This window comes from Vibrio sp. CAU 1672 (assembly GCF_029223195.1).
Classification (GTDB): Bacteria; Pseudomonadota; Gammaproteobacteria; order Enterobacterales; family Vibrionaceae; genus Vibrio.
The window spans coordinates 1-115,343 of the sequence record NZ_JARHUF010000011.1; the positions used below are offsets into that span (position 1 = coordinate 1).

General features: G+C 49.4%; 104 protein-coding genes (1 of these 104 running past the window's edge). 38 read left to right on the forward strand and 66 right to left on the reverse strand.

The features are described from left to right. The coding region (locus P2G85_RS11765) for an integrase core domain-containing protein (RefSeq protein WP_139045525.1) at nt 1-90 on the forward strand (90 nt) is incomplete at its 5' end. Between the two features lie 52 nt (nt 91-142). Here the strand turns inward: P2G85_RS11765 and P2G85_RS11770 are convergent. Beyond that, nucleotides 143-1,729, reverse strand: a complete 1,587-nt coding sequence (locus P2G85_RS11770; protein WP_275864274.1) for an AbgT family transporter — start codon at nt 1,727-1,729, stop codon at nt 143-145. 442 nt (nt 1,730-2,171) lie between these two features. Between P2G85_RS11770 and tsaA the strand changes: the two genes are divergently transcribed. From tsaA to P2G85_RS11795, 5 genes are all read left to right on the forward strand, one after another. Beyond that, nucleotides 2,172-2,867 carry a tRNA (N6-threonylcarbamoyladenosine(37)-N6)-methyltransferase TrmO gene (gene tsaA, locus P2G85_RS11775; RefSeq protein ID WP_275864275.1) on the forward strand — a complete coding sequence of 232 codons (696 nt, stop codon included), beginning with the start codon at nt 2,172-2,174 and terminating at the stop codon, nt 2,865-2,867. 112 nt (nt 2,868-2,979) lie between these two features. Then, a complete protein-coding gene (locus tag P2G85_RS11780; RefSeq protein WP_275864276.1) occupies nt 2,980-4,695 on the forward strand; it encodes a proline--tRNA ligase in 1,716 nt (571 codons plus the stop codon). A gap of 161 nt (nt 4,696-4,856) precedes the next feature. Continuing rightward, nucleotides 4,857-5,525, forward strand: a complete 669-nt coding sequence (locus P2G85_RS11785) for a tellurite resistance TerB family protein (RefSeq protein ID WP_275864277.1) — start codon at nt 4,857-4,859, stop codon at nt 5,523-5,525. Nucleotides 5,526-5,636: 111 nt separating this feature from the next. Beyond that, nucleotides 5,637-5,843, forward strand: coding sequence for a YaeP family protein (locus tag P2G85_RS11790; protein WP_275864278.1), 207 nt, complete (start codon nt 5,637-5,639; stop codon nt 5,841-5,843). Further along, nucleotides 5,843-6,034, forward strand: coding sequence for a DUF4250 domain-containing protein (locus P2G85_RS11795; RefSeq protein ID WP_275864279.1), 192 nt, complete (start codon nt 5,843-5,845; stop codon nt 6,032-6,034). The genes P2G85_RS11790 and P2G85_RS11795 overlap by 1 nt, the downstream gene beginning before the upstream one ends. An 85-nt stretch (nt 6,035-6,119) precedes the next feature. Here the strand turns inward: P2G85_RS11795 and P2G85_RS11800 are convergent, their stop codons facing one another. From P2G85_RS11800 to P2G85_RS11810, 3 genes are all read right to left on the reverse strand, one after another. After that, nucleotides 6,120-7,484 carry a sodium-dependent transporter gene (locus tag P2G85_RS11800; RefSeq protein ID WP_275864280.1) on the reverse strand — a complete coding sequence of 455 codons (1,365 nt, stop codon included), beginning with the start codon at nt 7,482-7,484 and terminating at the stop codon, nt 6,120-6,122. Nucleotides 7,485-7,716: 232 nt separating this feature from the next. Beyond that, nucleotides 7,717-8,460, reverse strand: a complete 744-nt coding sequence (locus P2G85_RS11805) for a YggN family protein (protein ID WP_275864281.1) — start codon at nt 8,458-8,460, stop codon at nt 7,717-7,719. 62 nt (nt 8,461-8,522) lie between these two features. Next, on the reverse strand, nt 8,523-9,002 hold the full coding sequence (locus P2G85_RS11810) for a GreA/GreB family elongation factor (RefSeq protein WP_275864282.1): 480 nt from the start codon (nt 9,000-9,002) through the stop codon (nt 8,523-8,525). A gap of 79 nt (nt 9,003-9,081) precedes the next feature. On the opposite strand from P2G85_RS11810, the gene P2G85_RS11815 reads away from it, so the two are divergent. Continuing rightward, on the forward strand, nt 9,082-11,007 hold the full coding sequence (locus P2G85_RS11815) for a RecQ family ATP-dependent DNA helicase (protein ID WP_275864283.1): 1,926 nt from the start codon (nt 9,082-9,084) through the stop codon (nt 11,005-11,007). Here P2G85_RS11815 and dinB read toward each other — a convergent pair. The 11 genes from dinB to P2G85_RS11870 form a co-directional block, all read right to left on the reverse strand. After that, a complete protein-coding gene (gene dinB, locus P2G85_RS11820) occupies nt 11,004-12,068 on the reverse strand; it encodes a DNA polymerase IV (RefSeq protein ID WP_275864284.1) in 1,065 nt (354 codons plus the stop codon). The two genes, P2G85_RS11815 and dinB, sit on opposite strands and share 4 nt — an antisense overlap. 102 nt (nt 12,069-12,170) lie before the next feature. Further along, on the reverse strand, nt 12,171-12,404 hold the full coding sequence (locus P2G85_RS11825; protein ID WP_275864285.1) for a DUF2789 domain-containing protein: 234 nt from the start codon (nt 12,402-12,404) through the stop codon (nt 12,171-12,173). Between the two features lie 131 nt (nt 12,405-12,535). Beyond that, complete coding sequence (gene nqrM / locus P2G85_RS11830) at nt 12,536-12,769, reverse strand: (Na+)-NQR maturation NqrM (protein ID WP_005436655.1); 234 nt, start codon at nt 12,767-12,769, stop codon at nt 12,536-12,538. A gap of 10 nt (nt 12,770-12,779) precedes the next feature. Next, nucleotides 12,780-13,793 (reverse strand): FAD:protein FMN transferase, encoded by a 1,014-nt coding sequence (locus P2G85_RS11835; RefSeq protein WP_275864286.1) that lies wholly within the window; start codon nt 13,791-13,793, stop codon nt 12,780-12,782. 161 nt (nt 13,794-13,954) lie between these two features. After that, the gene (nqrF, locus tag P2G85_RS11840; protein ID WP_275864287.1) at nt 13,955-15,178 is read right to left on the reverse strand and encodes an NADH:ubiquinone reductase (Na(+)-transporting) subunit F; all 1,224 of its coding nucleotides are present in this window, start codon (nt 15,176-15,178) and stop codon (nt 13,955-13,957) included. A 33-nt stretch (nt 15,179-15,211) separates the two neighbouring features. Then, nucleotides 15,212-15,808, reverse strand: coding sequence for an NADH:ubiquinone reductase (Na(+)-transporting) subunit E (gene nqrE / locus P2G85_RS11845; RefSeq protein ID WP_014232790.1), 597 nt, complete (start codon nt 15,806-15,808; stop codon nt 15,212-15,214). A 7-nt stretch (nt 15,809-15,815) separates the two neighbouring features. Further along, entirely contained in the window at nt 15,816-16,448 is a 633-nt protein-coding gene (nqrD, locus tag P2G85_RS11850; RefSeq protein ID WP_275864288.1) for an NADH:ubiquinone reductase (Na(+)-transporting) subunit D, read from the reverse strand. Further along, a complete protein-coding gene (locus P2G85_RS11855; RefSeq protein ID WP_275864289.1) occupies nt 16,448-17,218 on the reverse strand; it encodes a Na(+)-translocating NADH-quinone reductase subunit C in 771 nt (256 codons plus the stop codon). Before P2G85_RS11855 ends, nqrD begins: the two co-directional genes overlap by 1 nt. Beyond that, nucleotides 17,208-18,452, reverse strand: a complete 1,245-nt coding sequence (locus tag P2G85_RS11860) for an NADH:ubiquinone reductase (Na(+)-transporting) subunit B (protein WP_275864290.1) — start codon at nt 18,450-18,452, stop codon at nt 17,208-17,210. Before P2G85_RS11860 ends, P2G85_RS11855 begins: the two co-directional genes overlap by 11 nt. 5 nt (nt 18,453-18,457) lie before the next feature. Next, nucleotides 18,458-19,798, reverse strand: a complete 1,341-nt coding sequence (locus P2G85_RS11865; RefSeq protein ID WP_275864291.1) for a Na(+)-translocating NADH-quinone reductase subunit A — start codon at nt 19,796-19,798, stop codon at nt 18,458-18,460. A 473-nt stretch (nt 19,799-20,271) separates the two neighbouring features. Continuing rightward, nucleotides 20,272-20,580, reverse strand: coding sequence for a BolA/IbaG family iron-sulfur metabolism protein (locus P2G85_RS11870; protein ID WP_275864292.1), 309 nt, complete (start codon nt 20,578-20,580; stop codon nt 20,272-20,274). A gap of 226 nt (nt 20,581-20,806) precedes the next feature. Here P2G85_RS11870 and P2G85_RS11875 point away from each other — a divergent pair, with 226 nt between their 5' ends. The 4 genes from P2G85_RS11875 (at nt 20,807) to P2G85_RS11890 (ending at nt 24,550) form a co-directional block, all read left to right on the forward strand. Next, nucleotides 20,807-21,964, forward strand: a complete 1,158-nt coding sequence (locus P2G85_RS11875) for a methyltransferase (RefSeq protein ID WP_275864293.1) — start codon at nt 20,807-20,809, stop codon at nt 21,962-21,964. A 28-nt stretch (nt 21,965-21,992) separates the two neighbouring features. After that, nucleotides 21,993-22,562 (forward strand): YajG family lipoprotein, encoded by a 570-nt coding sequence (locus tag P2G85_RS11880; protein ID WP_275864294.1) that lies wholly within the window; start codon nt 21,993-21,995, stop codon nt 22,560-22,562. After that, complete coding sequence (locus P2G85_RS11885) at nt 22,562-23,107, forward strand: peptidylprolyl isomerase (protein WP_275864295.1); 546 nt, start codon at nt 22,562-22,564, stop codon at nt 23,105-23,107. Before P2G85_RS11880 ends, P2G85_RS11885 begins: the two co-directional genes overlap by 1 nt. 90 nt (nt 23,108-23,197) lie before the next feature. Then, entirely contained in the window at nt 23,198-24,550 is a 1,353-nt protein-coding gene (locus P2G85_RS11890) for an MFS transporter (protein WP_275864296.1), read from the forward strand. Nucleotides 24,551-24,607: 57 nt separating this feature from the next. Here the strand turns inward: P2G85_RS11890 and P2G85_RS11895 are convergent, their stop codons facing one another. Genes P2G85_RS11895 through P2G85_RS11910 form a run of 4 tightly spaced genes read right to left on the reverse strand, consistent with a single transcriptional unit; the run spans nt 24,608 to nt 27,832 of the window. Next, nucleotides 24,608-25,267 (reverse strand): ChrR family anti-sigma-E factor, encoded by a 660-nt coding sequence (locus tag P2G85_RS11895; protein WP_275864297.1) that lies wholly within the window; start codon nt 25,265-25,267, stop codon nt 24,608-24,610. Further along, nucleotides 25,264-25,845: an RNA polymerase sigma factor gene (locus P2G85_RS11900; protein WP_275864298.1), complete on the reverse strand. Its 582-nt coding sequence runs from the start codon at nt 25,843-25,845 to the stop codon at nt 25,264-25,266. The genes P2G85_RS11895 and P2G85_RS11900 overlap by 4 nt, the downstream gene beginning before the upstream one ends. 44 nt (nt 25,846-25,889) lie before the next feature. Next, nucleotides 25,890-27,239, reverse strand: coding sequence for a DUF4397 domain-containing protein (locus P2G85_RS11905; RefSeq protein WP_275864299.1), 1,350 nt, complete (start codon nt 27,237-27,239; stop codon nt 25,890-25,892). Then, entirely contained in the window at nt 27,236-27,832 is a 597-nt protein-coding gene (locus P2G85_RS11910) for an LON peptidase substrate-binding domain-containing protein (RefSeq protein WP_275864300.1), read from the reverse strand. The genes P2G85_RS11905 and P2G85_RS11910 overlap by 4 nt, the downstream gene beginning before the upstream one ends. A 322-nt stretch (nt 27,833-28,154) precedes the next feature. Here P2G85_RS11910 and P2G85_RS11915 point away from each other — a divergent pair, with 322 nt between their 5' ends. The 5 genes from P2G85_RS11915 (at nt 28,155) to P2G85_RS11935 (ending at nt 33,771) form a co-directional block, all read left to right on the forward strand. Further along, nucleotides 28,155-28,988, forward strand: a complete 834-nt coding sequence (locus tag P2G85_RS11915; protein WP_275864301.1) for an outer membrane protein OmpK — start codon at nt 28,155-28,157, stop codon at nt 28,986-28,988. Between the two features lie 108 nt (nt 28,989-29,096). Continuing rightward, complete coding sequence (gene panE, locus P2G85_RS11920) at nt 29,097-29,987, forward strand: 2-dehydropantoate 2-reductase (RefSeq protein WP_275864302.1); 891 nt, start codon at nt 29,097-29,099, stop codon at nt 29,985-29,987. Beyond that, nucleotides 29,984-30,583, forward strand: a complete 600-nt coding sequence (locus P2G85_RS11925) for a DJ-1 family glyoxalase III (RefSeq protein WP_275864303.1) — start codon at nt 29,984-29,986, stop codon at nt 30,581-30,583. Before panE ends, P2G85_RS11925 begins: the two co-directional genes overlap by 4 nt. After that, nucleotides 30,583-31,794 (forward strand): cysteine desulfurase CsdA, encoded by a 1,212-nt coding sequence (csdA, locus tag P2G85_RS11930; protein WP_275864304.1) that lies wholly within the window; start codon nt 30,583-30,585, stop codon nt 31,792-31,794. The genes P2G85_RS11925 and csdA overlap by 1 nt, the downstream gene beginning before the upstream one ends. A gap of 51 nt (nt 31,795-31,845) precedes the next feature. Beyond that, nucleotides 31,846-33,771, forward strand: coding sequence for a GGDEF domain-containing protein (locus tag P2G85_RS11935; protein ID WP_275864305.1), 1,926 nt, complete (start codon nt 31,846-31,848; stop codon nt 33,769-33,771). Between the two features lie 83 nt (nt 33,772-33,854). Here the strand turns inward: P2G85_RS11935 and P2G85_RS11940 are convergent, their stop codons facing one another. The 4 genes from P2G85_RS11940 to mltA form a co-directional block, all read right to left on the reverse strand. Beyond that, the gene (locus P2G85_RS11940) at nt 33,855-34,772 is read right to left on the reverse strand and encodes a GGDEF domain-containing protein (RefSeq protein ID WP_275864306.1); all 918 of its coding nucleotides are present in this window, start codon (nt 34,770-34,772) and stop codon (nt 33,855-33,857) included. Nucleotides 34,773-35,054: 282 nt separating this feature from the next. Beyond that, nucleotides 35,055-35,480, reverse strand: coding sequence for a cysteine desulfurase sulfur acceptor subunit CsdE (gene csdE / locus P2G85_RS11945; RefSeq protein WP_275864307.1), 426 nt, complete (start codon nt 35,478-35,480; stop codon nt 35,055-35,057). Between the two features lie 11 nt (nt 35,481-35,491). Continuing rightward, entirely contained in the window at nt 35,492-36,301 is an 810-nt protein-coding gene (gene tcdA / locus P2G85_RS11950; RefSeq protein ID WP_275864308.1) for a tRNA cyclic N6-threonylcarbamoyladenosine(37) synthase TcdA, read from the reverse strand. A gap of 104 nt (nt 36,302-36,405) precedes the next feature. Next, nucleotides 36,406-37,509: a murein transglycosylase A gene (gene mltA, locus P2G85_RS11955; RefSeq protein WP_275864309.1), complete on the reverse strand. Its 1,104-nt coding sequence runs from the start codon at nt 37,507-37,509 to the stop codon at nt 36,406-36,408. Between the two features lie 250 nt (nt 37,510-37,759). Here mltA and P2G85_RS11960 point away from each other — a divergent pair, with 250 nt between their 5' ends. Continuing rightward, on the forward strand, nt 37,760-38,230 hold the full coding sequence (locus P2G85_RS11960; protein WP_275864310.1) for a GNAT family N-acetyltransferase: 471 nt from the start codon (nt 37,760-37,762) through the stop codon (nt 38,228-38,230). Between the two features lie 8 nt (nt 38,231-38,238). Continuing rightward, nucleotides 38,239-38,958, forward strand: a complete 720-nt coding sequence (locus P2G85_RS11965) for a hypothetical protein (RefSeq protein ID WP_275864311.1) — start codon at nt 38,239-38,241, stop codon at nt 38,956-38,958. Between the two features lie 9 nt (nt 38,959-38,967). Here P2G85_RS11965 and P2G85_RS11970 read toward each other — a convergent pair whose 3' ends face one another. Continuing rightward, nucleotides 38,968-39,420 (reverse strand): DUF2850 domain-containing protein, encoded by a 453-nt coding sequence (locus tag P2G85_RS11970; RefSeq protein WP_275864312.1) that lies wholly within the window; start codon nt 39,418-39,420, stop codon nt 38,968-38,970. A gap of 162 nt (nt 39,421-39,582) precedes the next feature. Here P2G85_RS11970 and argA point away from each other — a divergent pair, with 162 nt between their 5' ends. Continuing rightward, nucleotides 39,583-40,920 (forward strand): amino-acid N-acetyltransferase, encoded by a 1,338-nt coding sequence (argA, locus tag P2G85_RS11975; protein WP_275864313.1) that lies wholly within the window; start codon nt 39,583-39,585, stop codon nt 40,918-40,920. 291 nt (nt 40,921-41,211) lie between these two features. Continuing rightward, nucleotides 41,212-41,409: a hypothetical protein gene (locus P2G85_RS11980; protein WP_275864314.1), complete on the forward strand. Its 198-nt coding sequence runs from the start codon at nt 41,212-41,214 to the stop codon at nt 41,407-41,409. A 37-nt stretch (nt 41,410-41,446) separates the two neighbouring features. Here P2G85_RS11980 and recD read toward each other — a convergent pair whose 3' ends face one another. The 3 genes from recD to recC all read right to left on the reverse strand — a co-directional run bounded on the left by recD (nt 41,447) and on the right by recC (nt 50,989). Further along, complete coding sequence (gene recD / locus P2G85_RS11985) at nt 41,447-43,588, reverse strand: exodeoxyribonuclease V subunit alpha (protein ID WP_275864315.1); 2,142 nt, start codon at nt 43,586-43,588, stop codon at nt 41,447-41,449. Then, a complete protein-coding gene (gene recB, locus P2G85_RS11990) occupies nt 43,588-47,226 on the reverse strand; it encodes an exodeoxyribonuclease V subunit beta (protein ID WP_275864316.1) in 3,639 nt (1,212 codons plus the stop codon). Before recB ends, recD begins: the two co-directional genes overlap by 1 nt. A 274-nt stretch (nt 47,227-47,500) precedes the next feature. Continuing rightward, the gene (recC, locus tag P2G85_RS11995) at nt 47,501-50,989 is read right to left on the reverse strand and encodes an exodeoxyribonuclease V subunit gamma (RefSeq protein WP_275864317.1); all 3,489 of its coding nucleotides are present in this window, start codon (nt 50,987-50,989) and stop codon (nt 47,501-47,503) included. A 252-nt stretch (nt 50,990-51,241) separates the two neighbouring features. Here recC and P2G85_RS12000 point away from each other — a divergent pair, with 252 nt between their 5' ends. Continuing rightward, nucleotides 51,242-53,065, forward strand: coding sequence for a DUF3413 domain-containing protein (locus P2G85_RS12000; protein WP_275864318.1), 1,824 nt, complete (start codon nt 51,242-51,244; stop codon nt 53,063-53,065). Between the two features lie 70 nt (nt 53,066-53,135). Here P2G85_RS12000 and P2G85_RS12005 read toward each other — a convergent pair whose 3' ends face one another. After that, a complete protein-coding gene (locus tag P2G85_RS12005) occupies nt 53,136-54,110 on the reverse strand; it encodes a TDT family transporter (protein WP_275864319.1) in 975 nt (324 codons plus the stop codon). Nucleotides 54,111-54,218: 108 nt separating this feature from the next. Between P2G85_RS12005 and P2G85_RS12010 the strand changes: the two genes are divergently transcribed. From P2G85_RS12010 to dapD, 3 genes are all read left to right on the forward strand, one after another. Beyond that, nucleotides 54,219-55,121, forward strand: coding sequence for a LysR substrate-binding domain-containing protein (locus P2G85_RS12010; RefSeq protein WP_275864320.1), 903 nt, complete (start codon nt 54,219-54,221; stop codon nt 55,119-55,121). Between the two features lie 119 nt (nt 55,122-55,240). Further along, the gene (locus P2G85_RS12015; RefSeq protein ID WP_275864321.1) at nt 55,241-55,537 is read left to right on the forward strand and encodes a YebG family protein; all 297 of its coding nucleotides are present in this window, start codon (nt 55,241-55,243) and stop codon (nt 55,535-55,537) included. Nucleotides 55,538-55,990: 453 nt separating this feature from the next. Then, nucleotides 55,991-57,022: a 2,3,4,5-tetrahydropyridine-2,6-dicarboxylate N-succinyltransferase gene (dapD, locus tag P2G85_RS12020; RefSeq protein WP_275864322.1), complete on the forward strand. Its 1,032-nt coding sequence runs from the start codon at nt 55,991-55,993 to the stop codon at nt 57,020-57,022. Nucleotides 57,023-57,088: 66 nt separating this feature from the next. On the opposite strand, the gene P2G85_RS12025 is transcribed toward dapD, so the two are convergent. Continuing rightward, the gene (locus P2G85_RS12025) at nt 57,089-58,351 is read right to left on the reverse strand and encodes an HD domain-containing phosphohydrolase (protein WP_275864323.1); all 1,263 of its coding nucleotides are present in this window, start codon (nt 58,349-58,351) and stop codon (nt 57,089-57,091) included. A 171-nt stretch (nt 58,352-58,522) separates the two neighbouring features. Here P2G85_RS12025 and glpK point away from each other — a divergent pair, with 171 nt between their 5' ends. The 3 genes from glpK (at nt 58,523) to P2G85_RS12040 (ending at nt 62,767) form a co-directional block, all read left to right on the forward strand. Further along, a complete protein-coding gene (gene glpK, locus P2G85_RS12030) occupies nt 58,523-60,043 on the forward strand; it encodes a glycerol kinase GlpK (RefSeq protein WP_275864324.1) in 1,521 nt (506 codons plus the stop codon). A gap of 86 nt (nt 60,044-60,129) precedes the next feature. Then, on the forward strand, nt 60,130-61,689 hold the full coding sequence (gene glpD, locus P2G85_RS12035) for a glycerol-3-phosphate dehydrogenase (RefSeq protein ID WP_275864325.1): 1,560 nt from the start codon (nt 60,130-60,132) through the stop codon (nt 61,687-61,689). A 139-nt stretch (nt 61,690-61,828) separates the two neighbouring features. Continuing rightward, entirely contained in the window at nt 61,829-62,767 is a 939-nt protein-coding gene (locus P2G85_RS12040) for a CorA family divalent cation transporter (RefSeq protein ID WP_275864326.1), read from the forward strand. A gap of 57 nt (nt 62,768-62,824) precedes the next feature. Here P2G85_RS12040 and P2G85_RS12045 read toward each other — a convergent pair whose 3' ends face one another. Further along, nucleotides 62,825-64,009, reverse strand: a complete 1,185-nt coding sequence (locus P2G85_RS12045; RefSeq protein ID WP_275864327.1) for an NnrS family protein — start codon at nt 64,007-64,009, stop codon at nt 62,825-62,827. Between the two features lie 199 nt (nt 64,010-64,208). Between P2G85_RS12045 and P2G85_RS12050 the strand changes: the two genes are divergently transcribed. Then, on the forward strand, nt 64,209-64,775 hold the full coding sequence (locus tag P2G85_RS12050; RefSeq protein ID WP_275864385.1) for a gamma-glutamylcyclotransferase family protein: 567 nt from the start codon (nt 64,209-64,211) through the stop codon (nt 64,773-64,775). A gap of 149 nt (nt 64,776-64,924) precedes the next feature. Here P2G85_RS12050 and P2G85_RS12055 read toward each other — a convergent pair whose 3' ends face one another. Beyond that, nucleotides 64,925-66,526, reverse strand: coding sequence for a methyl-accepting chemotaxis protein (locus tag P2G85_RS12055; RefSeq protein WP_275864328.1), 1,602 nt, complete (start codon nt 66,524-66,526; stop codon nt 64,925-64,927). Between the two features lie 346 nt (nt 66,527-66,872). Between P2G85_RS12055 and ebgR the strand changes: the two genes are divergently transcribed. Next, a complete protein-coding gene (gene ebgR / locus P2G85_RS12060) occupies nt 66,873-67,859 on the forward strand; it encodes a transcriptional regulator EbgR (protein ID WP_275864329.1) in 987 nt (328 codons plus the stop codon). Further along, entirely contained in the window at nt 67,856-68,689 is an 834-nt protein-coding gene (locus tag P2G85_RS12065) for an SGNH/GDSL hydrolase family protein (RefSeq protein WP_275864330.1), read from the forward strand. The genes ebgR and P2G85_RS12065 overlap by 4 nt, the downstream gene beginning before the upstream one ends. Before the next feature lie 109 nt (nt 68,690-68,798). Here the strand turns inward: P2G85_RS12065 and P2G85_RS12070 are convergent, their stop codons facing one another. Further along, a complete protein-coding gene (locus P2G85_RS12070) occupies nt 68,799-69,740 on the reverse strand; it encodes a LysR family transcriptional regulator (RefSeq protein ID WP_275864386.1) in 942 nt (313 codons plus the stop codon). 90 nt (nt 69,741-69,830) lie between these two features. Here P2G85_RS12070 and chrA point away from each other — a divergent pair, with 90 nt between their 5' ends. Further along, complete coding sequence (gene chrA / locus P2G85_RS12075) at nt 69,831-70,970, forward strand: chromate efflux transporter (RefSeq protein ID WP_275864331.1); 1,140 nt, start codon at nt 69,831-69,833, stop codon at nt 70,968-70,970. Nucleotides 70,971-71,043: 73 nt separating this feature from the next. Here chrA and P2G85_RS12080 read toward each other — a convergent pair whose 3' ends face one another. From P2G85_RS12080 to P2G85_RS12150, 15 genes are all read right to left on the reverse strand, one after another. Continuing rightward, nucleotides 71,044-72,060: a hypothetical protein gene (locus tag P2G85_RS12080; RefSeq protein ID WP_275864332.1), complete on the reverse strand. Its 1,017-nt coding sequence runs from the start codon at nt 72,058-72,060 to the stop codon at nt 71,044-71,046. Nucleotides 72,061-72,077: 17 nt separating this feature from the next. Next, nucleotides 72,078-73,022 (reverse strand): type II secretion system F family protein, encoded by a 945-nt coding sequence (locus P2G85_RS12085; RefSeq protein WP_275864333.1) that lies wholly within the window; start codon nt 73,020-73,022, stop codon nt 72,078-72,080. A gap of 2 nt (nt 73,023-73,024) precedes the next feature. Beyond that, nucleotides 73,025-73,993, reverse strand: coding sequence for a type II secretion system F family protein (locus tag P2G85_RS12090; protein ID WP_275864334.1), 969 nt, complete (start codon nt 73,991-73,993; stop codon nt 73,025-73,027). Nucleotides 73,994-74,002: 9 nt separating this feature from the next. Further along, nucleotides 74,003-75,451, reverse strand: a complete 1,449-nt coding sequence (locus P2G85_RS12095; protein WP_275864335.1) for a CpaF family protein — start codon at nt 75,449-75,451, stop codon at nt 74,003-74,005. Nucleotides 75,452-75,463: 12 nt separating this feature from the next. Continuing rightward, nucleotides 75,464-76,672, reverse strand: coding sequence for an AAA family ATPase (locus P2G85_RS12100; protein ID WP_275864336.1), 1,209 nt, complete (start codon nt 76,670-76,672; stop codon nt 75,464-75,466). Nucleotides 76,673-76,684: 12 nt separating this feature from the next. Beyond that, a complete protein-coding gene (locus P2G85_RS12105; protein ID WP_275864337.1) occupies nt 76,685-77,206 on the reverse strand; it encodes a TadE family protein in 522 nt (173 codons plus the stop codon). Beyond that, a complete protein-coding gene (locus P2G85_RS12110) occupies nt 77,203-77,670 on the reverse strand; it encodes a TadE family protein (protein ID WP_275864338.1) in 468 nt (155 codons plus the stop codon). Before P2G85_RS12110 ends, P2G85_RS12105 begins: the two co-directional genes overlap by 4 nt. A 1-nt stretch (nt 77,671) precedes the next feature. Then, nucleotides 77,672-78,964, reverse strand: a complete 1,293-nt coding sequence (locus tag P2G85_RS12115; RefSeq protein WP_275864339.1) for a pilus assembly protein TadG-related protein — start codon at nt 78,962-78,964, stop codon at nt 77,672-77,674. Between the two features lie 25 nt (nt 78,965-78,989). Continuing rightward, on the reverse strand, nt 78,990-79,214 hold the full coding sequence (locus tag P2G85_RS12120; protein WP_275864340.1) for a hypothetical protein: 225 nt from the start codon (nt 79,212-79,214) through the stop codon (nt 78,990-78,992). 12 nt (nt 79,215-79,226) lie between these two features. Next, nucleotides 79,227-80,690 (reverse strand): type II and III secretion system protein family protein, encoded by a 1,464-nt coding sequence (locus P2G85_RS12125; protein ID WP_275864341.1) that lies wholly within the window; start codon nt 80,688-80,690, stop codon nt 79,227-79,229. Nucleotides 80,691-80,697: 7 nt separating this feature from the next. Next, nucleotides 80,698-81,450 (reverse strand): Flp pilus assembly protein CpaB, encoded by a 753-nt coding sequence (cpaB, locus tag P2G85_RS12130; RefSeq protein ID WP_275864342.1) that lies wholly within the window; start codon nt 81,448-81,450, stop codon nt 80,698-80,700. Between the two features lie 14 nt (nt 81,451-81,464). Then, nucleotides 81,465-82,778 (reverse strand): AAA family ATPase, encoded by a 1,314-nt coding sequence (locus P2G85_RS12135; RefSeq protein WP_275864343.1) that lies wholly within the window; start codon nt 82,776-82,778, stop codon nt 81,465-81,467. Nucleotides 82,779-82,848: 70 nt separating this feature from the next. Continuing rightward, a complete protein-coding gene (locus P2G85_RS12140) occupies nt 82,849-83,337 on the reverse strand; it encodes an A24 family peptidase (protein ID WP_275864344.1) in 489 nt (162 codons plus the stop codon). Nucleotides 83,338-83,376: 39 nt separating this feature from the next. Further along, nucleotides 83,377-83,550 carry a hypothetical protein gene (locus tag P2G85_RS12145; protein WP_275864345.1) on the reverse strand — a complete coding sequence of 58 codons (174 nt, stop codon included), beginning with the start codon at nt 83,548-83,550 and terminating at the stop codon, nt 83,377-83,379. A gap of 605 nt (nt 83,551-84,155) precedes the next feature. Continuing rightward, nucleotides 84,156-84,329 (reverse strand): hypothetical protein, encoded by a 174-nt coding sequence (locus P2G85_RS12150; RefSeq protein ID WP_275864346.1) that lies wholly within the window; start codon nt 84,327-84,329, stop codon nt 84,156-84,158. Nucleotides 84,330-84,587: 258 nt separating this feature from the next. On the opposite strand from P2G85_RS12150, the gene P2G85_RS12155 reads away from it, so the two are divergent. Together P2G85_RS12155 and P2G85_RS12160 are read left to right on the forward strand one after the other, a co-directional pair. After that, nucleotides 84,588-85,379, forward strand: a complete 792-nt coding sequence (locus P2G85_RS12155) for an AraC family transcriptional regulator (RefSeq protein WP_275864347.1) — start codon at nt 84,588-84,590, stop codon at nt 85,377-85,379. A 106-nt stretch (nt 85,380-85,485) separates the two neighbouring features. Then, on the forward strand, nt 85,486-87,171 hold the full coding sequence (locus P2G85_RS12160; protein WP_275864348.1) for an AMP-binding protein: 1,686 nt from the start codon (nt 85,486-85,488) through the stop codon (nt 87,169-87,171). Between the two features lie 93 nt (nt 87,172-87,264). Here P2G85_RS12160 and P2G85_RS12165 read toward each other — a convergent pair whose 3' ends face one another. The 3 genes from P2G85_RS12165 to radA all read right to left on the reverse strand — a co-directional run bounded on the left by P2G85_RS12165 (nt 87,265) and on the right by radA (nt 92,948). Then, nucleotides 87,265-89,022, reverse strand: coding sequence for a hypothetical protein (locus P2G85_RS12165; RefSeq protein ID WP_275864349.1), 1,758 nt, complete (start codon nt 89,020-89,022; stop codon nt 87,265-87,267). 234 nt (nt 89,023-89,256) lie between these two features. Next, nucleotides 89,257-91,344 (reverse strand): elongation factor G, encoded by a 2,088-nt coding sequence (gene fusA / locus P2G85_RS12170; protein ID WP_275864350.1) that lies wholly within the window; start codon nt 91,342-91,344, stop codon nt 89,257-89,259. 224 nt (nt 91,345-91,568) lie between these two features. Then, nucleotides 91,569-92,948, reverse strand: coding sequence for a DNA repair protein RadA (gene radA, locus P2G85_RS12175; RefSeq protein WP_275864351.1), 1,380 nt, complete (start codon nt 92,946-92,948; stop codon nt 91,569-91,571). Nucleotides 92,949-93,082: 134 nt separating this feature from the next. Between radA and P2G85_RS12180 the strand changes: the two genes are divergently transcribed. Next, nucleotides 93,083-95,434 (forward strand): PilZ domain-containing protein, encoded by a 2,352-nt coding sequence (locus P2G85_RS12180; RefSeq protein ID WP_275864352.1) that lies wholly within the window; start codon nt 93,083-93,085, stop codon nt 95,432-95,434. 34 nt (nt 95,435-95,468) lie between these two features. Here the strand turns inward: P2G85_RS12180 and serB are convergent, their stop codons facing one another. Then, nucleotides 95,469-96,449, reverse strand: a complete 981-nt coding sequence (gene serB / locus P2G85_RS12185; RefSeq protein ID WP_275864353.1) for a phosphoserine phosphatase — start codon at nt 96,447-96,449, stop codon at nt 95,469-95,471. Nucleotides 96,450-96,540: 91 nt separating this feature from the next. Here serB and P2G85_RS12190 point away from each other — a divergent pair, with 91 nt between their 5' ends. Next, the gene (locus P2G85_RS12190; RefSeq protein WP_275864354.1) at nt 96,541-97,146 is read left to right on the forward strand and encodes a YtjB family periplasmic protein; all 606 of its coding nucleotides are present in this window, start codon (nt 96,541-96,543) and stop codon (nt 97,144-97,146) included. Between the two features lie 54 nt (nt 97,147-97,200). Here P2G85_RS12190 and deoD read toward each other — a convergent pair whose 3' ends face one another. From deoD to P2G85_RS12250, 12 genes are all read right to left on the reverse strand, one after another. Then, nucleotides 97,201-97,920 carry a purine-nucleoside phosphorylase gene (gene deoD, locus P2G85_RS12195; RefSeq protein WP_275864355.1) on the reverse strand — a complete coding sequence of 240 codons (720 nt, stop codon included), beginning with the start codon at nt 97,918-97,920 and terminating at the stop codon, nt 97,201-97,203. 87 nt (nt 97,921-98,007) lie between these two features. Next, nucleotides 98,008-99,228 (reverse strand): phosphopentomutase, encoded by a 1,221-nt coding sequence (locus P2G85_RS12200; RefSeq protein WP_275864356.1) that lies wholly within the window; start codon nt 99,226-99,228, stop codon nt 98,008-98,010. Nucleotides 99,229-99,293: 65 nt separating this feature from the next. Beyond that, the gene (gene deoA / locus P2G85_RS12205) at nt 99,294-100,622 is read right to left on the reverse strand and encodes a thymidine phosphorylase (RefSeq protein WP_275864357.1); all 1,329 of its coding nucleotides are present in this window, start codon (nt 100,620-100,622) and stop codon (nt 99,294-99,296) included. A gap of 98 nt (nt 100,623-100,720) precedes the next feature. Next, nucleotides 100,721-101,500 carry a deoxyribose-phosphate aldolase gene (gene deoC / locus P2G85_RS12210; RefSeq protein WP_275864358.1) on the reverse strand — a complete coding sequence of 260 codons (780 nt, stop codon included), beginning with the start codon at nt 101,498-101,500 and terminating at the stop codon, nt 100,721-100,723. Nucleotides 101,501-102,066: 566 nt separating this feature from the next. Continuing rightward, nucleotides 102,067-103,350, reverse strand: coding sequence for a NupC/NupG family nucleoside CNT transporter (locus tag P2G85_RS12215; protein ID WP_275864359.1), 1,284 nt, complete (start codon nt 103,348-103,350; stop codon nt 102,067-102,069). Between the two features lie 190 nt (nt 103,351-103,540). After that, a complete protein-coding gene (locus tag P2G85_RS12220) occupies nt 103,541-104,329 on the reverse strand; it encodes a TatD family hydrolase (protein ID WP_275864387.1) in 789 nt (262 codons plus the stop codon). Then, nucleotides 104,316-104,522 (reverse strand): DUF5363 family protein, encoded by a 207-nt coding sequence (locus P2G85_RS12225; protein ID WP_275864360.1) that lies wholly within the window; start codon nt 104,520-104,522, stop codon nt 104,316-104,318. Before P2G85_RS12225 ends, P2G85_RS12220 begins: the two co-directional genes overlap by 14 nt. A gap of 77 nt (nt 104,523-104,599) precedes the next feature. After that, a complete protein-coding gene (gene prfC / locus P2G85_RS12230) occupies nt 104,600-106,189 on the reverse strand; it encodes a peptide chain release factor 3 (RefSeq protein WP_275864361.1) in 1,590 nt (529 codons plus the stop codon). Nucleotides 106,190-106,333: 144 nt separating this feature from the next. Continuing rightward, the gene (gene rimI, locus P2G85_RS12235) at nt 106,334-106,768 is read right to left on the reverse strand and encodes a ribosomal protein S18-alanine N-acetyltransferase (RefSeq protein WP_275864362.1); all 435 of its coding nucleotides are present in this window, start codon (nt 106,766-106,768) and stop codon (nt 106,334-106,336) included. 39 nt (nt 106,769-106,807) lie between these two features. Then, entirely contained in the window at nt 106,808-107,206 is a 399-nt protein-coding gene (locus P2G85_RS12240; RefSeq protein ID WP_275864363.1) for a DNA polymerase III subunit psi, read from the reverse strand. 162 nt (nt 107,207-107,368) lie between these two features. Beyond that, nucleotides 107,369-107,872 carry an N-acetyltransferase gene (locus tag P2G85_RS12245; protein WP_275864364.1) on the reverse strand — a complete coding sequence of 168 codons (504 nt, stop codon included), beginning with the start codon at nt 107,870-107,872 and terminating at the stop codon, nt 107,369-107,371. Then, nucleotides 107,856-108,383, reverse strand: coding sequence for an SCP2 domain-containing protein (locus tag P2G85_RS12250; protein WP_275864365.1), 528 nt, complete (start codon nt 108,381-108,383; stop codon nt 107,856-107,858). Before P2G85_RS12250 ends, P2G85_RS12245 begins: the two co-directional genes overlap by 17 nt. A 485-nt stretch (nt 108,384-108,868) precedes the next feature. Here P2G85_RS12250 and P2G85_RS12255 point away from each other — a divergent pair, with 485 nt between their 5' ends. The 3 genes from P2G85_RS12255 to P2G85_RS12265 all read left to right on the forward strand — a co-directional run bounded on the left by P2G85_RS12255 (nt 108,869) and on the right by P2G85_RS12265 (nt 112,984). Further along, the gene (locus tag P2G85_RS12255) at nt 108,869-110,908 is read left to right on the forward strand and encodes a bifunctional diguanylate cyclase/phosphodiesterase (protein WP_275864366.1); all 2,040 of its coding nucleotides are present in this window, start codon (nt 108,869-108,871) and stop codon (nt 110,906-110,908) included. Between the two features lie 162 nt (nt 110,909-111,070). Beyond that, nucleotides 111,071-112,084: a peptidase U32 family protein gene (locus P2G85_RS12260; protein ID WP_275864367.1), complete on the forward strand. Its 1,014-nt coding sequence runs from the start codon at nt 111,071-111,073 to the stop codon at nt 112,082-112,084. Nucleotides 112,085-112,105: 21 nt separating this feature from the next. Then, the gene (locus tag P2G85_RS12265; RefSeq protein WP_275864388.1) at nt 112,106-112,984 is read left to right on the forward strand and encodes a U32 family peptidase; all 879 of its coding nucleotides are present in this window, start codon (nt 112,106-112,108) and stop codon (nt 112,982-112,984) included. 54 nt (nt 112,985-113,038) lie between these two features. On the opposite strand, the gene P2G85_RS12270 is transcribed toward P2G85_RS12265, so the two are convergent. The 3 genes from P2G85_RS12270 to nlpI all read right to left on the reverse strand — a co-directional run. Continuing rightward, nucleotides 113,039-114,385, reverse strand: coding sequence for an MATE family efflux transporter (locus tag P2G85_RS12270; protein WP_275864368.1), 1,347 nt, complete (start codon nt 114,383-114,385; stop codon nt 113,039-113,041). Between the two features lie 53 nt (nt 114,386-114,438). Beyond that, nucleotides 114,439-114,855 (reverse strand): MarR family transcriptional regulator, encoded by a 417-nt coding sequence (locus P2G85_RS12275; protein ID WP_275864369.1) that lies wholly within the window; start codon nt 114,853-114,855, stop codon nt 114,439-114,441. 105 nt (nt 114,856-114,960) lie between these two features. Then, nucleotides 114,961-115,343, reverse strand: partial view of a lipoprotein NlpI gene (gene nlpI / locus P2G85_RS12280; protein ID WP_275864370.1) — the end only. Its footprint extends 532 nt past the window's final position; only the last 383 of its 915 coding nucleotides appear in the window; its start codon lies off the right edge, out of view — the gene reads right to left on this strand; its stop codon occupies nt 114,961-114,963.

The window sequence follows — 115,343 nt, forward strand, 5'->3', positions numbered from 1 at the left end:
GTAGCAGAATCCGTAGAGATCTATAATCAAATGAGGCCTCATACGGCTTTGAAATACAAAACGCCCGATGAAGTACATCGAGCGTTTTAGTTAAAAAGTGTCAACCCATATCAGGACGGGTCAGCCATGTGAAAAACACTAATTAAGGCGTATAAAACGTCGCCGCACCCGGGCCGACCGGCAGGCCAAAGACAAACACCCACAGGTAGAACAGCACACTCCAGCCGGCAATAAAGCAGATGGAATATGGCAGCATGGTCGCGATCAGAGTGCCGATCCCCAGGTTCTTCATGTAATGAGTAGCTACCGCCAGGATCAGGCCAAAGTAGCTCATCATCGGGGTGATGATATTAGTGGTTGAATCACCGATACGGTAAGCCGCCTGAATGGTTTCCGGAGCGTAACCCACCAGCATTAACATTGGGACAAAGATAGGTGCCGTAACCGCCCACTGTGCCGATGCAGAGCCGATCATCAGGTTGATAAAGCCACACATCAGGATGAAGGCGAAGAACAACATTGGCCCCGTCAGACCGATGCTTTGCAGAAAATCGGCCCCGGCAACCGCAAAGACCTGACCGAAGTTGGTCCACTTAAAGAACGCAACAAACTGGGCTGCAAAGAACACCAGTACGATGTACATCCCCATCGAAGACATCGACTTCGACATTGCATCGATCACGTCGCGATCGTTGTTCATCGTGCCGACCACTTTACCGTACACAAAACCCGGCACAGCAAAAAAGACGAAGATGAAGGCCACAATACTCTTCAGGAACGGCGAACCGGCAACGGTACCAGCTTCAGAACGCAGAACCCCATCAGCGGGCACAATGGTCCAGGCCAGCAGTGCCGAGACCACCAGTACCGCAACGCCAGCCAGTTTCAAACCACGCTTCTCGACCGTGGTCAGTTTACCCATTTTATCCTGAGCTAAGTCTTCTGCGGCTTCTTCATCACTATACGTACCCAATTTGGGCTCCACGATTTTTTCGGTGACGAACGCCCCCATTCCCGCGATAAAGAAAGTGGAAACAAACATGAAGTACCAGTTAACTTCCGGACCAACCGTATAAGTTGGATCGATCATCTGCGCTGCTGTCTCGGTAATACCTGACAACAGTGGGTCGACCGTACCAATCAGCAGGTTGGCAGAGTAGCCCCCAGACACGCCCGCAAACGCCGCCGCCAGACCAGCCAGAGGGTGGCGACCCAGTGAGTGAAAGAGCATTGCAGCCAGTGGGATCAGCACCACGTAGCCAAGCTCTGATGCCGTGTTAGAAATGATACCCGCGAAAACCACGGTTACCGTTACCATACGCTGAGAAGCGCCCATCACCAGGCCCCGCATGGCAGCAGAAAGCAGGCCTGAATGCTCTGCAATCGCAACCCCCAGCATGGCTACCAGTACGGTACCTAACGGGGCAAAGCCAACAAAGTTTTTCACCAGGTTAGTGACTATCAGCTCCAGGCCATCGGCATTAAGCAGGCTGACCACCTGGATCATACCGTCAGCCGCACGGCCCGGGGCACCTTCCGGACGTGGGTCTACAACTGAGACTTCAAAGTATCCGGCAACTCCCGACATCACCAAAATGGCTAAACAGAAAATGGCAAATAGTGTGATCGGGTGGGGTAACAGGTTCCCCAAGTATTCAACGGTATCGAGAAAACGCGTAAATAGCGGTTTTCTCGGTGAGTTTTGTTTAATCGAAGCAGATGAACTCATCTGTTCCCTCCTTGTATTTATTCCTGCGCATATGTGACAAAAATGTCACAAAGCCTGCGCAGGGTACTCGACACAAGGGTTAAGTAAAAGTTCAAAACGTTACAGAAAGTAACCAACAGTGCAATTGACGACCAATTATCAGCAAAATATCAGATGAATCAACCGCATAATGACCATAATTCAGCATTATAAGTCAACAGCTCTCATGAGCATCTCCGATATTTGGGGTTGTTTCTGCACTGCTTTAAAACGAGGATTCGTCTGCGCTTGTGTCGTGAAATACCACAGGAGCGCATTCAGGATGGATACCTGGTTTCATATCAATTTTCCCTTCAGATCAATTGTTTTGTTATAACGCAACAATTGATAATTACTCTCAGCAAAGGAAGCAAACAAAATTTGTGGTACCTTGCCCGTCAAACCTTTATTGAAGACACAGTCCATGTACTCCATAGAGCCGATTGGCATTATTGAAAGCCCATATAAAGAGAAATTTGCCGTTCCCCGCCAACCGCGTTTGGTGCCTGCGGCAAAATCACGCGTCAAACTCGTCGGGGACGCAAACAGCCCCGAAGCCGTTCGCGGTTTAGAGCAGTTTTCTCACGTATGGCTACTGTTTTTGTTTGACCAGAATCTCGCCGCGGGTTGGAAACCAACCGTACGCCCGCCACGCTTAGGCGGAAATGAACGGATTGGCGTGTTTGCCTCGCGTTCAACGTTCAGACCTAATGGCATTGGCATGTCTGCGGTAGAAGTCAAAAGCATCACAAAGAAAGGTGAACAAGTGTATCTCGATCTTGGCAGCGTCGATTTGGTTGATGGCACGCCAATCGTAGATATCAAACCTTATATCCCCTACTCGGACGCCATTCCAGAGGCACATAGCGGCTACGCAGGAGAAGCACCAGAGACATCACAGGTGGACTTCTCATCAGCAGCACTGGCGATACTCGAAAAGCGCAGCGATACTGAGTATGTCAAAACCGTCATCGAGCAAGTTCTGGCACAAGATCCTCGTCCCGCTTACAAAAAGAACAAGCCGGACAGCAAAGAATATGCGGTAAATTTGTTCGATTTAAACGTCAAGTTCACCGTTTGCGGCAACTTAATAACGGTTACCGTGATAGAAAGCTTTTGACAAGGCTAATTGGCTGATATTATAAGCGGCTGACAATTCTCCCCCTCGTGGGACCCTCATACTCCGGTCCATTCTGGCTTGAGTATCTAACTTTAATAAACGGATAAATTTAATGCGTACCAGTAATTATCTTCTTTCTACTCTGAAGGAGACTCCAAACGACGCAGAAGTAGTGAGCCATCAGCTCATGCTACGTGCGGGTATGATCCGTAAGCTGGCTTCAGGTCTATACACCTGGCTGCCTACTGGTCTACGTGTGCTGCGTAAAGTCGAAAACATCGTTCGTCAAGAAATCGACAATGCAGGTGCAGTCGAAACTTTGATGCCCGTTGTTCAGCCGTTTGAACTATGGGAAGAGACAGGCCGCAGCGAGAAGATGGGTCCTGAGCTACTTCGCTTTACTGACCGTCATACTCGTCCGTTTGTTCTTAGCCCAACCGCTGAAGAAGTGATCACCAGCCTAGTGCGTAACGAAGTGAGCTCTTACAAACAGCTGCCGCTAAACCTGTACCAAATCCAGACTAAATTCCGTGATGAGCGTCGCCCACGTTTTGGCGTAATGCGTGCACGTGAATTCTGCATGATGGATGCATACAGCTTCGACATCGACAAAGCAGGTCTGGAGAAATCTTACCAGGCGATGCACGACGCTTACTGTAAAGCATTCGATCGCATGGGTCTTGAGTACCGCCCGGTACTGGCTGACTCTGGCGCTATCGGTGGTAGTGGCTCTCAAGAGTTCCACGTGCTTGCTGAAAGTGGCGAAGACCTGATCGCATTCTCTACTGAGTCTGATTACGCCGCGAACATCGAAAAAGCGGAAGCCGCAGCTCCTGCAGGTGAGCGCGCACAGCCAACTCAGGAAATGACGCTGGTTGATACGCCAAACGCGAAAACTATCACCGAACTCGTAGAGCAACACGGCCTGCCAATCGAGAAGACGGTTAAAACTCTATTTGTTAAAGCGTCTGAAGAAGTGGATGCTGACATCATTGCGCTGATCATCCGCGGTGATCACGAGCTGAACGAAGTGAAAGCTGAAAACCTTCCTCAGGTAGCTGCTCCTCTGGAAATGGCAACAGAAGAAGAAATTCGCGCGCTAATCGGTGCAGGCCCTGGCTCTCTTGGCCCTGTTGGCCTTGAGCTACCATTCATCGTAGACCGCACGGTTGCCGTAATGAGCGACTTTGGCGCGGGCGCTAACGTTGATGACAAACACTACTTCGGTATCAACTGGGGTCGTGACGTTGAGCTAGGTCAGGTTGAAGATCTGCGTAACGTAGTAGAAGGCGATCCAAGCCCATGTGGTCAAGGTACGCTAATGCTGAAACGTGGTATCGAAGTGGGTCACATCTTCCAGCTGGGTAATGTTTACTCTCAAGCAATGAACTGCGGTGTACTTGGTCCTGACGGTAAGAACGTCATCCTGGAGATGGGTTGTTACGGTATCGGTGTATCACGTGTGGTTGCGTCTGCAATCGAGCAGAACCACGATAAATACGGCATCATCTGGCCCGACGCACTAGCACCTTTCCAGGTCGCTATCGTTCCAATGAACATGCACAAGTCTGAAGAAGTGAAAGAAGCGGCTGAGAAGCTGTACGCTGAACTGACGGCTATGGGCATCGAAGTCCTGTTCGACGACCGTAAAGAGCGCCCGGGTGTGATGTTCTCTGATATGGAACTTATCGGTATTCCTCACACTATCGTGATCGGCGATCGCAGCATGAAAGAAGGTAACTTCGAGTACAAGAACCGCCGCTCTGGTGAGAAAACCGCGGTTGCCATGGCAGACATCGTTGAGCACGTTAAGGCTCAGCTTCAATAAGCTGCACTAAGCACATTGTGCTAAACACATAGCGATAAAAAGGGTTGGCTTCGGTCAGCCCTTTTTTACACCTGAAGAAAACCGTTGTAACATTTGCAGCGTTAATCTTTGGTTCAGATTCATCACCTTACACTTGATTTAATCTAGTAAGGAGGTCAGCCATGGATCTAAAAAGTCTTCTTAATCAAGCGCTCAATTCAGACCTGGTCAAGCAAGGTGCCGATGCACTCGGCAGAAAAACCAACAACGTCAAATCTTCATCAAGCTCAAGTCAACTAACAACCCTTGGTGCCGGCGCTATTGGCGGCGGCCTTATCGGCATGTTAATCGGCTCGAAAAAGAGCAAAAAGATGGCAAAGAAAATGGGCAAAGGTGCACTTAAAGTGGGTGGCGCGGCAGCACTTGGCGCACTGGCTTACAAAGTCTACAACGACTGGCAAGCGAAGCAGGATAGTCAGGGCATCAACGAACCCTTTGACCCTGATGATAACAAGCACGCAAAGTTGATCCTAAAAGCCATGATTGGCGCAGCAAAGGCCGATGGGCACGTCGATGAACAAGAAATGGCGCGCATCGAACAAGCGCTGACTGAGATGGGCGCCGACGATCACGTCAGGCAGTTGGTACAGCAAGAACTGCACAAACCACTGGATCCCGCTGAGCTTGCCAGCCAGGCCACCTCTCCCCAGCGGGCCTCAGAAGTATATCTTGCTTCATTGATCGTAGCTGATGAGCAAAACTTTATGGAGAAAGCCTACCTACAGGAACTGGCTAAGCAGCTTAACCTCTCTGCTGAAGTGACATACCAGCTGGAAGCACAATTACAGTGATGAATGTTTGTTCAAGTTGACGCTGAATTTGAGCCAAAACAACTCTCGGCTTTGAGTTTCAAAACAGCTATGTGTATATTGAGATAAATTATCATTTAGTGGAAAGAAAACATGCAAGTATACGGCTGTTGTGATTTGGTTCGTGAGCTTTACGCTCAAATCGGTAGTGGCGATCAGGCATACGTCCCTCAGGCAATTTCATGTGCAGTGAAAGCACTCAACGAAATTGCGGCGGATGAATCTCTGCCAAAAGAAGTGCGTGAAAAGGCCGCATTTGCCGCGGCAAACCTATTGATTTCAGATTTTGAGGATAAGTAGTGAATCTGGCCAACTTTGAATCAATGGATCCTGTGATGCTGATGAGTATCGTCAACATGAAACTGCGCGACGACTTCGGCGGCGATCTGGATAAGCTGGCTGCTTTTTTCGATATTGACCGCACAGCACTGGAAGCCAAACTGGCTACTGCAGGCTTTGATTTCCTACCAGAGGCGGGCCAGTTCCGTTAACCACGCCAGAATCACATAGTGAAAAGGGCTTGATGATATCATCAAGCCCTTTTGTTATTAGCCCACTCTCATAGCCGAATGAGGCTTAGCCGAATGAAGCCCAAATGACCGTTGCCACTAACACCGGGCAGACAAATTTCACGTAAGCGGGCCATAGCTTACCGAACCAGCCTTGAGTGAACTCCGGAAACCCTTGTTCCAGCTCTTTAATTTTCGAATGGCGGTTCCATACCCAGCCACCAAACAGACAGAACAATAGTGCCGCCGTTGGCTGCAGGTACTGGGTGGCAATGGTCGCCACCAGGCCAAACATAGCCGAGAAATTAAACACAATTACCGCACTAAACAGCGCAATCAGACCACCTAATACCCAGCTGGTAGAGCCACGTTTGGTATTGAACCGTTCACTCACCAGGGCGACCGGACATTCCAGCATAGAGATAGAGGACGTCAGCGCAGCAATCGTCAAGAGCAAAAAGAATACGATAGCAAACAGTTGACCCAATAAGCCCAGACTGTCAAACATCAGCGGCAACACAGTAAACACTAAGGTATCTGAGCTGAGCAGTGAGCCGTCTTCCGCGTAAATTTGCACCCCTTTCTGCATCGCAACAAACATCGCCGGCATCACCACCAGACCGGCAATAAAGGCAACGGCGGTGTCGACCAGAGTGACATTCATCGCCATCTTCGGCAGATTCTCTTTCTTACTCAGGTAAGAGCCATAAATCAGCATCGAACAGCCGCCAATAGTCAGCGAAAAGAACCCCTGCCCCATCGCCGCCAGGATCAGCTTTCTGTCCCATATTTTGTCAAAGTCCGGCACTAGGTAGTGCTTCAATCCTTCCATCGCACCGTTTTGCGTCATGATATAGACAAACAGCAAACCAAACAGGACGAACAACGCTGGCATCAGGCGGGTAGACCACTTCTCGATCCCCTGTTTCACACCACCCTGAACGATCAAAATAGTCAGTACATAAAAGGTAATCGTGCCGAACAGGTTGCGCTCAACGCTGAAGCCTTTTAACCATTGCGTCGCGACTTCCAGGCCCATGATTTCAGTAACCGCCCCCAGCAAGAAGCAGATCAACCAACCACCGACAATAGAATAGAACGCCAGAACCGCACTTGGCACACTCAGACCAATCCAGCCGACCAACCCACCCAGCTTTTTACCGGCCGGGTTATCGGTCAGAGCACGCATACTGTCTACCGGGTTGGCCTGGCCATGGCGGCCAATCGCCATTTCAACCACCAGCATTGGGAATGCGACGATAAGGATCATCACCAAATACACCAGCAAGAAGGCACCCCCGCCATTGCTGGCCGCTTGGGTCGGAAAACCCCAGATATTGCCCAGCCCCACAGCGGCACCAGCTGCGGCTAAGATAAATCCGAGGCGAGAGCCAAAATGCTCACGAGGCTGAGAAGAAGTTTGTTGTGTCATACCACCCACACAATATATCAATGAACTAGCTGACTAGTACACTATAGCAATATCCTCTCTACAACAAGAGCAGATTGGTTGTTTATTCGACATCCAGAATAATTAGCCGTAATTCAGTTTGTAAATATCTACGTACATCTTACATTCTCTGGCCATATTTATACCATCGACAAGCAAAACAAAAAGACCGTTGGTTATTACCAACGGTCCCAGACTGCACATAGCATAGTTATTAGATGGAAAAAACCTGATAGTTTTTTAACTCAGGGATCAGCTGCTGGAGGTGTTGTTCTTGCTCGGCCATCCTTTCCACTGAATCACACAGGCTCTCGGCCTGCAGTTGCATCGTTTTAGCATTCTCGGCTAAACGCTGTGCTACTTTCACTTTCAGTTCAAGCATACGTTCAGATAACTCGGTCAGATTCAAATCACCATCCTCACGCATCTTCGCTGCCAGTACCTCAAACGCGCTGGTAATAAACTCTTTATGGAAGATCTCCTGCGCGTTAGCCAAATCTGCACGCCAGGATTCACTCATCGACTCGAAGCTCGCTGCTGGCAGAATAAAATCACCATTCTGATAATAACGGGCTTCGACATCGGCATAAAATGCGTTTATCGCAACCTTTACATTGTTGAACGCTTCCGGGGCATCCAAACTCACCGCAATATCGTCAATGACATCGTGCGCGACAGCCAGACCATTGCTGGCTAACTGCCTGGCCTGGGGGAGATAAGCGGTGATTTTTTCGCGGTAGTCCTCAAGCGCTGCAGTTTGGCCCGCATTAAGTTCAAGCGGTTCTCCATTGATAAACAGGTTGTTGTCATTATCCAGCCAGGCTTTATCGCCAGTGCTACGCTGAATTTCCAGATGTTGTCCGTCCAGATGAACTTCATGGTTAATGTCGACCCGGCACTGCGCAGAGTAGCCAGAGACACTGACCATCAACAACGGCAAGATGAGCAGCTTCTTCATTACTTTCTCTCTGATGAACATCATTGTTAAGCGAACCATAACAGCGCTGAATACCCCGGATGTCAGCAAACCGTCACGACTTCAAAAACCGTGGTTTTCTCGCCGATGCACAGCTCGACCTCTTCCCCTTCCTCTTTGCCCATCAGTGCACGGCCAAGCGGGGATTTTACAGTTAAAACAAAAACTTCTTTCCCGTGACATTCCAGTGTCAGGCCACCGGAGCACGGGCCAATAAAAAATGACTTCTCGGTGTCATTCTCATCAGCAAGCACCACATACGCCCCGACACCAATTGGTACATCGCTAAAATCGCGAATGGGTAAGGCGCGATACTGGCTCAGCTCTTGTTCACTCTCCTGGACACGCATCGCCTGCCCATGCGCCAGATAAGAGGCCTCAAGGGCCAAGGTGTCGTACTTGTGCTCCGGGACTGTCTCTTCGTCCGTCGCGGCATCGATAGCCCTTTGGGTTGCAGAAAGTGCCACCTCGAGCTTGATTTCTAACTGGCGGATGATTGTTTGGACTAACTCGGCTTTGTTCATACTTTTAGGATACGCGTTAAGCATTTAGAATGTGGTAGTTTTACCTAACAGTTTATCACCAAACAAAGGTTTCCCTATTATGCAAAGTGATCCTCTTCAGCAAACCCTTACATCTGTGTTTGGGTTTGACTCATTAAGGCCCGGTCAGCGCCCGGTGATCGAGGCCATCATGAAGGGCCATTCGGCGGCGGCAATCTTTCCGACCGGCTCGGGAAAGTCACTTTGCTATCAATTGCCTGCAACGCAGCTACCCAACCTGACGTTAGTCATTTCGCCACTGTTAGCCCTGATGAAAGACCAGCTAAACTTCCTGCAAAGCAAAGGGATTGCTGCCGCTTCTATTGATAGCCAGCAAAGCCGTGAAGAAGCTCAGCACGTAATGGCCGCAGTTAAAAACGGCCAGATCAAGATTTTGATGATCTCGGTCGAGCGGCTTAAAAACGAACGCTTTCGTGAGTTTATTCGTCAGGTGCCCATTTCTCTGATGGTCATTGATGAAGCCCACTGTATTTCTGAATGGGGGCATAACTTCCGTCCCGATTATTTAAAACTGCCACAATATCAGCGCGAGCTGGGTATCCCTCAGTCGCTGCTGCTGACGGCAACCGCTACTCCAGCGGTTATCGACGACATGCAGCACAAGTTCAATATTGCCAGCAAGAATACCACCGTCACGGGCTTCTACCGGCCAAACCTGGATATCACTGTCATCGCCTGTGAAGAGTCTGAGAAACAGGCCCGGCTCAACGCCATCATCACCTCAGCCCCTGAGCTGCCCACCATTGTTTACGTTACCCAGCAGAAAACCGCCGAACAGGTGGCCAATGCCCTGACAGAGTTGGGGATCAACGCCAATGCGTACCATGCTGGTATGAAAAGCGAGGCGCGCGAGCAGATCCAGCAGCGTTTTATGGCTGGCCACTCAGACTGTATTGTCGCGACCATCGCCTTCGGCATGGGCGTCGATAAAGCAGATATCCGCCGGGTGATCCACTTTGACCTGCCCAAATCAATAGAGAACTATGCCCAGGAAATTGGCCGCGCGGGACGGGATGGTCAGCGCTCACAGTGTATTCTGCTGGGCAACACTTCCGGGCTGACCGTATTAGAGAACTTTGTCTATGGTGACACGCCAGAACAGGCCTCTATCCAGCATGTACTGGAACAGCTCGAAGCGCATGCCCCACAATGGGAAGTTGTGCCTTTGCGCCTGTCCCGTGAAAGCAACATACGCCAATTGCCGCTAAAAACCTTACTGGTGTATCTGGAGCTCGCCAAAGTCATTGAAGCCAAGTACAGCTATTTCGCCGAATACCGATTCAAATTTTTACAAGACCAGCAGTTCATTATTGAACAGTTCCAGGGAGAGCGCCGCCAGTTTGTCGACGCCATTTTTGCCTGCTCGACCAAAGCCAAAGTGTGGTGCCAAGTGGACTTAGAAGCGCTGTGGATGAACTATCAGTCAGAGCGCAGCCGCGTAGTCGCCGCTTTAGACTATTTTCACCAGAATGGCTGGATTGAGTTAGAGAGTAAGCAATTAACCGATGTGTACTCGGTGCCGCCCGGCTGCCGAAATCAACAAGATCTGCTGCAACACCTGGAGGAGCTGTTCCAGTCGAAAGAGCACAAAGACATTGAACGTATCCACACCATGCTGCGGCTGTTCCAGTCTTCGCAATGTTTAAGCCACCAGCTGGCGGATTATTTTGCCGATCACAACGCCCCTGCCCAGTGTGGTCATTGTTCAGTGTGCCGTGGGCAAGTTGCTACCTTCCCCCAACCGCAACATGAACAACCAGAACTGGCCCATTTGTCTGCCTGGATAAACGAGTTTATTCAGCTATCACCAACTGCCATCAGCAATGCAGCCGTCGCGCGCTTCTTATGCGGGATAAGCACGCCAATCATTGCTCAACTAAAAGCAAGCAAGCTGCAAGGTTATGGTGCGATGGCGAATGTCTCGTTTGAGCAGGTGTTGCACCAAGTCGAACTGGCGCGAGCTTAAAAGAAGCTTAATTGGCGCGCTTGCTCTTCGGGCTTGAGCATTACACTCAAGCCCAATAAACGTATTTCTCTGCCGTTCTGGCGCTTGAGGATATCTCTCAGCAAAACTTTGAAATCTTCTAGCTCAAGCTGAGGGTGAATGTGTTCGATTGTCGTAAGCTGAAAATCAGCAAACTTAAGCTTAATGCCCTGCTTGATGATCGCCTTATCTGGACTGGCTCGTTCCAAACGCTTTTCAAGCTCTGGATAAAGCTTGTCTTCAATCACCTGCCAACACTGATCGTACGTTGAGATATTCTCGCTAAAGGTGCGCTCGACTCCAACCGACTTACGTTCGCGCTCAACGATCACTTCGCGATCATCAATACCATGACTGCGTTTCCACAACGACGCCCCCTGACGGCCAAACTGAAGCAACAGCTCGCGATAGTCACTGTTTTTGATATCTTCACATAAGTAGAAGCCGGCTTGGTGCAGTTTCTCCAGGCTCACCTTCCCGACACCCGGAATTTTTTCCAACGGAAGCTTATCCACCACCTCTTGAACCTTATCCGGGGGAATCACAAACTGCCCGTTAGGCTTGTTCATATCAGAGGCGACTTTAGCGAGAAACTTGATCGGTGCAATGCCGGCCGAAGCGGTTAACCGCAACTCATTCCAGATGTCACGCCGGATAGATTCTGCAATCAGCGTCGCAGATCCCAGACAGATCTCAGCTCCGGTGACATCCAGATAGGCCTCATCCAGCGAAAGGGGCTCGATAACAGGAGTGTAGCGTTCGAAAATAGCACGAATTTGCCGCGAAACCTGTTTATAAACCGGCATACGCCCGGGAACCACCACCAGATTTGGGCACAGTTGCAGGGCACGTGCGGTTGGCATAGCACTGCGTATGCCAAATTTTCGCGCTTCATAGTTACAGGTACTAATCACACCACGCTGCTTCTCGTGCCCTCCAACAGCTAAAGGCACCCCACGGTATTCAGGGTTATCACGCATTTCTACCGCGGCATAGAAGCAATCCATATCGACATGAATAATTTTTCTGATCTGATCCGGCATGCCAGCACACACTTAATACTGGTTAAAAATACAGTATATAAGGAATAACCTCGCTTGAAAAGCTGGCATGCGGGGCAGGAACTAAACCGCTCTGTGCACCTTTTAGTCTCGCAACATCACATCGAGCTGGTCGACCAACTCTGCCCAGTCCGCATCCTCTTCGATGGCTTGTTTCAAAAATTCCGCTTGAGCCTTGTTCCAGAAAGGTGCTTGGCAAAGCGGTACCGAGTCACGCCGCTGCCGGTGTTGCCGGACAAACTGTTCAATTTCGGCTGCCGAGCTGCCCAATCCTAATTGCGCAAATAACTCACGCATACTGTGCTGATGCAGTTCCATAATCACTCCCTATTATGCCTCATCATGCCTCAGTATAGCCGCCTGAACGGCATTGGCGCGCTATCGCGGCCACTGAAAGCAAAAGCCCGGCAATATGCCGGGCCAATCTCATTCTTACACAGGGCAAGCGTCTAGGCGATGCGATCTTTTTCCCACGCTGCCAGCTTTTCAGCACGTGCAGCCTCGCGGGCCTCACGCTTTTTGCGCGCATCACACGGTTCAGGGCAGTTACACACTTTTTCAATCCCCACTGCTCCTAAGCCGCCACAACTGCCTTTGACGACCTTTTTCTGGAAAATATAGCCAACGGCCATCGCTGCTATCACAGCAACAAAAACGGCAAAAGTAATTAGAAATGTACTCATAATATCAGGCTCACTTTTGTGGTTTCTTCATAAACGACAGGTAGGCGTCCGAGGCCAGTTCCCTAAAGCCGGTTTCTGTTTTGACGATCATCAGTACCGGGATATGGTGTTGATTTGCCACTTGCATACCAACCTCTTCACCTAATACCATCAAACCGGTTGCCAGGCCGTCAGCCGTCATCGACGAGCGGTCCAGTACCGTAACGGACACGACTTTGTGATTGATCGGCTTACCGGTCTGCGGATTAATAATGTGTGAGTAACGTATGCCATCACGTTCAAAGTAATTGCGATAATCTCCTGATGTGGCAATCGCCATATCACCCGGCTCAATAATATCCTGGACGGCGCGCTCATCAGCGGTTGGTTTCTCGATCGCGATTCTCCAGGGCACCCCGTCACGGTTTAGCCCTTTGAGACGCATTTCACCACCAACTTCAACCATGTAGTTTTCAACACCTTGCGACTGAATATAGTCAGCAACCACGTCGACACCCCAGCCTTTAGCGATTGTCGACAAATCAACATACAGGTTAGGAATGTCTTTTGTTAAGGCGTTTCCTGCAACAGACAGATGCTGAATCCCCGTCATTGCCTTACGGGCCGCCAGCTCTTGGTCTGTCGGTACTACATCTGGGCGTGCTTCAGGACCGAATCCCCAAAGATTAACCAGAGGGCCAACCGTTACGTCCAGCGCGCCTAACGTGAGCCCGTTCAGACGAATCGCTTCTTTCACTACCGTTGCCGTTTGTGGTGACACTTCAAACGGTGCATTTGACTGATGTTGGTTAAAACGACTCAGTTCAGAATCTTTGCGATAGGTCGACATTTGGTCGTTCACCTGTTCAAGGAGGCGATCGATTTCTGTCTGAAACGCTTCAGGCGATGGAAGACCATCTTGCTCAATGTATTTAATATTGTAAGTCGTACCCATTGTTGGGCCACTTAGATGAATTTGATCTGCCGGCTGTTCACAACCAGCCAACACCAATAGAGAAGCAAATGCAACAAGCCACTTTTTCACTTGTTTGACTCCTTATTATACGGAACGGGAATAGCCCATTGCTCTGGGAAAAAGCCCATCGACTATGACCACTCTGGATGATGGATATGGAAAAATATGCGCGCTAGAAAAACAATGGCTGACCCATTCGAGCCAGCCATAGATTCAATCACTTAGGTAGATTAACCACCGAAGTCATCCAGTAGGATGTTTTCATCCTCGACACCGAGATCTTTCAGCATACCAATAACCGCTGCGTTCATCATCGGTGGACCACACATGTAGTACTCACAATCTTCTGGAGCTTCGTGATCACGTAAGTAGTTCTCGTAAAGAACATTGTGAATGAAGCCCGTATAACCATCCCAGTTGTCTTCTGGCATAGGATCAGACAGTGCACAGTGCCACACGAAGTTATCGTTTTCAGCCGCCAGGCCGTCGAAATCTTCTACGTAGAACATTTCACGCTTAGAACGCGCACCGTACCAGAAAGACATCTTACGCTTCGAGTGCAGGCGTTTAAGCTGGTCAAAGATGTGCGAACGCATTGGTGCCATACCCGCACCACCACCAATAAAGACCATCTCATTGTCAGTGTCTTTGGCGAAGAACTCACCAAATGGACCAGAGATCGTACACTTGTCACCTTCTTTCAGCGACCAGATGAATGAAGACATGATACCCGGTGGTACATCCGGATTATTAGGCGGCGGCGTAGCAATACGCACGTTGAGCATAATAATGCCTTCTTCTTCTGGGTAGTTCGCCATAGAGTAAGCACGGATGGTCTCTTCGTTAACCTTCGACTCGTAACGGAACAGATTAAACTTGTCCCAGTCTTCACGGTACTCTTCAGGAATATCGAAATCAGCGTACTTCACGTGGTGAGCCGGTGCTTCAATCTGGATGTAACCACCTGCACGGAAAGGTACAGATTCACCATCTGGAATTTGTAGCTTAAGCTCTTTGATGAATGTCGCTTTGTTATCGTTAGAGATAACCGTACATTCCCACTTCTTCACGCCGAAGATTTCTTCCGGAAGCTCGATGTCCATGTCAGTTTTCACTGCCACCTGACACGCCAGACGTTCACCTTCACGCGCTTCACCTTTTGTAATGTGGTCAAGCTCGGTCGGCAGAATATCGCCACCACCAGATTTAACTTTTACCCGGCACTGACCACAAGAGCCACCACCGCCACAGGCAGAAGATACGAATACGCCGGCACCCGCCAGAGCACTCAGTAGCTTACCGCCCGGTTGTGTCACGATCGCTTTTTCAGGATCGCCGTTCACAGAAATTGTAATGTCACCTGTTGGTACCAGCTTAGACTTAGCGAATAGGATCACCAGTACTAGCGCCAGCACAATCAGAGTAAACATCACTACACCAAGAATAATGTCCATTGACTATTCCTTAATTGTTGCGGTTTACCCGACTTACAGTTGAACACCAGAGAAAGACATAAAGCCTAACGCCATCAGACCTACCGTGATGAACGTGATACCCAGACCACGCAGACCCGGAGGCACGTCAGAGTACTTCATCTTCTCACGGATACCTGCAAGAGCAACGATGGCCAGCATCCAGCCCACACCAGAACCGAAGCCGTAAACCACAGATTCAGCAAAGTTGTAGTCTCGTTGTACCATGAAAGATACACCACCGAAGATCGCACAGTTTACAGTGATCAGCGGCAGGAAGATGCCCAGCGCGTTGTACAGAGGCGGGAAGAAACGGTCAAGCACCATCTCCAGGATCTGTACCAGTGCTGCAATTACACCGATGAAGGTGATGAAGTTCAGGAAGCTAAGGTCTACGCCCTCAACTAACGCGTTCTCTCTCAGAACCAGGTTATAAACCAGGTTATTGACCGGCACGGCGATGGTCAGTACAACCACAACCGCAACACCGAGACCGAAAGAGGTCTTTACTTTCTTAGATACCGCCAGGAACGTACACATACCCAAAAAGAAAGACAGAGCCATGTTTTCGATGAAAATCGATTTAACTAACAGACTAATGTAATGTTCCATGACGTCCTTACTCCTTCGCTTCTACTTGTTCTGGTCTCAGAATACGGATAACCCAGATCATGAAGCCAATTAGGAAGAATGCAGACGGTGCCAGCAGCATCAGGCCGTTAGGCTGGTACCAGCCACCGTTGCTCACTAGAGGTAATACTTCCAGGCCAAACAGTTTGCCTGAGCCAAACAGCTCTCGGAAGAAACCAACAGTGATAAGAACAAAACCGTAACCAAGACCGTTACCGATACCGTCGATAAGCGAAGGCACTGGCGCAGACTTCATTGCGAATGCTTCAGCACGCCCCATTACGATACAGTTGGTGATGATAAGGCCGACAAATACCGATAGCTGTTTCGAGATATCGTACAGGTAAGCTTTCAGCACCTGGTCTACCACGATTACCAGAGAGGCGATGATCGCCATCTGCACGATAATACGCACACTGTTTGGAATGTGGTTACGGATCAGAGAAACCGAGAAGTTAGACAGGGCCGTTACGAAGGTAACCGCCAGCGTCATAACAAATGCCGTCTCTAGTTTTGTTGTTACTGCCAGTGCAGAACAAACACCAAGAACCTGTAGCGCGATTGGGTTGTTGTCCAATACCGGCGCCAGAATGCTCTTTTTAATATTTTGTGCGCTAGACATTAGTTCAGACCTCCGTCACGAACTTTTGCTAGGAATGGACCAAAGCCCATGTCGCCTAACCAAAAATCAAATGTACCCTGAACACCGTTACCAGTCAGGGTTGCACCAGACAGGCCATCGACACCATGTTCGGAACCTTGTGGCGCGCCACCCTTAACAATCTTGATAGCAGGCTGGTGGTTGTCATCGAACAGTTTCTTGCCAACCCACTGAGCACGCCAGCTTGGGTTTTCAACCTCACCACCAAGTCCGGGAGTTTCCCCCTGCTCATAGTAAGTGATGCCTGATACAGTGTTGCCATCAGTTTCAACGGCTACAAACGCGTACATCATTGACCAAAGGCCGTTACCGTGAACCGGCAGGATAACCTTAGACACCGCATCGCCATCTTTCACCAGGTAAACCACCCCGGTGTTAGCACGACGCAGGATCTTCGCCTGGTCCTGATCAGCGCCTAGCTTGATTGACTCAGCAGGATCTTTGGCCGCTTTACGCTGATCGTAAGTCGCTGCATCGCCTTCTACGAAGTCACCAGAATCAAAGTTAACCAAACGCGGTTCAATGTACTCGGCAAATAGCTCTGGTACTTTTTTACCTGCCGTTTCAATACCGGCAACTTCGATAATTTTTGTCTGCTTATCCAGAACCGCATTCGCTTTCTGCTTATCACGCAGACCAACCGCTGCTGTTGATACGATGATTGAACAAACAAGGCTCAACCCGATAACAACACCCAGCGTCTTTTTAATGCTGTCGTTATTACTTGCCATAGCGTGCTAATCTCCGCTTGATGTTCTTCTCGATTACTAAGTGGTCGAACAGAGGTGCAAACAGGTTCGCGAACAGAATCGCCAGCATCATACCTTCAGGGTACGCCGGGTTAACTACACGGATAAGTACACACATTACACCGATCAGTGCGCCGTACCACCATTTACCTTTGTTAGTAAATGAAGCGGATACAGGGTCTGTCGCCATGAAGAACATACCGAACGCAAAGCCACCCAGAACCAGGTGCCAGTGCCATGGCATATTGAACATAGGGTTGGTATCTGAACCGACCACGTTAAACAGTGTAGCGGTTGCGATCATACCCAGCATAACGCCCGCAATAATGCGCCAGGACGCAATTCGCATGTACACGATCATTGCCGCACCAATAATCAGCGCCAGCGTTGATACTTCACCAATCGAACCTGGAATATTACCGATGAAAGCATCCATCCAAGTGATGTGAGCACCGGTTGCTGCGTTCACTAGTGCACCGTTACCACCTTGCGCCCATTGGCTCAGCGCGGTTGCGCCAGAGAAACCATCGGCTGCGGTCCAGACTACGTCGCCCGAGATTTGTGCCGGGTAAGCGAAGAACAGGAATGCACGGCCAGCCAATGCCGGGTTAAGGAAGTTACGACCGGTACCACCGAAGATCTCTTTCGCAACCACAACACCAAAGGTAATACCCAGAGCGGCTTGCCATAGCGGCAGCGTTGGTGGAACGATCAGGGCAAACAGGATAGAAGTAACAAAGAAACCTTCGTTCACTTCATGCTTACGCACCATACAGAACAGCACTTCCCAGAAACCACCGACAAGAAATACTGTCGCGTAGATAGGCAGGAAGTAAGTCGCACCTAGCAACATTTTGCTGGCCACACCCGCCTCGGCGGCGACAGTGCCACCCAGCATTTCGGTTAGCCAGTAGTGCCAGTTGCCGGCGACGACTGCCGCCAGTTGGTCACCAGCATACATATGGTTAAGTGCAGCAATAGCCTGGCCGCCCGCATTGTACATACCCCAGAACATTGCCGGGAATACTGCGAACCAAACCATAATCATGATACGTTTCAGGTCAACGCTATCACGAACGTGCGAGCTTTTCTTTGTCACCAGACCCGGAGTATAGAACAGCGTCGCCGCTGCTTCATACAAAGCAAACCACTTCTCGTGTTTACCACCAGGCTCAAAGTGATGCTCGATGTCTTCAAGAAACTTTTTGAGAGCCATGAAAATTACCCTTCCTTCTCGATCGTATCCAGGCACTCACGAAGTAACGCGCCGTACTCGTACTTACCAGGACAAACAAAGGTACACAACGCCAGATCTTCTTCATCCAGTTCAAGCGCACCCAGTGCCTGAGCACTATCAGTATCACCTGCACAGAGATCACGAAGTAGCAGAGTAGGTTCCATATCCAGCGGCATTACCCGCTCGTAGTTGCCAATTGGAACCATTGCACGGTCACTACCGTTAGTCGTAGTTGTCATGTTGAACAACTGACCTTTAAAGAGATGACCAAGGAATGAACGGGTAACCGAGAACTTGTTCTTACCCGGCATTGCCCAGCCGAACAGCTCTTTGTCACGACCTTCACGCAGTACCGAAACCTGTACATGGTATCGGCCCAGGTAGGCATGAGAACCGATGGCATGAGTACCGGTTAGTACCGAGCCAGAAATCACACGGACTTCACCAGGCATCAGCTCGCTATCAGTAAGCTCATCCAGGTTCGCCCCCATCACCGTACGGATCAGACGAGGGTTATTGACCACTGGCCCTGCCAGAGACACCACTCGCTCTGAATACAGTTCGCCGGTCAGGAATAACTTGCCGAATGCAATCACGTCTTGGTAGTTAATGCTCCACGCCATGTTGTCAGCATTTACCGGGTAAAGGTAATGCATGTGGGTGCCGGCAAGGCCTGCCGGGTGTGGACCATGGAAGACATGTTCTTCGACGTTGGGTTGAGAAGAGCGTGGCAGGCTAATGCCAGATTTACAGACGTAAACCTTGCCTTCTGTAAGGGCTGAAAGAATGTCAAGACCGGCAACAAAGGCTTCTTGTTGTTCATTGATGATCAACTCCGGCTTGGCTGCCAAAGGATTAGTATCCATAGCAGTCACAAAAATAGCCTGAGAAGAAGACTCAATTGCTGGAACCTTGCTAAACGGACGAGTACGTAAAGCAGTCCATAAACCAGAGTCAACCAATTGTGTCTTGATCACATCACGATCCAGACTTGCTAGCTGAGCTGATTCGAACTTATCGAATGTCACCTGCTCTTCACCCGCCACTTCAATCACAACAGACTGAAGGACACGCTTAGCGCCACGGTTAACTTCGATCACTTTACCGGCTGCTGGTGCAGTAAATTTCACGCCAGGGTTCTTCTTATCTTCAAAAAGAACTTGCGCTTTCTTTACTTCATCTCCAACGCGGACATGCATGGTAGGACGCATGCCAACGTACTCTTCGCCAAGCAAGGCGACTTTTTTGATGGTTTTACCATCATTAATCACCTGGGAAGGAGTTCCTGCGATAGGAAGATCCAAACCCTTCTTTATTGTAATCATACGCACTTGCACTACTTTTATCGGGAAAAAGATTCTTTTGATTGCGTAACTTTTAGACACGACATCAGTGTCCGGTTCTGGCGTTGTTTAAAACGCCAGAATCGCAACATCCTATTAAAAATCTCATCACAGAAATCGGACGAGATTTGTCAGGTCCGGTAGTCTAGCATTTTTTAGGAACTTGATGCCATGACCAATCGTAGGATTAGTGGTGATATTTCGATGAAATCCGGTGTATTAGGCTAAAGAATAATCATAAATTTGAGCCATCGCACAAACGAAAAAGCCCCAAAATGGCTGTGGAAATAAAACATTCACGCCTTGTCACATACATTAATTTTCGTTCATTTGTTGATACACTGTTAATATTATGCTTTAACACCACCCATTTAGATCGGTTTTTTCCGAGACGTCTCGCATACAAAAAAAGATGGCTACCGCCATCCTTTTTTATAGTAAATTTCCGCCCTGATTTAGTGGCTGCCACCCATACACATCGGACTATCAGGTGCGCCATCCTGCTCAGCCTTCCACTCGGCTTCGGTGTAGGTGTGGATCGCTAAGGCATGGATCTTTTCTTCTAATTCATACGACAAAATCTGATGCACCTGACGATGTCGTCCAACTAAACGCTGCCCTTCAAACACATCCGAAACAACGATCACTTTAAAATGACTTTCCGAGCCCGGAGGGACATTATGCATGTAACTCTCATTAACCACTTTCAGGTAGCTCGGTTGCAACTCACTATGCAGTTTATTCTCTATGATTTGTTGAATCATACTTCACCCTCGTTGCTGCGAATCTCTCAAGTATATACGCAAGTTAGTTAAAGAAAATATATACAAAGTGATTTTCCTCCGTACTGTGTGCTCTCAACCCGGTTTCTGCAAGGCTGACATGCAAGAAAAGTCATTCGGAAAATGAGAAATTTGACAGCTTTCTGTATCTTGAGTGGTGATCATCTGCGACAATCTCAGTAACTATAGATTCATTATCCGCAATTATATGGAATCCGAACTACACCTTCATGCAAGACACCTGACCCTCCATCGCTTTCCCAAACGTGCGAAAGAGACACTGCAAGCCTGGGATGCCGGCGATGAGTACCTGATTAACCATATCGAAGAGATGGGCCTGCCAGCAGGCAGTAACATTGTTATCCTCAACGATAATTTTGGTGCGCTGTCTTGTTGGTTTTCACAGCAACACACAGTCACGATGATGAGTGACTCTTTCGTTGCCCATAAGGGCACCCTGAAAAACCTGCAACGTAACCGGTGTAACAAGGTAACGTTCTTGACTACCATGGACGACATCCCGGCCGATACCGATTTGGTGTTGATGCAGATACCTAAAAGTAACCGTCACTTAGTATGGTTACTCAGTCAACTGCGCCAGGCACTCCCTGAAAGTTGTCCGGTTATCTCGGTCAATAAAGCCAAGGACATTCACAGCTCAACACTCAGCCTGTTTGAAAAATACCTCGGTGAGACGACCACCTCTCTGGCGTGGAAAAAACACCGCTTAGTTTTTTCTAAACCAAACTGCCAACCAGCCATAGAAGTGGTGTCGGTTACAGGCTGGGATGTGGACAATGAAGCGATCCATCTGGAAAATATGCCGAATGTGTACTCTGGCGAAAGTCTGGATTTAGGCGCACGTTTTATGCTCCAGCATCTGCCACAGGATCCTGAATTACGCCACATCATCGATCTGGGATGCGGAAACGGAGTGTTGTCGGTTAAGGCCGGGCAACTTAATCCCCAGGCGCGCCTCACCTGTGTCGACGAAAGCTTTATGGCCGTCACATCGGCACAGCGGAACCTGATTGATAACCTGGGGCCCGATCGGGATATCCAATGCATTGCCAACAACTGCCTGGATGGTTTCAAACGTGACTGTGCAAATTTGGTCTTGTGCAACCCGCCGTTTCACCAACGCCAGGCCATTACCGATCACATTGCCTGGCAAATGTTCTGCGACGCCAAGCAGGTTCTGGTCAATGGCGGTCAGTTAATGGTCATCGGCAACCGCCATCTGGGTTATGATGCCAAGCTGAAACGTCTGTTCGGCGAAAGAAATGTGAAATTGGTCGCCTCTAACAATAAGTTCGTGATTTTACAGGCGACAAAAGATCCTGCTAAATTAACCGCTAAGCAATAAAGCTATGACTTTACGAAGGAAGAATATAATGAAAAAACTGGCACTCGTGGCTTCCGTTGCCCTGCTTGCAGCGTGTTCTGCACCGCAGCAACCCCAACTTAATGTGATGCCTGAAACGACATTAAGCACCAATCCGATTGTACAAGGCAAAACGTACAGCCTAACCAGTAAAGATGTACGCGCTGCTCAGTATGTCGCTCTGGTTGATAATGGCCGCTCCAATATCCTTCCTTTGCACGCAAAACAGAATTTGCGCATCACTATCGAAGAGGCTCTGGAAAAACAGTTTGCCTCACAAGGTTTTCGCACCGATCTCAACAGCAACAACACGGTTGAGCTGCAAGTTCAAGAAGCCTTAATCAATGTCAAACATTCGGTGATGCAGAATGAAATGGACGCGAAAGTGATTCTCGAAATCACGGCGGCAACCCCTCAAGGTAAGCTGGTGAAGACGTACACCGGGACCGCTCAGCGCACCGGAGCACTCAGCGCCTCTGACGATGATATTGAACAAACCCTGAACGATGTCATTGCATTGACACTGAAAGAGATGGCAAATGATGCCGAACTTCGTCAATACATGCAGGAGCGATTCTAATGTTACGCAAAGCGATTCTTTCTCTCGCCCTGCTAAGCTGCGGTGTTATGGCCGGACCGAAAGTGGCGTTTGAAACCACAATGGGCTCTTTTACTGTGGAGTTAAATGAAGAGAAAGCGCCGATTACCGTGGCTAACTTCCTTCAATATGTCGAAGATGGCAGCTATGAAGGCACCATCTTCCACCGTATTATTCCCGGCTTTATGGCACAGGGGGGTGGTTTTGATCAAAATATGGCGATGGTGAAGACCTATGCCCCGATCAAGAATGAGGGAAATAACGGTCTGAAAAACGATCAGGCAACCATCGCGATGGCCAGAACCAACCATCCTCATTCGGCCACCCGTCAGTTTTTCATTAACCTGGTGGATAACGATTTTCTCAACTTTGCTTCCCGCCCGCCGGGTTATGCGGTATTTGGTCAGGTCACTGAAGGGTTTGATGTCATCCAAATGATGGCCAAACAGCCTACCGGGACAGTGAAAGGCATGCGCGATGTACCGGTGAAGCAGATTGTGATCACCAAAGCAACGTTAATCAAATAACCCCCCCCGGTAAGGTTCTGCTGATGCACTTTACCGCTGCTCGGGTAGAAGCCCTTTGTATATAAGGGCTTTCCCTTAATGGAAATCACTATGTCTTCATTGCCTTCCATCACTTGGCTGGAAACGGTAAAATCTTACCTTGATAAACGCTTAATGTGGGTATTCATGCTCGGTTGTTCGAGCGGCTTTCCCTGGGTGCTGATCGGTTCAAATATGTCCGGCTGGCTTAAAGACGCCGGCCTGACCCTATCCGCTATCGGTTATTTCGGTAGTGTCTTCGCGGTCTATGCTATTAACTTTTTGTGGGCACCTCTGGTTGACCGGGTAAAATTGCCGCTCTTGTATTCACTGCTGGGCCAACGGCGCAGTTGGATCTTCTTTTGCCAGAGCATCGTGCTGTGCGCGACATTATTTATCGCTGGCGTCAATCCGGCAGAGAATCTGATGTTTGCTTCTCTGCTCGCCTTATGTATCGCGACGGCGTCGGCAACTCAAGATATCGCCATCGATGCATTTCGCATTGACACCTTCCCAAAGTCTGAAGCATCCAAATTACCGCAGGCCTCTGCGATGGCGGTCACCGGCTGGTGGACCGGATACTCGCTGCCCGGTTACCTTGCTTTCATCAACGCGGACAGCATTGGCTGGAACGGCGTCTATTATGGCATGGCGGCAATAGTCGGCATTTTAATGCTGTTTACTATTCTGGTCGGTGAGCCTACGACGCAGCGTGAACAGTTGCAGTCCGCTGCCGAAAAACGTCATCAGGCCGTGATTGGTTCTAAACTGGTCGCTTGGTTTACCGTCACTGTGGTTGAACCTTTCTTGGATTTCTTCAACCGCAATGGTGTTCGGGTGGCTATCACGCTCTTGCTGTTTGTGTTCCTGTTTAAGATCGGCGAAGCGTTTTTGGGTCGTATGTCGATCGCCTTTTATAAGGATATCGGTTTCAGCAATGAGCAAATCGGCTACTACTCCAAGTTGATCGGCTGGGGAGCGACCACCGTTTTTACCATCATTGGCAGTATGTTCAATGTGAGATTTGGTATTGTCCGCGGACTAATGATTGGCGGGATAGCCATGTCGGCCAGTAACCTGATGTTTGCCTGGATAGCCAAAGTTGGCCCGAGTGAAGGACTCTACCTGGCGACCATCATCGTCGACAACTTTACCACCGCCTTTTCCACCGTGGCATTTGTCTCTTTCTTAACCCTACTGACCGGACAGGCATTTTCCGCGACCCAATACGCCCTGCTTGCTTCTTTGGGCAACCTGGGACGGACCACTCTGGCCTCTTTCAGTGGTGAACTGGTCGAGTATCTCAATGACTGGCCGACCTTCTTTGTCCTCACCGCGGTGATGGTTATCCCAAGCCTGATCATGCTCTACTCACTGCGCCACTACTTTGCCGAGTTGCTGGAAAAGGCCCGCGAGCAGCACTAACCGTCCGCCAACAGTAAAAGCCATCGCCCCGCGATGGCTTTTACTGTTGGTTCAAACTCAAGGATACATTCCTTTACCGAACAGATTAAATATTCGTGCGACGCCTTGGGTAAACAGCATAGGTTCTGTTAGTACCGTTAAGCACAGGCAGTCTTCGCCGGCCTTGGTGTAGGGGCTGTGTCTGGCCGAACCATCACGTATCATCATGTCACCGGCATGGTAATGGCCGTCCTCGTCACTGAATCCACCATGCAGGACTAAGGTCGATTCCAGCCCTTTGTGCGTGTGCTGAGGGATGCGGACATCTTCACCGATATACAATAAGTTGACCCGCGCATCTTCGCCCAATTCAACTTGTGCACTGTATACTTTGCCGCCATAACTGCGCCAGTCACTGACCAGGTCGGCAAACCGACTCAATGACTTCGGCAGATCAAATGTTTTACCGGCCACCTCAACCGTGGCGATATCACTAATCTCTATGCCGTCTTCAACCGGTTCAGCAGAAACAATATCGTTCAGCATGCGGTCAAACTCGATAGAGTATTCTGTCGATACCTCCAGAAAGTGCACCCCGCTGCCATCTTCAAACTGATTCACATATCGCCTGCAGTCAGAACACGTTTCTAAATGAATCGCGACCACAAGACCTGAAACGGCGTCAATGGTTCCTGAAGCATAAGCTTCTAATAACTGGAAGTCTGGGTGAGTGTTCATAATTGCTCCGTATGCATTGAATGCTTCAGTTTTTCAACAGCAAGCCTCAAGCGCGACTTTACTGTCCCCAGAGGAATATCAAACAGTTCCGCGACCTGTTGATGAGGCATCTCTTGCAAATACACCGCTTGCAATACCTCCCTTTGGTTTTTGGGCAACATATCTAAAAACTTAACCACTTGCTCTTTGAGCATGTCCTGCTCAGGAGAGTAATGGTCGACTAAATCTGGCGGATAGTAATCGGAAGGCCAGATATCGTCAGAGTGGATATGTAAATCTTTGCCTCTCTGCTTCCTTAACAAGTCAAAGCAATGGTTCCTGATAATGGTGTATATCCAGGTCGACAGCGCGCTTTTACTGCCATCATACAAATGCGCCTTTTGCCATACCGTCGCCATGGTTTCCTGCACCATCTCCATCGCCACCTGCTCGTTGCCCACGTGTTTATAGGCAAACTGTTTAAGTTTGGGGGCGTAGAACCGAAAAACAAACGCAAATGCCTCTTTGTCCCGATTTTTTACCTTGTCCATGTAGGCGTTCCAATCGCTTCGCCCTAAGGTCACGGAGCCATCACTCATAATAATCAGCCTTAGTTGTCCGGGAGGGCACCCCCTCCCCTGTATCAATCCGTAATGTCATCTACGAGTAAGTTGAATCCACCATTATTGCCATCGTCAATTGCGACAACCTGGTAAACGACGCCATCTGTCACCGCAACCGGTGCCGAATCAATCGCCACGGTCGAAGGATCTCCCGCTGCGGTGACGGTCACAAAATAGGCCCCTTCTGCTACGTACACTCCCTGCACACTGTCTTTATACGCAAAATCAGTGATAACCGGATCACTACCCTCAATCCCCGAGCTAGTAGTCAGGTAAATATCAACCGTGCTGGCATCGGGATTCGCCGCCGCATGCGTCACATTCAGCACCGCACTGGTCGCCACTGCTCTTCGCTCGTCTGCAACAACCAGAGGTTCAAGTTCGACGTTCTCAATGAGCGAACCCACCGCATAAACGCTGTAATCACCGCCTGCCTCAACACTAAGCCCTGTGGCAGAAATGATCGGTTCACTGGTGGTGTCGTTCAAAAACACATCGACGTCATAACTGCCCGGAACTAAATCCAGGTAACCTCGGATCTGCTTGAACGCCAAATCAGCCAGCGGACCAAATACCCCACCATTGACATGTACATCCACCACCGGCGCGCTATCGACCAGATGGCCGACTCGCACTTCCGCTGCACTGCCAATATCTTGCAGTGTAGTTGAACCTGAGCCATCTAACACCAACAGTTGTACTGGTGAACTGCTGTTGGAATCTGCGGTTTTGATGGCAGCAATAGTCAGATTAGCGTTAGCCGCAAGCGGCAAAGGTCCTGAGTCAAACGCAACCGTCTCTCCGGCCACCAACCGTATCTGGTAGTCACCCGCCGGAATGTTAATGACTTCAGTTGAAGCTTTGTAGGCGAGCGGAATGGCAGATGCCAATTCAGCACCCGGTGCGGTCACGTAAAGGTCGACCGCCGGCACACCCGACGCAGCATGCACGACCTGCACATCCAGACTGTTCTCGTCGGCCATCGAATCAACACTGCGAGTCACGATCAGCGGCTCGACCGGATTATTACTGCCATCGGCATCACCAACGACCAACACCGTATATTGGAGTTCTGAATCGAGATCTAACATGGTGCGCTCAATCACGGTGAGCGTATCATCACCGGGTAATTGCACTTCCACCTGAACCGAGTTCTGCCCCTCTCGCAACTTCAGGTAACCCGAACCGACTCCGTAATCTACATCCGTTAAGGTTTGTCTGTCATTGACCCAAACATTAGCCCTTGGTGCATCTGCTGACGCATGCACGGCCTGCAGATAAGTATATTCAACCGGGTCACTATCCGATCCACAGGCAGTGATACCCAATGCAGTGATGACGGTAACCGCCGCTACTTGTAATTTATTCATATCCTTTTCTCTCTTGGTGTTGGGGCTTCAATGGTTTCGATCAAAAATTCCAGAGCCGGAATACAATCTGCAGCGCCGGCCAGCCGCTCAAACAAGTCACGGTCAAGAGGCAGTAACTCCAGCCATCGTTGCACCACCCAGCTCGGGTCATCGTAAAAGCGCTGCTGGTAAAGGTGGCCTAGCTGGGGAAACTGCTCGTAAACCTGCGCAAGTTGCTTACTCAGAGGCACAAAATCGAGCGGCATCGGGGGCGAGTTCCAGTTCTCCAACCACTCTACTTCGGCACGGCGCAACCCATCGGGATCGGACCGTACCCGCCTGACTGAAAAACGCTTTTCACCGACCACGGTGATGCCAAGAAGCCCATCTTCGAGTGTTTCAAAATCAACAATGTGGACCAAAGTGCCGACTGAGGAGAGATTGCCCGCTGTTTTCTGCTGCGAATCCCCGCCGACCAGACATACACCGAACCCGATATTTTTCGTACAACATTCCTTAACCAGGCGTTGATAGCGCGGCTCGAAAATTCGCAGATTCATTTTGCCTTCGGGTAACACAACCGAGGTCAGTGGAAACAACATCAATTCATTCATTCAATCATCCTCTTTGATTCATGAACTCATACGTATGGCTTTTTAGAGCGATCACTAACGAATTATGTTGGTTTATCGACTACCTTAAAAAGGCAGCAAAAAACCCAAGCAAACGATCAAGATCACGAATTTTATGCAAAATCATGCAAGATAATTTTAGTTCCGCGTAATAAATCCGATTCGTGATAGCGATCACTCAAAACGTTCGTTTTTGCACGCTGTATCACTTCCAATTGGGATTTTGTTCGCTATTATTCACGCCAATTGGAAGCGCAGCGAAGATTGCGTGTTCTAAATCAATACAAACATAGAGAGTCCCCTTATGCGTAAATCACTTCTAGCTCTTGGCCTATTAGCGGCTACTTCAGCACCAGTAATGGCAGCAGATTACTCTGACGGCGATATCCACAAGAACGATTACAAGTGGATGCAATTTAACTACATGTACTCAATCGATGAGATGCCACGCGTAAAAGGCGCGGATGACAACACTCACGATTACCTGGAAATGGAATTCGGCGGCCGCTCGGGCATCTTCGACCTATACGGTTACGTTGACGTGTTCAACCTGGGCACTAAAGACGACCAAGACAAATCTCTTGAAAACCACGCTCCAGACAAAATGTTCATGAAATTTGCACCGCGTATGTCTCTGGACGGCCTGACTGGTAAAGACCTGTCTTTCGGTCCTGTTCAAGAGCTATATGTTGCATCTCTATTTGAGTGGGGCGGTAACAACGGTGGTGTAAACAACCAGAAAATCGGTCTTGGCTCTGACGTAAACGTGCCATGGTTAGGTAAAATCGGCCTGAACCTATACAGCACTTACGACGGCAACCAAAAAGACTGGAATGGCTACCACCTTGCAACCAACTGGTTCAAACCATTCTACTTCTTTGAGAACGGCTCATTCATCTCTTACCAGGGTTACATCGACTGGCAATTCGGCATGAAAGAAGAGCTGGGTGCAACAGCGAGCAGCGGCGGCGCAATGTTCAACGGTATCTACTGGCACTCTGACCGCTTCGCAGTGGGTTACGGCCTGAAAGCATACAAAGACGTATACGGTGTGAAAGACGGCCTAGACATTGGCAATGGCTTACAGCTAGAGTCAACAGGCGTGAGCCACTACCTAGCAGTAACTTACAAGTTCTAATTGAACCGATAAGTTCCCCAAAAAATGGCGCCTGATGGCGCCATTTTTATTTGCTTTCCATTTTTCCCTCATTATCCTTGCAGCAAACCTTTTTACTGAGAGCGTTTGGTGAATATTCTCATCCTAGGCCCCGGAGCGATAGGCTCACTCTGGGCTACAAAACTCAAACAGGCCGGGCACAATGTTTCTTTGTGGGGAAGAAGCGCAGAGAGCGAGCAATCTCTCCAACTTGATGACAGCCCGACAACACGTTTTCCTAATCAAGATGTTGCTTCTTTAAAGAAGGCCGACCTGATTATCGTGACGGTAAAAGCCTGGCAAGTTGAATCGGCTATTAAACCACTTCTGCCACATATTAATCCCGACTCAATTGTATTGCTGATGCACAACGGTATGGGCACGGCACAGTTAGTAGAAAAGCAACTTAAGCACAACCCTATTGTGATTGCGACCACTACCCATGGCGCTTATAAACCAAGTAAACAGCAGGTCTTGCATACCGGACGTGGTTCTACGCAAATTGGCGCGTTTAATGCCAAGGGTTCGCAATGTGCATTTCTGGAAGAAGTGCTGAATCACGCCTTGCCAGAGGTAAACTGGAATCCCGACATCAACGCCGCCTTATGGACCAAACTGGCGATAAACTGTGCCATCAACCCGCTGACTGCCATTCACCAATGTAAAAATGGCGCGCTTGCCGCAGCGGAGTTTTCGCGCACACTCAAGAACATTACTCGCGAGTTGGTCGAGGTGATGAGCAAAGAAGGGATAGAAGTTGAGTTCGATTCTCTGCACGCCACGATTATGCAAGTGGTCAGTGCAACCGCAGCAAACTACTCTTCCATGAGGCAAGATGTTTTCCACCAGCGTCGTACCGAGATAGACTTTATTACTGGCTATTTACTCCAGGTAGCTGAGATACATCATATCAATACGCCAGAGAATGCCAGACTCTACCAACGCATCAAACAAATTGAACAAAGCTGGACACAATCATGAAGAAAAAAATCCTAGTCCCCATCGCCCCCGGCACCGAAGAACTGGAAGCAGTTACGGTGATTGACCTGATGGTACGTGCCGGCTACGAGGTGGTGACGGCCAGTGCCGACTTTGACGGTGCATTAACCATGCAGGCCTCTCGTGGCGTCACCCTAACCGCTGACTGCAAACTGGTCGATATTGCGGATGACGAGTTTGATGCCATCGTCCTGTCAGGTGGCGTAGGAGGTGCAGAAACCTTCCGTGACAGCACAGTGATGATTGAAATCCTTAAACAGCATATGTATGAAGGTAAACTGGTGGCAGCTATCTGTGCCGCGCCGGCGCTGGTGCTGCAACACCACAACCTGTACCCAGATGCAATCATGACCTGTCACCCCAGCTTTCGGTCTCATATTCCAGAGGCGAACTGGCGCAGCAAACGGGTCACCATCGACACCAACCATAACTTGATCACCAGCCAGGCACCTGGCACAGCTCTGGAGTTTGCCATGGAAGTGATCATCCGTTTATCCGGCAAAAAACACGCCTGGGGGGTTGCCGAACCAATGGTCACCATCCCTACCCTGCATTACCACAAGTTAGGTGATGAATAATGTTTAACGTTGACCATATACGCGCCCAGTTTCCCGCGTTAAAACAATCGGTAAACCAAGCACCTCTGGTTTACCTCGACAGTGCCGCTACCACACAAAAACCGCAGTGTGTCATCGACGTCATCAGCCATTACTACAGTGAACAAAACGCCAACGTCCACCGTGGCAGCCACAGCCTGACTGCTCATGCCACCAGCCGGTTTGAAGCGGCACGGGACACGGTCGCCAATTTCATCGGCGCCCACAGCAGTAAAGAAATCATCTGGACCCGCGGTGCCACCGAAGCAATTAATCTGATTGCACAGACCTACGCACGCAAAACATTACAGGCCGATGATGAGATCTTAATTGGTGAAATGGAGCATCATGCCAACATTGTGCCGTGGCAACTCGTCGCTGAACAAACCGGGGCAAAAATCATCAAGGTTCCGATGACCAGTGATTGCCAGTGGGATATGAGCGCATACCAGTGCTTATTAAGCGCGCGCACCAAAATCGTCGCCTGTGCGCACATCACCAACGTGACCGGTACACGCCAACCAATTGAACAAATTATCGACCTTGCCCATGCACAAGGTGCGGTCGTGGTCGTGGATGGTGCCCAGGGCATAGTGCATGAAGCAGTAGACCTGTGCCAGTTGGATGCAGATTTCTACGTATTTTCCGGACACAAGCTATACGCCCCGGCCGGGATCGGCGTCCTGTATGGCAAGCTTAAGCTGCTTGAAGCTATGCCGCCGTGGCACGGAGGCGGTAAAATGGTCGAGAAGGTCTCATTTGAAAAAACCACCTTTTCGGCGCTGCCGGGTAAATTTGAAGCAGGGACACCAAACGTCGCCGGCGCAATTGCGTTAGCCAAAGCGATTGAGTGGTATCAAAGCTTTGACCGGCAAGAGGTGGAAGCGCACCTGCATTCGCTGCAAAACAAAGCCTACCAGGCACTCTGTCAATTAGAAGATATTCATATTTTGGGCTATCAACGCCATGCCGCCGTGCTAACCTTTATTATGGACGGCGTGCATCACCAGGACATCGCCACCCTGCTCGATCAACAAGGCATCGCAGTCCGTGCCGGGCATCACTGCGCTCACCCACTGATGGATGCTTTAGGGGTAAAAGGAACGGTGCGGGTGTCATTTGGTATCTATAACACCCTTTCTGATGTTGAGGCTTTGATTGCAGCCGTCAAAAAATCGGTTGATATGTTGTAGTCAGGCCCCGGCTTAAATGGCAATTACCACATCTAACGCGTGACAATATATATGACCAAATACCGGCTGTTCACACTGGGCTCCCTGGGAGTCATTCTGCTCGCTATGCTGTACGTATTTTGGCAGCATCCGGTGGCGAAGCCTGATGCAACGACGCTAAAGTCGCCGGAAATAGAACTGAGTAACACACCGCTCGGACAGCGACTTATTACCTTAACAGAAAGCAAACCGTCAGAGGCAAGCCGTGTTTTGGAGCAGCTGCAAGCTATTGAGTCCAGCCATGCCGATGACTTATCCGCACTCGAACTAGCCTATTTACTGTGGCTCAAACGCCACAGTTATCTTACTCTGGGCAAATCAGACCAAGCTGACGAGACCACCCACAGGCTTGAGCAGTTGATTCAAACTCACCGGCTCAACTGGTTGGATATCAGGCTGAAAATTGATCAGGCGAACGTAAACCTTAAACGAGGTCACTATCCACAGGGCATTGAGACCATTGAGCATGCCATTACCTTAGCCAAACAGTTCAACGCCGAGCGATTATTGATTCATGCCTACAATGTTGGCGGCATCTTGTATAACGCCACCAATCAATTGCAGCAATCCCTGCTTTATTTTACTCAGGGGCTCAAACTGGCGCAAAAATACCCGCAAAGTCAGTTTAATGCCCAGTTTTATAATAACCTGGGCTTACTTTATGTACACCTCGAGCGTTGGGACAAAGCGATTTCCCATCTCAATAAAGCCCGGCAGTTGTTTACCCGGATGTCACCGGTAAAAAACAACCTGATGCACATCACTCTGCTTAACGAGAGCTTCGTCTATATTCACTTGAATGATAAACTGAATGCCCAGGCGTCATACCGGGCCGCCCAGCAATACCTGAATGACAACTCACCCGCGTATAACCAGATCCTGGATCTTAAGAATGCTGCCAGATTACTCAACTTTCTGGGAGATACCAAACAGGGCATGAGCAAAGCCCAAGCGTGTATTGATCACCCACAAGCGCCCGACTACCCTAAACAGCAAGCGATCTGTTGGTATATATCCGCGCAAAGCTTATTAGCATTAGGGGATCACCAACAAGCACTTCAGCAGTTAGAAAAATCTATCGCCATTTTCTCTGCCCTCAACCACCCCCGCTGGCTGATCCAAGCTCACCTGCTTAAGGCAAATGCGCTCGAAACAGCAAACCGAAGTAACGAGGCCTTGGCGCTGTATAAGCAGTACCATGAGAAGCAACGCAATCAACTACTAAGTGAATTCTATGCTTTAGAATTTGGCTTAGAAACACAACAGATCCAGCAAGAGCGCGATCTGCTGGACACGCAAAACAAGTTAAACGCTTTGCAGCTAAAACAAGAACAGCTTCGTTTCAAAATACTGCTGGTTCTGGGCGCGATCGGTGCCACCATTCTGGTCATAATGCTCCGCCGCACCCTTGCTATACGCGCCCAGAATAAGCAACTACTGGCGCTCTCTTTTCAAGATCAGCTTACCGGTATGTACAACCGTCGCTTTTACCAGAACGAGGTTGAGGCATTTACCCAAATTGACCGTTCGGCCGGGTACCGGATAGTGTTGCTGGATATTGACTGGTTTAAACGAATCAACGACCAGTACGGCCATGAAACAGGAGACCAAGTCCTGAGACAAACAGCCGGCCGGCTGAGTGAGAAACTGGACAGTGACGAAATATTGGTTCGTTGGGGAGGAGAAGAGTTTCTCTGCCTGCTAAAAGAGGGGCCCGCGGTACCAGCCAGAATCGACTCAATGCTTGAGGCGATCAGCCAGACACCATTCAAAACCCAAACCGGGCCAATTTCGGCTTCCGTCTCCATTGGGATCAGTCGCCCGTTACCCGCAACAGAACTGCACAATAATACTTACGCCTTTGTCGAAGCGGACCAATGTTTATACAAAGCCAAAGAAGCGGGCAGAAATCGGGCGATTTACAGCGACAACCAGTAAGGTTGGATCTGGATGATTTGCCTCAGCGTCTGGCAGCGAAACTGGCATGTGCGAAAGCTCCGCCACGACTGGCGCTCCGGTTGCTAAGCAAGTGACTCGATCAGAGCCACACAGTTACGTCCATTGCGCTTGGCGTGATACAAGGCCTTATCTGCCCGGGCATAAATTTGCGTGTTGCTTTCTGAGCGGGTAATGTCGGTAACCCCGAAACTGACCGTCACCGACATGGCAACTTGCTGGTACTTAAAGCGCTGACGCTGGATCATGGCACGGATTTTTTCTGCACGTTCCCTGCCCTGGCTGGGGGATGTGTGAGGCAGAACAATCGCAAACTCTTCACCGCCCATTCGCGCAAAAGTTTCGCCATAGTGCAGCATACCTGAGACAACTTCGGTTAATGTGACCAGTAAAAAATCACCGGCATGATGACCATACTGATCATTAACGGCTTTGAAAAAGTCCAAATCAAACAGCAGCAACGCCGCCTGATAGTCTGTGCCGTTACACCGCGACACTTCCTGCTCCAGTTTTTCAAAAAATACCCGACGGTTAAAAATATTGGTCAATGCATCGGTCTGAGATTGATAACGCAATAACGCTTCCAGCTCACAGCGCTGCGAAACATTCCTCGTCAGCCAAAGCACGACAGCATGGCCTTGATAATCCAGGCTCAACGGGCAGATTTTTCCTTCAAAATGGAGAACCCCTTCAGGACCACTGGTTTGATCCAGCCCTTTAACATCTTGGGCACTGAGCTGGTACTCGACAGTGACAATCTGGTTTTGCTTTAACGCCCGCCGGATTTCGCTGACAAACCAATCCGCCTGCCCGGCCTCCATTACTTGATACAGTGATTTGCCCACCAGCCCACTGCCGTCATGGTAAGACTGGGTATCCTTGCCGCCAAAAATATCCACGTAAATACCGTTATCACTGAGGATAAAAATAGGGTCTGGCATACAGCTCAGAATTTCCTTGGCATGTTCCAATGTGAATAGCATGTGACTTCCTAATCGCTGTCCATCTCAGGTAACACAACGCCCTCGGGAGCGTAAAGGTTACTGTTTAAATATAAGCAATTAATTAAGTACGTGCACAATAGTGAATATAAACCAGAGAACGAAATCAATCGGTAAGGAATGAAAAAGCGGAAAGGATCGATACGACAGACAAATTTCTGCCACAAGGAGAGGGGGTGATATTCACCAGTATCAGACGTGGCAGATAAAAAACGCGAAACAGTTTAGCACCGCTTCGCGTTATTGTACTTGGCCATCATGGCATCAAACAGAACGTTTGATCTGCTCCACAATCGCCTTTAGCCCGTTGCCTCGTGATGGACTCAAATGAGCAATCAGGCCAAGCTGCTCAAAATAAGCATCAACATCAAACGCCTGGATTTGCTGCGCGGTTTTGCCGTCATAGGCCGCCATCACCAGTGCGATCAAACCACGTACAATCCGTGCATCAGAATCGGCGCAGAAATGCCAGACTCCCGCTTGTTGTTGGCTTACTAACCACACCTGACTTTCGCACCCGGCCACCGTGACTTGCTCGGATTTAAGCGCCTCTGGCATCTGCGGCAATTGTTTTCCCCACTGGATGACCTGGCGATAGCGATCTTCCCAGCCTTTTAACTTTGCCATGGTGTCAACGATATCGTCACTGGTGATCTGGGAACCAAAAGGCGAAACAGGAAACTCGGTCATGCTGTTCTCTTCTATTGTTTGTATTTTTGAATCAGTTTTTCAACAATGCGCGCTACCGCGACAAAACCAAACGTCGCAGTCACCACGGTTGCTGCGCCAAAACCACTGGCACAGTCCATCCGTTTTGGCCCTTCTGCGGTCGATTTCACCCCGCATACCGAACCATCAGCCTGAGGATATTTTAGCTGCTCGGTAGAGAACACACACTCAATACCAAATTTACGCGCCGGATTTTTCGGGAAATTATGCACACGGCGCAGAGTATCTTTGATCTTCTTCGCCAGAGGGTCCTGAATGGTTTTGGTCAGATCGGCCACTTTTATTTGGGTCGGATCCACTTGCCCGCCAGCACCACCAGTAGTGATCACTTTGATTTTATTGCTACGGCAATAGGCCAGCAGCGCCGCTTTGGCTTTTACGCTGTCAATCGCGTCCAGTACATAGTCAAACTCTTTGCTCAGGTACTCATGCTGGTTGTCCGGGGTAATAAAGTCGTCGATAAGATTAACTTTGCACTCCGGGTTAATCAGCTTAACCCGGTCTGCCATCACTTCAATTTTGCTTTGGCCAACCGAACCATTCATCGCATGGATCTGACGGTTAATATTGGTGACACACACATCATCCATATCAATCAGGGTTAACTCACCGATCCCCGTACGCGCCAGTGCTTCGACCGCCCATGAGCCGACTCCGCCGATCCCGATCACGCACACATGGGCCGCACGCAGGATTTCCACCTCACTGTTACCGTATAAACGACGAGTGCCGCCAAAGCGCTGGTTATAGCTGTCAGATGCCGGAGTATCGAGATCACGCATAGTGTAAAAATCCTGAGGTTCGATAGAAAAACAAAGAGTGCGATTTATACGCACTCTTGGCAGAAATGTCTAGATGGTGGGGAATGATTCCCCCCAACAGAGCGTTATTGTAGCTTTTCCGGTGGTAAAGCCCAAGGCGCCTGGGTCGGCGAATCCTCCAGCCCTAACTTCCATACCCGGCCAAAGTGCTTATAGTGTCCGGCTTCGGTGCCGGCCCTCGGGCCCATGCCGTGGTAAAGGTCAAGATGGTTTTGTTTCACCGCCCCGCCAGTATCCAATACGATCAGCAGGCGCAGTTGATGTGCACCACTCCAGCCACCGTCGGCATTAAGCAGCGGTACTTCGGCCAGAATGGGGGTTCCCATCGGCAAAATTGTCCGATCCCCGGCAACCGAGGCCATCGCCTGCAGCGGGATCCCGGCTGAGCCGGTAACCGGTGCCGATGCCCGCGGCTCAAAGAACACATACGATGGGTTCTGCTCCAGCAGCTCACGCACGGTGCCTTCCTCGTTCGCCATCACCCACTCTTTGATCGCTTTGAGTGACATTTTTTCCCGCGCTACTTCCCCCCGCTCAATCAACACCTTGCCAATGCTGACGTAGGCTTTATTGTTCTTACCGGCATACGCAAAGTACTCCAGCGTATCGTCATCTTCAAAATGGACAAAGCCGCTACCCTGTACTTCCATCATGAATGGATCAATCCGACTGGCCGCATAACCCAACTCCAGACCCTGCCCATTTAGTGCCCCCGCATAGATTTCAGCGCGGGTCGGACAGTCTGCATCACAATCCGGCTTGGCGTACACCGGGTATTTAAACCTTTCGTTAGGCTGATGACGCAGTTCCATCACCGGTGAAAAATAACCGGTAAACAATACATTTCCCTGGCCATCGCCACCACCAAGTTGTGCGGCCTGAATGCCGTACGCGTTCAGCTCCGTAGTATCGCCGCTTTGCATCACCCACTCGTTGAGCTTTTCATACAGTGGCTGATAGGTCTTTGCCATCGAAGGGGAGTTGCTCAGCACCTGCTCGGCTTGATGGTTAAATTTGGTAAAGTCGCGTGGTTTGTCTGACTGCACCAACTCAACCTGATTTAAGGTGCGGGCAAACTCACCATCAAGGTACTGCTGAGCACGATCGGTTGGTTGAGCACAGCCAATCAACAAACTGACGGAAACAAAAGGGAGGATTTTTCTAAACACGTAACTGACCCGTAATCAAAGATTGCAAAAGGATGGCAAACAAACGGCAGTGAAGCAATGAAAAAACACAGTGAAATTGTATCTCTGTGCGAAAGAATCAGGCGAACGTCCTTCCCATCCCCTTCACGACATCGACCTGCCGGCACAAGATGAAAAATCGATGATATCAGGATGAAACGCCTTCAATTGTCCGGACTTTGTCTAAACTTAGCCTAAGTAGATAAAAAACACGCAGTTAGGCAGGTCTCTAATGATAAATTACGTTTTTAAACAGCAGAGGCATACCCCCTATTCCGTTAATCCGGCGATTCAGTTTCGGCGGATCGACACCCCAGCAGGTGCACTTAGGCATGCGCGCCCGTTACTTCGCGCCTTGGGCATGGTGGAGTACCTCAAAATATTACTGAAAAGCTTCACCCGCAACCGGGTGTTCTATTTCCTTTCCGATCGCGACACCCTGATTGCCTACGGTTATCTCTCGATCGGCTTTTGCCATTACTACTCCGTCGCATACGGCGATGTGGTGATTGGCTCAATCTGGACTCACCCCAAGCGACGGGGACAGGGGCTGGCCACCGAAGGGATCCGCCTGGCAATGAACCATATGCTCAACTGTGGCCGAGATACGTTTTATATTGACACTCAAGCCACCAACTTCGCCATGCTGCGATCGATAGAAAAGCTTGAATTTGGCCGACCTCATGCAGAGTTTAAAAGCTAGGACCCGATATGGAAATCAAACAACTCGTCACTGACGTCAAAATAGCACTGTCTTTACCTAAGCTGACCATCTCTCTTCACCATAGCCGCTCAAATCACAACCACCCTTTTTTCTCTCAGGTGGTGAGTGACTTTTACCAGTCAGCCACACGCCGCCATCCTAAGTTCCCGCTGATCCGCCAGTTGCAATATGGCGTGGCTGTTATGCGCTTACCCGCTGATTTTGGCCATTATCTGAAAGCTCTGGAGAGCTCAGCCCGGCGCAATATCCGTAAAGCCGAACGCCTTGGTTACCAGTTTAGGCGCATCGATTACAATCAACACTTAGGCGCGATCGGTGAGATACACCGCTCAGCGCCAGTGCGGCAAGGCCAGATGCCTGATGAGTTGCTCAGTGAGATGCCGAAGCCCGTTGACAATCCGGCCTCTGCTGATTTAGTGCATGATTATCCATATTTTGGCGTGTTTAAAGATGACAAACTGGTGGCCTATGCCGGGTGCCTGGTCGCCGGGGATATGCTGCTGCTCGCGACCGTTTTTGGCCATGACGGCTACAAGTCGGACGGCGTGGTCCCCCTGCTAATCGCGCAAATCGCACACTACAAGTATCAGCATTACCCGGAGGTAAAATACTACGTCTACGATAAATTCTTTGGCGCCAGCCCAAATCTGCGTCGCTTTAAGAAGAAATTTCGCTTTGAGCCTTATGTAGTGCAGTGGCAGCGCTAGCCCTGAGGACTAGCGTAATGACAATGTATTTTTACCTTCTAAACGAAATACCGGCAGGTAATGGGCGCTGGCATCAAGTTTCATCTCGACATAATCCTGGCCGACAAACTGGAACTCACGCCAGTGTGAACCGGCTTTGTAGGCAAAGCGGCTACCATCGAACTTGAAGTCGGTCGCCACAATCGATCCCCGCACCGATACGCCTTGCTCACTCAGGGTAAATTCTTCTCTCGCGTAGGGAGCAACATCCTGCTCAACCCATCTGCCATAGATGATGGATTTGGCCAACGGTGGGTTTATAAAACGGGTAATCAAATCACCATACAACATCACCGCAATAACGGTTCCGACCATCGCAATAAACATTAAGACACGTTCAGTCCACTTACGCACCGGTGATTTCAGCGGGAAATCTGACTCATTTTGAGCCGTCGCAGTACTCTTATTTACAACTGAAGACATAAGATTCACAGGCTTAAAAAGACAGAATTATTCTACACATTTATCAAAAAAGAATGAAAGCACATACACTTGATGTTTGTCCTTCATTCCAAAAAAAATCTTGCCAGAAAATGAATAAAAAGGCAAAATAACAGCATAAATAAACACAAAGAGATCGCTACAGTGAAGATTCGTAGTACAGCGCTTGTCAAAGGATTCCGCCAATCTACACCTTACGTGAATGCTCACCGGGGCAAGATCATGGTCATTATGCTGGGTGGTGAAGCGGTAGCCGACAAAAATTTGGGTAACATTATTAATGATATTGCCCTGATGCACAGCCTCGGCATCAAGGTGGTACTGGTTTATGGTGCACGGCCGCAAATCAATCAACTCCTGGCCCAACATCAGCAGGAAACGCCTTATCACAAAAACATCCGGGTCACCGATGAATCTTCACTTTCTGTGGTTATGCAGGCCGCCGGCCAGTTGCAACTGGCGATCACCGCCCGGCTGTCGATGAGCCTCAATAATACACCGATGGCCGGAACCGAACTTAACGTAGTCAGTGGTAACTTCGTGATCGCCCAACCGTTAGGCGTTGATGACGGCGTTGACTACTGCCACAGTGGCCGGATTCGCCGAATTGATACCCAGGCCATCCACCGTACCTTAGATCAGGGCTCGATTGTACTATTAGGCCCGATTGCCAGCTCCGTCACCGGGGAATGCTTCAACTTATTATCCGAGGAAGTCGCCACCCAGGTCGCGATCCGGCTACAGGCCGACAAATTGATCGGTTTTTGCTCCGAACAGGGGGTGATCGATAACAACGGTAATGCGGTCGCTGAACTATTACCGGTCGAGGCTGAACACGTGATCACGACGCTGACCCAACGCAGCCTGACCGATCAGGACAGCCACACTGGTACCCTACGGTTTCTTAAAGGTGCGGTCACCGCTTGTCGTGCAGGTGTTCCACGCAGCCACCTCATCAGTTACAAAGTGGATGGTGCCTTAATCCAGGAACTGTTTTCCCTCGACGGCATTGGCACCCAGGTGGTGATGGCCAGTGCCGAACAGGTTCGCCAGGCGAACATTGATGATATCGGTGGCATACTGGCTTTGATCCGCCCATTAGAAGAACAGGGCGTGCTGGTCAGACGCTCGCGTGAACAGCTTGAACAGGAAATTGGCCAGTTCACCATCATCGAGAAAGACGGCCTGATCATCGGCTGTGCAGCGTTGTATCCATACATTGAAGAGCGCAAGGCAGAAATGGCTTGTGTAGCGATACACCCGGACTATCGCGATGGCAATCGCGGCTTGCTGCTGCTTAACTACATGAAGCACCGCTCTAAGTCGGAAAGTATCGAACAAATATTTGTACTTACCACCCACAGCTTGCACTGGTTCCGCGAGCAGGGTTTCTATGAGGTCAGTGTCGATGATCTGCCGGGAGCGAAACAAGGACTGTATAACTACCAGCGAAAATCAAAAATTCTGGCTCTGGATCTCTAACAGACATTCAATGTGAACGAGCTGGTTGACCTCAATCGGGGTCACTCATTCACAATATGCAATGCATTACATTGACGAATGTCTCATTTCTCTCTTTTCAATACTCACTTAGTTGGCTATACTTTGTGCGCTGGTGATTATTTAACCACCAATAGCAATGGATCTAGGTGTGCAAGCAGCGACTTTCACACCCTAAAAGACTTGATTACCAAGGTGTCACACCAATCAAGTATCTGTGTACCAGGGACAGCTGTTAATCTGACTTTTAGTAAAAGCCGAGAAAGCACTGTTATGAAAACCATTATTTGTAATTCGCTGCAAAGCTTTTGGGACATGGCTGACAACCAGTTTCTGGAAGGACTTGATGTGCACTGTGTGTTCCCAATCAACGATACCATTAAAGACATTATCCTGGGATACCAGCAACGGCATAAGATCCGCAGCATTTCCTTCACTACGGCTTTTACCCAAAGCCGTAAAGCGAGCTAAAACCAAAGACCGGGCCATCATGCCCGGTCTTGTTTGTTTATCCACGCAAGCGTTCAATCAGGCCACTGGCCCGGATGGTTCGGGCTTTAATCCCACGCTTGAGTACATTCATGTCCACATACATCGCCAGGCGTTTTTTGGCGCGGGTGATACCGGTGTAAATCAACTCCCGGGTCAGAATCGGGCTAAAATCTGGTGGCAGGATCATTAGGGTGTAATCAAATTCACTGCCCTGTGATTTATGAATGGTCATCGCGTACGCGGTTTCGTGCTCCGGCACCCGGCTTGGCAGTACCGACTTCACGCTGCCATCCGGCAGTTCAAAGAACACCTTCAGGCGCGGTTCACTTTCACTGTCATCACGCATACAGATGCCGATATCACCATTATACAGCCCCAAACCATGGTCGTTACGGGTGACCATTACCGGCCTGCCGTGATACCAAAGCTCGTCCTGGGTTTGGATCAGTTTACGGGCTGCGAGTGCTTTTTCGATGCGCTGGTTAAGCCCGCTAACCCCGAAGTCACCTTCACGAATCGCACACAACAAGCGGCATTGATTGAAGGTATCTAATACCGCTTTAGCTTTGTGGGTCAGCGTTTCCGGCTCTCCGGTTTTAGGGTCGATATTTTGCTGCCCAATACGCTTCAAGTAATGACCATACTCCTGCACCAGTGTCTGCACCATTTGGTTGTAGTTCTGGCTGTTTAACCCAAAGTGTTCAATATCAGAAAAATCACGGTTCCAAACGCTATCCACTCTGGCAGCGGAGCCTGCATTGACCGCTTTGGCCAGCTGACCAATCCCGGAGCGTGCGTCAAAGCGGTAACTCTTTTGCAGCATACACAAGCTATCTGCAATCATAGCGGTACTATTGGCACTGTGCGCTAAAGTATCGAAACCGGTTAGATGAGCCACTGCCGACGCCTGCTCTTTGCCGTAACCATAAGCATTAAAAGAACAGATATCCCCCAGCACTGCACCGGCTTCCACTGAGGCTAACTGGTCTTTGTCACCCAATAGGATCACTCGTGCATGCTTGGGCAGCGCATCGACCACTTTGTACATCATCGGCAAATCGACCATAGAGGCCTCATCGATGACCAGAATATCCAGATGCAGCGGGTTGTGCCGGTGATGGCGAAACTCCGAACTGGCGGGGATCGCTCCCAACAAGCGGTGTAGGGTACTCGATTCGGTGGGAATTTGAGCTTTTAGCTCCGGAGCAACCGGCAGTTCCTGCACTGCTTTACCTATCGACTCAGTCAATCGCGCCGCCGCCTTACCGGTTGGAGCCACCAGCTTAATGGTTAAGTTTCGCTCTCGTCCAGCTTGCGCAATCAAGGCCGCAAGCAGTTTGGTGACCGTGGTGGTTTTACCCGTACCCGGGCCGCCAGAAATCACCGCGAAGCGACGCGTCAAGGCGACCGATGCCGCGACTTTTTGCCAGTTCACGCAGGCCGAAAGCGGCACTAGCTCATCCAACACTTGTAAATCTTGAACTTGTTTTGCCCGACTGACAGTCGCGTCAATCGCAGCCCAATCCAGGCAATCAACCGTCACAATATCTAAGTGGTCACACACCAGTTGCTGGCGCAGCACTTGGTTACTGCTGCCCGCCTCATTCGCCTTAGCTAAGGCGTTGAACAAGAAGTGGTACTGACGAGCGAACAGGTGATGCAACAGCTCAGACAAACGTTCAAACTCTTGCGCTTGCAGGTTTACGGCAGCACTCAGCTGGTTGAGCTTTTCAGCCAGCGTAACTTCGTAATGCCAGTAGCGATGTAAGTACAGGCGCTCGCCATCAAACATCATCGGTAGCGCTTCACCTTGTGTACCAACAAGTGATGAACTTTGTAGTACTTCAACCCAGTCGATAACTTGAAGCTGAGAGTTCAGCGCCAGTGCCGATTCACCAAACAAACCCAGCTTGCCGGCAAGCTCGGCAGGTTGCCCTTGCTCGTCGAAAAGCGGCAGACAGATATGCCCTTTACCCAGCTCGCTACTTACTACACCTGCGATAAAAGCGAGTGGTTGGCGATTCACCTCCTGCTCGCATTGAGAGTAAATAAAACGGGCAAACTGGTAATCCAGTTGACGAATCACGCCCTTGTGAGCCAAAAGCTCTAGAGCTGCAAGTAAACTGCCTTGTGCAGACAGAAGATCATCAGTTTTCATCAAATTAACTCCATCTGACCCGATTCACTGGATCGCGTGTCGAGTACTTGGCCATCGATCAAATGATCCATTTCTTGTAGAAACTCTGCGCTTGGTTTGGCGGCAAAAATGCCGTGATCACTTTGCCCGTCCATACCACGCAGGAACAGGTAATAAACGCCGCCAAAGTGACGCTCGTACTGATAATCAGGCAACCGGCTGCGCAAGAAACGATGCAGTGCCAGGGCATAAATTTGATACTGCAAATCATAACGGTGATCGGCCATCGCCGCCTTAAGGGCATCACCGTGATAGTGGCATACCTCATCACCCAAATGGTTCGATTTCCAGTCGAGCACGTAGTACTTACCTTGGTGTTCAAACACCAAGTCGATAAAGCCTTTCAACATGCCTTGCACAGTTTGAAAACCTAAATCCCCGGCTCTTGCAGATAGCGGATCGTGACGCTGAATCACCCGGTTTAATCCAGGCGCTGACAGCACTTCAATCGGCAGTAAGAATTCCATCTCCACCAAACGCTGTGCTGAACCTTTTTGCTTGAGCAGCAACGCTTTGCCATCTAATGGCGTCGCCAGCACGGTATCAATCAGTTGCTGAAGGATTGGCAGCCATTCAGCATCCAGTTGCTCGCTTTCCATCAGGCCGAGGATGATTTGGGTGTTCTCTTGTGTCGTCGCTGGCTGAGTAAACTCGATTTCTTCAAACAGACTATGCAGGAAAGTACCCGGACGCGCACCACGCGGGAAATTAAAAATAGAACGCTCGGGTGCCACCAGCTCGGCTTCATCCTGCTCTGCTGAAGAGTCAATATCAAAGCCGGTAATTTCAATCGTTGCATCATGTTCGCCGTGGTGAGCGCCTTGCTTGACCAAACCCGAGTAACTGGTGATACGCCAGTTTCTATCAATCGGATTTTGTAGCTCTCTGGCAGTGAGTTGTTCCAGTTGCGCTTGATCGGTAACATACATCTCTTCGTGTTGTTTCGGCGGAGCGCAAACCACCACGCTCTCCAGCTTATCTTGTTGCTGCTTTAAACCACGCACCAGGTCGTTAATACCACCTTCCTCACCGTTTTGTACCAAATAGCCAATCGCGCTGCGGTGAACACCGGTCGGCTCTTTACCTGAACGTCCGTTGCGTAGCGGTGCAGCACCGATAAAACAGCCATAGACCGCACGGGTTAACGCGACATAGATAAGACGCAAATCTTCAGCCAGGCGCTCTTTGTCTGCCTGTTTCAGAGACGCGTCGTTGCCGGTAATATCCAGTACTGTGCGGTCATTATCGGCATCGTAATATTTGGCTTCGCAGGCTTCACGGTAACCAAACACAAACGGCAGCAAGACCAAGTCATATTCCAGACCTTTTGATTTGTGGATCGTGACAATTTGCACCAAGTTACGTTCGGATTCCAGGCGCTGAATTTGGTCATCGCTACCGCCCAAGCCATGTTCGGCATCGCTGATGGCTTGCGCCAACCAGCGCAGCAAGCCATGGTCACTGTCCAGCTCGTTACTCGCTTGCTGGAGCAGTTCACCAATGTGCATCAGATCGGTAAGGACTCGCTCACCGTTTTCGCGTTGCGAGTTAGCACCTTCTTCCAGCAAACGCTCGGCAATATGACGTTTGCTGATCACCGCGCGCAACATTGGTAGTACGCCACGTTGCAGCCAAAGTTTGCGGTACTCTTTAAACTCATTCACCGCATTTTCCCACACGGTTTCATCGTTATTGAGCGCATCTAAACTGGCCGCATCCAGAGCAAAAAGCTCAGATGCCAAACTGGCGCGCAATGCTCGGTCATTTTCTGGCGTCAGTACCGCTTGCAACAAACGCTGCAAGTCTTGTGCGACCGAACTGGTAAACACGCTGTCACGGTTAGAAAGGTAAACACTGGCAATGCCCTGGTCTGCCAACGCCTGTTTGACCAGCCGGCCTTCACTACCGGTTCGCACCAATACCGCAATATCACCCGCTTTGACCGGCTTTTGCTGCTCGCCATTCACCAAGCACGCTTGTCCTTGCCGGGCAGCGGTCAAAATGGTTTGGATTTGGCTCGCGGTCGCCTCCGCCATTGCCGTTAAGTATTCGCCTTTTGGCACTGGTTTGTCTTCGGCTTCTTGCAGCCAATAAGTCAGAGCAGGTTGCTTTTGACCACCCATGGTCCAAATGCGTTGGTCCGCGCCTGGGCTGGAGTTGACCGGCAAAAATGGAATATCCGAGTCGTAAATAAACGGACTGTCCGGCAACTCAAAAATCTGGTTTACCGCCCGCACCATATCCGCACTCGAACGCCAGTTGGTGCCTAACGTGTAGTGAGCACTAACTTGGTTACGCGCCTTGATGTAGGTGAAAATGTCTGCGCCACGGAAGCCGTAAATTGCCTGCTTCGGGTCACCGATCATAAACAGGCCGCATTCCGGGCTATCCAAGTAAATACGGCCGAAAATGCTGTACTGCAGCGGATCCGTGTCTTGGAATTCATCGATCATCGCCACGGGATAAAGGGTGCGGATCCGCTCTGTCAGCAATGCGGTTTCATCGCTATCAATCGAGGCGGAAAGCTGAGTCAGCAAGTCATCAAACGATAGCCACTGCTTCTGGTTTTTGGCTTTTGCCAGCATCGCGCGACAATGCTCAATCGCATGTGCGAGTAGTGGCGCTTTTAGGCTGATTGGGTTAGCGAGAAACGCTTCAATCGCTGCAAATACCGGATGCTGAGGTGGTGTGCCTTTCGGCGTTTTCTCAATCAGTACATTCTGCGCAAACTTGTCCAGCTTATCCGGATAGTCGTAACCCGCGGTTTCCGTTGCGGCCCAAGCATTGACGGCTTCCAGCCAGGTTGGCAGAGATTTTTTGCTATAGCTGCGTTTGTTGACATCCGAGTCTGAAATTAACGCGAGGAAATAATCCTGGCTTGCACGCCACTGTGCTTTCAGCGCATCAATTTGCTTCAAATTTTGCTCATGCAAATCCGCCAGGCTGCCCTGCATGGCCGGGACCGATAAACTGAGCGGCACTCCCGTCAGGTAATTGCTGATGTCATAAAGCAGCTCTGATGGAGAACCCCAAAGTTGGCGCACTTCCCCGGCCAATGCCAATGGCAATGGGTAGAAATTACGCCGCCAGTAGTCCGCTACGACCTGCGTTTTCAAGTGGCTTTCGTCAGTGACAAATTCATTGTTGAAGCGGCTACCGGATTCAAAGGCGTTTTGTGTCAGCATGCGCTGGCAGAAGCCGTGAATGGTGTACACCGCCGCTTCATCCATCTGGCGTTCAGCTTGCAGCAGGATCTGCGCCGCTTGCTTATGGTCGTCGGTTTCTTCCAGCAGCGGCTGAATCACCGAATCCGAGCTTTGACCGCGAGCAAAGGCGATTCGCGCATCATGAATACGTGCGCGAATACGATCGCGTAGCTCCGCGGTTGCCGCTTCAGTAAAGGTCACCACCAAAATTTGATCCACGGTTAATGGAACGCGGTGTTTGGTTTCGGCATTGCCATGACCCAAAAGGAGCCGCAGGTACAAACCCGCGATGGTAAAGGTCTTACCCGTACCTGCCGATGCTTCAATTAACCTCGCCCCATGCAATGGAAAAGTCATGGTTTGCAGTGGAGTTGGAACTGACATTTGCGCCATAACGCTGAATCTCTCCGGATTTTCGACTGATCGAACTGTGATCTATCGTTAAAAATTCTATTTATATGTCTAATAGGTCGGACTATTTAGACCTTTGTGGGATCTCACTCACGGTTATCATTTTGGAGTACCGCTAGTATGCGCCTCACGAGATAAGCCAAGCCTTTCAGGCGGCAACACTCAAACGAATCATGGTCCCTCTGACCTTGTGGCCGTACAGCGAACGCCCTACAAAAAATAATGATTTTCTGGCGGCCACCCTACTCTCCCAACCCTATTTATCATCATTGGCATCTTTTGCCGCTAATCTTGCACCTTGCAAAACCAAAGCCGTTAACGTGCGAACTTCTGCTGCCAGTTCATCATTCCAGGCAGGCCAGATACGCGAAATGTACGCATTATTGCCTTCACCCGGACTCATGAAACCATCATTGAAAGCATCGGCCATTTTCTTCAGTGATTTCTCTTCATCGTCCGCCCAGTTGCCACGGCTAAAGCCAGCTTCAACACACGCTAAGGCGGTTCTTGGCAAGTACGGCAGTGGCTTGGTCATACCTGCAAAGAACAAACGCACCAGTTCAGCCAGAAGCTGCTTGGCTTGTTGCGCATCTGCCATTTCCGGGTAGATAAGATGTACCACGCCTTCTTTGCGATCATAACCAATCATGTGGGTTTTCTTCGCGTGACCAGAAGCCGACATCGCAAGGTGGTCAACCCACGCGGCAAGGTGATCTTGCGCGCGGATCTTACCGCTACGGTAACGAATTAAACCGGATTGGTAACATTGGGTAAGCCAACCCGTCAGGCGGACATTTTTGTCTTCCCCCTTTCTTTGCTCAAAAAGAGTATCGAAGGTCAGATCAATTTCTAAATCATCTTGTGGCGCACCAGACAGGAACGCCAGTTTGTCCACCAGCTCTTCCGCCTGAACCCGGTTGGTTTCAAATTCAATATCACCAAACGCGCCTACTGGTAATTTGCCCTGTGCACGCTGCTTACTGATGAAGTGTTTGAGTACATCCGCTTTTGCTTCTGGCTGGGTGAGTGCGGTCTCAAGTAATGTCCCAAGCAGCTCTTCACGCATCTGGTAACTTTCTAATCCACCCAGCACGAATGGCTCATCATCTTCCATCACTGGCAATGGCGGTTCAAACATCACTTTCAGCCGGCGATTAAAGAAGTACTGCACCGGTAAACGCCAGAAGCGTTGTAGCTCGACCAAATCCAGTTCGAGCGGGAATGTAGCGCCCAACAGATAATCATCCAATGCGCGGTTAAACTCGCGACGCGCATAACCTTGAGATTGGCTACTTTGCGTCAGCGCTGCCGGAACCCACTCTTTGGCGTAGCTCGAGTGCGAGCCCTGAAATGCACTCGGGCTAAATGGCACCATCGCATGCACATTGATCAGCTCTTGCAGCAGCTTATCGCCAGATTGGTCGACCGGCTGATCTTCATCGCCTGCCAAACAGTAATTCTGGTGGCAGTATTCCATCAGTTCCGAAACCAGTACCGACGGCACGCGTTCAGTGTTGTCTTGAATTGAGCGTCCGACATAACTAATGTACAGCGTTTGCTGCGCCGAAAGCATGGCCTCAAGGAACAGATAACGGTCATCGTCTCGACGTGAGCGGTCACCCGGCTTGGTGCGGCCGGTCATCAAGTCAAATCCTTCCGGCGGCATCGAACGTGGGTACACCCCGTCATTCATGCCGAGCAAACACACGGTTCGAAATGGGATCGAGCGCATCGGCATCAGGGTACAGAAGTTAACCTGACCGGCCAGGAAACGCTGACTGACGCGTGTGCCGGACAGTTTGTTTTGTAAATACTGGCGGATGATGGATGGTGAAAGAGCTTGTTCAAAAGCGGCATCGGCTAGCTGTTCTTTCAGCTGGCTCAGCGTATCGCGGATGGATTTCAGCGCCATCTCCCCTTCTAACTCAACGGAGAAGAAGTCATCCAGCATGGTAACTAAGGTTTCACGCCAAGCATCAATAGGCTGTTCATGTGACAGTTTGCGGCGATATTGGCTAATTTTCTGGATAAAGTGGGCTAACTTGCCAGCGAGCTCTGCCCCCATCCCTTGTACTTCGTTGTAAGGAGATAAGCACCCCTCTTGCGCTTCAAACAAGCCTGCCGACTCTGGCATCGCATAACCAAGCAGCATGCGTTGAATACCAAACTGCCAGGTGTTCTGGCGGGTTTCCGGTAACTCAAACTCACTGCCGGTATGCGCATCTAACCCCCAGCGAATACCCGCTTCTTCAACCCATTGCTTAGCTTGCAAGAAATCCTCTTCACTGAGGTCAAAACGCGTCAAGATCGCGGGCGTTTCCAGCAATTCAAGTAATTCCGACGCCAGACAACGCGTGTTCGGCAGGTTTACCAACAGCATGAACGCGGCAAGGATCGGGCTTTCCTGATCGGCGGTTCGGTCCGAAATCGAATACGGAATGAATCGCTCCCCCGGAGCATTACCAAATACGGCCTGGATTGCCGGGCTGTAGGCGTTGATGTCCGCCACCATCACGATGATGTCACGCGGTTTCAAGGTTGGATCGGCATCAAACATCGCCAGCAGTTGATCGTGCAGCACTTCCACTTCACGCATTGGGCTGTGGCACGAATGCAGGCTCAGGGATTTATCACCGAGGCTTACCACTTGTTTATGTTGGCTGGTGTCGATTTGCTGGTCGTCCTGATGCTCTTCCAGATTAAGAATGTCCGCTTGCAGTTGATGGAGCAGACTGTCGCGCTCAACATCAACAAAAGCTTCAATCTCATGGGATTCCAGTTGCGACAGCAAGTACATGTTGTCGCGCCCCAGCTTACCCATCGAAGCCAATAAGCTGTTGCCGACCACATCAGTGTGCAGTTCATCGATCACATTGTCTTCAAGCGAGCCCTTAAGCTGCTCAGTCTCACCCTGTACTTCAGAGTGATCTTGTTGCCACACCACATGTTGACGCTGTTTGGCCGCTAAGCGGGCAAGGAATTTACGGTCACGCACTTCGCCCCAGTAATAACGACACGGGTTAGTGAACATCAAGTGCACATCAATGTGTTCACCAATGGCTTTAAGCGCATCCATGTAACGTGGAGGCAACGAGGTAATACCAAACACAAACAAGCGCTGCGGCAGGTGGTCGAAACGGCCGTTGAAGTTCTCTAGCGTGTCAATAAAGTGCTCATACAAGTTGGCGCGGTGGTAAGGCGACTGGCCCAGTGTCACAGTATGATCATACAGCGCTTGCCAAAGGATCGGCTGCCACGGGTGCTCGTCTTCCAGCTCAGGAACACTTTGCCCGGCTTCCCAGCTGGCAATCCATTCCGGGCGATATACCAAGTAGCCATCAAAAATATCGGCGATTTTCTCAGCCAATTGATACAACTTAGCGTTGTCACTGTCGTCTTGAAGGTAGCGAGCCAACGGCGCAAAAGCGTCTTGATTGAGTAAGCCCGGCAGCAGGTGCATCAACTTCCAGGTCATCGCCTCTTTGTTGAACGCGCTACGTTTTGGTACATCGGGCAATACCTGAGTAAACATATCCCAGATAAACGTCGCGGGCAGAGGGAACTCCAGGTTCGCGGCAACACCAAATTCTTTCGCCAGTTCCATTTTCAGCCATTGCGACATCCCCGGGCTTTGCACCAGGATATGTTCTTGCTCAAACGGGTTTTCCAGCGGATTAAGGCGGATCAACTCAACCAGCAACGACTTGAGCACATCCACTTGGTTGGAGTGGTAAACAGTAAACAAAATGGGACACCGTACACGGACAGACAATGCAGGCTAGCTTAGCACAGGCTTATCCCTTCCCGCAGAGATCTGGTCGGCTGAATAAACAAAAGGCTAATAAAGCATCAAGTTATGCGTAATTGGTCAAGGATAATCGTTGTCAACCAAAGCGTACAACAAAAAAACGAAGTGTGATTTATCTCGCAACTATTCCAAAATAAAAAACACTGTTTTATAATCATTCTCCCCATCAATAATAAATAACCAAAAAGTATGTTTCGCAAATTGTCTGCCAACAACGCTTGGCTCATTGCTTTTTTTGCTTGCTTTGCAGTTTATCTGTCCATCGCTTGTTACCCATTTTTGCTATCTAACAGCCAGAATGAACCGCTGACGCTTTTGCAAGAATACTATTTGCTGTCGACGCAATATGGCTGGCTTGGCTTAATTGCTCTGCCATTTATGCTATTGAGTTTGTTACTCACTTTTTTGCCGACCCGCATCTTCAAAGCAGTGGTGATTGCCATTGCGATCGGCCTGTTAATCCTGCTCAAAATCGATATCCTGGTGTTTCAGCAGTATAAACTGCACATCAATGCGTTGTTGATTCGGATGTTTTTTGAAGGTGGCTCAGACGTATTTGCCATCTCCTGGATGACCTGGCTAATTTTTATCAGTGAAATCGCATTGCTTGCTATCGGGTTGGCTTTCACGGTTTGGCTGAGCGAAAAACTGACACCAAGCCGCACTAAATTTGTCCTGGTGGGCGTGTGGTTCGCGGTGTTACTGAGTACACAAATTATCCATGCCTACAAAAACGCGCTTTACGACGATGAAGTCAGCCAGTTCAGCAACAACTGGCCACTGTACTATCCGCTTACCGCGCGTAAGTTCATTTATAAACACAATCTGGTTTATGAAAGTATTGCCTCGAAGAACCGTGTCGAACTGACCAACGTTAGACACAGTACACTTAACTACCCGCTCAACTCAGTAGAAGTGAAGAGCAAAGCCCAACAACCAAACGTACTGTTTATTCTGGTGGATGCCTGGCGCTACAGTGATGCAACACCGGAGATCATGCCAAATGTCAGCAATTTCGCGCAAAAAACCGTAAGCTTTTCCCAACACATGAGTGGCGGCAATTCCACCCAGGCGGGTATTTTCAGCCTGTTCTACAGCCTGCCGGCCACCTACTGGGAAAGTTTCTACGCCAGCCAGACTTCACCGCTGTTCATGGATACCCTGCAAAATGCCGGCTACCGGATGGGGATCTTTGGCTCCGCACCATTAACCAGTCCGCCGCTTTCACGTACGGTGTTCAAAAAAGTCACCGACTTAACCCTGAGGCAAAACGGAAAGTCGGCAGTCGAGAATGATCAACTGATCACCGACAAGTTCATTGATTTCCAGCAGCAAGAGAGCGATAAACCGTATTTTGGCTTCCTGTTCTATGATTCTGCCCACGGCACCGGCTTCCCTGAGCCTGAGTTTGCTAAATTCAAACCCTATTGGGAACGAGTCGATCACATTCTGCTCAATAACGATTTTGACGCCTCGCTGTACCACAACCGTTACAAAAACTCGTTGTACTATATCGATAGCCTGATTGGTGAAGTACTGGAAAACGTCGATTTGGACAACACCATTGTGGTGATCTCTTCTGACCATGGCGAAGAGTTTAATGACCACAAAATGAACTATTGGGGCCACACGGGCAATTACAGTGATGTGCAAGTACATGTACCGTTATATGTCTACGCTCCTGACCGTCAGCCAGAGCAGGTTGACTACCGCACAACGCACTTTGATGTCGTGCCAACTATGATGAACATGTTGTTTGATGTACAAGGCACAGCGAAATCCTACAGCGTTGGCCACAACTTGTTTGATAGCAGCGCACCACGCGATTGGTACATTGCTGGCAGCTATTACAACTACGCATTGGTGGGTAAGGATACAATGCTGGTCGTGAACCCGGGCGGGCACTCGCAGCAGTTAAATGCCCGGCTGAGAGTGGATAAAGAGCATCACGTTCCCGTTGATGTGATCCGCCACTCTCTGAATGAAATGTCCCGGTTTTATAAAAAGGGTTAGCATCTACCAGCCGGTGACAATACTAAAGCCTCTTGGTTATACACCAAGAGGCTTTAGTTAAGCTGTCAAACTAAGCATGATTCGCCGATATAAGGCGAGGCTGAATCAACAAGTTGTTGATGAACTGTAGTGTGACATAAGCCACCACAAGCGTTGCCACAATTAACTCAATACCAGCCAACGTCCGCACTTGTTGTACATAATTCGCCGCAAGTCCTTGCACTTCCATCCAATTTGCCGTTTTGAACAACGCCGTAGCTCCAATCACCATCGGAAAAGTGAATGCCGCATAGCCCGGGCTGAATGGCAATTGTAATAATTTGAAGAACGCAAGGTAGATAATAGCGGTCATCAACACGGCGATACCAAATAACAACGCAATGATCACTGGTGATGGTGCGCTTGTCACGCTTAAGTAACCTGCCAATGACAGGCTGGCTGGTGCCGCCATAATCGCTATCGTCGGCTTGGCAGCATCCGGAACCTCAGCGCAAAAAACTAAACGATAAATCATCACCGGCAGCATAATCGCGTATGCTGTCATACCAAACATCAGCGCGGCGTGAGCAACAGGGACGAGTATCGGGTTACCGGAGAACGACACGTCCGCGACAATGATCCCCACCGGAGGGACAAACCAGCTCGGCACCATGTGATGCAGCTCGAAGTCTTTGCTCCGGTGGTACAGAAAACTCAGCAAAAACACAACATGCAGTGCTACGGCCAGCAGCCATACGCCATCGCCGGCAACAGGGAAAACATGCCCGAGTGAACTCGATACCACCATGCTTGCCATCGCAAACGTCGGCACCACACTACCGACCACCGGGTGGGCAAGATCTTGTTTCAATAAGCGCTGATGGCACAAGAATTTGCCCGCCAGTAAGACTAATAACCCGCCGCCGAGCCAGGCGCCTAACGCCTGTCCATAACCATCTAACCGGGCAAAATTTTCCCAGCTCCAGCCCAGGCTCGCAATACCCAGTGCCAGGCCCGCCATTGGGGTGGGTAAGCCGATTACCGCTGTTCTCGCTCTTTGGATCATAACAACCTCAATTAGGTTCATTGTTCTGCAGCGGATAATACCCTTGCATTGCGTTCTGATATATCTAATTATTTAAAACTCACGTTCATAATTACTAAACATCAAGCCATGGCCAGCCATATTTCTCTGAAACAACTCAAAGTCTTTACCACCATCACCCAGCACAAAACACTCACTGCGGCGGCTGACAGCCTGTTTCTCTCCAAGGCCGCGGTGAGCATGACCCTGTCGGAACTGGAAAAGCAGCTCGGCCACCACCTGTTTGATCGCGTCAATAATCGCCTCATCCTCAATCAAGAAGGGCACAAACTGCTGCCACTGGCGGATGAGTTATTAAGCCGAGCCAGTAATATCGAACATCTCTTTAGCGATGAACAGTCACTTTCCGGCCAGTTGCGTATCGGGGCCAGTGACACCATTGGCAATCAGGTAGCCCCCTATCTGCTGAGCGGTTTTCGCCGCCATACCCTCCATCAGTCACAAAGCCTGTTTATTTCCAACTCGTCGCAAATCTGTGACATGCTGATCGACTACGAACTCGATATCGCGCTGATCGAAGGAAAAACTCTCCATCCGGAACTGGCATCCACACCGTTCAGTGAAGATGAAATGTGCATCATTTGTGCCCCGGATTACCCTCTCCAGCCAAATCTACCCATTACTTTGAGCGAGTTAGAGTCCAGTGTATGGATTTTACGCGAAGCTGGTTCCGGCTCACGGGAGTTTTTCCTCCGCGTGGTTGCTCCCCGACTGGAGCAGTGGCAAGAAGCCTTTCAGCTCAATACCACCGAAGCACTGATTAACTCCGTTTCAGCCGGACTGGGGCTGGGTTGCCTGTCACGCCTTTCCGCACAACCGGCCATTCGTGACGGGCGAGTCAAAGTTCTCAATGTACCTCTAGATATGAAGCGCCGCTTCTGGTTGCTGGTGCACAAAGAAAAATACCAGAGCCCACTGCTAAAAGCCTTTATTGATTTTTGCCACCAGTGGCAATGCGAACAGCGTCGCTAAATAATGCCGCAAATAGGCAGCTGGATCTCAATACTCGCCGTGCGGCTGGACTTAATTGACTAAAAACTGTATAAAAAGCCAGTATTAAATTCACTCAATGTTAAGGTAGAGGACCAACCATGGCTGTAATCGTCAAGTACGTGGTAGAACGCAATGGAGAAGAGAAAATGACTTTTACCTCTAAAGCGGAAGCGGACGCATACGACAAAATGCTGGATATGGCGGATGAGCTATTCGAACTGCTGGGTAAAAGTGAACTTCTTGAAGATGAAAGCAAACAGGAAGATCTGGCGATGTTTCTGGCACAGAATAAAGAAGAAGTGCTGTACGCACTGGGCGCGAAACGTAAGCCAGCACCAAAAAAAGCCAAAAAGCTTGAAGCTGTGGACGCTGACGAGCAGGAAGACGCAGCATAAGCGCCTTATTCATTTCAAGATGACGCCGCCCATTGCGGCGTTTTTTTATACCTGAAAACCAGGAAAATGAGATCTCACCTTAACCGTAAAGGACGAGCGTGGTTCAGGTTCAGGCTAACCTGCTTATCAGAACCAACTGAGGCGCTGCGCACTATTTATGACAAGCTGTTTCCAAAGGCTCGCTCCGGCCGTTCCAGAACATGACTCCGGCTAAAGCGCGAAAACATGCCCCGCCCAGTCAGGTATTAATGCCGTTAGACTCGAAGAATAATTTTGAATGCATATTTCTCATTAGACAAACATATCTGCCAGAAGACAAACGGTATCCATCTACAGACTTTCTCCCTTTCCCCTCTTTAAACTCCTCAGCACTGTCATTATGATGACTAATAACGCAACGATTTCTTGTCATTGAATGGACGAGACACAAGACTCAACACATGGAGATCAACTATGGCTTTCTTTTCCCTTGCCTTTGGTACGGCAACTAAAAACCGCGACGGTAAAATCATCGAAGCGTTTTTCCCAAACCCGGTTCTCAATCCAAGCGAAGCACTCGTCAATGCACTGGCAGCGGTAGCCGGTTACGAGCAAGGCAACCAAGCTATCGAGATCTCTGCCGCACAAAGTGCACAACTGGCAGGTGCATTTGAAGCCAATGGCGATGCAGCCAATGCGGCCTTTGCAACCAAAGCAGCCGAATCAGCCCAGCCGTTGGTACTGGTTATCCTCGCAACGGACGAACAGCCTCAGTCGGTGGCTGAAGGCTTCCTCAAGCTGCAGCTGATCTCTAACCGCCTGGTTAAGCCACACGGCACGGTACTGGATGGTATTTTTGGCCTGCTGCACAACATCGCATGGACCAACGAAGGCCCAATTGACCTGCCTGAACTGGCGGATCGTCAAATTGAAGCGCGCCTGGCAGGCCGTACTCTGAGCGTCGATTGTGTCGACAAGTTCCCTAAAATGGTGGACTACGTGGTGCCAACTGGCGTACGTATCGCTGATACCTCTCGGGTTCGTCTTGGTGCACACGTGGGCGAAGGTACTACGGTTATGCACGAAGGCTTTATCAACTTCAACGCGGGTACCACTGGCGTAAGCATGGTGGAAGGCCGCATCTCGGCAGGTGTTGTGGTTGGTGACGGCTCAGACATCGGTGGTGGCGCCTCTATCATGGGTACCCTGTCCGGCGGTGGTAAAGTGGTGGTATCTATCGGTGAAAACTCGCTGTTGGGCGCAAATGCCGGTCTTGGCTTCCCTATGGGTGACCGTTGTACCATCGAATCTGGCTTGTATGTCACTGCCGGCTCGAAAGTCCGTATGCTGGACTCAGAAGGCAAAGAAGTCGAAATGGTGAAAGCGCGTGATCTGGCTGGCGTTTCTGACCTGCTGTTCCGCCGTAACTCTGTCACGGGTCAAATCGAGTGTCTTGCCAACAAGAGCGCGGTTGAACTCAACGCTGAGCTACACAAAAACAACTAAGCTCTGAGTAGTCCGCATCAGCAAAAAGCCCTCAGCTCAATGAGCTGAGGGCTTTTTCTCTCAGTATCACTCGACATCAATAAAGTAAGTCGTCTGCGATGACGGGTTCAGATAGTGGTATTGGTCGAGGGTTAACTCATCCGCATCCAATACTTTCGCAATACTCAAATCAAAATCAGAAATATTAATGATCGCGGCCTCATCACGCGGCACATGTTGGTCGTAAACCAAAACGTATGGGTTCAAACGAGAGGCGTCGTTGGTTGAGATCACCACGCCGATTTGACGATCAGAAAGCTCGACAATCGTACCCGGGGGATAAACCCCGACAACACTAATCAGCGCCATCATATCTTTAACGTCATACAGCTCTCGACACTCATGGTAAAGATAAGTTAATGCCTTATGCGGGCTGTACTGGCTATGAGCACCATTACAAAGATTGTCATAAGTATTCGCCAAAATGAGCACTCGCGATAACGGATTAATCTGCGCTTCTGCCAGCCCTTTAGGATAGCCTGAGCCATCATTCCGTTCATGATGCTGACCAATCACCTTTAGTGCCGCATCGGGAAAGCTAGGGATCTTGGCACCAATTTTAAGGCTCTTATCAAGATGTGAGCAAAGCCGTTGCTGGTCATCCTCATCCAGCGGCGCAGGCTTGGACAACAGACTTAAAGGCAGCTTGATTTTACCAATGTCATGATACAAAGCAGCAAAAGCCACTAACTGACATTGCTTAGGGGTAAACCCTTTAGCCTGACCTATCAACACCGATAACAACGAAACATTTAAAGAGTGGCAATGCAGCCTGTCATAACCGGCAGCATCGTTCATTAAATGGATAGTGCTGTTACCTTCTTTATTTACGTTCTTATAAATACCACTGACAATCGACAGTGACTTGCTGATGCTGGGATTCTTGGCCAGCTGATCCTGATCAAAGATGTCCTGGACATCGTTAAGGGTATTAGCGAACGCCTGCTTAGAACGGTGGATACGATCTTCGATCGCAGCTAACTGATTATGGCTGTCTTTCTTCTTTGACCACAGCTCCGCGAGCACTTCTTTACTCACCAGTTCGGTATCACTCTCAACATTCGGCTCTGGCATCCGCTCGCAACCTGGCTGCTCAGCAGGCTCATCGTGAACATCACTCTTGAGGGGATTGATGGTTACGCTCTTCAGCCCTAAATGCTTAATGATTCTCAGCTGCTCATCATTCTTAATTTTAAATGAATTGAGTAAGAAGGGGTGCTGCCCCCATTTTAACGGGAGGCAGACATAGTGGCCGATCCGTAATTGTTCTACTTCAAGTCTGACTTTCATGTTGGTTTCGCATCAAGAATCTAAAAAAAAGCACTTCCCTATCAACAGGGTTAAATACTACCTTTATTAGGTACTTATCTCACTCCTTTTACGTTCCCTACTGCTCCTTTTAATAGGCTAGGCAAACTAAACTATTGAAATACAATTTGATATAACAAGAAAGACAACAGTATGAAAAGTAACTCCAAATACATCATTGCTCTCGATCAAGGCACCACCAGCTCTCGTGCTGTGATTCTGGATCACGATGCTAACATCGTCGGTGTCGCCCAACGCGAATTCAGCCAGATTTATCCCCAGGCTGGCTGGGTGGAACACGATCCAATGGAGATCTGGGCAAGCCAAAGCTCGACGTTGGTTGAAGTACTGGCTAAATCCGGTATCCGCAGCGACCAGTTAGCCGCCATCGGCATCACCAACCAACGTGAAACCACCATTGTGTGGGACAAAGAAACCGGCAAGCCGGTTTACAACGCCATTGTCTGGCAATGTCGCCGAACGGCAGAGATCTGCGAAGAGCTAAAGCGTCGCGGCTTAACCGAGTATGTCCGCGAAAACACCGGCCTGGTGCTTGACCCTTATTTCTCCGGCAGCAAAATCAAATGGATTCTGGATAACGTCGATGGCGCGCGGGAACGGGCAGAAGCCGGTAAGCTGTTGTTTGGCACCGTCGACACCTGGCTGGTGTGGAAGATGACCGAGGGCCGGGTGCACGTCACCGACTACACCAACGCATCGCGCACCATGCTGTTTAATATCAATGAACTGTGTTGGGATAAGAAGATGCTGAGTGAACTAGGCATTCCGGCCTCAATGATGCCAGAGGTGAAACGCTCATCGGAAATCTACGGCCAGACCAACCTCGGCGGTAAAGGCGGCACCCGTATTCCGATCGCCGGCATTGCCGGGGATCAACAAGCGGCCCTTTTTGGCCAGATGTGTGTCGAAGCCGGCCAGGCGAAAAACACCTATGGCACCGGTTGCTTCTTGCTGATGAACACCGGCCAAGAAAAAGTCACCTCACAAAATGGTTTACTGACTACCCTCGCCTGCGGCCCGAAAGGTGAGCCAGCTTACGCTCTGGAAGGCGCAGTGTTTATGGGCGGCGCTTCGATCCAATGGCTGCGTGACGAACTGAAGATCCTGCCTGGCGCAGAAGATTCTGAATATTTCGCCACCAAAGTCGATTCCTCGAACGGTGTTTACATTGTACCTGCCTTTACCGGCCTTGGCGCACCATACTGGGATGCTTACGCCCGCGGTACCATTGTCGGCCTGACACGTGGCATAAATGCCAACCATATTATCCGGGCGACGTTGGAAAGTATTGCCTACCAGACCCGCGACGTACTGGATGCGATGCAGGCTGATTCGGGGATCAAGCTGGCCAACCTGCGGGTAGACGGCGGCGCGGTAGCTAACAACTTCCTGATGCAGTTCCAGTCTGATGTGCTGAACACCGAAGTTCACCGGCCGAAAATAACGGAAGTCACCTCACTCGGAGCGGCCTACCTGGCGGGTTTAGCGGTCGGATACTGGGACAGCATTGACGAACTGCAGGACAAAGCGGTACTGGATCGCACCTTCGTTCCCCATGATGACGAGGAGAAACGCAACCGTCGTTACAAGGGCTGGAAGCGCGCGGTGAAATGTACCCATGCATGGTCTGAACTGCATGATGACGATGACTAACCTGAGCAAATGGGCTTATAACCGAAACTCACGCTAGAATTTCTATATGCACCCAGCCCCCATTCGCTCATCAAGAGGTCAGATTTATGAGTATTCATCACAACACGGCGACTACCGACTCATCCAGAGCCTTAGACGTGATCATCATTGGGGGCGGCATTAACGGCGCAGGCATCGCTGCCGATGCTGCAGGGCGTGGATTAACCGTGGGGTTGTATGAAGCCGGTGATTTTGCCTCCGCCACCTCATCCGCCAGCTCGAAACTGATACATGGCGGATTACGTTACCTTGAGCATTATGAGTTTCGTCTGGTTTCGGAAGCGCTCGCCGAACGAGAAGTGCTACTGCGCAAAGCCCCTCATATTGCCAGGGCGATGCGCTTTCGTTTGCCTCATCGCCCGTTCCTGCGCCCGGCGTGGATGATCCGCTGCGGTTTGTTCCTCTACGATCATCTGGCTAAACGCACCACCTTGCCGGCCAGCACAACCGTCAATCTGACTCTGTCTGGCCAGCTGAAACCAGAAATGAAAATCGGCTTTGAATACTCCGATTGCTGGATCGATGATGCCCGTTTGGTGCTGCTCAATATACTGGCAGCAAAAGAGCACGGCGCGGAAGTGCGCAACTACTGCCGGGTAGAGCACGCCCGTCGTGACGGTGAGCACTGGCACGTCACCCTCCATGATGTCACCACCAATCAACGTTTCGAGCGCAAAGCAAAAGCGCTGGTCAATGCCGCCGGACCATGGGTCAAACAGTTCTTTGACCAAGGACTGGAGCAGACTTCACCAAGAAACATTCGTTTAATCAAAGGCTCGCACATTGTGGTCGACCGTATCCATACCGAGCCACACGCGTACATTCTGCAAAACAAGGACAAACGCATTGTCTTCGTGATCCCGTATCTGGATAAGTTCTCGCTCATCGGCACCACCGATGTCGAATACCGGGAGGATCCACGGCAAGTGGCTATTTCCGATGACGAGATCGATTACCTTATCGATATCGTCAACCAGCACTTTGTCCGTCAACTGAACCGCGAAGATGTGGTGTGGACCTACAGTGGAGTCCGGCCTCTGTGTGATGATGAGTCAGACTCACCCCAAGCGATCACCCGCGACTACACGCTGGAGCTGGATGCACAAAACTCTCAGGCCCCGCTGTTGTCCGTATTTGGCGGCAAACTGACCACCTACCGCAAACTGGGCGAAGCTGCGATGAAGCAACTGGCTCCGTTTCTTCCCGGCATGGGCAAAGACTGGACAGCCAACCACCCTCTGCCGGGCGGCAACTTCAGTGGCAGCTGTGAACAGTTAGCCAGACAGATCCACACCACCTACCGCTGGATCCCCGAGATGCTGCTGGCACGGTATGTGAGCCAGTTTGGTACCCAGACCTGGGATTTACTCAGCGGCGCGTCCGGTGAAGACGATCTCGGCCACTGCTTTTCAGCCCAGGCCGGAGGGGTGTACCAGCGAGAAATTGATTACCTGATTCACCACGAAATGGCCCAGACCGATGAGGATATCCTGTGGCGCCGGACCAAGCTGGGCCTTTACCTGAGCGAAAGTGAGCAACAGAACCTGACAGAATACCTCAAACAGAAACTGCAACACAAAATCGTCAGCCTGTCACAGGTCTGTTAGCCTGGCCTGCCAATCACAGACATTTTTTGTTTATCCCGCCAAAGCTCTTCAGCCGCGGCACCACGATTGCGCGAGCTACGAACTACAATGGCAGCAGACTCATTTTAAAAGCGATCTCACTCATGATAAGGACAGCCCTATGAGTTTTATGATTGAACACTGGGATTTTTCAACCCCGGTCGCCACTCAACAAGCCACCACCACAGGCAAAATAGCGACCGATCACTGGTATCACTGCGAACGATTACATCCGGACATACGTCGCTGGCTAGAGCACAACCAAGTGCCGCCCGCCACTATTGACCAGTTACTCGCCGACGAGACCCGCCCGTCATTTCACCAACTGGATAACCAGGATTTCATGCTGATCCTACGCGCGGTCAACATGAACGAGAACGCCACCCCGGAAGACATGCTCAGTATTCGCATTCTCTATTATCAAGGGGCTCTGATCTCGACACGAAAAATCCAGTCACGCGCCATTTTAGAAATTCGCCAGGCCTTAGCGAAACAAAAAGGGCCGAAAAACATCACCAGTTTGCTCAACCAGATCATCGAAGGGCTGAACGGAAAAATTGACCTCTACCTCGACACCATCGAAGAGACGCTCAATCAGTTTGATGTGAGCAATGAATCGACCTACAAGCACATTACTGCGCAAAAAGCGCTGATCTCAGTTAAGCGTTTTATTCGCCCGCAGCAGTATGCTATCCGCGATTTATTAGAATCAGAATCGCCATTGGTCACCGCCAGACCCCACCAGTACCGCTTCGCCCATAACAACATCGTCCGGATCAACGAAACCATTGACTTCTATCTGGGTGAGGTGGCGTTATTCCAGGAAGAGATAAAACTCGACAGAGACGATAAAACCAATAAAAACAGCTACCTGTTTACTTTGGTGGCCACCATCTTTTTACCGACCAGTTTTTTGACCGGACTGCTGGGCATCAATATTGGTGGCATGCCGGGGGTCGAATCCTCAATGGCGTTTACCTGGTTCTGCGTCGCCCTGGTGGTGATCTTTGGTGGAGAATGGCTGTTACTCAAACGCTTGGGGCTGCTCAATAAACACTAATCAAACCATAGATGAAAGGGGACTAGGTAGCCCCTTTCATCACCCGAGCAGATAAATCTAACCTGGATGGCCGTCTACCCGCGGCGTGATCAACATCCAGCCAAATTGGCAGACAAACAGACCAAAGGCGCTTATCCACAGCCCTCCACTGATGTTGATCCACAGCATCATGTTGGCCGGTTCAACGATCACACCCAGGCTGCGCACCAGTGCCGCTACGATCACGGCAGCAAACGCCGGGCTCATATTTGGCCCCTGGTAGATCATCCGTCCGGTATGCCCCATGGTCACGCGGGCGATCATCGCCAGAATCAACCCGCCGAGCGCACCAATCGCAAACAGGTGGAGCAGGTTATGGCTGGCAAACGCGTTCCCCCAAACCGCGCGTAGAATCAGACTCAGTGGTAAACACAGGTACGCCGCATGGAGAGACCAAACCAACGGCTCACTCAAGGTTAACCAGGGCTTCCAGCGCAAAAAGCGCACCAGCTGAGCGCTACCGGCAAACAACATCAACGGATGTCCAAGCTCAGCAAACGTAACCGGGAAGAAGCTCAGCATGAACAGCATCACCAGAGGTAAGTTCGCCAGCCAGTCTAACCACACTAATGGCTGCGCCTTGTCAGCATTAAACCGCCTGGCAGTAAAAAACGGGATCACCCGCCCGCCCATGACCGACAACAGCAAAGTGAACCACCACAACATGGCTTGCCATACCGCGGAAGAGGTAAAAGGTGGCATACCTTTGATCGTGGCATAACTGGCAAAATTGGCCACGATAGCCAGCAGGAACAGCGGAACAAAAAACAGGTTCCGCCAGCCTTTGCTGCGATACACACGGCTGCCCACCTCATTGGCAACCAGTAACAGAAACAGCGCTTCGATACTGCTGGTGACCCATAGTGGCACCGCTGTCCAAAGCAAAATTCGCGGGGCGAGCCACAAGCCAAACAACACCAATAACCGGTAGTGTTTGGTGCCGTTAATCCCTGTCCAGTTTTGTACCGCCGTCAGCACAAACCCCACAACAATCGCCATTGAAAAGCCAAACAGCATTTCATGAACATGCCACCACAGGGCCGGCACGCGGAGTGCATCAGGCTGGCCGGTTTGAAACATCCACACCCACACCGCGACGGCAACGATGGCATAAAGTGAACCAAACAAGAAAAACGGCCGGAATCCCAAGCGCAGCCATGCGGGAATTTTTTCTTCCACTTTTTTGTCGGTGATATTCAGCATTGTAAGGCCCTCATACTGCTTGCGAAGTGGATTAAGTATTCAGAGGGAGAAAGCTTATCATAAACATGCATTAAATATACATGTTATAACTTAAGACTATCCTTTAGGGGTAAACCGTATCCAGCGGGCGTTACTCTGGTTACGATGTTTAGGTATAATTATGTTCAATCCAATCGGCGAAGGAAGGAAAACACTACCGATGTATATTTTCGGCTACGGTAGCCTGATCAACTCGGCCTCACGTAAGTTAACCGGGCAAACAGGGCAGGCTATTCCTGTGATTGTTAATGGACTGGTACGCCACTGGAGTAAGGTCGACGACAGCTACAGCTTATCACCATTAGTGGTCACTGAAGGAGAAGGACAAGTCAACGGCGTTTTACTCGAAGTGGATGAGCACACCTTAGCTGAATTTGACCGCCGTGAGCGGGGCTATCAGCGCATTGCGCTTCGTCCGGAGCAAATAACAGCCAGCAATTTGTTTAATCCCGATCACGCTATCTGGGTTTACGTGACAGACAACCCGCAACCGCCATGCATGCTCAGCCCAATCATGCAAAGCTATGTGGATACCGTGTTAGCCGGTTGCCTGGAAGTGTCACAAGATTTTGCCGAACATTTTGTCCGCCATACCCGCGGCTGGCACTATCCGAAACAGGATGATCGCCACCAGCCCAAATATGGCAACCTCGCCGGGGTACAGGATCACCACTATGCGTTAATTGATGCCTTGATACCAGATGCTCTGATACCAAAAGGAACCTGACGACTCCGCTCTGGCGGCTGAGACTCTGAGCATAGCGGCGGGAGATATCATAAGCCTTTGTTTGGCATAGCAGTAAATCTGGCTGATACCGCGATACAAAAGCAGAATAACCGTCTTCTGCCCGTAACCTGCCCTCCGACAGCCCGCGACTAAAGCTGAAAGCGCGTCATACGCTGATCCAGCTGGCGCGATAATTCAGCCAGGGTTTCGCTCTCTTCCGCCAATAAGTTAGCGGCCTGAGACATTTCTACGGCTGATTCATTGATGCCGCTCACATTGCGGTTCATCTCTTCCGCCACAGCACTTTGCTCTTCTGCGGCAGTCGCAATTTGCGTTGCTTTATCACTGACATTATGAATATGATCAACGATCAATTGTAGATCTTCTCCCGCATGTTCCGCTCTGTCGACGCTGCTTTGTGCCAATGTCTGACTTTTCTGCATCGCCTCAACGGCTGAAACCGCCAACTGCTGAAGTTTATTGATCGTGGTTTGGATTTCATCGGTCGACTGATGGGTACGCCCGGCAAGATTTCTGACTTCATCGGCCACCACCGCAAATCCTTTGCCCTGCTCACCGGCCCGGGCGGCTTCAATGGCGGCATTCAGTGCCAGCAAATTGGTTTGCTCAGAAATACTGCTGATTACGTCGGTAAACTCACTGATTTGCATCACGCCCTCTTTGAGTTTAGCGACCTGCCCGTTGGCAACTTCCAGCTCTGTAGAAAGGGATTTAATACTGTCGACACTGGAGTGAACATCTTTATCCCCCAGATTCGCCTCTTTGGTAGCATCAAGCGTATCACGGGCAGTATCCTCGGCATGTCCCGCCACATCGGCAACGGTGGCACTCATTTGATTCATCGCGGTAGCCAACTGGGTCAGTTGATCGCGCTGGCTCAACACCGCCTGGCTGGTTTCTTCCGCCGAAGAGGCTATACGCACCGCGGCATCCGCCACTTCTGATGCCGATTGCACCGACTCAAATAAGGCATCTCTTACTGCTCCGATACTCTGGTTGATATCACCTGCCAAACGACCAAACTCATCCTTACCCTGTACTTCAATTTTTGCGGTCAGATCCCCCGCCGCGACCTGCTTCATACTGTGGCGAATTGCTTGCAATGGACCAATCACCGCTCGACTGATCAACATGCCAAGTACACTCATTACCACAGCAACCGCCAAGGTAGCTAAACCCATTTTCAGGATCTGTTGGTTGACGGCAGTTTCAATATCATCCAGCAACATCCCTGCGCCAATGATCCATCCCCACGGGGCAAAACCATGAACAACTGAAAGCTTATCTGCAGGCTGGCCCAGGCTATTCTGCCATGGATAAGTCACCGCCCCATTTCCACCAGCACGACCCATATCAACCATAGAGAACCAGAACTGACCATCAGAGCCATTTCCCATCTGTTGGCCAACCAGCTCAGGTCTAATCGGATGCACAACGGTATAACGATTTTCATCAATAACAAACAGATAGTTACCTTGGTCAAATCGTGCAGCAGCGATCAACGCCTTAGCCTGGAGCTGTGCCTGGTGCTTGTCTTGCGTCTGACTGAGAGACTCAACCTGAGAAAGCACCGAGTCAACCACCGCATTCAAGCGAGCATGGCGTTCCGCGATCAGGTTATTCTTGAGTGTGTTAACCGAAATGAACAGTAACAGTAAAAAACCGGCAATACCGACCGCCACAATCATTGCCAGCTTATGACTGACTCTCATATTTCTTAGCTTCAACATGACGTACCTACCCCGACAGATATTTCTGACTTACATTGTTAAGGCTGATAATTTCTTTATATTTATCATTCGTTTTAATAGCATGGCCGAGAAACAACGCTTTGCCACCGGCAAAAGTGAGTTTGTTAACCGGATCACCAAAAAATAAGCAACAACACACACACTTTAGATATCCGTAGGTAGTTAGGATGGCAATACTCAGCCTGAGTATTCTGCCGGAAACGAGCATAACTCAGTGTCGCCGTTCGCGCTGTTAACATTTGAGCATCCATAAGCAACTGTTTACAATAACCGGATTACTCCTTTCTCACTGAGACAGTGAGCCTTGCCAACAGGAAGTGCAACAATGGCAACTTTAAAAGACATCGCCAGCAAAGCCGGCGTGTCACTTGCGACGGTCTCACGCGTTCTCAATAATGACCCGACACTGAGCGTAAAAGCTGCAACCAAACAACAAATTTTCGCCATTGCCAAGCAGCTCGAGTATCGCACCAGCAGCGCAAAGAAGGCCGGTAAGGATAATGCGCTTCGGCACCATTTTTTGGCTTTGTATCACTACAAACAACAAGCCGAAGTGAACGAGCCACACTACTTGTCGATTCGCCATGGCATTGAAGCCCAATGTGACAAACTTGGTGTAGCTCTCACCCACTGCTACAACCGCGAACTTGATATCGAAACGCAAAAGATCACCGGTGTACTTTTGGTTGGCAACATCGAGGAAGCCACCATCAGCAGGCTGCCGAAACGCTTAGCTAACCGCATCGTCCGGATAGGCTTTTCTGATCATCAATGCCCTTACGATAGCGTTGATATTGATCTACGGCATATCAGTCAGCAAGTGGTGGATTTCTTTATTCGCCAAGGTTATCAGCGTATCGGTTTTATTGGTGGGCAGGATGAACTGAACAACACTATTATGCGTGAACATGCGTTTGTAGAATACGGCAGCCTGAAAGGCCTGATATCTGAAGATGACATCTTTCGCGGCGATTTTTCCAGCTTATCCGGTTACGAGTTAGCTAAAAACATGCTGGAAAAAGGCGATTACCCGAAAGCGCTGTTTATTGCTTCTGATTCCATCGCCATTGGCGTACTGCGTGCTATCCATGAGTTCGGGCTTAGTATTCCGCAAGACATTGCACTGATCAGTGTTAATGACATTCCAACCGCACGTTTTACCTGCCCGCCTTTGTCTACAGTACGGATTCATTCTGAAATGCTGGGCATCCAGGGGGTAAACCTATTACTCGAGAAGCACCGTGATAACCGGGAAATCCCCTTGCATATATACGTGCCGAGCCAACTAAAATTACGTGGTACCACAACATGAACGCAGAACAACTCCTCAAAGAGCTTAAAGAAAACCACTGCCTGGATTTGGTAAAAATTTACCAAGCCAATCCTGGCTGCCATTTTTATGATCTCATTGAACAGCTTTACCACCTGCGTCAGCAACATGGCCTGAGCACGCGGATTTCACCATTAGTCACCGAAATTGAATCACTCACCAGCAGCCTTAACCGTGATGACATCACCCGCGAGCAGTTTGACCACCTTGCGTATACTCTCGATTTCAACCAGCGAACGCACAAAATGAGCCGTTATATTCAAGCAACAGATAACCACACCACATTTGCTCAACAGGTCGACGTGGTCATGTTTGGAGACTCCATCACCGAATGGGGGCCATGGCATGACGCCCTGCCGTTCCTGACCTTAGCTAACCGCGGTTTGGCAGGCGATACCACCGCAGGCATGCGGCAAAGACTCAGTACCACCAAGGTTTGCAAACCTAAGTTAGTTTGTGTCATGGCGGGTATTAACGATCTGGCACAAGGCCGATGTGTTGATGATATTTTTAACGACTACCAGGAGCTTATCCACTACTGGCGCAGTCATGATATCAGTGTGTGGGTGCAATCGACCCTTTATGTAGGTAAACGCCTCGCCACGCTCAACCCGCAAGTCGCTCAGCTGAACCAAAAACTGCACGAGTTGTGTGAGCAGCAAGCGATCCGTTTTATCGATCTCAACCAAACACTGTGCCCGCAAGGCTGTTTGCCACTCGAGTGTAGCTGTGATGATTTACACCTGAACTCCTACGCATACGGACAATGGCTAAAGGTGCTGGTGCCTTTGCTAAAGCAAAGGTTCAGCTAACAACAGTTCAGTTAACCACAATTCAGTTAACAACCACCGCGAGTCAGAACGGACGCGCTCAACAGATACTGTGTTACCAGCCGTCATGCTGGCGGGTATCTGCCTTAACTCATACTGCAGTAATCGCTTGTGCTACCAGCTTGCGCAGCCAAATACCTTTTTCTTCGTTATTGCGGCTACTGTGCCACAGCATAGCGATATCAAAATCTGCCACCGTAATTGGTGGCACAACGGTAACAAGCTCATCGCAAAAACCTTCTGCCAACGCCATTTTCTCCGGCACAATCGCAATCAAATCACGCTGTTTAAGCAAGCTACGAATAGTGAGAAAATTGCGTGAAGCCACCGTCACCTTACGTTGTAAACCGAGCTCGGCAAGTATTTGGTCTACCTGTGTCTTTAAGCTTCCGTCAGGGCTGACCAGGGCCTGTTCAACCTCGGCAAAGGCAGTAATCGACAGCTGCGGTTCCCCTTGTAATACGCGCTTATCACACAAACACACGTGCTTTTCGGTGTAAAGGTACTGACGCTCAAAATCATCAACAACAACCGGCATGCTGCCTATAATGACATCCAGCTTGTCCTGCTCGGCTAACATCACATAGTTGCTGCGATTGACGTTAATAAAACTGATCTGGGCTTGTGGTGCCTGCTTGCGGATCTCATCATACAGCAGTGGTGCAAAAATAAATTCAGCGTAGTCAGTTAACCCGATTCGGCACACACCCGCGTAGCTTTGCGGCTGAAAAGCAGATTTAGTCAGCAGATCCCGGGTTATAGTATCGAGTAACCGGTGTACCGTTGGAGCAATAATGTGCGCGTGTTCGGTAGGGACCATTCTGTGCCCTTTGCGCTCAAACAGTGGATCATCAAATAACTGACGCAGACGCGCCAGGCTGTGGCTCATCGCCGACTGGCTGACGAAACTCTTTTCTGCCGCCAGGCTGACGCTGCGGTAACGATACAAATACGAGAAAGTCACCAACAGATTTAAGTCAATATTGCGCCATTGAATGTCGTCGTTCACCTGACCATCCTCATCCCATTTAATTCATAGATATAATTAAAACTATTAATTTGAGTCATTTTACTGCATTTTTTACAGTAGAGGCAGTTCAATCATCGATTTAACAGGCTCAATATGTTTACCATTTTTAAAACTTTCTTCTGGCTTGGCTGGCTCAGTTTTGGAGGCCCGGCGGCACACATCGGTTACTTCCGTAAAACATTTGTTGAACAGCTTCAATGGCTTGATGACAGCGAATATGCACAAATAGTCGCTCTGAGCCAGTTCCTGCCAGGCCCAGGATCCAGCCAGGTAGGCTTTGCCCTGGGTTACAAACGTGGCGGCTTAGGTGGTGCGTGTGCCGCCTTTGTCGGCTTTACCCTGCCGTCGGTTATCATCATGCTGATTCTGGCAATGGTGAGCAGCCAGGTCACCGATACGGCACTGTTCCAAAACATCGTCCACGGCTTGAAGTTACTGGCGGTTGTCGTAGTCGCTGACGCGACCTGGGGGATGTACAAAAACTTTTGCCAGAGCAGACTGACGGCCGGGCTATGTGTACTAACGGCAATGGCCCTTTTGCTTGCCCCCGGCATATTGACGCAAATGCTGGTTCTGGTTGTAGCAGGGTTAACGGGTATGCAGTACCTGAAAAAAGAGTCCGTCACTCCGGCACAACCATTCCAGCCGAGCATCGCACCTTTAGCGCTGTTCACAACGCTATTAGTCGGCTTGCCTTTTATAGCCCACACCGAACCAATGCTGGGCTTGTTCAGCGACTTCTTCCAGGCGGGGAGTTTAGTATTTGGTGGTGGCCACGTGGTACTTCCGCTGCTACAAAATATCGTTGGCGACCAGCTTAGCCAAGATGCTTTTCTGACGGGTTACGCCGCCGCGCAAGCGGTACCGGGACCGATGTTTACCTTCGCCACATACATTGGTTATGAGCTGTCAGAGACGCCGATTCTCGGAGCCCTCGTCGCAACCCTGGGTGTATTCCTGCCGGGCTTCCTCTTACTGCTGGGAGTACTGAAAAACTGGCAGGCACTGGCCGGAAAGCCCACCCTGTCTGGTGCAATTAACGGGGTCAATGCTGCCGTCGTGGGATTGCTCCTGGCCTCGCTTTATCAACCGGTATTTAGCAGCGCCGTGCTCACCCCGATCGACATGGCACTGGTCATTGGTGGCTTCTACCTCCACAAGCGACTCAATATCCCGGTGGTCTGGATGATCATGCTATTTGTTGTGGCAGGTATCATTACCGGCCGCGTATAACCGGACGTAAAAAGCCGCTGCGGCCCTGCCAGATATCAGGCTGGCTGCCGCTGCGGCGTATAGTTATTCCCGGTTACTGTAAGAAGACCGTCGAAGTATCTTTGCCCTCCCGGAGCATTGCCAGGGCACGTTCCAGATTCTTGTTCGCCGTTTCGTAATAAGCCGGGTTTTTATTTATCGCTTGCTGCAGATAAGGGATTGCCTCTTCAGGCTTATCAAGCAGGATCAAAAAATATCCGACATTATTGAGCGCTTCAGCTTCCGACATATGCTTAGCAAAAATCCTCAGCGCCTGACGCGGCTTGCCTTTGGCGATAGCGATTAGGCCAAGGTTATTTATCGCACGCTCATCCCCCGGACTTTGGCTCAGTGCGGCACTGGTAAAATGGGTAGCGCGGAAATAATCTGCAACCATGTAATATGAGTAACCCAGGCTGACTAATGCGTGGACATTTTTGGCATCAATCTCGAGTGCTTTTCTCAACAAATCTTGAGCAATCTCGTGCTCTTTTTTAAGGTCATACAGCACTCCCAGGCCAACATAGGCATCCTTCGGCGACATAGCATCAAACCGCAGTGAAGCGATAGTATCTTGATTAAGGTTGTCCTTTGTCACATTTGCAGAGCTACCGAGGCGTACCTGATCAGCATTAAGCGCACGCAAATAATAAGCCTTGCCCACATCCTTCTGACCTTGCTTGGTATATAAACTACCGAGCTGTTCAAGTGACCCGATATGATTCGGGTTTTCGCTTAACGCTGCTCTGAACGCTTTGTCCGCCAGCTCAAAATCGCCTTTTGCCGTGTGAATCCGGCCGATGGTAAACAGCGTTTTGTCTTTATGCTGGGCATTATGAAACGCCAGTGAACGTATATATTCATACAAGGCTAAGTCGACATTTTTGTTAGTCAGCGCTCTGTCACCGCGCGATATGGCTTCCTCTTCACTCTTTGGCGGTTCATCATTGGTCAGGGATTCTACCGGTTTACCCGAGTACAGGGTTGAATCGAAATCAGATTCATCCTGAGTTGCGGAACAGGCAACGAGCACTAACAATGACAGCAGTATTATATTTTTTTTCACTAGCATAGATTTCCCCTTCCCTGTTAAGAAAACGCTTTACTCAGCATGATAAGCGCCGGACCGATAGCAACAATAAAGAAACACGGCCAGATAAACAGCACCATTGGAAACATCATTTTTACCGGAATTTTAGCGGCGATCTCCTCTGCCGCCTGCTGACGTTTATCACGATAGTCCTCAGTATATTCACGCAACGAATTCACCAAGCTCCCACCAATTCTTGACGCGTGACTGAGCATACTCACCAACCCCATCAGCTCTTCCAGGCCAGTCCGGGTGACCATCTCACGCAGCGCTTCCGGCATCGGCTTACCTGCCTGGATTTTGACACACACGGTATCGAGTTCGTCTGCCAGCTCAGGATGGGAGATGACGATTTCATCGGCCACGCGGCGCAGCGAGGCATTAAAACCCAGCCCGGATTCGGTACACACCACCAACAAATCCAGCATATCCGCTATGCCTGAACGGATGGCCTGCTGGCGTTTGTTGACCATGCGGCGTAGCACAAAATCTGGTAACACCAAACCAGTAAACGCCGAAGCCCCCATCATCAGATACAAATTCGGTGATTCGGGCATGGTCAGGTAGATCAATGTCGCGACCAAGATACCGATAATGGTGGTGACCGATTTAATCGAGTAAAACAAGGTAAGCGCGTTGCCCTGGTGAAACCCCGCATGCATCAGTTTGGTCCGGGTGGTTTCACGCTCTTTTTCGTTGGAAGGTTTGGTCAGCGGTGCCAGTGACTCCAGAGTATCCGCCATTCTCTCGTTGGCCGAAATGTGCTCTTTGCTCTCTCCGGACAACTCTGCCAACTTGCGTTTCAGCGGTGAATTCACGCCAATCACCAGCGATCCTAAAGTCAATACCACCAGCATGGTCGTGATCAAAATGAAGCCAATAAACAACAGCTCTTGGTCGATATTTATACTGCTGAGCCAGGCACTGATTTGTTGTGTGTCCATAGCTACACCTCAATATTGACAATTTTTCTGATCCATAAAGTCCCGATAAACAGTGCGATCATACCGCCAATCACCATTTTAACCCCCTGCGGTTCGGTATGCAGCAGCTCAATATATTTCGGGTCAACAATCGAAATGATGATATACAAGCCAAATGGCGCAAGTACCAACACCCAGGCGGACATACGCGACTCTGCTGAAATGGTGCGGATCTTCCTCGCAAGCTTGAATCTGGCCCGCAGAATACGGGACAGTTTTTCAATGTTCTCAACCAGATTACCGCCGGTTTCCTTATGCAGCATAACCGCGCTGGAAAAGGCCAGCATCGACACGGTCGGCGTCCTCTCGGTCATTTGCATGATCGCCAGCCGCAAGTCGTAACCATAGTTGAGCAGGTTAAAGGTATTAAGAAATTCAGGCCCTATCGGTGCGGCCATCTCCCGACCAACTTCGCCAAATGCCTGATTGATGGGCTGACCGGCCTGAAGCACCCGCTTAATAATATCCAGCGCTTCTGGTAATTGTTCTTCAAACTTCTGTAGGCGATCGGCTATGGTCTTTTGCAGATAAAAATAGATGCACAGCCAGGTCGCTAACATCGAGCCGACACAGATATACCAGACTTGCTCAAAAAACAGCAGCAGTAAGGCGACTACGCAACCTGAGAGAAAAGACAAGAACAAGAATTTGCCGAAACTGACTGTCATACCCGCCAGCTCAAGTTTTTTCTTCAGCACTTCAAACGGGCTGAAACGAACCAAAAAGCGTTCAATCAGCGACAAGTTTTTCAGCGAATTTTCACGCAGCAACGATACGCTTTCTGCGTCAATGTGCTTATGACTTTCGTTAATCCGCTTAACCAGTTGTTTGTGCTTTACTTTTTTACCGGCAGAAGGAAGAATCAGAGCTTGGCTAATAAACACAACCGACAAAAAAAGTAAGAACAAAAATAAGGGCAGTTGACCTTCCATAGCAGACTCCTAGAGCACTTTTTCATTGAATATTTCAAATGGTACATCTAAGCCTCGTTTAATTAGCTGGTCGTGACAGCTTGGCACAATACCGGTTGCCACATAACGCCCCAGCACATTGCCCTCTTTATCGACCCCCTGACGTTGGAAGGCAAAAATCTCCGACATGGTGATCACCTCCCCTTCCATGCCATTGATTTCCTGAATCGATACCATGCGGCGTTTACCGTCTTCTTGTCGATCCATCTGCACGACGATATTGATCGCCGATGCAATTTGAGCGCGCAAGTTCTTGGTTGAGACATTCCAGCCCGCCATCGAGAACATATTTTCAACCCGGCTTAACGCATCCCTCGGGGTATTGGCGTGGATGGTCGCCAATGACCCGTCATGACCGGTATTCATGGCCGATAACATGTCTACGGCTTCACTGCCCCGCACCTCACCCACCACAATCCGGTCAGGACGCATCCGCAGTGAGTTTTTCACCAAATCACGCTGGGTTATTTCCCCTTTACCTTCGATGTTGGCGGGACGGGTTTCGAGGCGAATAATGTGTGGTTGTTGCAGTTGTAATTCAGCTGAATCTTCAATAGTAACAATGCGTTGATCGCTGGGAATAAAACTGGAAAGAATGTTGAGCGTGGTGGTTTTACCTGAACCGGTACCACCCGAAATCAGAATATTCAGCTCACCGACCACCGCCGCATTAAGAAATTTGGCCATTTCCGGTGACAAGGAACCAAGCTCAAGCAAGTTTTCCATGTTTAACCGCTCAACCGCAAAACGGCGGATAGATACCGAAGGGCCATCGATGGCCAGCGGGGGAATAATGGCATTGAAACGCGAACCGTCTTTCAGGCGCGCATCAACCATCGGCGATGCCTCGTCAATCCGCCGCCCGACCTGGCTCACGATCCTGTCGATAATGCTGCGCAAATGACGCTCGTCAAGGAAAGTATGCGGCGTTTTTTCCAGCTTACCAAAGCGCTCCACATACACATTCTTGGCGCCATTAACCAGAATATCTGAGATCGTCGCATCTTCGAGCAGTGGCTCCAAAGGCCCGAGGCCAAAGACCTCATCCTCAATCTGTTTCATCACGCGATTACGCGCTTCAGAACTCAAAGGATGAGTCTGATCTTCGGCAATCAACTGTATTACCGCTTCACGAAGTTCTTCTTTGGCGCGATCTTCCGGTAAGTGCGACAGTAAGCCAAGATCCAAGGTATCAAGCAGCTTTTGGTGATAATAATGTTTTACCGCCAAATCTTGCTCTAGCTGTTTTTTCTGCTCTTCAATGGCTTTGAGTTTCGCTTCAACAGGGGACAACATTCTTTCGTCTTTGTCACCTAGCTCAGCGTTCTTTTCTATGGATTCATGGCGTCGTGGAGAGTCAAGGCGATCTTCATCTGTCGACCGTAATGCACTTCCGACGTTCTTACGCTTAAAGAACATATTCTTCCCCTGTTACGAAAATAGTTTCTTGATCCAGCTTTTTTTCTCTTCTACGGGGTTTTCCAGTAGGTGCGATATTTCCGCAAGAGACTCCTTAATGGCGCTGTTACGTTTCGATTGAACGATCGGGTTACCTAAGTTGGCGCACTCCATTGCCACAGCAAAGTTATTCGGCACAACATGGATAGCGCGTTCTGGCAGTGTTTTCTCAATATCCTTCAGCGAAATTTCGGCTTTTTTTTCAAAGCGATTGACGATCAATTCAACCTGATGGTTACTTAAACCATAGTCCAACTCGAGAGATCTTACGTAATTTGATGCATGCTTTATTGAGGTAACATTTTGCTGAAGCACCAGAAAAACGTGAGTAGCCGGGGAGATGATTTGTTGGTAAGCGTGTTCAATACCATGCGACATATCGACGATGATGTGCGAATAAAACTGGCGCAGTAGCGGCAATAACTTGCTCACACTAGTCGCATTGTGATAGTTCTCTCGAATATTATCCTGGTCAAAACAGAGGTAATTCAGCCCTGACGAATGCTTAAACACCAACCCTTCCAGAGACATCTCATCCAAATCACTGGCAGCGTTGATCACATCATTAATGCTGTATTTAGGCTTGCAATTAAGATAATCCGCAGCGTCACTAAACTGCATATCTAAATCGATCAGTAACACGTTACTCCGTGCATAACTGGCCAGTTCAATCGCAGTATTTAATGCTAATGTGGTCGCCCCAGAACCACCTTTGGCATTGATAAACAGCGTCAAATCTCCCATCTTCTTGTTGGAAATTTTTTCGTCTGCCGTAACTTTCAATAACGGATACAGCTCACTAAAATCTACCGTGCTGGAAAAGTAGTCCGTGGCGCCGAGCCGCAATGCCATTTTGAGTGAGACGGTATCATGCTCATCACCAAATACTATCAATGCGGTATGGTTTTGTTGCAGGCTGCTCTCGTTGGAGTAAATAAGCTCAACTTTCTGCACCCAAAGTTCTCCGGTTTCGATATAGAGCAAATCCGGATCTGGCTTATTATGAATGGTGTCATTGTTGAACACGTCGAGCTCAATCCACTCGATGTTTAAGTTGACACATTGTGACAGCTCTTTCTCGATGTGGTTCCTAAAACTCGAAGTCGAATAGACAATCCAAAGCACCAGGTTGGTCTTCAGCGTCTTGTAATCGCGCCTTTCCATATTTACAGGTCTCAACATAGTGCTACTCCTTTAGCAATCTTCGATGACATTAGAACCTTCAGGGCGTTTTACCCCCAGACTCTCAGCAGGCAATATGGTTTCTAAACTGGGGGTATTCCCCACCGCGTTTATCAACACCGACAACACAAAAAACCGGAACGTATACCCCACCGATCTGGCTCTTACATACTCAATCTGCGCAAACGCAGCATTCAACGTATCACTGTCAGCCGGAGGAGTGGTCAAAAAGCCTGAAACATCGACTGGGTTACCACTGGCATCCAGATAATCGATTTCCAGATTGGCAGCAGTAAACCCTGCCGGGTACAAATCGGAGACGGCCGGCAATTGCGGAATATCATCCCTGTCCGCGATGTAACAAACCGTAGCCAACCGGGCCGCCCGGCGTGTCACTTCATTGACCATCTGTACCGAATAAAAGTAGGCGGCAAATTCAATTATCAAAAACAAAATCAGAATGACGGCTAAGGCAATCAAAGAAAACTCCACCTGAGTCAGTCCTTTTTGCTTGGATCTTATGATTCTCATCATGGTGCGGTCCTCATTTTTGCCGACGCGCCCATACTGAACTCCAGCGATGTGCCTACAATCGGCAGCTGAAGAAAAATCGGCACGTAATTGTAAGTGGCAGATACAGTTACTTCTTTGGTGACACTTGTAGGCGGAGTAACAATGACATCATCCACGCCGATATAGGTGAGAATCGGTGTACTACCCCCTACCGGGTTACCGTAGATCACGACATTCTTTATCTCGCTCTCTTCCGCAATGGTATTAAATGATAAAGTCCCATACGTTTCGACCACTGCATAACGGGCACCATTTTGCAGCGCCTTGTTAACTTCGGTATATTGGATAAACGCCCGGCTGACATCAATCACCAGTACTGTCAGGATCAACAACATTGGCAATGCAATGATAAACTCAACGGCCGCTAAGCCTGCCTGACGCTTACCTACCCCATGTATTAAGGGCTGAATATTGCTGTTTTTCATGCTAAGACGCCCCACCTGATGGATCTTTGTAAAGCTGAATGCGATAGAAGCCTTTGTCTGTCGGATCAACTCCTGTAGATCCGTTATTGATCGGACACTCATACAAAAACTGTCCAAACACTGCTGCCTGTCCGGAATTGTCCACTTTCTGCAGCAGGAAAAAACAACCAAAGCCGAGCACATCAAATTCAGATTTACCTGTCGACGCCGTGCAGTTAACGATAGGAACGCGTAATATACGCCGGCCACGCTCACCTGAGTCACCGGTGTAACTGGCAGAGTCACAAGGAGAGCCACCACTTTCGCATGCACTTAGCTCTTGCAGGTAATTGGAATAATAGAGATCGCCGGCATAAAGCTCCCCTGACTCAGCTAACACATCCGGCTCACGCACATATTTGTCCGGTAATACGGTGCCGTCGTTTTTGATCGGACCGGAAAAATCATTCAGCCGGGTATTAATCCCCTGAGCCACCGGACCGACACTACTACCCGGCTTGGTGACGACTGTATCACCAATGGTCGCACAGCCATTGTAAGCGCCGGATAACGCATCACGCACCAGTGCTGCACCGCTGTTGGCGGTATCCTGGCCAAAGTCGAGAAGCTGGAAGTTACCCGGCCCCATGTCGGTATTGTCCTGATCCCCGACCTTGAGTTCGTGCACCAGTGTCGGGTCGGTTGAGGTATTTGGATCATAACCCAGCGGGTTATATCCCCAGGCATCTTCCGCGCTACCAGTCGGCTCGCCACACATGGCAATCGGCGTTAGGTTACACGACTCGATCACCGCCGCACTGCGCCCCGCGACGGCACTGGCAGACACTGTCTGCCCAATCCCAAACACACCGGCTAAATACTGGGTGAGCGGCATCCCCGTAACCTGAACCCGGACATAAATGTCATAATCACCCGCAGGAGGGGCAAAGCTGGCCGCGTCAACAAAGTTCTCCAGATCATGTGAGAAGGTCACCGACGTGTTGCCATCATTGCTTACACTGAAGTTTTCATTGCGGATCAGTTGGTTATTGCCGGATGTGGCGACAAAGCTAACTAACGTAGCCCTGGCTGCCGCTTCCGCCGCATCAACGTCACTACTGTCATCCGCAACCACCGCCCCGGCCAACGCCGCAGCATCGACCGCATTTTGCAGTCTTGTCCGGTTGAGAACCTGGTTGTTAATGTCGATACCAAATGCTGCCATACCTAGCAATATCAACATCACCAGACTCAAGAGCACCAAAGTAATGCCTTGCTGATATTGCTTCAGTGCCCGGCGATTTATCCTGACCATAGCCCCTCCCCAAGTGAAACTTCACTTATTTCTTTTTGGCTACCCCGTTATTGTTGTATATCTCTAAGCTGGTTTGAGTACGTTCACCACTTCCTTCCGGTAGATAATCGAGGTTTTCATACCAGGCATTAGTGTTAAGTGTTTGTTCCGCACGTAACTGGCTTAAAGATATGCCAAGCTCAGGGTCATTCGCGCAGCCGAGCAAGCCGAGCGATGTGAAACAAATGGTTAATAGCATTATGTTTTTCATCTTTTCCTCCACTTACAGGCTGTGCCCGAATTTACCCTCAGAACCACCTTCTGACGTTCCATACTGTAAGGCACTATTATCAGATTGTTCATTTATGTCATTGAGCCGATAACGGTCGAAATCCAGTTCAGCCCCTTTGCCTAGCAGGTAAAACTCCACATCATTCGGACTGACATACGCATCGGTCGGCAAAGTGATCCTGCGTCGGTCTATTGGTGTCGCCAAACGCGGCGTTACCAGAATGACCAACTCGGTTTCACCTGAAGTAAACTCTTCACTCTTAAATAATCGCCCCAAAACCGGAATATCACTTGCTCCCGGAATACCGTCCGCAACATTGCGAGAGTTTTCACTCAACAAGCCAGCGATCCCTATCGTTTGTCCATCCGCTAATTCAAGTGTAGTGCCTGCACTGCGTTTGGTAATTGGCGGAATGAAAAATGTTGCATTCACTTCTCCAGGATTGAAAGTCAGCACACCAGAATTGGAAATTTCACTCACGTTAACGTTGAGCTTAAGGTTAATTTTCTTATCACTGAGAATAAAAGGCACAAAGTCTAACTGAACACCGTACTCTTTATAATCAATGGTAATACCATCGTCGTTCGGTACCGGAATGGGGAATTCCCCACCGGCAACAAACTCCGCTTTTGTGCCACTCAGGGCCGTCAAACTTGGCTCTGCCAACACCTTGGCGACACCGTTTTGTTTAGCCACATCCAAAGCGAAGGTAAACAGGGTATTACTATCAATGAACGACCCCAGGAACCCAAAATCATCGACACTTGGCACATTTAAAATCGGACCAATATTATCGATGCCGCCACCAGCGGTGGTCGCTCCCCAGGTAAAATCCCCACTGCGTTGGAAAAAGTGGAAGTTGGAGTCGAAACGGCGTACTAACGAACGTTGCACCTCGGCTACTGTCACTTCCAGCGTTACCTGCTGGGCCCCACCAATGGCGAGCAAGTTAATCACCGGGCTCTCTTCATCCTTACCGCCTTTATCCTCCCCTTCATCGGCCGCATCACCAAAGGAAAAGGTTTCCGCCAGCTTGATCGCGGTATCCATATTCTGCTGGCTGCTGACCAAGCCTTTGAGGACAATTTTTTCCAGTGAGCTGTGCACTTCTATATTCTCATCCGGTAAAAACTGGTGAAGCTTAGCTTTCAAGGTATTGAGATCGTGAGTGACTTCTACGTTAAAGGATTCAATAATCCGGCCACGGCTGTCCCAGACCGAGACGTTGGTCGTCCCGAGTTTTTTACCAATTAAAAACAGCTCATTGGATCGCAACACCAAAATATCGAGTACTTCCGGATCCCCCAATGTCACCTTCTTCGCTTTGCCAGAAATCATCAACTGTGTCGATTGATGATGTGGTACGCTGACTATTTTCCCGGACTGAGCGGTAGCCGCGTTGACTGAAAAGCTCACAAAAAGTAACTGACACAAGATAAGTATTGTTGTTTTCATAGTTCACCTAATTACTCACTCTAACGCTGGACGCTTGAGTGCCTTTAATTACGGTTACACTTGGTCGTGGTACATAACGCTTCGCGGCCACTGGTTTGTCAACTTCATGCGGATTACGCAGTGCCAATTGAATATGCCCCTTGCTGTTTTCCGTTAGTAATTTTTCTGCTTCTTTGGGTGTCACTTCGAGGGTGACAGCACGGACAATCACCGGCCGGTTGTCCTTGGTTTTGGCGGTTTGGTCCACTGCCAGTACTTTGATGTTCTTCAACACCGTATTGGTCGAGGCACTGTTTTTACCCCGTTTGACCGTATTAAGCACATCCACTTTATTCCCCGGCAGCAAGAATCCGGCAACCCCAATGACATCATTAACCCGGATAGTCACCGCACGTTTGCTTTCCGGAATCAATGCAGCCAGAGTCGCCCCTTCACCGGGCTGGGCCAAACGATCAGGGTGTACCATTTCACCGTCATAAATCGTATTGGCAACAATGCGTCCCACCGCTTGCTCAGGCACCTTCAATGTTCTTTCACCGATCCATTCCACCTCCATCAGTTTCGTCGATAAGTGTTTCTCTTCCAGGATGGTTCCCGGTTCCAGCTCCATTGCCGCCACCAGTACCGGATGACGCTCAACTTCTTCCAGTTCTACCGTCGGCTGGTTTTGCCCTTCTAACCATTGCTTGGCAATAATCACCGCGCCAAGACCAAAAACAACGGAAAGGAGCAGCAGCATCACAACTTGAGTTCGGCTCATAATCCTTTTCTCCTTTATTCATCCACGGTGAAGTACAATCCCCAGGCTCTGGTGAGGATGTCTGAGGTCACCACTTTTTCTTTCCCTTCAAACTGCAAAATGTCCCGGCTGATACCGAGTAAATCTTTGGGTAAACAAGGGAAGTACGCTGTGCCACTGTCGTTATGTAACGCTATTAAGTCGTCAAAAAAACCGCTGGGAAGCTCCATCGCATAATCTTTCGCCAGCGAGTTCCACAAAGCGGTGTAATCCTTAAGTTCCAGAGGAATAAATTCCACTTTGTAACCCAGGCGGCGCAAGAAAGCCGGATCGGCAATCACGCTCGGAGGTAAGTTAGATGAGAACGCCAGAGTTAATAAGAACGGCACGGTAATTTGCTGCCCGTTGGGTAATGCCAGGTGGTCAAACAGATACTCCATCGGCACAATCCAGCGATTGAGCAAGGCGTCAACCGGCATCGACTGGCGTCCCAAATCATCGATAACAAAAATGCCGTTATTGGCCATCATTTGCAGCGGCGCAATCCACACCCGGTTATGCTCACTGTGATTCACTTCCAGCATGTCCAGGGTCAGCTCCCCGCCGACCTGAATGTTCGGTCGTTCACACAGCACCCAGCGCTTGTCATAATGCTGATCCAATTTAACGAACACTTGGGAGTGTGAGTTATCCAACCGGCGGTGATGGTGCTCAGAAAAGACTTTAATGATATTGCCGTCAGCATATATTGCGTAGGGGATAAACACCGCAGTATTCAATGCATTCAGCACTCGGGCCGCGACATAACTTTTACCCGTACCCGCGTGACCGTAAAGCAGCATCGCCCGGCCCGAGTTGATCGCTGGCCCCAATATCGGGACCAAGCGCTCGGAGCCAAACACATCCGACAGTGCCCGCTCAACATCTGGCCGCTGGATCGGATATTTCCTCAAATCCTGCCCCTCCACAACAGCCCAGTACGCCTCCAGTGATACCGGCACCGGACCGATGTAGGCATCTTTGCGAAAGGCCAGCTCGGCCTCGGCCATCCCGAGTTCTGTCAGACCATAACGCACGTTAGTGTAGGCATTAGTTAATTGCTCCGTGACCGGTTGATACACTTCGACCCAGCTGCGCTTTCGCAATTGCGCCAACGCATTTTCCACAATGTGGGAAACCACACACAAGCGGTTGGTTAACTCAATTAAATCGCATTTCGGGTAGGCAGATAGATGCTTCAGCACCAGATTTTCAACCACTGACGGAGGGATACCCAACGCATCTTCAGAGGCTGGGACTTTGGGTGGACTGATTTGCGGCACGAGCTTATCCATTATTACGGAGCCCATATTGCTCCCTCCTGTTAATCGGTTGTAGTATTCCCAATGATACTGACACGCTTCGTCAGACAGACTGGTACTAATGGGTATATGAGTAATACGCTAAGCCGATAACAATCACGGGAGCAAAAGGAATCACCATTTTTGACTTTCGGCCAAAGTTTGGTGTGACTTTATCTAAACAATAACCTTTGGCCTGATGAGACACTGAATAACCGGAATGAATGGTGAAAAGTGCCAAATAGAACGCACCCACTACTCCACCAGCAAGGATTATACAGACCACCGCCTCTCCCATTTTTTCTAGCCCTAACCACGCACCAATCACTGCGAGCAGTTTAACGTCTCCACCAGCCATAGCCCCGATGGCATACAAGCCCAAACCAATGCCGAAAGTAACAATTCCACCATAAGCGTGTTCGGACCAGTCAGCTGGTGAAATGGTGGCAACTGCGGTTACGACTAATACCAGCAGCAGCACCACCATTTGATTAGGTATCCGATGTCTTTGCGCATCGGATACCCCGATTGCGATGAGCAACGACCAGATCGCAATATCTATTATCATTATGAATCTAGCCTCATCATTACGAATTACGAGTTACATTTAGATACCGTCAATATCACTCGCGACGTTACTAAATGCGTTTGCCAATGTTTCCCAGAAACCTAAGCTAAGCATAGCCGCAACGATCAGTGCTGCACCCAAAATGTACTCTAGTAAAGTGAGACCTTCTTCATCATTCCAGAAGTTTTTAACTGCTTGTGTGAATTTGTCCATTTTCCTTCCCCTGTTGTCCTATCAAGCAAGATGATTAAGGTGACACCATCTTTTCGACATGCGTCACAATTCAAAGATAGATTAGAGACTGTTTTGTTAGTTAGGACTTTTTTGTCTTTGAGTAGGACTTTTTTGCCATAGTGGCTTGTTTGCTGTGAAATAATGACACTTCCCTCAATACAGGAAGTTAGCGACTTCTTAGCCGCCATTTTTTTATCTACACTTAAATAATGGGTCCACGTGGAAACAGCACTACCATGATGAAGAAAAGACAAATTGAAGAGTGGATAAAAACAGAAAGTCACTGGTTGGCTAAACTGGCCGAAACCCGCTCACAGGCATGCTTAGCGTGGCTCTGGCGAGTTATTTGAGTGGTGGCTGATGGCAATGATACGTCGATCACCAATGGTTATGATGGCTACTATCTTTTCCCCTGACAACGGGATATAAACTCTGGCTCTGCAAGTCAAACCGTGACAAAAACTAAAATTGTGTTGCGTATAACTAACTGGGTACCCGGTGTATACGCACCGGGTACCCAGGTTGCGATAAGCTACCGCCATCTCTCATCACTATTAATCTAACCGTCTGACGACAGATCAGGTTTAAATACCGTCAATATCGCTGGATACATTGCTGAACGCATTGGCCAATGTTTCCCAGAAGCCCAGGCTAAGCATTGCCGCAACGATCAGTGCCGCACCCAAAATATATTCCAGTAAAGTCAGTCCTTCTTCATCATTGCAGAAGTTTTTGACTATTTGTTTGAACTTGTCCATTTTCCTTCCCCTGTTGTCCAACTAAACAAGATGATCAATATGATGCATGCTCTTTTTGAGTTGCAGCATACTTCAAAGATAGGCGACCATTTATCACACGGTCAGAATTATTTGTTTTTGAGTAGGCCTATTTACTATCACATCTTATCTAACCTGAAATAATGACCGCTGACTCAATTCAGAGAGTCAGGGGCTCCTCATCCGCTTTTTTCATCTACGCTTAACTAAATGGACCAGCTCACAAGCTGCAATGCCAGAATGAACAAAAAACAAACGGAGCAGTGGATGAAGTCACGGATTTGCTGGCTGGGAAAGCCGACCAAGGCCCTGCCTCAGGTATGCTTGAAACAGCTCAACCAACATTTTCATGTCGTTGAGTACGGTGATGATATATCGATCATCAGCGATCCTGGTGTGCACTATTTTTTCCTCTATCTGGGGAATAACAGCCCGCTTCCCATTAAATGCATAAGCACACTATGCAACAACTTAAACAAGCAGCTTATTATCATCTCTGACAAAGGAGAGGAGGTAACTCTGCCCGATCGCGCCATCACCAGTGAAGTCTATCAATTAGATAGCGCAAGCTTTGCACCGTGGTTACTGCATCTGCAGCGTAAATACTTTCTTCACCCCACAGAAAGCCTCCATCCCATCGTGATCTCCCCTTCAGAGCCCTCAGCTAACACCGATTTAAACAAGGTGCTTGATTTCGTTGAACACAACCTGCAGCGCGAAATCCGCGAAGAAGACGTCGCCGCAATATGCCACTACTCTGCCACCTATTTTTCCAAATATTTTCGCAAGCAGATGGGGGTTTGTTTTCGTGATTATTTAATTGAGAAGCGCCTCACGCTGGCAAAAAGCCTGCTCCTCAGCCAGCCCTCACTCAAAATTGCCTATATCGCCTACCAGTGCGGTTACCAGGACATCTCATATTTCGCACGGATCTTTAAGAAACGTACCGGGCTTTCACCTGCCAGTTATCGCCAGCAATACTTTAAAGAAACCAATACAACATCAGCAGATCCCGCCCATTTGCTTCCATGACAAATATTTAAGAATTAGTGCTGCTAACACCGTCAATAATATGCTAAATTTAACAATGCATTAACAAGCATAATAACTAATTCGATAAGACATGGAGTCACCGAACATGAATCAGCCTAACCCAACTGTTACTGCTGGCTGCGCTCTCCCCCCACCTAATGAAATGTTATTGAAATGGGCCAAGGAGCGTCCCAACCAAGTCTATCTAAGACAGATCATCAACCGACAATTTGTCGATTTCACTTACCAGGACGTGGCAGACCAAGCCTTGAAGCTGGTCAGTGCGTTGCGCAAGCTCGGCCTTGAACCCGGTGACAAAATCGCTTTGATCTCCAAAAACTGCGCCGAGTGGTTTATCACCGATCTGGCGCTGATGCTTGGTGATTACGTTAGTGTGCCGATCTTTCCGACCGCAGGTGCAGACACGATCGAGTATTGCATTACCCATAGTGAAAGCAAGGCCTTAATCGCCGGAAAACTCGACGATGCCACGGTGACACAACAAGTGATTGACTCGCTGAGCGATGTGATTAGTATCGCACTACCATATGATTCGGCGCCAGATTGCCAATATCAGTTCAAAGCATTGATCGCTGACGTTGAACCCAGCCTGGAACGGCCCCAGCATTACGATGATAAACTGATGTCGCTGGTATATACTTCGGGAACCTCCGGTGTACCGAAAGGGGCAATGCTGACCTACGGAGCATTCAACTGGTCAACCCAACAACTGATCAATCATATCGGAATTGAAGAAGATGACCGGTTATTCTCTTACCTGCCTCTAGCGCATATTACTGAGCGAGTCTACATCTTCGGCTCTTCTATTATGGGTGGGGTTACCACTGCATTTCCTGAATCTCTTGATACTTTTATTGAAGATGTGAAAATGCATCGCCCTACGCTGTTTATTTCCGTCCCACGTCTTTGGACTCTGTTTCAGCAGCGCATCCAGGATAAGTTGCCACAAAAAAGACTTAATCTTTTGCTGAAAATCCCACTTATCAATACCCTGATTAAGCGAAAACTGGCTGAAGGGTTGGGACTGGATCAAGCCAGAGTACTGGGGTGTGGCTCTGCCCCCGTCTCCCCGGCGCTGCTGGAGTGGTATCACCAGGTTGGTTTAAACATTACCGAAGCATGGGGCATGACGGAGTCTTTTGCCTACAGCACACTGAACTATCCGTTCCGTGCAGACAAAATCGGTACCGTTGGTAATGCAGGCCCGGGCATAGAACTGAAAATCGCCGCCGACAATGAAATCATGGTTCGCAGCCAAGGGGTATTTTCCGGTTACTACAAAAATGACATTGCCAGTCAGGAAGCCTTTGATTCCGAGGGATGGCTGCACACCGGTGATATCGGCAGTTTAGATGCTGAAGGTTACCTCACCATTCAAGGGCGTAAAAAGGACACGTTTAAAACGGCGAAGGGCAAATTTGTCTCTCCGGTACCGATTGAGAAAAAGCTGTTTGAATACAGCCGCGTAGAAATGATGTGCCTGATAGGACTCGGCCTCCCGGCGCCAATCCTGCTGGTGGTACCGCATGACTTCCCGCACTTTGACCGAGCCCGTTATGAGCGCACAACCAAGAGAGTCGTTGAAAAAATGAACTCACAGTTAGACTCACACGAACAAATCAAAGGGGTACTGATGATTAAAGACCCCTGGACAATCGAAAACGGCATTTTAACCCCGACCCTGAAAATTAAACGCCATGTACTTGAACAGAAATACCATCAGGTAGGCCAGAACTGGCCGAAAGGCCAACTGGTGGTGTGGGAAGAGTAGTTTCCACGCAGTAAGCCACTCCTGCTGTTGGCGCTTAACGTTGAGTTATCACCTCACTTTTAGCCCTTGCCCGATTATGGATGAGGGCTAAATTTATTCCTTGACCTGGTAAATGGCCACGTGCTCATCACCGCCAACATAGTCCAGCCAAGGAGGGTTAGTTCTGGCGAGTAATTGATGAATAAAACTCTGCCCCGGCGCCCGTTTAGCAAGGTAGCGAAGAAACGGATCGCGATCATCGACCACCACATAGTCAATCTTCTTCGCCAGTAGCTGATGATGTAAGAGTGCCCTTTCTTCACTCATCCAGGTCTGGATGGCAAACAAATTCCCGTCAATATTACGGTGATAAGGCGCTGATATGGCAGAGTTACTGCTGTATGCCACTATCGGTGCTCCCAGCGACATTGATGCCAAGACCCGTTTGTCTTCAATACCTAAGCGAGCCAGCGCTGCTACTGTTGCCAGCTGATTGCCGCGCATCAAAGAGCTTTCAGCAGAATCAGCGAGATTTACCACGTGAGCAAATAGCGAAAAGGAAATAGCAGGAGTAAAGATCACAAACGGCAACAACCGCACGAATGGCAATTTCACTCTTTGGTAACAGGAGTAAATCACATACGCAGCCAGCGGCAAGCCTAGCAGACATGAATAGGTGATCACTCTGACTTGCCAGAACAATACCGGGACAACACTAACCAGGTACAACAACAACAGCAGTTTCTGTTCGGCTTGTTTAACGAAAAACACCGCAATCGCCGGGGTAAGTAACGCAATCAAGACATAAATCGTTAACCGATCTCCCGGAACGGCCAGCAGTAGTTTATAAAACGGAATCGCCTCTTGAACCTTATCCAGCCAAAACGTTTTCAACACTTCAGGATAATGGTGGTATGGCCCCAACAGCATATCCGGAAACCCATAGACGAGCGGAGACACCAGCAGTAAGGTTATCACGAGTGTTTTAAGCTTCATCCGGTTTTCCGTCTTGGCCCCAAAGCAACATCCCAGCCCTGCCACGCCGATGAGGGCCATCAGCGGCAATGAAGCCACATCACTATGCACAGCGGCAGCATAATCAAACGGTTCGGTGAGCAGCAGTCCCAGCCCCCCCAGCAAAGCGGTCCAAAGGCCAATCAAACCAATAAATCGTGTCATGGCTTGCTGTACGTTGCTTCCCACCGCCAAAAACAATCCAAACATGACCAGCAGGTAAAATGGCATCGATTCGAGCCCGATCAACAGCGCTAAACTAAAAAATACCGCCGCCCAACGCGCGTTTTTTGCCGACACGTCCCGCGCCTCGTTCGCCGTCAACGGCATCATCAGCAAAAACAACGCAAACAGCATCAGCTGGATATTATGGTGATCAATATTGCCGGGAAAGAATTTCGCATAGGCAAAAGATAATGGCGTGGAGATAGCAGCGAGTACAGCAACCGGAAAACCGAATACCCGGTATGTCAGGTGTGTCACCGCCAGGATCAGTGTCCCCCCATACACTGCCGGTACAACGCTTACCGCAAATGCGATTCCATCAGCCTCTCCTGCCAACCACTGATGGAGTATCATTGCAGCGGCAACCGGTAAGTCAGGCAAACGCGACCAATGCAAAATACGCCCGTCTTCAGGATTAAACTGTGGCAGGGGTTGCTGATACCACTGCCCCGTATCCAACAACAACTGCACCTGGTAAAGACGCATGTAGTTGTCGTTATCACCCAGATTTCCCTGTTCAAGCAGCGGGTAGCCATACTGAGTGAAGGCCAGTGTTGCGATCCCCCATACCAGCATGGCTATAACCGTTAATCTGGTGGATTCATTTACTGATGCTAATCGAGCATAATTCACTGCTTACCACCCTAATTGTGTGACGGTGACTTAGCCAGCGGTGCTTACGTTAACCCAGAGCGCGCACCGAAAAGACGGGCCCGGAATAAAAAGTTTTGGCAGGACCACTTTGCAAGTATAAGAAAGAATTAGCGTAATACCCACCTAAGCCAGAGGCATCAATAAACCCAAGCCAACAAAAAACCCCTGACGCTTACGCGACAGGGGTTTTAAATTACCAAGTTAACTTAAGAATTACTTCTTAGCGTTACGCTCTTTAACTTCTGCGATAACTTGCTCAGCAACGTTTGCTGGACAAGCTGAGTAACGTGCGAACTCCATAGAGAACTGACCACGACCAGAAGTGATAGTACGTAGGTGACCGATGTAGCCAAACATTTCTGATAGAGGAACGTCAGCTTTAATACGAACGCCTGTAGTACCAGCTTGTTGGTCTTTGATCATGCCACGACGACGGTTAAGGTCACCGATTACGTCACCAACGTTGTCTTCTGGAGTGAATACGTCAACAGCCATGATTGGCTCTAGAAGCTGTGCACCCGCTTTTGGCATAGACTGGCGGAATGCACCTTTAGCAGCGATTTCGTAAGCGATAGCTGAAGAGTCAACTGCGTGGAAACCACCGTCGAACAGTTCAACTTCTACGTCTAGAGTTGGGAAGCCAGCTAGAACACCGGTATCCATCATAGATGCGAAGCCTTTCTCAACTGCAGGCCAGAATTCTTTAGGTACGTTACCACCAACAACTGTTGAAGAGAACGTGAAGCCAGAGTTTGGCTCACCTGGGCGGATGCGGTAGTCGATCTTACCGAACTGACCAGAACCACCAGACTGTTTCTTGTGCGTGTAGCTATCTTCAACTGCTTGAGTGATAGTTTCGCGGTAAGCTACCTGTGGAGCACCTACTTCTAGCTCAACGCCGTAAGTACGCTTAAGGATATCTACCTTGATGTCTAGGTGAAGTTCACCCATACCTTTCAGGATAGTTTCGCCTGAGTCTTCGTCAGTCTCAACCTGGAATGATGGATCTTCTGCAACCATCTTACCGATCGCGATACCCATTTTCTCAGTAGAACCTTTGTCTTTCGGAGAAACAGCGATAGAGATTACTGGTTCTGGGAAGATCATCGCTTCTAGAGTACATTCGTGCTTAGGATCACATAGAGTGTGACCAGTCTGAACGTTCTTCATACCTACGATAGCGATGATGTCACCCGCTTGAGCTTCAGTAAGTTCGTTACGCTCGTCCGCTTGCATCTCACACATACGACCGATACGCTCAGTCTTACCAGTTGCTGAGTTAAGGATTGTATCACCTTTCTTCAGACGGCCAGAGTAGATACGTACGAATGTTAGTGCACCAAAACGGTCATCCATGATCTTGAATGCTAGCGCTTTTAGTGGCTCATCTGCAGATACAGTCGCTACTTCACCAGTTGGCTCACCAGTTTCTGGATCTGTCAGAGGCTGAGGATCAACTTCATTTGGCGCTGGTAGGTAATCAACTACCGCGTCAAGAACAAGTTGCATACCTTTGTTCTTAAACGCAGAACCACAGAATGTTGGGAAGAATGCTAGGTCACGAGTACCCTTACGGATACAAGCTTTTAGTTGCTCAACAGTTGGCTCTTCGCCTTCCATGTAAGCTTCCATCAGGTCGTCGTCTTGCTCTACAGCAGTTTCAACTAGCTCTTCACGGTACTGCTCTACGTCGTCAACCATATCTGCTGGGATATCTTGGATTTCGTAGTTCTCTGGTAGACCGGTTTCGTCCCAAACGTAAGCTTGACGGTTTAGGATGTCTACAACACCAACGAAATCGTCTTCACGACCGATAGGCAGAGTCATTACTAGCGGGTTAGCGCCAAGTACGTTCTTCACTTGGTCAACAACGTTGAAGAAGTCTGCACCCATACGGTCTAGTTTGTTTACGAAGATCAGACGAGCAACTTCTGAATCGTTCGCGTAGCGCCAGTTTGTTTCTGACTGAGGCTCAACACCACCAGAACCACAGAATACACCGATACCACCGTCTAGTACTTTAAGTGAACGGTATACTTCAACTGTAAAGTCAACGTGTCCCGGAGTATCGATAACGTTTAGGCGGTGGCCTTTCCACTCACAAGTTACCGCAGCTGACTGGATTGTGATACCGCGCTCAGCTTCCTGTTCCATGAAGTCAGTTGTAGACTCACCGTCATGTACTTCACCAGTTTTGTGGATTTTACCAGTAAGCTTAAGGATACGCTCAGTGGTGGTAGTTTTACCCGCATCAACGTGCGCGAAAATACCAATGTTTCTGTACTTTGATAAATCTGCCATTGTCTTACTCTGTTTATAAGGTATAAATTGCGCGCAGAGTATATCACAATCTGTCAAGACTGATACCCTTGCATGCCATTGGAAGAAAAAAAACTTTTAACCTAGATTTTCTGTCCTCAAATAATAGTCAAACTTAAAGTTTTGTGTACTCTTTTTGCTAATAATGAGGAGAGATTCAACAAGATCGCCTGCTATTTTAATTAAGTTGCGCCATTCACAACGGATTACAGTTCATCAAATGCACTCAGGGCTTCCGACAACTTCTTCACCCCGTGGATCTGCATGCCTGGAATCCCACCTTTCGGCATATTTGCTGCAGGCACGATGGCCTTTTTAAAGCCGTGTTTAAATGCTTCGTTTAAGCGTTCCTGACCACTTGGCACCGGACGAATTTCCCCCGCCAGACCGACTTCACCAAATACCACCACATCTTTTGGCAGCGCACGATCGCGAAAACTCGACAACAACGCCATCACCAGTGCCAGATCGGCACTGGTTTCAGTGACTTTGACCCCACCAACCACATTGACGAAGACGTCCTGATCCGCCATTTGCAGCCCGCCATGTTTATGCAATACAGCTAATAGCAAAGAAAGCCGGTTTTGCTCCAGCCCAACCGCCACCCGGCGTGGATTGGCCAGCTGTGAATAATCCACCAGCGCCTGGATCTCAACCAGTAGTGGGCGGGTCCCTTCCCACACCACCATCACCGAGGAACCCGATGTTTCTTCTTCACCGCGGGAAAGGAAAATCGCGGAAGGGTTACTCACCTCACGCAACCCTTGTCCGGTCATGGCAAACACCCCCAACTCATTGACCGCGCCAAAACGGTTTTTATGGCTGCGCAAGGTGCGGAAACGGCTGTCTGTGCCGCCATCAAGCAGCACCGAACAGTCAATGATATGCTCAAGTACCTTAGGACCGGCGAGTGTTCCGTCTTTGGTCACATGACCGACAATAAACACCGCCACATTATTCTGTTTGGCATAACGCGTCAGCGCCGTGGCCGATTCCCGGACCTGAGCGACACTTCCCGGTGAAGATTGCACATCGGCCACATGCATGACCTGAATAGAGTCAATCACCATAATACGCGGTTGCTCTTTCTCGGCGATCTGGCAAATTTTGTCAACATTGGTTTCCGACAGCATTTTAAGATGATCTTTAGGCAACCCCAGACGCGCGGCGCGCATGGCCACTTGTTGTAATGACTCTTCCCCGGTCACGTAGAGCGTCGGCATCTGTGCCGAGAGTAGGCACATCGTCTGCAACAGCAAAGTCGACTTGCCGGCACCGGGGTTACCACCGATCAAAATTGCCGCGCCCGGTACAATCCCGCCGCCAAGCACCCTGTCCAGCTCTTTGAAGCTGCTGGTAAACCTCGGCACTTCCTGCAAATCAATTTCGGCTAAGGTTTGCACTTTTGCCTCAGTCACTGCGCCCGCATAACCGCTCAGGCGCTCATTTCGGGCTGCTGCAGGAGAGGCTGCAATTCGCACTTCAGTAATGGTATTCCATGCACCACACGCATTACACTGTCCTTGCCAACGAGGAAAGTCCGCGCCACAGTCATTACATACATATGCTCGTTTTGCTTTTACCATGCTGCCTCAATTTCAACAAATGTGACCAAATCCGACTAACTCGTTCCATATCAACGCTTCACTATTGATATACTTAAGTTCTGATTCACTTGGCCGATATACTTAAAAGTTAACGACATACTCTAACAGAAAACATGCAGCAATCTGAAATACTCTCGCTCGCGGAACGGCTTATCCCGGTTTACGGCGCCGACGATTTTGACTTTGTGTTGGGCCAGCTCACGGAGAGTGAACCTCCGTCGGCTAAGCTCTTAGTCAAGATGGAGCTAAACCGTTTGATGGCACCGTGCAAAAAAAGCATCGACTTACGTGGTCGCGTAAAAGGCGACTGCCGCGAATATTTGCTGGATGGCATTTCACACTGGCTGGACGATGTAGCGTTTAACGCCTACCACAAAAGCACTAAGAAATACGGCAGCTACACAGAAGGCGTATGGGAAGCGCTGGTGAACACGCGTAATAACTTTCGCGTCATGAGCAAAAGTAGCACCAAAACCAAAGAACAACCGTTAACAGACCCTAAGAGCCCATTTTTAGCGGAACCGCTGCATATTGGCTATGATCTAAAGCGCCAGGAAAAAAGGCTGAAAGTCCAGTCTCAGGTAGAAATTACACGTTCTAAAGGCCAGATTTTACATGGGCTGAGTGTCGATCTCTCCTGCTCAGGGGCGAGATTTAAAGTCCCCAGCGCCTTCAACTATAACCTTGGTGAGGTGATCCAGGTTACGTTTTCCGAGTTCGCCACGACATCACAGGTGGCCGGCGTTGAGAAGCCAATACAGTATCGGGTACTGGCGGTTGATGAGTGCTATGAAAATGACGCTATCCGCTATTTGCGTACCATTCGCCTGACTGAAACCAAAGTAGTGGCGCGCGTGATAGATGAAGCGCTTAACAGCGCGGTAAAACGAGCCCGACATGATAACCAAGATAAGATCATTCGGGCACGTACCCGGGGCTATGAGCACATCGCACTGAAACACACCAGCAACCTGCCGCTGTTTTTTGAGGGCACTGAGCTGAAGCTGGCAATGCTGACACCAAATAACCAGCGATTATGGCAATACTGGCACGATGAACGTAACCAGCAAGTGCTGGGATCCCTGTTTCACCAGCAGCGCGTCACCTCACTGATCCAACCGGGGGTCACAGGTACCAGCAACGTGTTGTACTCGTTCACCCATGAACATGACCACAAAACCTACTTCTACTCAATGATGATGCCGGAAGCGACGCGTGAACAGCGCCAGTTATTCTGGCATCTCGGTGCTAAACGCCCGACCTGGCGCGCATTCCGTATCTCCGTCTTTGAACTGTCGGATAAAGAAAAAGACGACCTGGCCACCCACTCTAAAGAACTTGCCGAGTGCTCCCGCTCCCTGACTCACGTCGGCATCTTACAAGAAATAGCCGACGAGAAATCCGGACAGGACTACTTACTGACCGAAAAGCCACGTTTACCAGCGAATAGCCTCAACGTCTTTCGTCATGTGCGTAAAATTGTCGGCAGTCCCAAAGGCATCTATTTCGATGCCCAGTCACGGCGTAAAGAGCCACGCTATCGTTTTAAAACCCCACTGGAACTCACCACCGGGCCTGATAACACCTCGCAAGGGATGACAATGGACTTGTCTAAACGGGGGCTGGGGATCACTTTGGCAAAGCCGATAGCACTGCGCTCGGGACAAGAAGTACGGATCAACTATCGCGAATTGCAGCTGTATGATAAGAAACTGCCGCTCGATAATGTCCCTTACCGGGTTATTCGTGTTAGCCCGGACGGCCGTAACGTACAGCTGGTTATCGATGAGAACAGTAAGACCATGCGGGTGATTGCCTTTTTTAACAGCATCATCGAACACAATCAGGACAAGTTGCTGCCGCAAAAAGAAGTGCTGCCCAGCAACGCCCTGTTAGAAAGACTGCATAGCATTTTGCTGTCACGGACCCTCAGTGCGCCACTGTTTATCAGTAAAGCTGCGGCATCATCACTCAAAATTCCGGTGATCGGGGTAAACTTTCCGCTCCCCAAGTACCTCGAACTGTATGCTCGGCTGGGCCACAACCAACAGTTTTCTCTGGAACCACTATTCAAAGGGCGCACCAGCACTTTGATTGCCGAGCCAATTAAACGGATTGAAGGCGCGCAAGCCAAACACCATTACCTCTATCTGCGCGTAGCCAAAACCGGCAATAAGATCACCGCGATCGAGTCCAAATTACATCAAGACTTTTCCGGCGTTAAAGAACGCATCATGTTTATCAAGCAAGCACGTATGTACGGCGATTTCTTCGCCATACGGATTTCGACAGCCCCCATTTTCGATCCCATGACCTCGCTGTTACGCCAGGACTTAATTGACCTCACCCAGTTCAGTGTTCATCAAGCAAGCAAACTTGAAAAGGAACTGGCTGCCCTGGCTGGCTACAGTGAAATCGAAGATATCACTGAAGAAGTCCTGATTAGGCTGGAGTTGACCGCATAAGCAAACACCGCCTTGAGGCGGTGTTTGCTTTTCTCTATGGTTTGGTTTTCCAACTGACCTTTTGCTGTTTGACTAATATACCGGACAAAATACACAACACGCCGCCCAAGCCGGCAAAGCACACTGATGCTTGTGCCTGCTCAACGACCTTAGGCTTGGCGTGATAAGCGATGCCAAGGCCGGCGGCGTGCATCATTACCAAGTCGTTTGCCCCATCACCAACAGCCACGGTATTGTGCAGTTCAATCTCATACTCTTCGGCAAGTTCTACCAAAATGTCCGCTTTGATCTGTGCATTGACCACATCCCCCACAACCTGCCCGGTCAACTTCCCATTGACGATTTCCAGTTGATTGGAGCGGGCATAGTCCAGACCGACTTGCTGTTTAATAAAGTCGGAGAAGTAATCAAAGCCACCAGAAGCAATTGCCGTTTTCCAGCCAAGTGCCTTCAACGTCGTGACCACGGCTTTAAAATCACGCATATAAGGCAACTGACTGCGTACCTGCTCTAAAATGGCTTCATCGGCGCCTTTCAGTTTACCCACGCGCTGACGTAAACTCTGTTCAAAGTCCAGTTCACCCAGCATGGCACGTTCAGTGACGGCCGCCACCTCTTCTCCCACCCCGGCTAACTTAGCTAACTCATCGATACATTCAATTTCGATTGCAGTGGAATCCATGTCGAACACGACTAAGCCCGGACTGGATAAATCCGGGACTTCATTCAGTGACGCATAGTCAAGATTCAAGTTTTTAAGGATAATTTCATGCTGCGGGGTCAACTCTCCCGACATCAGAGCCACGTCATATTGGCCAACTTTCCATGTATCTAAAACCGGGTTGTAATAACCGGTAAAGAAATCGATGTCTTCAAAGTGTGTTGGGGAGAGGTATTCAGCAAATACAATCCAACTCGCTCTTGCTTTCTCTAACTGCGTCGCATCGCGAGTTTCAGGTAATCGTTTTAAAAGAGAGGTATGCCTTCTGATAGGCAAGCTTTTTAACGCGTCCATGTATATAATCCGTAGTGACTTTGCTAAAACGTTACCTTAACAAACTAAAAAGGCAAGTCTTTGTTTTGTTTTGAATGGACGAGTAATGAGTATGAGTGAGTCCTTATTCTCAGTAAGAAACGCCCTACGTATTGTTGCCCTTATTCTGCTGTGCGTGATGTTTTTTATCACCATTAAGAACAGTGTGGTGATCAGCAAAGGGAATGAAAAAATCCAGGCGCAGCAGCTTGAGACACTGACCAAGGTATTGATTTCTCAGGCAGCCCTGTCTGCCAGCGAGATGATCTTAACCAAAGATCAGGAACCGTTATTAAAACTGACCAATCAATTGGCGCAGGACCGTTTGGTGTTTGATGCCACCATTTATGACGCAGAAGGGATCCGTTTAGCGTCGAGTGAAGATGCCTTATCCGTACGTGAAGTGTTGGGCATTGATACCCCGCTGGCCACCTCGTCTATCGGCCGCCAGCAGCTGGTCGAGCCGGTATTTGCCGATGATGCGATCATCGGTTTTGTTCGTATCACATTTGAAACTGGCCGCGTTACCGCAATTTCCGATCACCACTACCGGAAAAGTGATCGCTACATGTACATCATGATCTTAATGAGTTATATCGGCGGCATGCTGTTTGTGGTGATCCTGCGCCGTAAACCAAACCGCCGCCACAGAGGCGAAAACCTCCTGCTGACCAAATAGCCCCCCAAAAAAAATGGCCCGTTAAACGGGCCATTTTTGCAAGTAAAGCGACAGTTAGTCTTGGTCACCCAGCAACACTGAGTCCAGAGCGATGATCATCATGTCGTTGAACGTTGTCTGGCGTTCATCCGATGTCGTCTGCTCACCGGTCTTGATGTGGTCTGAAACGGTACAGATAGTCAATGCTTTTGCGCCGTACTCCGCACATACACCGTAGATACCAGCCGCTTCCATCTCAACACCCACAATGCCGTACTTGTCCATCACATCAAACATTTCCGGATCCGGCGTGTAAAACAACTCAGCAGAGAACAGGTTACCTACTTTGACCTCGATACCGCGCGCTTGCGCCGCTTGTTCTGCCGCGCGAACCATCTTGTAATCTGCGATAGCCGCAAAGTCATGGCCTTTGAAACGAATACGGTTAACCTTTGAATCGGTGCACGCCCCCATACCAATCACAACATCACGAACTTTGATGTCTTCGCTGACTGCGCCACAACTACCGACACGAATAATTTTCTTTACACCAAAGTCTTTGATCAGCTCTGTCGCATAGATTGAGCATGACGGGATACCCATGCCATGGCCCATAACCGATACTTTGCGACCTTTGTAAGTGCCCGTGAAACCGTACATATTGCGCACATCACAAACCTGAACTACGTCTTCGAGGAAGTTTTCCGCGATGTATTTTGCACGTAGCGGGTCACCCGGCATCAGTACGACGTCTGCAAATGCACCCATTTCAGCGTTGATATGTGGAGTTGCCATGATTCAATTTCCTTATGGTTGATTAACCCTGTTGAATTCACAAAACAATAGAGGGGCCAGCCCCTCTATTGATAATTATTGACGTGATTATAGAAAGTTCTTGCCGTAATCCATTGGCGATGTACCGAAGTAACTTGCCAGTGTCTGACCGATATCCGCAAACGTATCGCGACGGCCAAGCGAACCTGCTGGTACTTGCTTACCGTATACAATCACTGGGATGTGCTCACGAGTGTGGTCAGTACCTTGCCAGGTTGGGTCACAACCGTGGTCAGCCGTCAGGATCAGCACATCGTCTTCACCCATCAGCTCTAGCACTTCGTTAATACGGCCATCGAAGTACTCTAGCGCCGCAGCATAGCCAGCCACATTACGACGGTGGCCGTACGCTGAATCAAAGTCAACGAAGTTAGTGAATACGATTGTGTTATCACCCGCTTCTTTGATCTGCTCTAGCGTTGCTTCGAACAGGGCCGGAATGCCGGTTGCTTTCACTTTCTTAGTGATACCACAATTAGCATAAATGTCTGCGATCTTGCCGATAGAAACAACATTGCCTTGCTTTTCGTCCACCAGTTTTTGTAGCACGGTTGCTGATGGTGGCTCTACAGACAGGTCACGACGGTTACCGGTACGCTCAAACTGGCCTTTACCCGGGCCAATGAATGGGCGCGCGATAACACGACCGATGTTGTAATCTTCCAGCTCTTCACGGGCGATTTGGCACAGCTCAAGCAGGCGGTCTAGACCAAAGGTCTCTTCGTGACATGCGATTTGGAATACAGAGTCAGCCGAGGTGTAAAAAATTGGCTGGCCGGTCTTCATATGCTCTTCACCCAGATCATCAAGAACTTGAGTACCTGATGCGTGGCAGTTACCCAGAAAACCGTCCAGGCCAGCACGCTCAAGGATACGGTCAGTCAGCTCTTTCGGGAAGCTGTTGGCTTTGTCAGTGAAGTAGCCCCAGTCAAACAGAACCGGAACACCTGCGATTTCCCAGTGACCAGACGGCGTGTCTTTACCAGAAGAAAGCTCAGCCGCGTGACCGTAGGCACCAATGATTTCAGCATCTTGGTCTAGCCCAGGAGCAAAGCGGCCAGTCGATTCTTTGTGCGCCATTGCCAGACCCAATTTCGATAGGTTTGGCAGACGAAGTGCGCCTTGACGCTGGTCGTTATCAGCCAGGCCTTTTTCACACTGCTCAGCAATATGACCCAGGGTGTCTGAACCAACATCGCCAAACTGTTCGGCATCCGCCGTTGCACCGATGCCAAATGAGTCTAGTACTAAAATAAATGCTCTTTTCATTTCTGTTTCCTTAGGCCCACTCGGCATGGAATGTAAAGTGGGGTTGAGCAGGCCTTATTTAATAATTAAAGATCTTCAGCGCGGATTTGGCGGTATACCTCTGGTGTAGGCGTGTATTCACCACCAATGGTAATGGCACTGCGTAGTGCTGCTGCCGCTTCTTGCCACTGCTCTTCAGAGCGAGCGTGGATCACCGCGAGCGGTTTGTCGCTGTCTGCCACTTCACCAAGACGGATGAAGTTATCGAAACCGACCGCGTAGTCGATCTCATCAGTCGCTACGCGGCGACCACCACCCATCGACACGACTGCCATACCTATCGCACGGGTATCCATTGCTGAAACAATGCCGGTTTCTGTCGCATATACCGGTTTAATGATGTCTGCTTTTTCCAGATAATTGTCGTAGTTTGCAACAAAATCAGCAGGACCACCCAGGCCGGCAACCATCTTGCCAAAGCATTCTGCAGCTTTGCCGTTGTCCAGCACTTCCATTAGCTTCGCACGTGCGTCTTCGGTATTTTCTGCCAGTTTACCCAGTACCAGCATTTCAGCACATGATGCCATGGTCACTTCAAGCAAACGTGGGTTACGGTATTCACCGGTCAGGAAGCGTACCGCTTCACGGACTTCTACTGCGTTACCGGCTGAAGAAGCCAATACTTGGTTCATGTCAGTCAGGATCGCCGTGGTCTTAGTGCCCGCACCGTTAGCAACGGCTACGATTGATTTCGCCAGCTCTTCAGACGCTTCGTAAGTTGGCATAAATGCACCCGAACCTACTTTTACGTCCATCACCAGAGACTCAAGGCCAGCTGCTAGCTTCTTAGACAGAATAGAAGCAGTGATCAGTGAGATGTTATCTACAGTTGCTGTGATATCACGAGTCGCGTAAACGCGCTTATCAGCAGGTGCCAGATCACCAGTTTGACCAATGATCGCCACACCGGCGTCTTTAGTTACCTCACCAAAAACTTCATTCGTTGGTGTAATGTTGTAGCCAGGAATCGCTTCTAGTTTGTCTAGCGTACCACCTGTGTGGCCCAGGCCGCGGCCTGAAATCATTGGAACAAAACCACCACATGCTGCCACCATTGGGCCAAGCATCAGAGAAGTTACGTCACCTACACCGCCAGTTGAGTGTTTATCAACAATCGGACCACCAAAGTTCATGTGGCTCCAGTCGATAACCATGCCGGAATCACGCATTGCACAAGTTAAGGCGATACGCTCAGGCATTGTCATTTCGTTGAAGAAAATAGTCATAGCAAAAGCTGCGATCTGACCTTCAGATACACTGTTGTCTGCTACGCCTTGAATAAAGAAGTTGATCTCGTCGGCAGTCAGAACTTCGCCGTCACGTTTTTTACGGATAATTTCTTGTGGTAAATACATTAGTGCCTCCCAAGCTCTCTAAGAGCCATGGTAAAGTAGGGTAAAAGAGGTTTGGTAGCACCAGTACAGGTGCTACCGTTCAGACGTTATTATTGGAATTAGTACGCTGTTGGATCAGCGACTTCGTCCGAGACTTCTAATGTATTTAGTAGGTTTGTCAGCAGGCTAGACGCACCGAAACGGTAGTGACGGGCATCAACCCAGTTGTCACCCAGGATTTCGTCAGCCATTGCCAGGTATGCCGCTGCATCTTCAGCTGTACGCACACCACCTGCTGGTTTGAAACCAACAGTTTCTGCAACACCCATATCACGAATAACTTCAAGCATCATGCGAGCGTATTCTGGAGTTGCGTTTACCGGCACTTTACCAGTTGAAGTTTTAATGAAGTCAGCACCTGCTTCAATACAGATTTGCGATGCTTTCTTGATTAGCGCTTCTTCTTTTAGTTCACCTGTTTCGATGATAACTTTCAGCAGAACGTTATCACCACAAGCTTCTTTACATTGCTTAACTAGCTCGAAGCCTACTTTCTCATCACCTGCCATTAGGGCACGGTATGGGAAAACCACGTCGACTTCGTCGGCACCGTAAACAACAGCCGCTTTTGTTTCAGTAACAGCGATTTCGATGTCGTCATTACCGTGTGGGAAGTTCGTTACTGTCGCAATGCGAACTTCTGGCGTACCTTGCTCACGAAGTGTCTTCTTAGCAATAGGAATAAAGCGAGGGTAAATACAGATTGCAGCTGTGTTGCCTACTGCAGATTTCGCGTCATGACATAGTGCGATCACTTTTTCATCAGTGTCGTCGTCGTTCAGCGTGGTTAGGTCCATAAGTTTAAGTGCACGTAGCGCAGCAGCTTTTAAATCGCTCATTTCTATCTCCGATCAATATTCAAAAATTTTTCTACTCAGCCTTACCTCACTCCTCTAACTATCATCGATAAGTTGAGACAGTGTGAAAATGAGCTAAACAGTCTATTAATGAACGGACTTGGTTCCTTGAAGACTCGGTACATACAGCTAACATGTACCAATTGCTATCCCTGTCACCGCACAGTACCAGTTTGGTCTATGGCACAACAATCTATGATTGCGGTGTCTTTCTACCACATCGGTCAGAGAACAACTCTGTCGATGTGGATTTCAGGGCAAATCATTTGCCCTTTCTGTAACGCATTCACACAGTGATTAAATACTCTCCCTAACCACTGCCCTGTGATTACTACATTATAGATATTCATCGCAAAACTGTAGCACCAAATAGAGCGCAAACGGTTTGTATCTCAAAATTTTCAGCCTTCCCCCGCCACTAGCGCAGTTATCCTTTAACTCGACGCTTAAGGCTGGTTTTTCAAGGGCCAAAAAAAAATGCCCCGCAGCAATTTCTTGCTACAGGGCATGATTTCAAACGGCGTCTATATATTAAAAACCGTTTCTAATTACAGTGCTGCAAGGCTTAAGCAGAAGCCTGCAATTGTCGCTGCCATCAGGTTAGAAAGCGTACCAGCAACAACCGCTTTAATACCCATGCGAGCGATGTCATGACGACGGCTTGGAGCAAGACCACCCAGACCACCAAGTAGGATCGCGATAGAAGATAGGTTCGCGAAACCACATAGAGCGAATGAGATGATTGCTTGCGTCTTCTCAGACATTACCTGACCAGTTGCCGCAACGACTTGTGCATTTTCACCAACGTAAGGAACGAAGTTCAGGTATGCAACGAATTCGTTAACAACTGTCTTCTGACCGATGAAAGAACCAGCAATTGTTGCTTCTTCCCAAGGCACACCGATAACAAATGCTAGTGGCGCGAAGATCCAACCTAGAAGCAGTTCTAGTGTTAGCTCAGGCATACCGAACCAGCCACCTAGACCACCAAGGATACCGTTAAGTAGCGCGATCAGACCGATGAAGGCGATAAGCATTGCACCTACGTTCAGTGCTAGTTGCAGACCAGCTGCCGCACCGCCCGCTGCTGCGTCGATAACGTTAGCAGGTTTGTCATCACCACCGTCTAGTGCATCTTCGATGTCTTCATGTGGCTTGTCAGTTTCAGGGAATAGGATCTTAGCAAATAGAAGACCACCTGGTGCTGCCATAAACGACGCTGCTACTAGGTACTCTAGAGGTACACCCATAGATGCGTAACCCGCTAGTACACCACCGGCAACCGATGCCAGACCACCACACATTACTGCAAATAGCTCAGACTGTGTCATTCTTGGTACAAACGGACGAACTACCAGAGGCGCCTCTGTTTGACCAACGAAAATGTTCGCTGCTGCAGACATAGATTCAGCACGTGAAGTACCTAGTGCTTTTTGTAGACCACCACCAAGGATTTTGATAACCCACTGCATGATACCCAGGTAGTACAATACAGAGATCAGTGATGAGAAGAAGATCAGTGTAGGAAGAACACGGAATGCGAAGATGAAACCGCCGCCGCCGAACACTTCGAACATCTTGTTTGAAACAAGACCACCGAATAGGAAAGATGTACCATCGTTACCGTAGTTGATAACGTTAGAAACACCACTAGAAAAACCGTTCAGAAGATCACGGCCCCAAGGTACATAAAGAACAAATGCACCTAATGCGAATTGGATGGCAAAAGCGCCGCCCACGGTTCTAAAATTGATAGCTTTGCGGTTTGCGGATAGTGCAAATGCGATTGCAAGAAGCACTACCATACCGACTAGGCTCATAAACAGGCTCATAGTTTATGACTTCCTTATAAAGTTATTTATTGGCGTGTTACAAAATGGAGCTATAAAGCGGAGGCAATTATACTCATCCGGAATCAATTAAAGTAATGCCAGCCTCACACTTTCCTATAAGACTCATCATTCATTCACTCCTATTTGTGAGTTAACTCACAATAAGTAGGAAAACGTTTTCGATTTTAACCTACAGCTTTGGATTGCATTCACATAAGGAGAAAGCAAAATTGCTATTTTCCCACACTTGGCTAGCAATCGATTGCAACGGCTCTCCACGCAACGCTGACAATGATTTTAGCACATGAATGAGTTTGTCTGGATGATTGGCTTGCCCCTGATAACCAAGTATCGGCATATCCGGCGCGTCGGTTTCCAAAACCACAGTGTTAAGCGGCAGCCTTTGAATCGCATCACGGGTTTTTTTGGCCCGTGGGTAAGTGATGGTGCCACCAACACCAATGTAAAAACCAAGCTTCACCCACTCCATGGCTTGTTGGTAGCTACCAGAGAATGCATGTACTACCCCCCCTCGCGGAAGCTGCGCTTTTTTGACTAGCTGAATCAGCCGGTTGTGTGCTTTACGGCAGTGTAAAATAACTGGCAAATCGTAGCTTTTCGCCAGGTCGAACTGCGCGCTAAGTGCCGCTTCCTGCCACTCAACCGGTACCGTTAGCGCAAAATCCAAGCCGCATTCACCAATCGCCACACAGCGATCGTCCGCCCGGGCAATCAACTGCTCGAGCTGTGACTGATGATGTTGGAAATTACCGTCAAGGAAATAAGGATGAAAACCAAGCGCGTAATATAAGCTGGTATGCTGCGCGGCTAAGGACTGGATGCGCGACCAGTTTTGCGGGCCAACCGAAGGGATCAGTATTCTCGCTACCCCCTGCTCTTTCGCCCGTTGCAGATGGTGCTCAAAATCATCCCTGAACATCTCAAAATCAAAGTGGCAGTGGGTATCAAACAGTTTTATCACAGCAACTCTCAGCAGATTTATCAGGTGAGGAAGAGGCAGGAGCGTTGTCCTGATTATCCTCATGCTGGGCAGGTTCTTCACGATATGGCACACAACTGCGTTTCTGACCTGGCGTCAGTCCCAGCTCTTTACACCAGTCGTCATACCGTTTTATGCCTTTTTTCAACCAGTTCACGTTGCCATTCTCCATAAAAAACGCCCTTAGCTAAGTGTATAGCTAAGGGCGGCTTAGGATCTAGTTTACGGTGGAAAACCGCTTAACCTTTATCAGTGCTCGCGCGTGGCGCGGAAATCAACATCCGGGAAGCGTTCTTGAGCCAGGTTCAGGTTGACCATGGTTGGCGCAATGTAAGACAGGTTATCACCACCATCCAACGCCAGGTTAGCCTGGTTTTTACGCTTGAACTCTTCGAGTTTCTTGTCATCGCCGCACTCTACCCAACGGGCCGTGGCGACATTGACACCCTCATAGATGGCTTCAACGTTATATTCTGATTTCAAACGTGCTACCACCACGTCAAACTGCAGCACACCAACGGCGCCAACGATCAAGTCGTTGTTTTGCAGCGGACGGAACACCTGCACCGCCCCTTCTTCAGAAAGCTGAACCAGACCTTTTAGCAGTTGCTTCTGCTTCAATGGATCTTTCAGGCGGATGCGGCGGAACAGTTCCGGGGCAAAGTTAGGGATGCCAGAGAACTTCAGCGCTTCACCCTGAGTGAAAGTATCACCAATCTGGATAGTACCGTGGTTATGCAGACCGATGATATCACCGGCATAAGCGTGTTCGGCACGAGAGCGGTCACCCGCCATAAAGGTAACCGCATCGGAAATACTGACTTGTTTGCCAAGACGAACGTGGTTCATCTTCATACCTTGAGTGTAAGTGCCCGATACAATGCGCATAAAGGCGATACGGTCACGGTGTTTCGGATCCATGTTTGCCTGAATTTTAAACACGAAACCAGAGAATTTTTCTTCCGTCGCTTCGACTTCACGCTCAACAGCCTGGCGGGTTTTCGGTGCCGGCGCCCACTCAGTCAGGCCATCCAGCATGTGGTCCACACCAAAGTTACCCAGCGCGGTACCAAAATAAACTGGCGTCAGTTCACCGGTCAGGAACAGGTCATGATCAAACTCCGGACAGGCACCCATCACAAGTTCCAGCTCTTCGCGCACGCTTTCAGCCAGATCCGCACCCACTTTGTCATCCAGCTCTGGGTTATCCAGGCCTTTGATGATACGGACTTCCTGAATCTCATGACCGTGGCCAGATTCGTACAGGATCGTCTCATCACGGTGGATATGGTACACGCCTTTAAACTCTTTACCGCAGCCGATAGGCCAGGTGATCGGCGCACACATCATGCCCAGTTCGTTTTCAACTTCGTCTAAAACTTCCATTGGGTCACGAACATCACGGTCAAGTTTGTTCATGAAAGTTACGATCGGCGTGTCACGCAGGCGTGTTACTTCCATCAGCTTACGGGTACGATCCTCGACACCTTTCGCCGCATCAATCACCATCAGGCACGAGTCCACGGCGGTCAGGGTGCGGTAGGTATCTTCCGAGAAGTCTTCGTGTCCCGGGGTATCCAGCAGGTTAACCAGGCAGTTGTTGTATGGGAACTGCATCACCGACGTGGTAACCGAAATACCACGTTCCTTTTCCATTTCCATCCAGTCTGATTTTGCATGCTGTGCGCTGCCACGGCCTTTGACTGTACCGGCTTTTTGGATCGCGTTTCCGAATAACAGCACTTTTTCGGTAATGGTGGTTTTACCCGCATCCGGGTGAGAAATAATCGCGAAGGTTCTACGCTTAGACACTTCGCTTAGAAAAGGTGTATTTGACATGAAACTGGTCTTCTTTGAGGTCTGAATGCTTGCTCAATACATGAACAAGATTTTGTCGATTCAATTTTGCGCGGTATTCTCGCTCATTATTGCTCCAGGGGCAACTTTACTCGAGATCCGGCAGAAGGAAATTCTCTGCAGTACTTACATAAAAAACAGGTAACTCATGATGATCGCGTCTTCTTTACCGTTACCCGTCTCTGCCGGGTAATAGTTGTAACGCCGATCCACTTCGTTAAAGCCCGCCTGCTCATAAATATGAATCGCGGGATGATTACTCTCTCTGACTTCAAGCCATGCACTTTCCGCTTTGGCCCGTTCACAGTGATTCAGGAAAGCATCCAGCAGTTGTTGCCCATAACCTTTGCCCTGCTGGCAAGGAGCTACTGCAATATTAAGTAGCGTCACCTCACCGACGATATTTTGCGCATAAAAGTAGCCTAACACTTGATCCTGATCGATCAGGACATGATGACAGGCCCCGCGGCTGGACAAATCGCGGATCAACGACTCCGCCCATGGATGGCTATGCGCCTGCTGCTCAATCTGCCATACCTGATCCAAGTGTCCGGTATTCATAGGGGCTATTTCAATCATTGGCGTTTTACTTTCCTTTCACTATGCGTAAGAACAGATTTGCTGCCACAATGCGCGCCGCTGTTCGTTGTTACCATCAATGTCCGCCAACAGTGGCGAAGTCAATATCTTAGCCTGCACCTCTGTGCTGGCCTGGCAACCGGCAAACCACACCCACTCTAGTTGATGCTCACCAAGCTGAAACAAGCGCTCAGGTTCAATGTGGCGCGCGCGCTCCAGGGGTAAATGAATGCTTTTCAATACCCGTTCGAACAACAAGGCCGTTTGGTTTTCAGGACAAACCGGGGAGACCAACAGCAGCTTGCAATCAAGCGGCAGTTCCAGCTGCGGAGCCTGATACCCGGTCAAACGCTCCGGATGACACAGCTCCCAGAGACTGATCCCCATTTCGTGTAAATACTGATTCTCTCTACTCGACATTTTTGCCACCTATTTGAACCGGGCGATCCTAACAAATATTGTAACCGGGTTATACCGCTTTCTATTCGCCGCTATTGTTAACCTGTCACCCTGCAGCCAGTCAGACTGGCGCCAAATAAAAAACCCGCGCAAGCGCGGGTTAGATTTGACTGATTTGGTTCATTACAGTGCCGAAAACTCCGGAGCGTAATCAATCCGCCCGGTTTGGCCAGCGCACGCGCCCTCAACCAGTTCCGCTACACGAAATGCGCCCTGCGGTACATCATATGCGCAGGAAAAGCCCATTTCTTCACTGGCCTTAAAGCCAAAACGCGCATAATAATCCGGATCCCCCAGCACCACACATACCGGGTAACCGAAGTCACGCAGTGAAGCGAAACCCTCTTTAATCAATGCTGCGGCAATCCCCTGACGACGGTAGTCTTCACGCACCGCAACCGGAGCCAGCCCTTGCCAGCTATTTTCCTGACCATTGAGCGTAACCGGACTGAACAGCACATGGCCGATCACTTCACCGTCATCATTACACGCGACCAGTGACAGCGTCAGCTTACTGTTCTCACGCAAGCTCATCACGAGATTGGCTTCCGCTTCAGTAGGAAACGTCTGTTTTAATAAACGATCAATCTGTAAAAGATCCGCTGGAGCCTCAGTTCGAATAAGCATTAACGGCTCCATCATAGTGTGCGGGAGCTTGTACACCTTTTTGCACAAAACCTGCCAAATGATTCATCGCCATCTGGATCGGTTTTGGCAGCTGTTCCAAATCAACACTATCCATAAGGTTTTTAACTTCCAACCCAAGCTCAGTATCACCTTCAATCGATAAGCGACGTTGGAAAAATAAGGTATCCGGATCCTCTTTACGACCAGCGATCAACACCAAGTCATTGAGATTACCACTAAAACTAACGTCTTCCTTGACCGGGCTATCAGCCACCACCAATTTCTCATTCTGATAACTGATTAACCAAGACAAATTTAAGTCTTTGACTGCCACTTTTAGCCACTTATCTTCGAGAAATTCAAAGTCACCGTCTTCCAGTGCCTCTTTGAACACCATTTTCAGGCCTTCCAGCAAGGCTTTATGTTGAACCGGCTGTGGTAATAACTGGGCTGGTGAACGCAGTATAGATGCAGCATTCGTAACCAGCTGAGTGCGAATCTTGTCTAACACGTTTATTATCCGTTAGTCTGTCATAGAATTGTTCATCATACGCAATAGCATACTGGCATACCCTGTGATGCATCAATAAATAAATCTGTTGCATGTTCGGAGAAACCCGGAAGCTTTACACCTCAGGCCACGATCAGTTAGTACTCCGCGGGCAGTTAGTACTCAGCCGGGAGCGCAAACATGGCTGCCTCCCTCTAATTTGCTTCATTTATCAACCGCCAGCTTAGCAATCGTCATTGAACTACTCAGCCCGCGCGCCACATTGCACAATATTCACCCAGTTCATCCGTACAAATATGCTTGTCCTGATTTAAGAGTGTTTCATTTCTTCGACAAAAGCACCGTTTTTTGAACTTACGGGAAGTATTGGCGCTAAGTCACTGATAAACACTTTAATAAAGCCATATTCAAAGTTATAGTGAGTCAGACCGCGTTTTTATTACATGGACGAATAATCAGGCTCATCGGAGATCGGTAATACCCTAATGCCTTCCCAGCAATTACAACATTGGTTTGCGACGCTTACCTCAAATAGCCCGTTCTTTTTTGCCATTCTTGATAAGAAACACAATTATCGAATGGTCAGTGAACGCTACTGTGATATCGCAGGCCTGAGTCACGATGAACTGATAGGGCTATGTGATACCCAGGTGCTCGGTGAGCAGTTTTATCAAAAACTGGCACCTTATTATCAGCGCGCACTCAATGGAGACCACATTGAAGCGGAAATCACGCTCGATGAAACGGATCTGGAAACCAGCCTTCATTTTAGTATTTCACCAATTTTAGATGGCAACGAGATCCGCTATATCTGCTTTCATGCCGTGGATACCTCAGAGAAACACATTCTGGTACGTTCTCTTGAGGAGTCAGAAAGCAAGTTCTCCAAACTGACCCATTTGCTGCCTGATGGCCTACTGCTGGTTGAAGACGATATCATCATCTCTGCCAACCCGGCATCGGCACGTTTGCTCGGGCTGAACTCACCACACGAACTGTTAGGCGAAGAGCTGTCGCGTCTGTTTATTGATGAAAACAGCAAAAAAGTATTCAGCCACCGCCTCAGTTCTCTGTTGTCGGGCAAACCTTTCGTTTGCCTGACCAGCGCGCGGTGCGGTTTCGAGCGCAGAGTGCAACTGCATGCTGACACCACGGCTATCCTGGGGGGAGAATCGCAGATTATTCTCATCCAGGATGCTGACGACACCCCGAAAAGCCTTGCGGGTAACAACAACGAAAATGCCCACATCGATTCACTGACCAAACTGTACAACCGCTTCGGCTTTACCAAACGCCTGGAGCAAATGATCAAAAACCAGACACCACTGCTGGTGTTTTATTTAGATATCGATAACTTTAAGAACATCAACGATTCATTGGGTCATCACATTGGGGACAGGGTCATTCAGGAAGTTTCCGCGCGATTAAAGCGTCTGTTACCCCACCAGGCGATCATCGGCCACCTGGGAGGAGATGAATTTGGCATCATCCTGCCAGAACCAGAAAGTCCCCGCACCGCAGAAATACTCTCCGATCGCATCATCGCCTTGATCAATCAGCCGTTCGACTTACACCACTTCAGTAAACGGCTTGCCTGTTCCATTGGCAGCGTGCGCTATCCGGAAGACGGCCAGGATGCACGCATATTGCTGCAAAACGCTGACACCGCGATGTATGAAGCCAAAGATCGCGGCCGTAATCGACTGATCAAATTTAACGATCAGATGAACAAAGAAGCCCGGATGCGCTTATGGTTAGAAATTGAACTGCAAAAAGCACTGCAGCAGAACGGTCTGGAAGTCTGGTACCAGCCTAAGGTCAACGCGCGTGATTTCAGCATCAATGGCGCTGAAGCACTGGTACGCTGGAAGCATCCGGTTGAAGGCTATATCAGCCCAGCTGCTTTCATTCCCGTCGCGGAACGGGCTGGCCTGATCGAGCACCTGGGGCGGGTGGTGATGCGCGATGTATTCAATACCGTTAAACGTTGGAAAATACAGGGGATCTTGCCCGGACGCGTCGCGATTAACTTATCACCAGAACAATTTGGCAACCCCCAATTGATCGATTTTATGGAGACTTTACTGCGTACCACTGAACTTGATCCAGGATGCATCACTTTCGAACTGACAGAAAGTGCGGTCATGAGTGACAGCGAACACACTTTGCAAATGCTCAATGCGATCAAAAAGCTTGGATTTGCTTTGTCGATAGACGACTTTGGTACCGGGTACTCTTCGCTTTCTTATCTGGCCCGCTTTCCACTTGATGAGCTCAAGATTGACCGCGCGTTCATCAACGATATTGACACGCTGCCCAAACAGGTGACAGTGATTGAAAACATCATCAATCTGGGTAAATCTCTGGACTTGGCTGTGGTGGCGGAAGGCGTGGAAACCCACCAGCAAGCCACGTTGCTTTCTAACCTTCAATGCAATTCCATTCAGGGTTTCCACTTCTATCGTCCGCAGCCAAAACATGAAGTCGAAGAGCTGTTTGCGCAAAACCGCCGCCATAAAAACTAACCTGATGGATTCAGCGAGCGGCGGTACCGTTTTCGAGCCGGCCGCTTTCCTCTTAAGTGGTAATTATCTCACTGATTGGCCTAAACCTAATTTATATCAATTCCGCTGTTCATAATCCTTCATAAAATGCGGGCACCTTTTATTCTCGATGATTGTGAGCATATGGAACTCTTGTGTCCTGCGGGTAACTTACCTGCACTAAAAACCGCCATCGACTGCGGTGCAGACGCGGTTTACATCGGCTTCAAAGACGATACCAACGCCCGTCACTTTGCTGGTCTGAACTTTAATGGTAAAAAGTTAGAAAAAGCTGTGCAGTATGTGCATGAGCGCAATAAAAAGATCCACGTCGCACTCAATACGTTCGCCCACCCCAATGGTTTTGAACGCTGGACTAACGCGGTCGACAATGCAGCAGCACTTGGGGTGGACGCCCTGATCGTCGCAGACATTGCCGTACTTGAGTACGCCGCGCGCAAATACCCGGAACTTGAACTGCACCTTTCCGTGCAGGCCTCAGCAACTAACGTTGCGGCGATTGATTTCTACCAGCAGAACTTCAACGTTAAGCGCGTCGTCTTGCCACGTGTGCTTTCTATTCATCAGGTGAAACAGCTGTCACGTAACATCACCAGCGATGTTGAACTGGAAGTGTTTGCCTTCGGTAGCTTATGCATCATGTCAGAAGGCCGCTGTTACCTGTCATCTTATATGACGGGTGAATCACCTAATACAGTCGGGGCGTGTTCACCGGCCAAATACGTCCGCTGGCAAGAAACGGAACGGGGCCTGGAGTCTCGCCTGAATAACATCCTGATTGATCGCTACAGTGCTGGTGAAAACGCCGGCTACCCGACTTTGTGTAAAGGCCGTTTTGAAGCTGAAATTGCCGGCGAGAAAAAATGCTACCATGCCCTGGAAGAGCCAACCAGTCTGAATACCCTTTCAATGCTGCCAGAGCTGTTTGCGGCCAACGTCGCTTCGGTCAAAATCGAAGGCCGACAACGCAGTCCGGCCTATGTCGAACAAGTCACACGCGCCTGGCGCGCTGCGATTGATCGCTACCAGGCCAATCCGGAAGGTTACCAAGTTGAAGCGGCCTGGAATACCGCACTGGCGAACGTTTCAGAAGGGACACAAACCACCCTGGGCGCTTACCATCGTAAATGGCAATAAGAGGTTAAGATGGATAATTCAATGAAATACGCACTTGGCCCATTGCTTTACTTTTGGCCCAAGCAAGATATCGAAGCCTTCTACCAACAAGCGAAAGCAAGTTCGGCAGACATCATCTATCTGGGTGAGACGGTATGTTCCAAGCGCCGCGAAATGAAGCCTGCCCACTGGTTTGAGATAGCAAAAGAACTGTCCGCTGCGGGCAAGCAGGTGGTGCTTTCGACCATGGCCCTGTTGGAGGCTCCCAGTGAAATCAACGTGATGAAGAAATACATCGACAACGGTGATTTTGCGATTGAAGCCAACGATGTGTCTGCCATTCAACTGGCGGCGCAAAATAAGGTGCCATTCGTGGTCGGCCCGGCGGTCAACACATATAACGCGCACACACTGAACCTGTTCCTGAAACAGGGCATGATCCGTTGGTGTATGCCGGTGGAACTGTCTCGCGAGTGGTTAAATAACACCCTGGTTCAGTGTGATGAACTGGGTATCCGCAACAAGTTTGAAGTAGAAGTGTTCAGCCATGGTTACCTGCCGCTGGCTTACTCGGCACGTTGCTTCACGGCTCGCGCAGAAAACCGCGCCAAAGACGATTGTGAAACCTGCTGCATCAAGTACCCGACCGGTATTCAGGTGAGTAGTCAGGAAGGCCAGGAAGTGTTTAACCTTAACGGTATCCAGACTCAGTCGGGCTATTGTTACAGTCTGCTCAACGACCTGCCGAGTATGCAAGGCCTGGTCGATGTGGTACGTCTGAGCCCGCTCGGCCTTAGCACATTTTCTGAGCTGTCTCGTTTCCGTGCCAACGAGACAGGCAGCAACCCTGAGAAGCTGCAGCATCGCCAATGCAACGGCTACTGGCACCAACTGGCTGGTTTAGACGTTAAGAATCTATAGTTCTGCACGGCAAAAAAAGCGAGGTTACCCCTCGCTTTTTTGCCTTTTATACCATTAAGAAACCTGTGCAACTGACTCAAGTGTACTTTGACTACTCAGCTTCCTGATGTCACGCCATAACATACTCATCACCACCACACTCAGGGCAATATTGGATAACGGGTACGCAATCCAGATACCGGTTACGCCGAATAGTTTGGGCAGAATAAACAGGAAAGGCAACTGGATCACCATATTGCCAATAGTGACAAACATCGCTTTGCTGCCTTTGTTGACCGATTGATAGTAGGCCGCCGTCACCACCAGGAAGCCATCCAGGAACAAAGCAAACATGTGCAGACGAATGCCTGTGACCGTACTGTCGATAAGTAGCTGATCCGCATTGTTAAACACCGAGACAAACTCATATGGAAACAGGTTCATTAAGATAACGAACGCCACCCCGCCGAGTATCGATGTGCCCATCGCTATGTTCAATAATTTGCGAATATTGCCCGGGTTACGAGCACCGTGGTTATAACTCACCAGCGGCTGCATACCATTGGCAATGCCTTCGGCAATCAGATAATAAACCGTCACAATATAGCCCAGAATAGCGTAAGCACCGATCAGTAACGCACTGCCATATTGGGCAAACAGGCTGTTGTGCAGCGCCACCATCATCGCCCCATAGGCATACATAAAGAAGCTTGAGGTGCCGATCATGATGATTTTAGGTACCGCATCAAGCTGGAGTTTAAAATCCCTCACCGTCAGCCGTAACTGCGCTCTGGCACTAAAGAAATAGCCAACACCCAGGATGGTTACCACCATCTGCGACAATGCCGTCGCGATCGCGGCACCGGTCAATTCCCAGTTCAACCAGGCGATAAAGATATAATCCAGCACAATGTTGATTATCGCCCCGAGAACCATAAGCAAAGTGGCCAAGTTAGGGCTGTTGTCATTGCGCAAAAGAAACGGCACCGCTATCGAGCCAAGAGAAAACATACATGCGCCGATAAGAATGTGCAGATACTGCAGACCAAGCTCATACACACGCCCCTCTGCGCCCTGCCAGCGAATAAAATCATCTGCATAGACAAACAGCGTGGTGGCTACGAAAGGTATCAAGACCACCAGCAGCAACAAGCCGGTCGAAAGAATGCGCTTCGCGCCCTGGCTGTCTTGCTCCCCCTGCCGGATCGAGACCAGGGCACCGGTACCGACCCCCACCATCATGCCAATCCCAAGTATCGAGCCAATGACCGGCCAGGCCACGTTGATCCCAGCTAAGCCATCCGCACCGACATATCTACCGATAAAAATGCCATCGACAACTTGATACAAGCCGTTGACCAACATTGCCGCAACAGTTGGAATCGTATATTTCCAAAACTGTTTATAAACTGAGTTTTGCATACCCCCTCCAGTAGTTAGCAAGGCTAACTAAATGGTTAAAAATATATTCTGGTTTAATCTTTCACTAATACTTTTTTCAACAGCGCCTGCAGTTGCTGCGCTTCATCGCCGGTTAACTTTTGTTTCATTTGCTCAGCAATGTCTTTGAACACCTCTTGCTCCAGAGACATTTCCTGAATGACCCGTTCCGTTAAAAGTACCCGTTTTGAGCGCGCATCTTCATAACACGCGATACGTTTCACCAGTCCTTTTTTCTCCAAACGTACCACCATATTAGAAGCTGATGGCTTAGTTACCTTTAGCTCTTCGGCCAGATCAGTGATCCGTACTCCCTGTGGGTACAGCTGAATAACACGTAAATAGTCAAACTCATTGAAGCTAAGATGTGCGAGCGGATCTTGTTTGGCATACACACGCCAGGCTTTGGCACAAAAGCGTTCAAGTTCAATCAGACACCCCTCTAAAGCCATACCCCATTTCTCCCGGCATTTAGTTAACATTGCTAACTAATTTAATCTAATCGTTTACTGTTAGGCAAGTAAAAAAAAACCGCTCATCTGAGCGGCCGGTAACGGTTATTTTGCGGAGTGCTCTGCTTTCAGCTGTGCCAGCTTCTCTTGCTGAAGTTGATCAAAAATATTCGCCAGCTCGATAAACGCATAGCGGTGCTCGACATACTCATAAACATTGAAGGACAAGGCCAGCTTGTAAAGCGAAAAGGCTTCGGCAATATTTCCTTCCAAGTGATGGCGTTTCGCCAGATAGAAATAGGTTTCGGTTAAACGCTCGGCCAGACGGTGGTTTTCCCGGGTGCCATCGACAATCGCTTTCAGTGCCGCCTCATCCGACACATCTCGCAGCATAATGGCAACCAGCACCCAGCCCCACGCCTCACTGCGCGACTGTTGATATCGCTCGAGCATGTTCGCTTTCGCTTGCAGGGGATCTTGCTCCGCTT

Excerpts from the sequence above, each read along its gene's own strand:
- cpaB (WP_275864342.1), bottom strand. The coding sequence starts at position 81,450 with ATGAGCCGAACTCAAGTTGTGATGCTGCTGCTCCTTTCCGTTGTTTTT.
- P2G85_RS12155 (WP_275864347.1), top strand. The coding sequence starts at position 84,588 with ATGAACAAAAAACAAACGGAGCAGTGGATGAAGTCACGGATTTGCTGG.
- P2G85_RS12120 (WP_275864340.1), bottom strand. The coding sequence starts at position 79,214 with ATGAAAAACATAATGCTATTAACCATTTGTTTCACATCGCTCGGCTTG.
- recB (WP_275864316.1), bottom strand. The coding sequence starts at position 47,226 with ATGGCGCAAATGTCAGTTCCAACTCCACTGCAAACCATGACTTTTCCA.
- P2G85_RS12255 (WP_275864366.1), top strand. The coding sequence starts at position 108,869 with ATGCCTTCCCAGCAATTACAACATTGGTTTGCGACGCTTACCTCAAAT.
- nqrE (WP_014232790.1), bottom strand. The coding sequence starts at position 15,808 with ATGGAACATTACATTAGTCTGTTAGTTAAATCGATTTTCATCGAAAAC.
- P2G85_RS11770 (WP_275864274.1), bottom strand. The coding sequence starts at position 1,729 with ATGAGTTCATCTGCTTCGATTAAACAAAACTCACCGAGAAAACCGCTA.
- P2G85_RS11925 (WP_275864303.1), top strand. The coding sequence starts at position 29,984 with ATGAAGAAAAAAATCCTAGTCCCCATCGCCCCCGGCACCGAAGAACTG.
- P2G85_RS12085 (WP_275864333.1), bottom strand. The coding sequence starts at position 73,022 with ATGGACACACAACAAATCAGTGCCTGGCTCAGCAGTATAAATATCGAC.
- P2G85_RS11895 (WP_275864297.1), bottom strand. The coding sequence starts at position 25,267 with ATGAACACTCACCCAGACTTCCAGTTATTAGAAGCTTATGCTTCAGGA.
- P2G85_RS12095 (WP_275864335.1), bottom strand. The coding sequence starts at position 75,451 with ATGTTCTTTAAGCGTAAGAACGTCGGAAGTGCATTACGGTCGACAGAT.
- nqrM (WP_005436655.1), bottom strand. The coding sequence starts at position 12,769 with ATGAGTACATTTCTAATTACTTTTGCCGTTTTTGTTGCTGTGATAGCA.
- P2G85_RS12040 (WP_275864326.1), top strand. The coding sequence starts at position 61,829 with ATGAGTTTTATGATTGAACACTGGGATTTTTCAACCCCGGTCGCCACT.
- P2G85_RS12025 (WP_275864323.1), bottom strand. The coding sequence starts at position 58,351 with ATGAAAGTCAGACTTGAAGTAGAACAATTACGGATCGGCCACTATGTC.
- P2G85_RS12270 (WP_275864368.1), bottom strand. The coding sequence starts at position 114,385 with ATGCAAAACTCAGTTTATAAACAGTTTTGGAAATATACGATTCCAACT.
- P2G85_RS11905 (WP_275864299.1), bottom strand. The coding sequence starts at position 27,239 with ATGAATAAATTACAAGTAGCGGCGGTTACCGTCATCACTGCATTGGGT.
- P2G85_RS11935 (WP_275864305.1), top strand. The coding sequence starts at position 31,846 with ATGACCAAATACCGGCTGTTCACACTGGGCTCCCTGGGAGTCATTCTG.
- prfC (WP_275864361.1), bottom strand. The coding sequence starts at position 106,189 with ATGTCAAATACACCTTTTCTAAGCGAAGTGTCTAAGCGTAGAACCTTC.
- P2G85_RS11855 (WP_275864289.1), bottom strand. The coding sequence starts at position 17,218 with ATGGCAAGTAATAACGACAGCATTAAAAAGACGCTGGGTGTTGTTATC.
- chrA (WP_275864331.1), top strand. The coding sequence starts at position 69,831 with ATGTTTACCATTTTTAAAACTTTCTTCTGGCTTGGCTGGCTCAGTTTT.
- P2G85_RS12065 (WP_275864330.1), top strand. The coding sequence starts at position 67,856 with ATGAACGCAGAACAACTCCTCAAAGAGCTTAAAGAAAACCACTGCCTG.
- P2G85_RS12090 (WP_275864334.1), bottom strand. The coding sequence starts at position 73,993 with ATGGAAGGTCAACTGCCCTTATTTTTGTTCTTACTTTTTTTGTCGGTT.
- P2G85_RS11965 (WP_275864311.1), top strand. The coding sequence starts at position 38,239 with ATGGAAATCAAACAACTCGTCACTGACGTCAAAATAGCACTGTCTTTA.
- P2G85_RS12225 (WP_275864360.1), bottom strand. The coding sequence starts at position 104,522 with ATGGAGAATGGCAACGTGAACTGGTTGAAAAAAGGCATAAAACGGTAT.
- P2G85_RS11915 (WP_275864301.1), top strand. The coding sequence starts at position 28,155 with ATGCGTAAATCACTTCTAGCTCTTGGCCTATTAGCGGCTACTTCAGCA.
- P2G85_RS12140 (WP_275864344.1), bottom strand. The coding sequence starts at position 83,337 with ATGATAATAGATATTGCGATCTGGTCGTTGCTCATCGCAATCGGGGTA.
- P2G85_RS12115 (WP_275864339.1), bottom strand. The coding sequence starts at position 78,964 with ATGGTCAGGATAAATCGCCGGGCACTGAAGCAATATCAGCAAGGCATT.
- P2G85_RS11865 (WP_275864291.1), bottom strand. The coding sequence starts at position 19,798 with ATGATTACAATAAAGAAGGGTTTGGATCTTCCTATCGCAGGAACTCCT.
- tcdA (WP_275864308.1), bottom strand. The coding sequence starts at position 36,301 with ATGCGTGATCTCGATACTCCGGCATCTGACAGCTATAACCAGCGCTTT.
- recD (WP_275864315.1), bottom strand. The coding sequence starts at position 43,588 with ATGAAAACTGATGATCTTCTGTCTGCACAAGGCAGTTTACTTGCAGCT.
- serB (WP_275864353.1), bottom strand. The coding sequence starts at position 96,449 with ATGGACGCGTTAAAAAGCTTGCCTATCAGAAGGCATACCTCTCTTTTA.
- P2G85_RS12240 (WP_275864363.1), bottom strand. The coding sequence starts at position 107,206 with ATGTCGAGTAGAGAGAATCAGTATTTACACGAAATGGGGATCAGTCTC.
- tsaA (WP_275864275.1), top strand. The coding sequence starts at position 2,172 with ATGTACTCCATAGAGCCGATTGGCATTATTGAAAGCCCATATAAAGAG.
- P2G85_RS11940 (WP_275864306.1), bottom strand. The coding sequence starts at position 34,772 with ATGCTATTCACATTGGAACATGCCAAGGAAATTCTGAGCTGTATGCCA.
- deoA (WP_275864357.1), bottom strand. The coding sequence starts at position 100,622 with ATGTATTTACCACAAGAAATTATCCGTAAAAAACGTGACGGCGAAGTT.
- csdA (WP_275864304.1), top strand. The coding sequence starts at position 30,583 with ATGTTTAACGTTGACCATATACGCGCCCAGTTTCCCGCGTTAAAACAA.
- P2G85_RS12105 (WP_275864337.1), bottom strand. The coding sequence starts at position 77,206 with ATGATGAGAATCATAAGATCCAAGCAAAAAGGACTGACTCAGGTGGAG.
- P2G85_RS11885 (WP_275864295.1), top strand. The coding sequence starts at position 22,562 with ATGTTACGCAAAGCGATTCTTTCTCTCGCCCTGCTAAGCTGCGGTGTT.
- P2G85_RS12180 (WP_275864352.1), top strand. The coding sequence starts at position 93,083 with ATGCAGCAATCTGAAATACTCTCGCTCGCGGAACGGCTTATCCCGGTT.
- P2G85_RS12015 (WP_275864321.1), top strand. The coding sequence starts at position 55,241 with ATGGCTGTAATCGTCAAGTACGTGGTAGAACGCAATGGAGAAGAGAAA.
- P2G85_RS11810 (WP_275864282.1), bottom strand. The coding sequence starts at position 9,002 with ATGAACAAAGCCGAGTTAGTCCAAACAATCATCCGCCAGTTAGAAATC.
- P2G85_RS12135 (WP_275864343.1), bottom strand. The coding sequence starts at position 82,778 with ATGGGCTCCGTAATAATGGATAAGCTCGTGCCGCAAATCAGTCCACCC.
- P2G85_RS11805 (WP_275864281.1), bottom strand. The coding sequence starts at position 8,460 with ATGAAGAAGCTGCTCATCTTGCCGTTGTTGATGGTCAGTGTCTCTGGC.
- P2G85_RS12200 (WP_275864356.1), bottom strand. The coding sequence starts at position 99,228 with ATGAAAAGAGCATTTATTTTAGTACTAGACTCATTTGGCATCGGTGCA.
- P2G85_RS12215 (WP_275864359.1), bottom strand. The coding sequence starts at position 103,350 with ATGAGCCTGTTTATGAGCCTAGTCGGTATGGTAGTGCTTCTTGCAATC.
- P2G85_RS12000 (WP_275864318.1), top strand. The coding sequence starts at position 51,242 with ATGTTTCGCAAATTGTCTGCCAACAACGCTTGGCTCATTGCTTTTTTT.
- rimI (WP_275864362.1), bottom strand. The coding sequence starts at position 106,768 with ATGAATACCGGACACTTGGATCAGGTATGGCAGATTGAGCAGCAGGCG.
- P2G85_RS12265 (WP_275864388.1), top strand. The coding sequence starts at position 112,106 with ATGAAATACGCACTTGGCCCATTGCTTTACTTTTGGCCCAAGCAAGAT.
- P2G85_RS11815 (WP_275864283.1), top strand. The coding sequence starts at position 9,082 with ATGCAAAGTGATCCTCTTCAGCAAACCCTTACATCTGTGTTTGGGTTT.
- P2G85_RS11960 (WP_275864310.1), top strand. The coding sequence starts at position 37,760 with ATGATAAATTACGTTTTTAAACAGCAGAGGCATACCCCCTATTCCGTT.
- csdE (WP_275864307.1), bottom strand. The coding sequence starts at position 35,480 with ATGACCGAGTTTCCTGTTTCGCCTTTTGGTTCCCAGATCACCAGTGAC.
- P2G85_RS12145 (WP_275864345.1), bottom strand. The coding sequence starts at position 83,550 with ATGGACAAATTCACACAAGCAGTTAAAAACTTCTGGAATGATGAAGAA.
- P2G85_RS12190 (WP_275864354.1), top strand. The coding sequence starts at position 96,541 with ATGAGTGAGTCCTTATTCTCAGTAAGAAACGCCCTACGTATTGTTGCC.
- P2G85_RS11875 (WP_275864293.1), top strand. The coding sequence starts at position 20,807 with ATGGAATCCGAACTACACCTTCATGCAAGACACCTGACCCTCCATCGC.
- P2G85_RS12100 (WP_275864336.1), bottom strand. The coding sequence starts at position 76,672 with ATGTTGAGACCTGTAAATATGGAAAGGCGCGATTACAAGACGCTGAAG.
- P2G85_RS11870 (WP_275864292.1), bottom strand. The coding sequence starts at position 20,580 with ATGATTCAACAAATCATAGAGAATAAACTGCATAGTGAGTTGCAACCG.
- P2G85_RS12275 (WP_275864369.1), bottom strand. The coding sequence starts at position 114,855 with ATGGCTTTAGAGGGGTGTCTGATTGAACTTGAACGCTTTTGTGCCAAA.
- ebgR (WP_275864329.1), top strand. The coding sequence starts at position 66,873 with ATGGCAACTTTAAAAGACATCGCCAGCAAAGCCGGCGTGTCACTTGCG.
- P2G85_RS12045 (WP_275864327.1), bottom strand. The coding sequence starts at position 64,009 with ATGCTGAATATCACCGACAAAAAAGTGGAAGAAAAAATTCCCGCATGG.
- glpK (WP_275864324.1), top strand. The coding sequence starts at position 58,523 with ATGAAAAGTAACTCCAAATACATCATTGCTCTCGATCAAGGCACCACC.
- P2G85_RS11785 (WP_275864277.1), top strand. The coding sequence starts at position 4,857 with ATGGATCTAAAAAGTCTTCTTAATCAAGCGCTCAATTCAGACCTGGTC.
- P2G85_RS11860 (WP_275864290.1), bottom strand. The coding sequence starts at position 18,452 with ATGGCTCTCAAAAAGTTTCTTGAAGACATCGAGCATCACTTTGAGCCT.
- P2G85_RS11890 (WP_275864296.1), top strand. The coding sequence starts at position 23,198 with ATGTCTTCATTGCCTTCCATCACTTGGCTGGAAACGGTAAAATCTTAC.
- P2G85_RS11825 (WP_275864285.1), bottom strand. The coding sequence starts at position 12,404 with ATGGAACTGCATCAGCACAGTATGCGTGAGTTATTTGCGCAATTAGGA.
- P2G85_RS12050 (WP_275864385.1), top strand. The coding sequence starts at position 64,209 with ATGTATATTTTCGGCTACGGTAGCCTGATCAACTCGGCCTCACGTAAG.
- fusA (WP_275864350.1), bottom strand. The coding sequence starts at position 91,344 with ATGGCAGATTTATCAAAGTACAGAAACATTGGTATTTTCGCGCACGTT.
- glpD (WP_275864325.1), top strand. The coding sequence starts at position 60,130 with ATGAGTATTCATCACAACACGGCGACTACCGACTCATCCAGAGCCTTA.
- P2G85_RS12005 (WP_275864319.1), bottom strand. The coding sequence starts at position 54,110 with ATGATCCAAAGAGCGAGAACAGCGGTAATCGGCTTACCCACCCCAATG.
- deoC (WP_275864358.1), bottom strand. The coding sequence starts at position 101,500 with ATGAGCGATTTAAAAGCTGCTGCGCTACGTGCACTTAAACTTATGGAC.
- dapD (WP_275864322.1), top strand. The coding sequence starts at position 55,991 with ATGGCTTTCTTTTCCCTTGCCTTTGGTACGGCAACTAAAAACCGCGAC.
- P2G85_RS12150 (WP_275864346.1), bottom strand. The coding sequence starts at position 84,329 with ATGGACAAGTTCAAACAAATAGTCAAAAACTTCTGCAATGATGAAGAA.
- P2G85_RS11790 (WP_275864278.1), top strand. The coding sequence starts at position 5,637 with ATGCAAGTATACGGCTGTTGTGATTTGGTTCGTGAGCTTTACGCTCAA.
- dinB (WP_275864284.1), bottom strand. The coding sequence starts at position 12,068 with ATGCCGGATCAGATCAGAAAAATTATTCATGTCGATATGGATTGCTTC.
- P2G85_RS12110 (WP_275864338.1), bottom strand. The coding sequence starts at position 77,670 with ATGAAAAACAGCAATATTCAGCCCTTAATACATGGGGTAGGTAAGCGT.
- P2G85_RS11980 (WP_275864314.1), top strand. The coding sequence starts at position 41,212 with ATGAAAACCATTATTTGTAATTCGCTGCAAAGCTTTTGGGACATGGCT.
- P2G85_RS12010 (WP_275864320.1), top strand. The coding sequence starts at position 54,219 with ATGGCCAGCCATATTTCTCTGAAACAACTCAAAGTCTTTACCACCATC.
- P2G85_RS12125 (WP_275864341.1), bottom strand. The coding sequence starts at position 80,690 with ATGAAAACAACAATACTTATCTTGTGTCAGTTACTTTTTGTGAGCTTT.
- nqrD (WP_275864288.1), bottom strand. The coding sequence starts at position 16,448 with ATGTCTAGCGCACAAAATATTAAAAAGAGCATTCTGGCGCCGGTATTG.
- P2G85_RS12260 (WP_275864367.1), top strand. The coding sequence starts at position 111,071 with ATGGAACTCTTGTGTCCTGCGGGTAACTTACCTGCACTAAAAACCGCC.
- P2G85_RS12160 (WP_275864348.1), top strand. The coding sequence starts at position 85,486 with ATGAATCAGCCTAACCCAACTGTTACTGCTGGCTGCGCTCTCCCCCCA.
- radA (WP_275864351.1), bottom strand. The coding sequence starts at position 92,948 with ATGGTAAAAGCAAAACGAGCATATGTATGTAATGACTGTGGCGCGGAC.
- P2G85_RS11800 (WP_275864280.1), bottom strand. The coding sequence starts at position 7,484 with ATGACACAACAAACTTCTTCTCAGCCTCGTGAGCATTTTGGCTCTCGC.
- P2G85_RS11910 (WP_275864300.1), bottom strand. The coding sequence starts at position 27,832 with ATGAATGAATTGATGTTGTTTCCACTGACCTCGGTTGTGTTACCCGAA.
- P2G85_RS11970 (WP_275864312.1), bottom strand. The coding sequence starts at position 39,420 with ATGTCTTCAGTTGTAAATAAGAGTACTGCGACGGCTCAAAATGAGTCA.
- P2G85_RS11880 (WP_275864294.1), top strand. The coding sequence starts at position 21,993 with ATGAAAAAACTGGCACTCGTGGCTTCCGTTGCCCTGCTTGCAGCGTGT.
- nqrF (WP_275864287.1), bottom strand. The coding sequence starts at position 15,178 with ATGGACATTATTCTTGGTGTAGTGATGTTTACTCTGATTGTGCTGGCG.
- P2G85_RS12080 (WP_275864332.1), bottom strand. The coding sequence starts at position 72,060 with ATGCTAGTGAAAAAAAATATAATACTGCTGTCATTGTTAGTGCTCGTT.
- P2G85_RS11780 (WP_275864276.1), top strand. The coding sequence starts at position 2,980 with ATGCGTACCAGTAATTATCTTCTTTCTACTCTGAAGGAGACTCCAAAC.
- deoD (WP_275864355.1), bottom strand. The coding sequence starts at position 97,920 with ATGGCAACTCCACATATCAACGCTGAAATGGGTGCATTTGCAGACGTC.
- P2G85_RS11900 (WP_275864298.1), bottom strand. The coding sequence starts at position 25,845 with ATGAGTGATGGCTCCGTGACCTTAGGGCGAAGCGATTGGAACGCCTAC.
- P2G85_RS12055 (WP_275864328.1), bottom strand. The coding sequence starts at position 66,526 with ATGTTGAAGCTAAGAAATATGAGAGTCAGTCATAAGCTGGCAATGATT.
- P2G85_RS12245 (WP_275864364.1), bottom strand. The coding sequence starts at position 107,872 with ATGCTTATTCGAACTGAGGCTCCAGCGGATCTTTTACAGATTGATCGT.